Consider the following 115,343-nt stretch of genomic DNA (forward strand, 5'->3'; position numbering starts at 1 on the left):
GTCGTAGCCCTCCTCGATTTTGATTACTCCGTGTTATCACGGTGTGGGGAGGGGGTGGGCGGGGAGATGGGTGGCCTCGTCCGATATCTCTGTCGCGGCCTGCAAAGTTGCACAGGATCGACCCAGGATCGTCATGAGTGTGGATGCACTGTCCGGCGATGCGTCTTCACTTAAGGTGACGGTGCGGTTCGGTGGGGTGGCGGGGTCGGTGTGCGTGGCGAACTCGGTGAGGGTCCCTCGCAGCCCGAACTCGTAAGGAGGGGCGGTCTCCTGCAGGGGAGTGGCCGTGTGGTCCGCCCGCCTGGCCGCGCAACTGATGCGTATGCGTCGCCGGGGTCTCGCAGGTGGGGCGACGAGTGCGGCCTTGGCCTCGTATGAGGGGGCGTTCCGTATTGCGGCTCCTGAGTATTGCTGTGTATGGAGACGTCAAACCCGTTGCGTGAAACGGCATTTCGTGGCTCTTCCCAGTGGCCGATACGGTCGGATTCATGGAATGGAATTCTCAGTCAGCCGAAAAACTCGCGACTGCTTTGCGTGCCGGTGAAGTGACCTCGGCGGAACTGACCGACGAGGCGATCACCCGTATCGAGCGCGACGACAAGGCGATCAACGCGATCTGTGTGCCGGACTTCGACCGTGCACGCGCCGCCGCGCGCGATGCCGACCGGGCGCGCGCCCGCGGTGAGGACCGGCCGCTGCTCGGCATTCCGATGACGGTCAAAGAGTCGTACAACATCGCCGGACTGCCCACGACTTGGGGCATGCCGCTGCATCGGAACTACATGCCGGCCGAGGACGCGGTGCAGGTGTCGCGGCTCAAGTCCGCAGGCGCGGTGGTGCTCGGTAAGACCAATGTGCCCTTGGGGCTGCAAGATATACAGAGCTTCAACGAGATCTACGGCACCACCAATAACCCGTGGGATCACGGTCGCACATCGGGTGGATCCTCCGGCGGATCAGCGGCAGCCCTGGCGTCCGGATTCGGCGTGCTGTCCATCGGCTCCGACCTCGCGGGTTCGTTGCGCACCCCAGCGCATTTCTGCGGTGTCTATGCACACAAGCCGACACTCGGGCTGGCGGCGACCCGGGGTATGGTCCCGCCGCACGTGCCGGCCCTGCCGGCCGATCTCGACCTCGCCGTCGTCGGCCCGATGGCACGCACTGCGCGCGACCTCACGCTCCTGCTCGACGTCATGGCCGGACCGGACCCACTGACGCTCGGTGTGGCGCACGACGTGGCGCTGCCGCCCGCGCGCCATGAACGGCTCGGCGACTTCCGGGTCCTGGTCCTCGACACACATCCGCTCATTCCGAGCGGATCCGCCGTGCGGGCGGGCGTGAACCGGGTGGCCGACGCGCTTGTCGACGGCGGCGCCCGCGTCGAGCGGCACAGTCCGCTGCTGCCTGATCTGACCGAAGCCGCGGCGCTCTACACGCAGTTGCTGTTCTCGAGTTCCGTTGCACGTTTTCCCGTCGAGTCGTACGAGCAGTTGCGGACGCGCGCCGCCGGACTGAGCGCGGACGACCAGAGTCTCGATGCGGCGCGGCTGCGCGGCATGGCGTCCAGCCACCACGACTGGATCGAGGCGAACAACCGTCGTGAGCTCCACCGCCACGGCTGGAGGCAGCTCTTCGCCGAGTTCGACGCCGTGGTGTGTCCCATCACGCCCACTCCCGCGTTTCCGCACGACCACCACCCCGATCCAAGGGAACGCCGGATCGACATCGACGGCGTCGAGTACCCGTACTTCGACCAGCTCGTCTGGGCCGGTCTGCCCACCATGCCCGGTCTGCCCGCGACCGCCGTACCGGCGGGCCGGTCTCCCGAGGGTCTGCCGGTGGGAGCGCAGCTCATCGGTCCGATGTATGAGGACCGCACCCCGCTGCGACTGGCCGAGCTGCTCGAGCAGCACATCGGCGGCTTCCAGGCGCCGGCATAGGGGTCGCATCGAGGACCTGTCCGTCGACGGTCCGCCGGAATTTCGCGTGCGGCGCCCAAGAGGGTCGCGGCGGCTCGCCCACCCGCGCGTCATCGTGCAGACCGTGATCGAAGCAGCCCTCGACCAGCTGTGGGACGTGCGCATCTCGCATTCCAAGATGCCTGTCCGCCCCGGGCCCTTCCACCGCTGACCCGTGGCGTTGCAGGCTACGTTCCGAGCCCAGCGTGTCTCCGGGCTCGCCGTCACTTCATCCCGTGGAGGGACCGCATGACTGTGACCGTCCTGGACACCACCGGTACTCAGCTGTACGAGCAGGCCGCCCACTTACGCGCGGCCGGCCCGGCAACGCGCGTCGAGATGCCCGCCGGCCTGATCGCCTGGTCGGTCACCCGCGGAGAAGTGGTGACCAAGCTGCTGGCCGACCCCCGCGTCTCCAAGGACGCCCGCAAGAGCTGGCCCGGCTACCGGCCCTTCGCCGTACCGTGGCTTGCCGCCTGGGTCGACGTGATCAGCATGTTCACCACCGACGGTGACGACCATCAGCGGTTGAAGAACCTCGTCGGCAAGGCTTTCACGGCCCGCCGGATCGAGGCCATGGGGCCGGCCGTCGAGGCCATCGTCACCCGGCTGCTGGACCGGATGGAGACGTACGGCCCCGGGGCCCGGCTCGACCTGCGCTCCGCGTTCTCCTATCCGGTTCCGACCAGCGTGATATGCGACCTGTTCGGTGTCCCCGAGGAACAGCGACCGCAGATGCTCAAGGTCATCGACTCGGTCCTGGACTCCAGCGCCGACGACGACCGGGCCACCGAGATCCGCGACGCGATGTACGAGGCGATGCAAACCCTCATCGCCTACAAGCGCGACCAGCCCGGGGAGGACATGACGAGCGTGCTCCTGGACTCCCAGCGGGCAGGCGACGATCTGCTCACCGGGGACGAACTGGTCAGCACCCTCATCCTCATGATCGGAGCCGGGAGCGAGACCGCGGTCTCGCTGATCAACCACGCAGTCGTCGAACTGACCCAGCACCCCGACCAGCTCGCCGCGGTCCTCGCGGACCCGAGTCGCTGGGACGACGTCGTCGAGGAGACACTGCGCAAGCACCCGCCGATCATGCACCTTCCACTGCGCTACGCGACCGACGACATCGACCTCGGAGGGAGCCTGACCATCAGGAAAGGCGACCTCATCCTGATCGGCTTCGGTGCCCACGGCCGCGACCCCGAAGTGAATCCCGACCCCGACCGGTTCAACATCGACCGCGAAGACCGCCGACACCTGGCCTTCGGATACGGGATCCACTTCTGCGTGGGCGCCGCCCTGGCCCGTCTCGAAGCCCGCGTAGCCCTGCCCGCCCTGTTCCACCGCTTCCCGCGACTGCAACTGACCACCCAGCCCGCCGAACTCCAGCCGCAGTCCTCCTTCATAGGCAACGACTACCGTTCCGTGCCGGTCAAGCTCACGCCCGACGGGGCCTGACACGCAGGACAAGCACCCTCTGAGAACCGGCTCGGATGGTGAAGCACTCCCGACGCCATCCGAGCCGATTCCATGCACGCGGGCTCCGTCCGAGCAAGAGCACGGCAGGCCTCCGCTTCCTACGTCCTGGCCTGCCACACCGTCACCACACAGGCCCGATGCCCTTGACTTGCACGGCCTTGGCCTCAAGGCGAGTGGCTCCGGGCTCCGTGGGATCGGGTCACAGAGCCTCCGCAAAAACCCGTTGGCCGGACTCTGGCGACCACTGCTAATCTCCGGGAGGCCGTGCGAGAGAGCGAGGAGGTGGTACCCGTGAACGCAGTGACGACATGGGTGCTCCCCTCCGGGGTCACGGTCGGGCGATAGGTCGCCCGGGAGCGCCGTTCAAGAGCCCTCCCGAAAGGCACCACCGTGCAATTCACTTCTGAACAGCACCTCGACGACGGCGTCCTCGAGCGCGAATTCATCCTCGGCGAGATCCCCGGTATCCTGTGGACACCCGCGTCCGCATCCGCACCGGTCCCGCTGATCCTGCTCGGCCACCCCGCGCTCGGGCTGCGCAAGATGTACCCCCGGCTGGTGGCCAGGGCCCGGCACGCCGCAGCGGACGGCTTCGCGACGGCCACCATCGAGCTCCCCGGAAGCGGCGATCGGCCCAGCTGGCCTGCCCTCGACCGGGCCCGCGCCGACCTGCGCCGGGCGATGCAGGCCGGCGAGCCGGTCAGCGACGAGATTGTCGACTCCCTCATCCTCCCGCTCGTGGACAGGGCGGTCCCGGAATGGCAGGCCGCTCTGGACGCCCTCCTGTCGCTGCCCGAGATCGGCGGTCCGGTCGGGTACTCGGGAGGAGTGATCTCCATCGGCGTCAGGCTTGCGGTGGTCGAGCCGCGCATCGTGGCCGCCGGTCTGTTCGCCGGAAGTTTCGTTCCTCGCGCCATGTTCGAGGAGGCCCGGCAGGTCACCATTCCGCTGCACGTCCTGCTGCAGTGGGACGACGAAGGGAACGACCGGCAGGCGGCCCTGGACCTGTTTGACGCCTTCGGCTCCAAGGAGAAGTCCCTGCACGCCAACATGGGCGGGCACACCGGCGTCCCGCAGTTCGCGGGGGACACCGCGGCCCAGTTCTTCGCCCGGCACCTGAAGTGAGGCCGCGCCGTCCGGCGGTCAGCAGAGGGTAGGCGGTGTCGGCCAGTGTGCCGTCATCGAGGACAGGCGCCGGCCCGCCTCGTCGAGGGCAGTGGCCGGCACCCCCCGATCACGACGGCACCGGCCTCGGCGGTACCGGCCGGTCAGGGCGGCGCTCGGCCATCGGCGCCGCCATCAACTGGGACATGCCGTGAGGCACCGCCTCACCCCGTCGCCGTCACGGCCTGACCCAGGGCCCGGGCCGGCCCCGGTGACCAGCCAGCTCGTTCTCACGCAGTAGCTGGCCGCGGGCCGGGATCCAGGACATGGCCACGTTCCTGAGACAGGAACGTGGCCATCGCCATGAGGCGGCCTGAAGACCCACAGGCCACAGCCTCGGTACATGAAACGAACGCTGAGATCCCATCACCCAGCCCACGAACACGAGCCGCTCCTACCACGGGGATTGGCGGCGGGGCATGCACCGGCATGGGGAAGCGCTTCCTCCCCGGGCGAACGCGTAGGAGGAGGTGTCGGCGCACGGGAACGGCTTGCCGGCCCGGCCCTGGCGTCTTTCCGCGTGCGGTCCCAGGTTTCCGCGTGCCATCCCAGGTTTGGGAATGCCGAGATGAACTGAGGACGGTGCTCGTCGGGGGAGGGGGCAATGGCCTTTGACCTCGTCGATGTCCCGGCGCCGTCGGCACAGCCGCCCCGACACCCTGCGCATCAGGTGAGGACGCGGGCCAGGAAGTCGCGGATGTGCTCGGTGATGGTCCCGAGGTGGCTCTCCAGGGCGAAGTGCCCGGACTCGAGCAGGTGGATCTCCGCGTCGGGCAGGTCCTTGGCGAACGCCTCCGCCCCGGCGGGGCCGAAGATCTCGTCGTTCGCGCCCCAGACCGCCAGCAGCGGGACCTGGGAGTCGCGGAAGTACCCATGGACCTGCGGGTAGAGGTCCACGTTGGTGGGGTAGTCGCGGAAGAGCTGAAGCTGGATCTCGTCGTTGCCGGGGCGGTCCAGCAGTGCCTGGTCGTGGACCCAGTTGTCGGGGCTGATCAGGCTGGGGTCGGCAACTCCGTTCACGTACTGCCAGCGGGTGATCTCGGGGGTCAGGGCGCCGCGCATGGGGGCTTCGGTGTGCGGTCCCGGGGCCTGGGCGTAGGCGAATACGCCGTCCCAGAAGGGCTTGACGAAGCCCTCTTCGTAGGCGTTGCCGTTCTGGGTGATGATCGCGGTGATGCGGTCCGGGGACTGGAGGGCGAGCCGCCAGCCGATGGGAGCGCCGTAGTCCTGCACGTACATCGCGAACCGGTCGATGCCCAACTGCTGGAGCAGGCCGGAGGTGACCTCGGTCAGGGAGTCGAAGGTGTACGGGAAGTCCTGCCGGTCGGGCATCGCGGACTGGCCGAACCCGATGTGGTCGGGGGCGATCACGTGGTAGCGGTCGGCGAGTGCCGGGATCAGGTGACGGAACATGTGCGAGCTGGTCGGGAAGCCGTGCAGGAGCACGACGGCGGGCGCCTGAGGGTTGCCGGCCTCCCGGTAGAAGACCTCAAGGCCGTTGACGGTGGCGGTGCGGTGGTGGACTGCGGAGACCATGTCTCTAACCTCTCTACTTTGGTTCACTGGTTACATATAGAGTCGAGCATCTGAGGCCTAACCTGTCAAGATGAATTCAGGGGTTAGATTGAGTTGGGGTCGGGGTGCGGCCGCGCAGGGGCGGCGGGGCGTCAGCCTGTCCCAAGCCTCCGCCCGTCAATGGGCATCAGCCAGCGCACCGCCCACCTCAAGCCCGCTCAGGGGGTCGGTGTCCGCCCGCGTCGGCTCGGCTCTGTGGGCTGTCGTGGCCGACCGGCTCGAGGTGTCCGGGCCGGCCTGCTACTCGGGGGAGCGGCGGTCCGGCGGCCTGCACGGTGAGCGTGCGCGCGTATAACCTGCCAGGTGAACCAATTCGGTTAGGAGGTGCGAGGGTGACCGGCCGAGAGCAGCAAGACGTACTGCTGGAGCTCCTCAACGGCACGCCGGTGGTCAATGGCGTCGTCCAGGACCAGCTGGCAGATCCGGAAGAGGCCAGAACCTGGCAGCAGGCCCACGGCGGCACCGGCAGCGAGGACGAGCTGCGTAGCCTCGTGCAGGCACGCGATGCCCTTCAGGACGTGGTGCGCGGCAGCCGGCCCGCCACGTCACTGGCCCCGCTCCTGAAAGGCGTCATCTCCCGCCCTCACCTGTCGGCTGAAGGAGTGTCGTGGGACCTGGACGCCCCCGCGGAGCGTCGGATGGCGGTGGAAACGGTCATGGCGTGGAGCGTGGTGCAGCAGGCCATGCCCGGACGGCTTCGACCGTGTGCCAACCCGGAATGCCGGCGGTTCCTCATCGACCGCAGCAAGACCAACAAGGCCCGCTGGTGCTCGATGGCCGTCTGCGGTAACCGTATGAAGGCTCGGCGCCACTACCAGCGCACCCGCGACGCCACAGCCGAGTAACACCTCCGGCAGGCGTTCGGCGCCGGTGAACAGACCCGGTCAGCGATCCTCCCGGACGGCAGTGCCGGGAAGGCTATTGGTCCCTCCGTTCGCCGGATCTCAGCGAATGCACCAGGATTCGTGATCACGGAATCGCGGCGGCTTCGGCGCGAGAACCAGGCTCGGCCCTGACGCGCAGATCACAGCGCCATGACGGGCTGCCCGAGCCGGCCACCCCGCAGGAGGTCCGCAATGGCGACGCTGCTGTCAGTCAACACAGGTATGCCCAAGGATGTGTCCTGGCAGGGCAGGACGGTCCGTACGGGTGCTTGGAAGGCACCTGTCCAAGGCCCCCGCATGGTCCGGCGGCTGAACGTCGAGGGAGACGGTCAAGGAGACCTGGCCGGGCACGGCGGCGAAATCCGAGCCGTCCTCGTCTATCAGCTGCAGTCCTACCAGTACTGGCAGAAGCACCTCGGCCGCGACGACCTGAACTTCGGCATCTTCGGGGAGAACTTCACTGTCGACGGTCTGCTCGACGACGAGGTGTGCATCGGCGACCGGTACCGTATCGGCGAAGCCGAATTCGAAGTCACCCAGCCCCGCGTCACCTGCTATCGCGTCGGCATGCGTCTGGGCGAACCCGCCATGGCCTCCCTCCTGGTCGCCCACCACCGCCCCGGCTTCTACCTGCGCGTGATCAACGAAGGGCGCGTCCAGGCCGACGATGAAATCACCCTGACCCGCAAGGGCCCCGAAGAACTCAGCGTCGCCGAAACCGACGCACTGCTCTACCTCCCCGACCGCGACCCCGCCAAGCTGCGCAAAGCACTGAACATCCCCGCACTCAGCCCCGGCTGGCAGCAGTCCTTCCGTGAACTCGCCGCCGCCCAGCAGCCCCAGCAGGAACCGGGATGGCCGGGCGAACGCGCCGGCACCCGGCAACCCAGAGATGAGCCGGGATGGCCCGGATTCAAGGCCATGCGTGTCGCCCGCGTCGTTCCCGAGACGCCCACCATCTCGTCGCTCTACCTCACCAGCACCGACGGCACCCCCCTGCCCGAGGCGCGCCCGGGCCAGTATCTCTCCATCCGTCTCGCCGTCGCCGAAGGCGCCCCCGCGGTGCGCAGCTACTCCCTGTCCTGCGCGCCCACCGGCGGCACCTACCGCATCAGCGTCAAGCGCGAGCCCCACGGGAAAGTCAGCAGCTACATCCATGCCACGCTCCACCCCGGCGACCTCGTGGACATCGCCGGCCCTCGCGGCACCTTCGTCCTGGAGGCAGGCACCCGCCCGATCGTCCTCCTCTCGGCAGGGATCGGTGCAACTCCCGTGCTCGCCATGCTCCATCAGCTCGCCGCCACACGAGACCCGCGCCCCGTCTGGTGGATCCACGCCGCGCGCGACCGCACCCACCACGCCTTCGGGGAAGAGGCCGAGGCGCTCCTGGCCCAACTCCCCAACGCCCACGAGCACATCTACTACACAGCCGAAATCCCGCATCCCGACGAGCCCCACATCAGCCGGGGCCGCCCGACCGCCGAATCACTCAGCGCCACGGGCATCCCGACGGACGCTGACGCCTACCTCTGCGGACCACTCGCCTTCATGGACGACCTCAGCGGCTTCCTGCGCGATCACGGTCTGCGCCCCGAGCAGATCCATACGGAACAGTTCAGCGCTCTCCCCGCCATCAACCCCGGCGTCACACCCACCGCCGCGATCCGGCCGCACCAACCACCCGGCCCCCCGGGCACCGGCCCCCTCATCACCTTCGCCCGCAGCGGCATCACCGCACCATGGTCATCCGCTCACGCATCCCTCCTCGACTTCGCCGAAGCCTGCGACGTCCCCACCCGCTGGTCCTGCCGCACCGGGGTCTGCCACACGTGCATCACTCACCTCGTTGCAGGCGACATCACCTACACCACCCCACCCCTCGAACTCCCCGAGCCCAGCACGATCCTCGTCTGTTGCAGCCAACCGACGAGTGAAGTCGTCCTCGACCTCTGAGCGGCGGTCAACGGCCCGTCACCGGAGAATGCGGAAACCACACATGTGCCAAGGCAAGAGCACCGCCGGGGGACAGCTCCGCCACTGGCGCAGAGAGGTGACGTCTGGTCCGGCGCCCTCACCTTTGGCCTGGGGGTGTCTCTCCGGCCGCGGCTGCCGAAGCGGGTGCCCCGTCAGAGGCGCGGGGAGCGACGATCTGCGGCTCTGCCGCGTGAGCGCGACTGACCAGAAGTGATGCCGTAGGCCGGCAACAGGGACGGAAGACACCGGTTGCCCGCCCGTCGGACGGTGTGTCAGATCATGGGCAGCCGGTCCACGAGCAGTTCCACCCTCGGCGCGGCGTCCTCCGGCAGTAGCCGTCCGGCCCGGGTGAGGGTTGCGATCCCGTGCAGGGCTGCCCAGAACACCTCGGTGAACAGTCCGGGGTGGACGCCGTCACCGGCGACGTCGCCGAGGGTCTCCATCAGTGCGGCGAAGGCGTCCTTGAGCGGCTGCGGGGTGTCTTCTTGTGCGTATGCCAGTCCGCCGTCGAGCTGGAACAGGGCGTCGTAGACGGCCGGGTTGCGTTCGGCGAAGTCGAGGTAGGCGCGGGCGAGGGCGGTGACCCGCTCGCGCGGGTCGCGTGCGGCCGAGGTGGCGGCCCGCAGGGCGACGGCCATCTCGGTGGCGCCCTGCAGGGCGACGGCGCCGATGATCTCGCGTTTGCCGCGGAAGTGGCTGTAGAGGACGGGCTGGCTGTATTCGATGCGCTCGGCGAGGCGGCGGGTGGTGACCGCGTCCCAGCCCTGCTGCTCGGCGAGTTCGCGGGCCGTGGCCACGATGAGGCGCTCGCGGCTCGCTCGTTCGCGCTCCTTGCGTTCCTGTACCGACATGATTCGGATCCTAGCACCGCTAGACAATCGAGCGGCAGTAGGGCTAGCGTTGCCTCATCATCTAGCAATGCTAGATCCAAAGAGGGGTCGTCATGCTCAATGCACTCGAGGTCGTCACCACCGTGGTCGTCGGCGTGATGGTGGGGGTGGAGTTCTCCGTCGCCTTCGTCATCAACCGGATCCTCGACGCGCTCCCCGAGGACAGTGGCCAACTCGGCCGCGCCCACGGGGGCCGGATGCTCGGCGCCGTGATGCCGCTCTGGTACATCGGCTCGCTCGTCCTCGTCGCGGTCTGGGCCATCGCCGGATGGCACCACCAGGGCGCCGGCCTCATTGTCACCGCGGGCGCGCTGCTGATCCTCAGCGTGATCATGTCGATCCTGCTGCTCGTCCCGATCAACAACCGGGGCAAGACGTGGACCCCCGAGAACCGGCCCGCCGACTGGAAAGAGCAGATGCACCGCTGGGACCGCTGGCACTACGTCCGCGTCGCCGTCATCATCGTCGCCTTCGCCCTGCTGGTCGCCGCCCTCACCTGAGCCCGCGAGCCGAGACCGCACGCCGGACCCGCACCTGAGTCCGAACCAGCACAACCCTGGGGGCCGTTCGGATGTCCCACAGGTGAACTCCACACCTCGGACACCTCGGACCTCTTGGAGCCCACGTGCGCACACGGATACGGAAGTACGCCACAGCAGCCACCATCGTCGCTGCGGCTGCCGCCGGGCTGCCCTTCCCGGCCTCGGCCTCTGTTCCCACGCGGACCGATGGCGACTTCAACGGGGACGGGTACGCGGACCTCGCCGTGGGCGTGCCCGACGGCACGGTCGGCGGCAAGGCGAGAGCCGGCTACGTCAACATCGTCTGGGGCGGCCCGAAGGGAATCGGCGCCCACGGCAGCATCCGCATCAGCCAGGCCACCCCCGAGGTACCGGGGACACCGGAGACCGGCGACCGCTTCGGGGGATCCGTGGCTCTGGTGGACCTGAACGGCGACGGCAGCGCGGAGCTCCTCGTCGGCGCCCCGGGCGAGGACATCACCGGCCGCGGCAAGGACGTGGGCATGGTCATCGCGGTGGGCGGCGGCAAGGGCGGCCACGGCCCGGGGTCCGTCGTCCTCGACGGACCCTCGGCGTCGGCTGCGTACGGCAAATCGGTCGCTGCAGCCGATCTGACCGGCGACGGCAACAAGGAGATCGTGATCGGCGGCACGGACAAGGTCGTCGCTCGTGTCGCCCAGGGCGAAGACAGCATGGTCACCACTGTCGTCGCCGCACCCATGGGAGGCCATGCCCCCATCCTCGCCACGGGTGACTTCACCGAGGACGGCACGGCGGATCTCGCGATCGGGTACTGGACGAAGACGCCCTTCACCCAGTCCCACGTTCGCCTGTGGTCCTGGGACGCGACCGAGCAGGCCATGGCCAACACCTGGAACACCGACAACGCCGGAGTCTCCGCCCTCGCCGTGGGCGACTTCGACGGCGACGGCCACGACGACCTGGCCCTCGGCGAGTGCCGTGAGATCGCCGACGAGAACATCGACGACCCGTGCGGCCCCGAGGAACTGGCCAAGGGCGGCGGCATCCACGTCCACTACGGCAACGCAACGCCCGGCAGCTTCGGGTTCCGCCGGCAGACCCTGAACCAGGACACGGTGGGCGTGGCGGGCATCGCGGAGGACGGTGACCACTTCGGTGCCGCCCTTGCCGTCGCCGACATCGACCACGACGGCCGCGACGACCTGATCGCCGGTGCCCCCGGCGAGGCGATCGGTACCCGCTCGGGCGCGGGCGCCGCGACCCTCCTGTTCGGCAGCCCGACCGGCCTCGTCGACGCGTCGGGCGAGGGTCACTCCGTCGGGTTCCAGCAGGACACCCCGCGCGTGCCGGGTGTCGCTGAAGCCGCCGACGCGTTCGGTGCCGCCGTCGCCACCGGCGACTACGACCACGACGGGAGGGCGGACATGGCGGTCGGCTCTCCGGGCGAGAACGCCGCCTCGGGCGGGGTGTGGCTGCTGCCCCGGGCGAGCGTCAACGGCTCGTCCGCGTTCACGCCCGCCGAGCTGGGCCTGCCCTCCCCGTCGAGCGCGCTCGCGTACGGCAGGTACCTCAGCGGCCAGTGACGTCCACCGGACCCGTCCGGATGCCGGTCGGTCGCCGTCGGTGGTGCCGGTCGCGATTCACTGTCGACCAGTCAGTGATGTGTGGTCCGAGGCGGGTTCTTCCATGCCGTTCCAGAGGGCGACAGAAGGGGCGGCGTGATGGCGGGGTGTGGGCTGTCGGGAGGGGTCAGTCCGTGGCGACCAGCATTCCGCCCTCCCCGACTCGCCAGCTGATGCTCACCGCCCCGTCGGCGATGTCGCGGACGTCCGGCGTCATGAAGCCGTCGCCGTCGTCCCGCGCCGTCATGGCCGGCAGCCGCAGGGTGTGGAGCAGGCGCCCGGTGCCCGCGTCGGGGATGAGCAGGTCCGCGCGGATCCGGCGACCGGCGTCCCTGGCGGTGAGGGAAGGCTGGCGTACGACAGACCCCGCCCGTGATCACCCTGATCCGGTGTCTGTGGGATCTTCACCTTCCGTGCAGGAACGAGACAAGAGCTGCAGCGTGGGTCCCTCGGATCCCCACTCGGTTCCCCGGGAGTTGTCTCCAAGTGTCACGCCCGCATCAGATCTGCCGTGAGTGGCGTGGGTGAACTGTCGTGTGCGTGCGGGCGTATCCGGGTGCGTGCGGGTGTATCCGGGTGTGGCCGGCCGGTGGGTGGGGAACGGCTGTCGGGTCCAGAGCAGCAGTAGATGCCACTCACCTGGAGGTCCGCATGACCCTCGGTTCCGACGCTCGGGAATGTCCCTTCGACTTTGCCGAGGCCCTCGAGTTCGATCCGGTGCTCAGACAACTCATGAACGAGGGACCTGTCTCCCGGATCCGGCTGCCCTACGGCGAGGGCACGGCATGGCTCGTCACCGGTTATGACGACGTCCGGACGGTGACCACCGACCGGCGTTTCAGCCGTCATGCTGTCGCCGGCCGTGACTTCCCGCGCATGACACCCGAGCCGATCGTGCAGTCCGAGGCGATCAATCTCATGGACCCCCCGGCCGGCAGCCGCCTGCGCAGCCTTGTGTCGAAGGGCTTCGCCCCGGCGCACATCGAACGCATGAGGCTGCGTACTCAGAAGGTCGTCGACGAGCTGCTCGACCAGATGGCGGGGCACGGTACACCCGCCGACATCATGGAGCACCTTGCCGGACCGCTGCCTCTGATCACGATCTGTGAGGTTCTGGAGATCCCCGAGGCGGACCACGCACAGCTGCGCGCCCACGCCCGGACGATGATGGATGTCGGGGCCGGAAACCGGGACGCCGCGGTTCGGGCGAAGGCCGAGTTGCGCGCCTACTTCGCGACGCTGACCGCGCAGCGCCGCAGGAATCCCGGTGACGACCTGATCAGCGTGCTGGCGACGGCCCGCGACGGCGACGAGATCCTCAATGATGAGGAGTTGGCCGTCATGGCCATGGTCCTGCTGATCACAGGGCAGGATACGACGACGTACGAGATCGGCAACCTGACCTACCTGTTGCTCACCAGGCCCGATCTGCTTGCGACCATCCGTGAGCGCCCCGAGTCGCTGCCCGGGGCGATCAACGAACTGCTCCGCTTCATCCCCTTCCGCAAGGGGGTCGGTATCCCCCGGGTGGCCATGGAAGACGTGGTCCTGAGCGGGGTGACGATTCAGGCGGGCGACATCGTGCACGTCTCCTACCTGACCGCAAACCGGGATGCACGCAAGTTCGACCGCCCCGACGAGGTGGACCTGGAACGTTCCGGCCCGCCTCACATGACCTTCGGCTGGGGCGCCCATCACTGCCTGGGCGCACCGCTCGCCGCCGCGGAGATCGAAATCGCCCTCGGAACGCTCTTCGAGCGCTTCCCTCGCCTCGCGCTGGCAAAGCCCGCCGAAGAACTGCAATGGAACGCGACATCGATCTGGCGCTATCCACTCGCGTTGCCCGTCACCTGGTGACAGGCAGGCACGCGGCCTAAGGACCGAGCGGGGACACCTCTCGCGCGCAACACTGCGCGCCCCGCTCGGCGCCACCGCGAGCATGAGCGGCACCCGGGGGCGGTGACCCCACGCGGTCGTCCGAAGCCGACGAGGACGGCGGCTTCGCCCTGCTCACGCCGACGGCGGGGAGCAGCGGTCCGACGTGCGGCGGTGATCCATCTGGCGTAATTTGGAATGCGCTGGCCAACTCCAGCGGCGGCGATTCCGTCAGGCCTTGCCGCCCGGCCGGGACGCATTTCGGGACGGTCCGGTCGACCGTGTTCCCCTCAGGTATTCCACGTGCGCGCCGTCTTCGAGCGCCCAGGGCCGTAGGGGCTCCCTTCCGAGCGCTGATTCTCAGCCCCGGCCCCGGCCGCGCCCGGGGCCACGACTGCAAGGAGTCACTCCCATGGCAGTTCTGTGCAAGCCGGCAATCGCGATACCCGAACACGTCATCACCAATGAGGAAACCCTCGAACTCGCGCGGAGGCTGCACCACGACCATCCGCAACTCGACCTGGCGCTGAGCCTGATCGAGAACACCGGGGTACAGAAGCGGCATCTGATCCAGCCCATCGATGTGGTCCTCCAGCATCCGGGCCTGGATGCGCGCAGCACCATCTATGAGAGGGAGTCCAAGGCCCGCGTCCCGAACGTGGTTCAGCGTGCACTGGACCAGGCTCAACTCGAGCCCCCGGACATCGACTTGATTATCTACGTGTCCTGCACCGGGTTCATGATGCCCTCGCTGACCGCGTGGCTCATCAACACCATGGGCTTCAAATCGCAGACACGACAGCTGCCCATCGCCCAACTCGGTTGCGCTGCAGGTGGAGCGGCCGTGAACAGGGCACACGACTTCTGCACGGCATACCCCGACGCCAACGTCCTGATCGTGGCCTGCGAGTTCTGCTCACTGTGCTATCAGCCGGGTGACATCGGTGTGGGTTCGCTGCTCTCCAACGGCCTGTTCGGTGACGGCATAGCCGCCGTCGTCGTGCGGGGCAGCGGCGGCACCGGAATGCGCCTGGAGCGCAATGGCTCGTACCTCATACCCCACACCGAAGACTGGATCTCCTACGCGGTCCGCTCGACCGGTTTCCACTTCCAGCTCGACAAGCGGGTGCCGAAGACGATGGAGCCCCTCAGCCCCGCGTTGCGCGCGCTGGCGGAAGAACACCAATGGAACGTCGGCAAACTGGACTTCTACATCGTGCACGCCGGCGGGCCACGCATCCTGGACGACCTGAGCCGCTGCCTCGACATACCGTCCGAAGCGTTTCGCTTCAGTCGGGCCACACTCACCGAGTACGGAAACATCGCCAGCGCAGTCGTGCTCGACGCCCTCGACCGCATGTTTGAGGAGCAGTCGGCTCTCGAGGGCCATAAAGGCCTGATAGCCGGGTTCGGTCCCGGCATCACCGCCGAGATCGCCCTGGGCACCTGGGCAACGGACAGTTCCAGTTAGGTCTTTGCTGCCTGTCCCCTCGATCGAGGGGCACATGGAGGCGCTGGACCCGCCGGGCACCTGGTCGGCCGCCTGCCGACGGGGTGCCCCGCGGCCGTCCTTGGACACCGAGAAGGTCGGCTGCCTCTCCTGTTACGTATTCCGCCGCGTAGCCCCCGTCCCCAGCGCGCCGGTGACATGGGCGGCGATGCGGTTCACATCGCCCCGCTCGGCGGGGGCAAGGGGGCATGGGGGCACCGGACCACCCGGGTCGCCGCCGCCGTGCCGAGCAGGCGTGTGGGGCGGATCGAGAGGGAGTGGGCGTCCGCGAGGCCATCCAGCGTGAGCGCGGCGGCGAAACGGACCCCGGCCAGGATGAGTGCCAGACCGTTACTGGCGTCCGCTCCCCGGCGTCCTCCTGGAGATGCCCTTGCAGTGTGAGGGAGGAGGGCGCCGCGTCCACGGGGCTTCACAATCACAAGTGGACGGGCAGGTGGCGGGGGACGGGCAGCGCGTCAGCGCATGGGGTGCACCACGGTGAGCCGGCGGTCGGGGAGGTATCCGGTGAGCGCCACGGTGGGGCCGTGGGAGAGCCCGGAAGGATCCGGCACATCGGAGGGGATCGGCACGTCGGCCGCGAGCGGGCGGTCCGCCGCGCCGGGTGGGGGCGGGAACGGCGCGGCCGTCTCGATCAGGTGCCTGTAGTAGTCCAGTGACTTGGCCATGTCGACGGTGACCGCGGCGGTGACCCGCCCCTGGTAGCCGTAGACCATTGCCAGGCGGCGCGCCTCCAGAGTGCCCTGGGCGATGACCACGTGGTCGGAGTAGGTGGGCACGCCCACCGATTTGATGTTGAGCCCGAACTGGGTCGACCAGAACGTCGGGATGGCCAGGTGCGGGCGCCGCAACGGCCCCGGATTGACCATGTTGTGGGCCGCCACCTCGGCCTGCTCGACCGCGTTGCCCCAGTGCTCGAGGGAGAGCATCTGGTAGCCGAACAGCGGGTGCGGGAAGCGGGAGACGTCACCGGCCGCGAAGACGTCGTCGGTGACGATCCCGTACATGTTGAAGGCGCGGCAGCCGGCGTCGCAGGCGATCCCGCGCGGGCCCGCCGCCAGCCCGGAGTCCGCCAGCCACTCGACGTTGCGGATCGCGCCCAGCGCCACGACGCAGACATCGGCTTCGACGCGGCTGCCGTCGGACAGGTCGGCACCGGTGAAGGTGCCGTTCCCGTGCAGGGCGGTGACCGTCACCCCGGTGCGCAGGTCGACGCCGTTATTGCGCTGCATGGCGGCCGCGAGTTTCCCGAGGGTGCCGCCGAGCGCGCCCACCAGGGGCGCGGGGCCGCGTTCGGCGACCGTGACCTCCAGCCCCAGTTCCCGGCAGGCGGAGGCGATCTCCGAGCCGGTGAAGCCGGCGCCGATCACCAGCACCCGCTCCGGCCCGGCGGCCAGCCGCTCGGCCAGCCCTGCGCCGTCCTCGCGGGTGCGCAGGGTGAATACGCCGTCCAGGGAGCCCTCCTCCTGGTTGGGCCAGGGCCGCGCACGGGTCCCGGTGGCGATCAGCAGCCGGTCGTACGGCAGCGGTTCGCCGTCGTCCAGCAGCACCTGTTTCGCGAGAGGGTCCACGCCGGTGGCGCGTACGCCCAGCCTCCACTCGGCGTCCGGGTCCCGGCGCATCGGCAGCCCGGTGGTGTCTGCTGTCGTCCCCCTGAGCAGCACCTGCTTGGACAGGGGTGGCCGGTCATAGGGCGGGTGGGGTTCGTCCCCGACCACGGTCAGCGAGCCGGTGAAACCTTCCTCGCGCAGCGCCTCCGCGGCTCTGAGCCCGGCCAGCGAGGCTCCGACGATGACGATGCGGCCGTCCTTGAGGTCACCGGGCACCGCCGCTCACCTCTTCCCCGAGGAGGATCGCCTGCACCGGGCACGCCGCCGCGGCCTGGCGCACGTACTCGACCTGGTCGTCGGGGACGGCCGCGGCGTACAGCAGCCCCTCCTCGCCGTGCAGCTCGAATACCTCCGGCGCGAGAAAGACGCACTGCGCGTAGCCCTGGCAGCGCGTGAGGTCCACAACGGTCTGCATCCCCACCACTTCCTCGGTTGACTCACCCGTCCTTCCAGCATGGGGCCAGATCTGGGGGCCCGCACGCCAGCCTTCCCGGGGGCGGAAATCGGCCCGTGGAGGCACGCTCGCAGCGCTGCCCGCTGCGCCGATCAGCGAGACTGATGTCAGGCGGGGTGGGGCGGCCGGAGTCGGGGGCCTCGTCCGGCGATGACGCGCTCGTGGCGGGCCGGCTGTCGGTCATGGGTGTGCTCCCCGTGGCGCTCGGGCATGCGCGTCGCCACCGCGTCGCGCCGCACGGCTTACGGGTGGCCAGGGGGTGCGACGGCGACGCGAGGGGACGCATGTCCTGCGGCCGTTCGTCAGGGTGTGACGATCGGGAAGTCCTGGTCGCCGGGGTCGAGTACGGCGGTGAGCCGGTGGAGCGCCGACTCGTCGCCCTCGACCCTGACGCCCGCCCGGTCGAGGCCCTCCGGGGTCAGCCCGGTGACGGCCAGTTCGGACAACGCGTGGACCGTGCCGCTGAGGGTGACGTCGGCGGCCGTCTTCTGGGGCGCGATGGTGTAGCTGAGCACCCCGTTGCGCAGACGGAGGCGGTAGCGCTCGTCGACGTCGGTGAGGTGGACGTCGAAGGTGAGCCTCTCCTCCCACGCCTTGGGGCCGTCGATCTGGATGGCGATGGCGTCGAAGAGCATGGTGGGGGTGAGGTGCGCGACGATGTCGGCCGACGCCGTGACCGTGGGTGTGCCGAACTGGCCCTCGCGCAGTTCGGTGGTCCCGGAGAGGTAGAAGTTTCGCCAGGTGCCGTTCTCCGCGCCGTAGCCGAGCTGTTCGAAGGTGTCGGCGAGCAGTGCGCGGGCCGCGGCGTGGTCGGGCTCGGCGAAGACGACGTGGCTGAGCACCTCGGCCGCCCACCGGTAGTCGCCCGCCTCGAACGAGCCGCGGGCCTTGTCGACCACCGCGTCGGCGCCGCCCATGAACTCGACGTAGCGCTTGCCCGCCTCGACCGGCGGATGCTGCCACAGGTGCGCCGGGTTCCCGTCGAACCAGCCCATGTAGCGCTGGTAGATGGCCTTGAGGTTGTGACTGACCGAACCGTAGTAGCCATGGGTGTGCCAGGCGTTCTCCAGCGAGGGCGGCAGCTGCAGATGCTCGGCGATCTCGATGCCGGTCCAGCCCTTGTTGATCAGGCGCAGCGACTGGTCGTGGAGGTAGCCGTACAGGTCGCACTGGCTCTCCAGGAACGCCACGACGCGTTCCTGCCCCCAGGTCGGCCAGTGGTGGGAGGCGAACGCGACGTCGGTCGTCTCACCGAACAGGTCGACCGTCTCGGTCAGCGCGTGCGACCAGGCATGCGGGTCGCGGACCACGGCGCCCCGCAGGGTCAGCAGGTTGTGCAGGGTGTGGGTGGCGTCCTCGGCGGTGCACAGCGCCCTGAAGTCGGGGAAGTGGATGAGCAGTTCGGCGGGCGCCTCGGTGTTGGGGGCCATCTGGAAGACCATGCGGACCCCGTCGACGGTCTCCCCCTGCCCCGTCGTGGTGATGATCAGGGTCGGCGGGATCAGGGTGACGCTGCCGGTCGACGTCGTCTGGCCCAGCCCGGCACCGACCGCCCCCTGCGGGCCGCGATCGAGCGCCGCACCGTACATGTACGCGGCACGGCGGCCCATGGCGGTGCCCGCGTACACGTTCTCGGCGACGGCGTGTTCGGTGAAGTCCTGCGGTGCGATGACGGGAACGCGTCCGGCGTCGACGTCCTCCTGGGTGGTGACACCCTTGACGCCGCCGAAGTGGTCGACGTGCGAGTGCGTGTAGATGACGCCGGTGACCGGGCGTTCACCGCGGTGCTCGCGGTACAGGGCAAGCGCCGCGGCGGCGGTCTCCGTGGAGATCAGCGGGTCGATCACGATCACGCCGGTGGTGCCCTCGACGAACGTGATGTTCGACAGGTCGAGGCCGCGCACCTGGTAGATGCCGTCGATCACCTCGAACAGGCCCTGCTCCGCGACCAGTTGGGACTGGCGCCACAGGCTCGGGTTCACGGTGTCGGGAGAGTCGCCCTTGAGGAAGGTGTACGTGTCGTTGTCCCATACCACCTGCCCGCTGTCGGCGTGGACGGCATTGGGCACCCGGCGGGCGATCAGACCACGCGCCGCATCCTCGAAGTCCTGGAGGTCGGAGAACGGAAGGCGGCCACGGAGCTCTGCCTGCTGCTGGGCGATGAACGGCTGCGCGGCTTTCGGCAAGGAAGTCATTCGATAACATTCGCACCGATATGGGGCATATCTGCTCTACGACGCTCGCATTCGCCGTAAACAGAGGCCGGACCGCCGGCATGCCACGCTGCGGAACTCGGCCACCGGGTCGCGCAGCACGTCGCCGGACGCGGCGTGGCGACCGCGACCGTCCGGGAGCTGTGGGCCGGCGGCGGCCCAGCACGGGCTGCGCACACTGCGGGCGGCCACGGCCCGCCAGAACGCAGCGTCCCAGAAGGTGCTGACCAAAGCGATCATGCCGATCGCGCGGCGATGGGCAGCTGTCAAGAGCGGTACGGCGTCCTCGCCGAAGGTCCCATGGACGGCTGGCAGGACCAGCCTGAGGCAGGCGAGAAGTCCGCGGAGGAGTTCGAGCGGCTGTGGGCTGAAGCGCGGCGGGCCCTCGGCGATTCGGCCTGACCTGGCGGGTCGGCGTTCGCGGAAGGCTTCGTCACGGAGCATCGCGAAGAGGGCGTCGGCCTGACGTCGTGCGAGGCAGAGCAGGGCCTGGGCGCGGTGCTTGCGCTGGGCGGGCTTCCTGGCGCAGGGGTACGCGATGCCGGCTCACCCAGGGCGGCGAACGCGGATGGGGAGAGCGCCCGCTTGAGCTGCTCGTTTCCCAGACGGGACGGCTGTTCGCCGCGGAGCGATGAGCCCGGGATCCGGGTCGCCTGGGCACGAAGTGGGCGACGTCAATGGGATGGGCCCCTTTGGGAATTACGGAGCCGCGTCGAGCTCCACGCCCAGGTCCTGCGCCGCGTTCCAGAACTCGGGGCCCGCCTTCTGGAGCCGGGCCGCCGCGTGCTTGAGGTGGCGACGGGCGGCGGTGCGGGCCGCTTTGGCGTTGCCCTGCTCGATGGCGGCCAGGATGGCGTGGTGCTCCTCGCGGACCGCGTCGAAGAAGTCGCCCCGGCGGGCCTCGTTGGCGCGGGTGACGCGGATGCCGCTGCGGGAGACCTCGCCGAGGTAGCGGACGGTGGAGACCAGGACCGGGTTGCCGGTCGACTCCGCGATGGAGCGGTGGAAGGCCAGGTCCTCGTCGGCGCCGTCGCCGCCGGCCGCGACCGCCGCGTCGATCGCGTCGAGGGCCTGTCGCATCCGGGCGTGGTCGGCGGCGGTGGCGCGGGTGGCGGCGAGCTCGGCCGCCTCGCCCTCCATGGCGCGGCGGACCTCGACGATCTGCAGCACCTTGGCCTTGGTGTCGGTGGTGCTGGTGGTGTCGGCTTCGAGGTCGAGCGGCCGGGTGCGCCGGGGCAGGACGAAGACGCCCCGCCCCTGGCGCGGTTCGACCAGGCCAGCGTTGGCCAGCCGGGACACGGCCTCGCGGATCACGGTGCGGCTGACGCCGAGCTGCTTGACGAGCTCCACCTCGGTCGGCAGCTTGTCGCCCGTGGTCAGCCGCCCCGACTCGATCTCGTCCGCGAGCATCGCGGCGACGCGGTCCGCGAGCCGGACGGGCCCGTCCACCTTGGTAAACATGGTCGTCAGTCTATCGGCGTGGGCTCGGTCGCAGCGGCGGTGACGGCCTGCGCGTGGTCGGCGATGTACTGGTGGACCACCGCCGCGAAGTCCGCGTCGGGCTCAAGGCCGAGCCCGGCGGCTCGGGTGTTGTCGAAGGCCGCCGGCCAGGAGCCGACGATGGCCTCGACGGCCGGGTCCGGCGCGACCTTCACCAGGTCGGCGACGGCGTTCCCGGCGACCTGACGCAGCGTGTCCAGGATCTCGGCGACCGTGACCGTGAGGGCCGGGAGGTTGACCGGGAGGCCGCCGGACAGCTGCCCGGGGCCCTCGCCGCGCTCGGCCTGGGCCACGCGCAGAATGCCCTCGACCGTGCGGCGGGGGGAAGCGAGGGCGACCCGCAGGTCCGGGCTGACCGGGCAGGTCGCCTCGAGGCCGGCCAGCGGCTCGCGGACGATGCCGGACAGGAATCCGGAGGCCGCCGCGTTCGGCTTGCCGGGGCGCACCGAGACCGTCATCAGGCGGGTGACGCGGCCGTCGAGGAATCCGCGGCGGGTGTACTCGGCTATCAGCTGCTCGCAGATCCGCTTCTGGACGCCGTAGCTGGACTGCGGCGTGGGCAGCGTCGACTCGCTGACGACCTGCGGCAGCGCCAGCGCGGCGTCCGAGCCGTAGATGGCGACGCTGCTCGCGAAGACCACCCGTACCTTCGGAAGACCTGCGGCCGCCTGGGCGCGCGCCGCCTGAAGGAGGGCACGGGTCGTGTCCAGGTTGGCGCCCATGCCGAGGTCGAAGTCGACCTCGCACTCGGCGGAGACCGCGGCGGCGAGGTGGATGACCACGTCCACGGGCTGCGCGAACAGGTCGCCGAGGCGCTCGGTCAGGTCGCCCTGGACCACGTCCACGAGCGGGTCGGCGGCCAGCGGCGACTCCTGCGGTACGAAGAGGTCGGCGAGCACGAGGCGGGTGATGGGGGCGCCGTCGAACGTGCGCTGCTCCAGCAGGGCCTCGGCCACCTGGCGGCCCAGGAAGCCGAAGCCACCCGTGATGACGATCCTCATGCGTTGTCTCCTTGGAACGTGTGTCGCCAGCCGAGACCCTCGCTCGTGCCGGCTTTGGGGAAGTACTCGCAGCCGATCCAGCCGTCGAAGCCCAACTCATCGACCACGGACATGAGATGACGGAGGTTCAGCTCTCCGGCATCGGGCTCGTGACGGTCGGGCACGCCCGCGATCTGAAGGTGGGCGACACGACCGGTGGGCAGGTCGCGGCGGAGTGTGGCGGTGAGGTCGCCCTCGACGATCTGGCAGTGGTACAGGTCGAGCTGGACCTTCAGGTTGGGGGCCGCCACCTCCTGGACGACAGCGTGGGCGTCGGCCTGCCGGCTGAGGAAGTAGCCCGGCATGTCGCGGCCGTTGATCGGCTCGATCAGGATGTCGACGCCCGCCGCCGCGGCCTGCTCGGCGGCGTACGCGAGGTTCGACAGGTAGGTCGCGCGGTACGGCGCCGGGTCGGCGCCCTGCGGGACCAGGCCCGCCATCATGTGCACGCGCGGGCAGTCGAGCGCGGCGGCGTACTCCAAGGCCCGCTCGACGCCGTCGCGCACCTCCGCCTCGCGCCCGGGCAGCGCCGCGATCCCGCGCTCACCCGCGTCCCAGTCCCCGGGCGGCGCGTTGAAGAGCACCTGTCGCAGGCCGTGCACGTCGAGACGGCGGCGCAGCTCGGTCGCCTCGTACGCGTACGGGAAGAGGTACTCGACGGCCTCGAAGCCGTCCGCAGCGGCCGCGGCGAAGCGGTCGGGGAAGTCGTGCTCGGGATACAGGGTGGACAGGTTCGCGGCGAACCTCGGCATGGTGACTCCGTAAGGGGTGAGGCAGGCTCGGTCAGCGGTTGACGACGCTCTTCTTGGTGGCGAGGACGGCCGCGGCGCCGATGACCAGGCCCAGCGCCAGGACGTACATGGGGATCGCCGTCGAGTCGGTGGCGTCCTTGAGCGAGCCGATCATGTACGGGCTGACGAAGCCGGCCAGGTTGCCCACCGAGTTGATGACGGCGAGCCCGGCGGCGGCCGCGGTGCCGCTGAGGAAGGCGGTCGGCAGCGACCAGAACAGCGGCGCGCAGGTCAGCACGCCCGCGGCGGCGATCGACAGAGCGACCAGGGACAGGGCGGTCGACCCGGTCCAGCTCGCGGCCAGCGAGAAGCCGACCGCGCCCATCAGGCTGGGGATGACCAGGTGCCAGCGGCGCTCGCGCCGCTTGTCGGCGGAGCGGCCGAAGAGGTTCATCGCGACGAGCGCGGCCAGGTACGGCACGGCGCTCAGCGCGCCGATCGCGAAGCCGCCCTTGATGCCGGTGGACTCGACGAAGGTCGGCATCCAGAACGTGAGCGCGTACTGGCCCATCACGAAGAAGAAGTAGATGAGGCACATCAGCCACACCTTGGGGTCGCGGAACGCGTCCCACGTCTTGCCGTGCTCGCCGTGGTGCTCGGTGTCCTTCGCGAGTGCCCGCTCGATCACGGTCTTCTCGTCGTCGCTCAGCCACTTCGCGTCGCGCACACCGTTGTCCAGGTAGAACAGCGTCATCACGCCGATCGCGATGGCGGGCAGCGCCTCGATGAGGAACAGCCACTGCCAGCCGTTCCAGCCGCCGGTGCCCTCGAAGACGTCCATGATCCAGCCCGAGAGCGGGTTGCCGAAGATGCCCGCCACGGGGATGGCCGACATGAACAGCGCGATCACCCGGGCCCGCCGCGCGGACGGGAACCAGTACGTGCAGTAGAGGATCACACCCGGGTAGAACCCCGCCTCGGCGGCGCCGAGCAGGAACCGGAGCACGTAGAACGTCGCCTCGTTGTTGACGAAGACGAACAGCGCCGAGACCACGCCCCAGCTGACCATGATCCGGGCGATCCAGGTGCGGGCGCCCACCTTTTGCAGCATCAGGTTCGAGGGGACTTCGAACAGGAAGTAGCCGATGAAGAAGAGGCCGGCGCCGAGGCCGTACGCCGCCTCGCTGAAGCCGAGGTCCTCGGACATCTGCAGCTTGGCGAAGCCGACGTTGACCCGGTCCAGGTACGAGACGACGTAGCAGAGAATCAGGAAGGGGACGACGCGCCGGATGACCTTGCGGAACACGGCGTTCTCGCGGGTCAGTTCGGGGCTCTCGGCCGTGGGGACGGTCGTAGGCATGAGGGGCACTTCCTTGTGCGGCTCAGAGGTTTTCGAGCGGATGGGGGACGGGAGCGGGGTTCTACCAGGAGGCGCCGAAGGCGGTCCTGAGTTCGGCGATGGCGTCGTCGGGGAGCGGCTGCGGCCTGCGGTCGGTCGTCAGCCAGAGGCGTGCGGTCTCCTCCAGCTCCTCCAGTACGGCCAGTGCGGACGCGGCGTCCGGGCCCCAGACGACGGGGCCGAGCCGGTCGAGGAGCACGGCCCGGATCGGAGTGCCGTTCGCCGCACGGGAGTTGATGCGGTCCGTCACCAGGTCGGCGACGCGCGGGTCGCCGGGACGGTGGTACGGGACCAGCGGGACGTGGCCCACCTTCATCACGTAGTACGGGGTGAGGGGCGGGAGCACGTCGTCCTGCTGCCACACGCCGGCCAGCGTCAGTGCGACCAGGTGTGTGGAGTGGGTGTGGATGACGAACCGGGCCGTGGGATCGGCCGCGTAGATGCGCCGGTGCAGCGTGAGCGTCTTGCTGGCCCGGTCGCCCGCGATCTGCTCACCGGCGGCGTCGACCTGCGCGAGCCGGTCGGCGTCGAGGAAGCCGAGGGCCGCATCGGTCGGCGTGATCAGGTGGCCGTCGTCGAGCTTCGCGCTGATGTTGCCGGCGCTGGCGTGGACGTAGCCGCGGTCGAACAGGCTGGTGCCGACACGGACGATCTCGGCGCGCGCGGCAGCCGCCGTGAGGTCCTGGGTCTTGAGGCCCTGAGTCACTCGGACTCCTCGTTCAGGAGGGCGAAGGCTGCGGTGAAGAAGTCCGGGCCGCCGAAGTTGCCCGACTTGAGCGTGATGTGGAGGGTGCCGCCGCCGGGCAGCGGCGCCGCGCACCACGGCACACCCGGGTCGATCTGCCCGCCGATGCGCAGGCTCGTGAGGCCGAGCGCCTGCACGACGGCGCCGGAGGTCTCGCCGCCCGCGACCACGAGTTGCCGTACGCCGCGCTCGATGAGTCCCTGAGCGACACGGGCGAGCGTCTGCTCGACCAGCTCACCCGCCTCGGCGGCGCCGAGCTGACCCTGGACGGAGCGGACCGCGTCCGGCGACTCGGTCGAGTAGACGAGCACGGGCCCGTCGGCGAGGTGCTTGTCGGCGAAGGCGAGCGCCTCGGCGGCGACGTCCTCGCCGGCGGCGATCCGAAGGGGGTCGACGCTGAACGCGGGGCGGCCGGTGCTGAGGAACTCCCGCACCTGGCCGTTCGTGGCGGCGGACACCGAACCGGCGACGACGGCCTGCCGGCCGGAGGCGGGCGGCAGCTGGGCGGCGGCCGGGGACGGTTCGAACCCCCAGTTCGCGGGCAGCCCGATCGCCAAGCCTGAACCGGCGGTCACCAGCGGCAGCTCCTTGACCGCCGCGCCGAGCCGCAGGAGATCGTCATTGGCCACGGCGTCGACGATCGCGGCGCCGACCCCGTCCGCCCGCAGTTGCGTGATCCGGGCCCGGACCGCGTCAGCGCCTTCCGCCACCACCTCGTGGTCGATGAGGCCGACCGGCCGCGCCGTCTGTGCGTCGAGCACGGACACGAGGTTGGAGTCGGTCATCGGCGTGAGCGGGTGGTGGCGCATGCCGGACTCGCCGAGCAGGACGTCGCCGACGAAGAGGTGGCCCTTGAAGACGGTGCGCCCGTTGTCGGGGAACGCGGGCGTCGCGACGGTGAAGTCGGTGCCGAGGGCGTCCATCAGGGCCTCGGTGACCTGGCCGATGTTGCCGGCCGGCGTCGAGTCGAAGGTGGAGCAGTACTTGAAGTAGATCTGCTCGGCGCCCGCGGCGCGCAGCCACTCCAGGGCTCGAAGAGAGGCCTCGACGGCCTCGGCCGCGGGGACCGTACGCGACTTGAGGGCGATGACCACCGCGTCCGCGTCGAGCATGCGATCAGTCGTGGGGGCAGGGCCTTCGGCCGGTACGTCGATCAGCTGGAGCACGCGCATGCCGGCGCGCACCAGGTTGTTGGCCAGGTCGGTGGCGCCGGTGAAGTCGTCGGCGATGCACCCGAGGCGGACGCTCACGTCAGTCCTCCTTCTTGGGCTGGTCGGTCGGCTGGGGCTGGTTCGCGGGCTGCGGCAGATCGATGCCGGGGAAGATCTTGATGACCGCGCTGTCGTCCTCACCGCCGAGCCCGGAGGCGGACGCCTGCAGGAACATCTGGTGGGCGGTGGCGGACAGCGGCAGCGGGAACTTCTGCGGCCGGGCCGAATCCAGTACGAGCCCCAGGTCCTTGACGAAGATGTCGACGGCGGACAGCGGCGTGTAGTCGCCCGCCAGTACATGTGCCATACGGTTTTCGAACATCCATGAGTTGCCGGCGCTGTGCGTGATGACCTCGTAGAGCGCCTCGGCCGGAACGCCGGCCTTGATCCCCAGAGCCATCGCCTCGGCCGCCGCGGCGATGTGCACGCCCGCGAGCAGCTGATTCACGATCTTGACTTTCGAGCCGAGACCGGCGTGGTCGCCGAGACGGTACACGGTGGCGCTCATGGCTTCGAGCGCAGGGTCGGCGACGGCGTACGCGGCGGCGCAGCCCGACGTCATCATCGTCAGCTCACCGGCGGCCGCGCGGACGGCCCCGCCGGAGATGGGCGCGTCCAGGTAGAGCACGCCCAACTCGGCCAGGCGCCGCTCCAGGTCGGCCGACCAGTCCGGGTCGACCGTGGAGCACATCACGTAGACGGATCCGGGGCGCAGCCGCTCGGCCGCCGCTCCGTCGCCGAAGAGGACCGACTCGACCTGCGCCGCGTTGACCACGACGCCGATCAGGACGTCCACCTCGGCCGCCAGATCGGCGGGTGAGGCGAACGCCGTCCCACCGTCCCGGGCGAACCCGGCGGCCACCTCCGGCCGCAGGTCGTGGACCCCCACGTGGTGTCCGGCCGTGCGCAGGCTGCGGGCCATGCCGAGGCCCATGGCCCCGAGTCCCACCACGCCCACACGCGGCCGCGCCGGCCGCTGCTGGTCGTTCATGTCCGCCCTCGTCATCGTTGACTCGTCGACTCGTACGTGTCGTTGTGCTGCTCCAGTCGCAAGCAGCGATCGGGTCATATGATGACCTGCGGACATCGCGGAGTACAGAGTGATGCCGGTCACACCCGAAGCGCCGCCCCTGCCGGTACCGGGTTCGGCACCGGCAGGGGCGGCGTGGGCGACGGACGGAGCGGCCGCCGCAGACGGGCCATGCCGTCAGCGGACCCCCCGTACGAACAAAAGGCTGACGGGGCCGATCGGCGAGGCACACGAGCCCGTGACGAACAGGCCGCGCAGCTGTCCCCACCACAACCACCACCGATCGCGAGCAGCAGCGGCGTCAAGGTGGGCAGGGGTGACTGGGTGGGGGAGGGTGTCGGCGCAGTTTCATCAGGCCCAGCTCACGCGCGGCTGCCTCCCCGCGTGTCAGTGCGTCCGCCGCGAGGGCCGGGTCCACACCGCCGCATCTCTCTTGTCCCAGGTCGGCGATGGCGACTGCGATGAAGACGAGCAGGGCGGTGAAGGAGACGCCGAGCAGGAGCAGGAGCAGGAGCAGGAGCAGGAGCAGGAGCAGCCAGATGCCGAGCGGCCTGGCCGAGCGGACGACGAGCGAACGGCTCGCGCCTGCCGAGCCGGTCCGAGGGCCGGTCGCGCGTGGCCTGGCCGATGACAGTGGCGAGCGGGCTGGTCACCGAGGCGACGGCCACGTGACCCACGGCCTTCGGCGGGCTCACCCCCTACCGGAGGGAGCGGATGCGCATGTGTCTCCGCCAGGCCCGGGTGGCCGGCGAGATCACCGTCGGTACGCCGGACGCCCTCGTCGTCAGCGCGCTGCTGACCACGCTCGTCAGACTCCAGACGGCGGCCGTGCCGGCGTACCGGGCCTGTCGGCGGCGCGGCAGAACGGAGATTCTGGACGGGTTGACGGGTTGACGGGTTGGTGGGGGCATGGACGGGGTGTCGGGGGCGGGGACCGGTTCTGCCGCTAACCGGTGAACAGTTCCTCCGGTGTCGTGCAAGTGCCCCCGAGCTGCCGCTCGACCGAACGGCGGCCATGCCCTCTCTGCGTCAGCGTGCCCCGTTGGTCACCTGCCGGATGGCCCGTTCAACGCCGGCGCGTCATCACTCGCCCCGGGCCCGCCGGCACGCCGCCCGCTGAGTTCACCGACCGGCGCCGTTCGTGGGAGAGAACCTGGTCAGCGACCACACGATGAGGAGATCGAGGGCCATGACGGTGATGGACCAAGCGGGGTAGTACGGAATGAACATGAACTGGGTGATCAGGCTGACCGCCGCCACGCTGATGCCGGCCCCGCGCCCCCAGGTCTGGCCGGCCACAACCCCCAGGCCGGCGACGACGAGGGCCACGCCGATCAGAAGATGAAGCCAGCCCCACGCGGTCAGATCAAACCGGTAGGCGTACCGAGACGCCGCGAACACGGTGTCGCCTGCGATGCCGGATGCGCCGAGCAGAATGCTCAGCGGCCCGCTCACCAGCAGGGCCACCCCGGCGAACAGGGTCGCTCCGGTGAGTGTCTCGCTGCCGACGGGTCGCTCCGGTCCTCGCGGACCCTTGTTGGTGGGCGGTGTTGCCATGCCGTGGCCTTCCTGTCCGGCGCGGCGACTGAGGGACGCCGTCCGTGCGAGGCCAGCCGCGCTCCCGTGCCATCTTCACCTCGGCCCTGCGGCGTCGCGACTTCAATGGGCCATGCGCGGGCCTCGGGCTCCTGCCGCCGGTGCTCGGCCTCGGGCGGGAGCCGGGAGCCGGGAGCCGCGACCGGGAGCGGCCAAGGCGGGCGTGCAGGCAGTTCGGGCGCTTCGGCCCCGGCAAATGTGTGGTGGGCCGTGACGACGGAGGTGCTTGCCTCGGCCTTTGCCGGGTATCCCGTGGTGACGACCTGGTTCCGGGTGATTTCCTGGCCATTTCGGATACGGCGTGGAGCGGGCGCGGCCGGGGCGCGATCGACGGCGGGACACGACGGATCGGCGACGGCGCCGACGGCGGAAACTGTTCACCGAGGGCGCCTTCGGCCTGCCCGGCGAGCGCCCCGTCGCGCGGTCGGATGAAATCCCCACCGTGGTGCGGCAGTTGCAGGAGAAGACCGGTGACGGCGACCACGAGGGCGAGTTGATCGCCGCGCGGACCCCGAAGCCCGCCTCCGTACCGGGCGCAGAGCGGACCGTGCCAGTCCTCGTCATCGCCATGGGCCCGCAGGAGCAGCGCGTAACCGACCGCATCGCCGACGGGATCCGGCTCCGAACTCGGCGGCGACGACGCCCGGTTGCGCACTTGGGAGGTGCTGGGCGAACCGGTCCGACTCGCGCCTGCACGACCACGCCACCCGGTCACTATCCTGTGCGGAGCACTTCTGGCAGCTCCACCGTGTCGAAGCGCTTCGACAGACTTATGGACAGGCGACCGTTGATCCCCATAGGGTCGACAGGTCGAACGGTCACGGGCAACCCGCGCCCGTCGAAGCGCTTCGCTTCGGCGTCCCCTCGTCACGGCTCAGGAGAATGACATGGTCACGCTCGCAGAGGTCGCCCGGCACGCCGGAGTCTCCGCCAGCACCGTGAGCTACGTCCTCAGTGGCAAGCGGTCCATCTCCGCGGCCACCCGCGAGCGCGTCGAGAGCAGCGTGCGCACGCTGGGGTACCACCCGAACGCGGGGGCGCGGGCGCTGGCCAGCAGCAGGTCGAACATCATCGCCCTGATGGTGCCGCTGCGCACCGACATGTACGTGCCGGTGATGATGGAGATCGCGATGGCCGTCGCCACCGCCGCCCGCACGCACGGCTACGACATTCTGCTGCTCACCGGCGAGGAGGGCGCCGAAGCGGTGCGGCGCATAGAAGGCAGCGCGCTCGCCGACGCCATGATCGTGATGGACGTCGAGCTGGACGACGAAAGGCTGCCGCTGCTGCGTGCGGCGAACCGGCCCGCCGTCCTCATCGGCCTGCCCTCCGACACCGCCGGACTGAATTGTGTGGACCTCGACTTCGCCGCCGCCGGGGCGGTGTGCGCCGAGCACCTCGCCGACCTCGGGCACCGTGAGATCGCCGTCATCGGCGAGGCCGCCGCCGTGTACGAGCGGCACACCGGATTCGCCGAGCGGACCCTGACGGGCCTGCGGCAGCGCAGCGCCGAGCTGGGCCTGCGGCTGCTCCACCGCCCCTGCGAAGGCAGCTACGCCTCGGTCTCGGCAACGTTGTCGCGGGTCTTCGACGAGCGCCCCGGCACGACCGCGTTCGTCGTGCAGAACGAGGCGGCCACCGACCCGCTGCTCGCCCTGCTGCGCCAGTCGGGCCGCGCCGTCCCCGAGGACGTCTCCGTCGTCGCGGTCTGCCCCGAGCAGGTCGCCGCGCACGCGTCCGTGCCGCTCACCTCGGTCGCAGTGCCCGCGCAGGAGATGGGGCGGCGTGCCGTGGAGCAGGTCATCGCGCAGATCGAGGGGCGCGGTTCGGACGAGGAAGTCGTCCTGATCGCACCGGAGCTGACGGTGCGCGAGAGCGCGGCCCAGGCGCCCGCCGGAGCCTGAGCCGCGCGTCCTTCGGTGTGCGGCGGGATCAGCTGCTGGAGACGTTGAAGCTGTTGGTGGTGAAGTCCAGACCGCCGGCCGACGACGTGATCTCGTAGCCGAACTGCACGTCACCGATGGTCTCGTCGCCCCACCAGCCCTTGGTGTCCTTGATCCACTTGAGGATCGGCAGGATGTTCACCGTGCCGGACGACGAGTCCGAGGTGCGCAGGAACGAATACACCTCGTTGGCCCCGTTGTCGCCCTTGTAGACGGTCCAGGTGTGCCCGCCGAGCGTGACGTTGCCCTGCGAGGTGCCGAGCGGTCCGACGGCACCGTTGTAGTTGACCCAGAGCATGACCTCGTAGTCGTAGTCGGTGTCCCAGATGTCGTACGACGTGTTGTAGGCGCCCGACGACGGCACCGTCACGTTGTAGCTGCTGGTGAGGGAGGACAGTGAACTGATCGACTTGTTCACGACCTTCTTCGCGTTCGGGTAGGACTTGATGCCGCCCGTGTTCGGGTGGTCGGCCCAAACACCCCAGTTCGAGGAGGAGTTGACCCAGATCGTCTGCGCGCCCGCGCCCGAGCCCCAGATGTTGTTGTAGAGGGTGTAGCCGTCCGAGGTGGTGTAGTTGCCCCACTGGTCGGAGGAGGACCAGATCGCCGCCTGTGCGGGGGAGGTGGCGAGGGCGAGCAGTGCGCCGCCCGCGAGGATGGAGCCGAGGAGCGTGCGGCGGCGCAGGGAGTGACGTGCGGTGGGTGCCATGGTGTCCCTTCCATGGTCGAAGGGGCCCGGTGGGGCCCCCGGTGGGGGGAACTACCGCGTTCTCATGGTGAGTTCGCGGTCCTTGCCCGCGGTCAGACGGAGGGTTCCGTCGCTGCCGGCGGGGGTCTTGAGGTCGATGTGTGCGTCACGCTCCGGGCGGACGACGGCCGTGCAGTCGTCGTCCGCCCACGTCAGGTCGACGCGGGCGCCGAACCGGGTACGCAGGCCGCGCACGGCGCCGCGCCGCCAGGCCGGGGGCAGCGCGGGCAGCAGCACGAGGCGGTCCGGTGTGGACTGCGCGAGCGCCTCGGTGAGCAGGGCGGGCAGGGTGTGTGCGGCGTCGGCGTTGTAGACATCGCGGTCCGGGTAGTGCGCGCTCATCAGGGAGTGGTGGAAGTAGTCGCCGGTCAGAACCTGGCGCAGCGCCGTGGCCACCCGGTGCGGGTCGCGCAGTCGGGCCGCGATCAGAGCGTGGTGCAGATGGCCGTGTGCCGAGTGGTTCTCGGCGCCGCGCAGTTCGAGTGCGCGGTGCGCCGCCTTCGCCAGTGCCGGGGTGTCGTAGGGGGTGATGTCGTGGTGCGGCCACACCGGGTAGAGATGGCTGAGGTGCCGGTGGTCGTAGGTGTCTTCCAGGCCGGGCCAGGCCCATTCGGCAAGCGCGCCGTCGGCGTTGACCCGGTAGTCGGGCAGTCGGTCGGCGAGCGCGTTCCAGCGGTCGCCGTCCGTTCCCGGGTGCCAGATGGCGGCGGTGCGCAGGGCGTGCCGGGCCGCCGCGATGTCCATCGTGGCGTTGAGCGTGCCCCAGCTCGCGTTCGCGGGCCGGTTCTCCGGCGAGTACGACGGCACGACCACGAGGCGGCCGTCCGGTCCCGTGCGGATGAGGAAGTCCTCGTAGAACAGGGCGAGTTCGGTGAGGGCGGCGGCCAGCCACGCGGGCCGCTCCCCGGTCGTCTCGGCCTGCTCGACGAGCGGCGTGAGCAGCCAGTCGGCGCCTGCCGTCCACAGGTGCATCGGCCACTCCCGCTGGAAGTGGTACGTGTGCCCCGACTCGCCGTCGGTGTGTGCGGGCGCGACGATGCCCCGCGCCCCGAAGATCTCCCGCGCGTTGTCCCGCCAGTCGGCCAGCTGTCCTTGGATCAAGGCACCTTGCGCCCGGGTCACCTCGGGCAGGTCGCAGGCCGCCGCGGACGCCGTCTGGAGATTGAGGTTGGCGTCCGTGGTGAACGCCCCCGACCAAGCCGTGCCCCACTCGCCGGTCCACAGCCCGGTGAGCCGCGGCGGCAGTGCGCCGGACGCGCTCAGCAGGTGGTAGCGGCCCGCCGCGAACAGCCGCTCCAGGAGGGCCGGGCTGTCGCTCCGTTCGAGCAACTCCGAGCCGGGCAGGCCGCGTTCGGAGCGTGGCGTGTCGAGGGTGAACGTGACCCGTTCATAAGCGGCGCGGTGCGGGGCCTCGTGCCGGGCGAGCAGGGTCTCGTAGGTCTCGTCCAGGTCCGCGCCCGCGAGTGAGGCGAGCGCCGCCGCCTCGGTGCCCGCGTTCAGTTCCCCGAGATGCCGCCGCACCCGCGTGAGCAGCAGCAGCCCCTCGGCACCCTCGATTCTCAGCCCCGCGCTGCCCACCGAGCGCCGCCCGCCGTGTACCAGCGCGACCGTCACCCCGGTGTACGCCAGATCGCTGTCCGGGTAGCGGCAGCGCAGTGTCAGCTGGGCGCCCTGGGGGGTCAGGACGACGCTGCGGCCGACCCCGAGCCCGCCCGGCACACCGGCGAGGCGCGGGTCCAGGGACACCTCGCCGTCGAGCCCGGGCCCGGTGACGTACTGCACGACGACATCGTCGGCCCGCGACACGAACACCCGCCCGCGCCAGCCGCTGCACTGCGCCTCGGCCACCCCCGTCGCGAAGTCGACCGCGCGCCGGTAGCCGCGCCACACCACGCTGTCCCGCACGAACCGCACTTGGAACGCCGGATGGAACGCCTGCACCCAGCGCAGCGCACGGCCGTCCGTGAAGTGCTCGGCCGCCGTGAGGTCGCCCGCCAGCAACCTGTCCTGGATGTGAGGGAGATGGGCGGCGATGGCGGGTGGCCGCGGGCGAGGTGCGCCGTCCGGGCGGACCAGCGTGTGATGGGTGACGACCACCCGGTCGTCGTGCGGGTCGCCGAACACAAGCGCGCCGTGGGTGCCGTTGCCGCTGAGGAAGGCGTCCTCCCAGCGCGTGGCCGGCGCCGGTTCCCAGGTGCCGTGCGGATGGTCAGGCAGCACTGTGCCCCCGCGTAGTCGTCCCGGAAGCGAGAACCGCGACACCGAACCGCCCGAGAGCCACGGAGCGGGAGTGCTCGGCTCCCGTCAGCAGATCCCGGTACGTCGTGTCGTCCGGCAATGCGACGGTCACCTCTTCCCGTCCATGGTGCAGCAGGAACAGCAGGTCGCCGCGGCGTACGGCCTCCACACCTGCGGGGAGGCCCGGCAGCGGAGGCCGTACGCCCGCCTCGGCCGCCACGTCCGCGAGCAGTGAGCGCAGCGCCGGAGGCTCGGGGAGAGTCGACAGGTACCGGGCCCGGTCGCGCCGCAGCACGGCCGGCAGCCCGTCGAGCTCGCCACCGCGGTACACGGCACTGACCTCCGTGCCGGGTTCGGCCGTCAGCTCCTCGGACCACAGGGTGCCGGTGAACTCCGCGCAGTCCACGGTCTCGTCGGGATCGAGCGGCCACCACTCGTGCACCGTCCGGATCCCGAACAGCGCGCGCAGCCGCGCGTCCATACCGCCGGGCCGCACCCGGTCGTCCGCGTCGGCGACCCCGGTGAAGAACCCGGACACGAGCGTGCCACCGCCGCGTCCATAGGCCACGAGATTGTCGATCGCCGCGTCCGTGAGCAGGTACAGGTGCGGCACGACGACCAACTTGTAGGCGGACAGGTCGTGTTCGGGGTGCGCGAAGTCGGTGGCGAGATGTGCCTCCCACAGGGCACGGTGCCAGGCCCGCACCACGTCCTCGTAGGCGACGTGGGCCGATGGCCTGCCGTCCTGGCAGCCGGCCCACCAGGAGTGCCAGTCGTGCAGTACGGCGACATCGGCGGTGATATGAGTACCCGCGACCTGCGATCCAAGCTCCGCCAGTTCCGCACCGATCTGCTTCACCTCGGCGAACGCGCGGCCCTCCTCTCCCGCGTGTCCGACCATCCCCGAGTGGAACTTCTCGGCGCCCTGCCGGGACTGCCGCCACTGGAAGTAGCAGACGGCGTCGGCGCCGCGCGCCACCGTCTGCAGCGACCAGAGCCGGTTGAGACCGCGCGGCTTGGGGTGGTTCACGCCGCGCCAGTTGACCGGCCCCGCCGCCTGCTCCATCACCATCCAGGGGCCGCGTGCCTGGCTGCGCGTCATATCGGCGATCATCGCGTTGTACTGACCGCCCAGCGGGTCCCGCGGATCCGGGTACACGTCGACCGACACCACGTCCTCCCGCTCCGCCCACGCCCACGCGTCCTGGCCGATCCAGAACGGCATGAAGTTGGTGGTGACCGGGACGTCGGCGGGGGAGTGGCGTCGGACGATGTCCCGCTCGGCCGTGTAGCACTCCAGGAGCGCGTCCGAGGTGAAGCGGCGGAAGTCGAGGACCTGCGCCGGATTGTGCAGGTACTGGGCGCGGCGCGGCGGGATCACATCCGTCCACGTCTCCAGGTGCTGACTCCAAAAGGCTGTGCCCCAGGCCTCGTTGAGGGCGTCGAGGGTGCCGTACTTCGTGCGCAGCCAGTCGCGGAAGGCGCGTGCCGCCTCGTCGCCGTAGTCGAACGTGCAGTACTCGTTGTTGATGTGCCACATCCGCAGGGCGGGATGGTGGCCGTAGCGGATCGCGAGGTCCTCGGTGATCGCGGCGGCGTAGTGGCGGTACGCGCTGGAGGAGTGCGCGAACTGCTGGCGCGAGCCCCACCAGACGGTCTGCCCGTTCTCGTCGCGGGGCAGCGTCTCCGGGTGCAGCCGCCCCAGCCACGGCGGTGGCGACGCGGTCGGCGTCGCCAGGACGACACCGATGCCGTGCGAGTGCATCAGGTCCAAAAGCCGGTCCAGCCAGCCGAACTCCCTTGCCCCTGGGCTCGGTTCGAGCTTCGCCCAGGAGAAGACGCCGAGCGTCACCGAGGTGACACCGGCCTCCTTCATCAGACGGACGTCGTCGGCCCATACCTCCTCGGGCCACTGTTCCGGGTTGTAGTCGCCCCCGTACAGCAAGCGGCCGCCGTGCGCGATCGTCACCCCTTCACCGCCCCCGTGAGCATGCCTTTCTTGAAGTGGCGCTGGACGAACGGTGAGGCGATCGCGACCGGGATGAGCGCGAGCACCATGACGGCCATCTGCAGCCCGAGCGGGGAGAGCTCACCCGTGCGGACCGCTTGCTGCAGGCCGGTCGGCGCCTCGGTGTGTTTCTGGACCAGCTGGATGAGGACGTTCTGCAGCGGCATCATCTTCTGGTCGGTGAGGTAGATGGAGGCGTTGAACCAGGCGCTCCAGTACCCGACCGCGTAGAACAGGGAGATCACGGCGAGCACGGCCCGCGACAGCGGCATGATGATGGTGAGCAGGATGCGCAGGTCGCTCGCTCCGTCGATGCGGGCGGACTCGGTGAGTTCGGGGGAGATCCCCATGAAGAACCCGCGCAGCACCAGAATGTTGAAGACGCTGACGGCACTCGGCAGGATCAGCGACAGATAGGTGTCCGTCAGACCGAGCGACTGCACCAGCAGATACGTCGGGATGAGTCCCGCCCCGAAGAACATGGTCGCCATCAGGATCATCAGGATGAGCCGGTGCCCGAGACTCCCCGGCCGCGACAGGCCGTAGGCCGCGAGGACCGAGACCGACATCGAGAACAGGGTGCCGACGATGGTGACGCCGAACGACACCATGAGGGCCCGGCTCACCTGCCCGGCGCCGAGCAGCTCCGTGTAGTTGACGAAGGTGATCCCCTCGGGGACGACGACGAGACCGCCGGCGCGGTCGATCACGGGCTTCGGGGAGAGGCTGGTGACGATCACGATCCACAGAGGGGCGAGCACCCCGAGGCAGCACAGGGCGAGGAAGCCGCCCTTCATGGTGAGCCCGGTCCTGCTCGGCGCCTCTTCCCACGCGGGGCGAGGCGGCGCCTGCAAGCTGCGGATCAGCTGCGTGTTGAGGCTCATTTCCGGTACACCCCCTGCTCACCGAGCAGATGAGCGAACTTGTTCGCACCGAGCACCAGACAGATGCCGATGACACCCTTGATCAGTCCGACCGCGGCCGCGTAACTGAAGTCGCCGAACTGGATACCGACGTTCCACACGTAGGTGTCCAGGACCTCGCTGGCTCCCAGGCCGACCGCGTCGCGCTGGAGCAGGAACTGCTCGAAGCCGACGGAGAGCGCGTCGCCCACCCGCAGGACCAGCAGAAGCGCGATCACCGGGCGCAGCGCGGGCAGCGTCACGTGCCACGTGCGGCGCCAGCGCCCCGCGCCGTCCATGGCGGCGGCCTCGTACAGGTCGGTGGAGACGGCGGCGAGCGCGGCGAGGAAAACGATGATCCCCCAGCCCGCGTCCTTCCACACGGACTGTGCGGTCACCAGGAACTTGAACAGGGACGCGTTCGTCATCAGGTCGAAGCCGCCCCAGCCGTGCCGCTCCATGGTCTGCGCGATGATGCCCGCGCCACCGAAGATCTGCTGGAAGACGGTGACGACGAGGACCCACGAGAAGAAGTGCGGCAGATACATGATCGCCTGTGCCACGGCCCGCACCCGGGGCCGGATCACGCTGTTGATGAGCAGCGCGAGGGCGATGGGGATCGGGAAGAACAGCACCAGCTGGAGCAGGAACAGCACGATGGTGTTCTTCACCGCGGTCCAGAACTGCGGGTCGTCGAGCATGCGGGAGAACTGCTCGATGCCGACCCAGGGGCTGTGGAAGATCGCGGTGATGCCGTTGCTGGAGGCATACGGATCGTAGTCCTGGAAGGCGACCACGTTGCCGAGCAGCGGTACGTAGTTGAAGAGCAGGAGCAGTCCGATGGCGGGTAGCGTCATCAGGATGAGGGCGCGGTCGCGGCGCAGCCGGACCCGCCAGTGGACCTTGCCGGCCGCGCGCTTTCTGGGAGCTGCCTTCGGGGCGAGGGCGGCCGCCGGTTCCCCGACGGCCGCCGCGGGACGTGCCCCGTCGGGCCTGCTACCGGCCGTGAGAGACATCAGTTGCCGCTGCCGTTCTTTTCGATGAGCGTCTTGTACCAGTCGCGCAGCTTCTCGCCGCCGCCGGACTTCCAGGTGGAGATGGCCTGCTGCAGGTCGGACAGCTTCTTGTTGCCGCGCACGTAGTCGATCTCCAGCTGCTCGAACGGCGAGCCCAGGTTCGCGTAGCGGGACGGTTCGACGATGTTCATGCCGTACGTGGAGCTCTTCTTCGTGAACACCCCCATCCGCTGCTCCCACTCCACCTGCTTGCGGGTGACGTCGGGGAGGTCGGGGTGGGCCAGGTAGGGCGCGGGGGCCGCGAGCATCACCCAGGCGTTGATGGCCTCCTGGTTGCCCTGGTCCGTCTTGACGGGCAGGCCGTCCTTGACCGTGTAGTGGGTACCTTCGACGCCGTAGTCGACGAGCATCCGCTCCTTCGTGCCGTAGGGCGCCGCCGCGAAGTTGGCGGCGGCCAGGGCATTCTCGACCGTGGTCTTCGAGGCGCCCTTGCGGATGAACGACCAGATCGTGGCCGGCTGGCTCGCGTACAGCGTCGGGTCGCCGCCGTCGGGTCCGAAGATGTCGATGGCCTCGCAGACGAAGTCCGGGTTGGCCTTGGCCTGTTCGGCGCTCTTCACGTACCAGTTGGAGATGTCGTTGTTGTAGACGAGGATCTGGCCCGCGGTGAAGCGCTGGCCGGCGTCGCCCGTGCGGGCCTTGTCGTCGGGGTGCACGACGCCCGCGTCGAACAGCTTGCGGGTCCACTCCAGCGCTTCCAGGTATTCGGGCTGCTCGATGCGGTACGTCAGCTTGCCGTCGTCCCCGATGTTCCAGCCGAGCGGCCCCGAGGCGCGGACGCCGAAGATGTTGAAGGCGGTCCAGGACATGTCGCCGCAGGCGTACACCTTGGCCTTCGCGCTCGTGGCGTCCTTGGCCCAACTGAGGAACTCGTCGGGCGACTTGGGGACGTCGTAACCCTTCTTGTCGAAGAGGTCCTTGCGGTAGTAGGGCACGATGAAGGTGGCCCTGGCGGACGGCATCGGGATGCCGCGCAGGTCACCGCCGAAGATGCTCATGCGCCAGGAGTCCGAGGGGATCGCGGCGAGGTTCGGGTACTTCTTGACCTTGTCGCCGGCCAGGTACGGGCCGAGGTCCATGAACTTCGCCGCGACCGCGTTCGGGATCTTGCCGGTCAGCTCCCAGCTCGGCACCACCACCATGTCGGGTATGGAGCTGCTCGCGAGGACGGCGCCGAGCTTCTGCCCGTAGGTGTTGCCGTCCTGGTTCTGCCAGGTGACCTTGGTGCCCGCCGCCTTGTCGACCGCCTTGTAGTAGGCGCAGTCGCCCTTCGGTGCCGTGCCCCAGAGCGGGGACATGATCTTGATGGGCGCGCCGGTGCCGAGCTTGTCCGGTGCCGAGGCGACCAGCGCCGACAGGGCCACCTTCCCGGTGTAACCGGATGCCGAGCCGTTCTTCGACGGCACGTCGGGGTTGGCGAACTTGCTGGCGACGAAAGCCGGCAGCAACTTGTCGGCGGCCTTCCCGGAGGTCGTGCCTTCCCGGTCCTTGGTCTCCGACCCGCCGCACGCGGCGAGCAGCGGCATCCCGCCGGCCACCGCTGCGGCGGCCACGGCGGTGGAGGCGAGGAAACTTCTCCGGCTGGGAGCGGAGGCGGAGGGCGAGTTCGGCGTCATTGCGGTAACCCTTCGGGGAACGCGTCGCGCATTTGTCGAAGCGCTTCGATGTTGCAGCGAGGCTAAGGGAGCGCTTCCACGGTCACAAGAGCGGTGCACGGAATTCCTGAACGTACTTTCCCTGTCGGCCACTTGACACCTGCCAACCTGACTACGGAGCATCGAAGCGCTTCGAAGATTCGCTGACCTCTTCGCCAAGGGACCCGCACGTGACCGAAAGACACCCACTCCACCCGGACCCGGCACCGCCCACGGGCAAGCGCGTCGACGACCTGCTGTCCCGGCTCACGCTCGACGAACGCATCGCGCTGCTGCACCAGTTCACGCCGGGTGTGGAGCGGGTCGGCCTCGCCGCGTTCCGCACCGGGCAGGAGGCGCTGCACGGCGTCGCGTGGATGGGCCCGGCCACCGTCTTCCCGCAGTCCGTCGGCCTCGGCGCGACCTGGAACGACGACCTGGTGCGGCGGATCGGTGACGCCGTCTCCGCCGAGGTCCGTGCGATGCGCGAGCGCGACGACCGGATCGGCCTCAACATCTGGGCGCCCACGGTCAATCTGCTCCGCCACCCGCTGTGGGGCCGGAACGAGGAGGGCTACTCCGAGGACCCGCACCTCACCGCCGCCATCGCCACCGCCTACACGCGCGGCCTGCGCGGCACCCACCCCACGTACTGGCGGACCGCCCCCGTCCTCAAGCACTGGCTCGCCCACAACAACGAGACGCACAGGGACACGTCGAACTCCTCCGTGCGTCCCCGCGTCCTGCACGAGTACGATTTCAAGGCCTTCCGCGCCCCGGTCGAGGCGGGCGCCGTCGCCGGCGTCATGCCCGCTTACAACCTGGTCAACGGCCGCCCCAACCACGTATCGCCCTATCTGCGCGAGCAGTTGCGGACCTGGACCGGCCAGGAACTCCTCGTCTGCTCGGACGCGGGCGCGCCCAGCAACCTCGTCGACTCCGAGCACTACTTCGACACCCACGAGGAGGCCACCGCCGCCGCCCTCGTCGCGGGCGTCGACAGCTTCACCGACCACGGCACCGACTCCTCGACGATCACGGGGCGGATCCGCCGCGCCCTCGACCAGGGCCTGATCTCCGCGTCGGACATCGACACCGCGGTGCGCCGGCAGCTCGATGTGCGGCTGCGCCTGGGCGAGTTCGAGGACCGTGACCCCTTCGAAGGCGCCGGGGCATTCGACACGGAGGAACACCGCGCCCTCGCGCAGGAGGCCGCCGAGCAGGCGGTCGTGCTGCTCAAGAACGACGATCTGCTCCCGCTGCCCGACACCGCCCGCATCGCCCTGGTCGGCCTGCTCGCCGACGAGTGCAAGACGGACTGGTACAGCGGCACCCTCATCCACCGCTCCACCCCGCTCGACGGCCTCCGCGAGCGGTTCGGCACCGAGCACGTCGTCTTCGCGGAGGGCGTGGACCGGGTGCGGCTGCGGTGCGAGGCAGGATGGCTGTACGTGCCCGAGAGCGAGGCCGACGCGAGCGTGCGTGGTGCCGAGGGCGCTCTCGACCCCGCCCTCCTGGCCGGCCGTACCGATCTCCCGCCGCTCACCACCGCCACCGAATCGGGCACCGAGCTCGCCCTCGTCGACTGGGGGAACGACGTCCTCACCCTGCGCGCGCCCGACGGCCGCTATCTGTCCGTCGCCGAGGACGGCTTCGTGCGGGCGTCCGCCGAGCAGCCCGGCGGCTGGGTCGTCCAGGAGACGTACACCCTGGAACGGCACGCGAACGCCCACCTCCTGAGGCACACGGGCACGGGCCGGTACGTCGCTGTCGACGCCGACGGCGTGAAGGTTGCCGAGCAGGGCACGGTTTTCGAGGTGGAGTACGTGGAGCGCGGCACGGACGCCGTGGCGCGGGCAGCCGCCGACGCCGACGTGGTGATCGTCGTCGCGGGCAACGACCCGCACATCAACGGCCGCGAGACCGAGGACCGCACGACGCTCGCCCTCCCCGGCCACCAGGACCGGCTGTGGCGAGCGGCCCGCGCCGCCAACCCGAACACGGCCCTGGCCCTGATCGGCGCCTACCCCTACGCCGTGCCCGACGCGGACACCGACCTCCCCGCCCTCCTCTGGACCGCCCACGGCGGACAGGCCGCGGGCCGTGCCCTCGCCCGGGTCCTGGCGGGCGACGTGAGCCCCGCCGGACGCCTCCCGCAGACCTGGTACGCCGCCGACAGTGACCTCCCCGACCTGCTCGACTACGACGTCATCGGCTCCCGGCAGACCTACCTCTACTTCGAAGGCACACCGCTCTACCCCTTCGGACACGGTCTGTCCTACGCCTCGTTCGACTACGACGGACTCTTCGTGCACCGCGGCGCGGACACACTCGAGTGCACCTTCACCGTCACCAACTCCGGCACCGTCCCGGCCGACGAGGTCCCGCAGCTCTACGTCCGCCCGCTCGGCATGCCCGTGCCGCGCCCGCGCCGCCAGCTCCTCGCTCACCGCCGCATCGCCCTCGCGCCGGGGGCGTCGGAGCGCGTCACGTTCTCCGTGCCCGTCGCCGACCTCGGCCACTGGGACCTAGCCCGCGGCCGCTGGAGCGTCACCTCGGGCACGTACGAACTCCTCGCCGGCACCTCCAGCGAGGACATCCGCCTGACCGCGCGCCTGACCCTCGACGGCGACGAGCCCGTGCCCCGGCCTGCGCTCGTCGACGGCCTGGACGCGGCTGCGTACGACGAACAGCGCGGCACGGCGATCGTCGACCGCACGAAGACGTCCGGCGACGCCGTCACCGCGACCGGGCCCGACGCCGAACTCCTCTACAGCTCCTGCGACCTGGGCGCCGACGGAGTCCGTGCTGTGCGCTTGACGGTCGCGGGCGCGGGCACCGTCGCGATCGGGGACGGCGGCGCGGTCACCGTCCCGGCAACCGGTGGCCCGTACGACTACGTCACGCTGGACACCGATTTCACCGCCCGCGGAGTATGTGACCTGCGCGTGCGGCTCGGCGGCCAGGTCCGTCTGGCCCGGCTCACCTTCATCCCACGGGGGACCACCGTATGAAGTTCACCGACGGTTTCTGGCTGATGCGCGAAGGGGTCCACGCCGCGTACGCCACCGAGGTCCGCCAGATCCTGGCCGCCGACGACCGGTTCACCGCGTACGCCGCCGTCCGGCACGTCCGCGACCGCGGCGACACTCTCAACCAGCCTCTGATCACCATCGACTGCTTCTCCCCCGCCGAGGGGGTCATCGGCGTCCGCTTCACCCACCACGCGGGCAAGCGGCACCGGGGTCCCGACTTCGAGCTGCTGCCCTCCGAAGGCGGCGCCGGCGCCCAGGTGACCCGCGAAGGCACGGTCACCGAGCTGACGACGGGCCCGCTCACCGTCCGCCTGGACACGGCAGGGGAGTGGGGCCTGGAGTTCCTCGACTCCTCAACCGGACGTCGACTGACGGCTGTCGAACGCAAGGGCACCGCCTTCGCCACCACCCCCGACGGCGCCCACCACATGGTCGCCCAGCTCGCGCTCGGCGTCGGAGAGCACATCTACGGCCTCGGCGAACGCTTCACCCCGTTCGTGAAGAACGGCCAGACGGTGGACATCTGGCAGGCCGACGGCGGCACCAGCAGCGAGCAGGCCTACAAGAACGTCCCGTTCCACCTCTCCTCACGCGGCTATGGCGTCCTCGTCAACCACCCCGGGAAGGTCGGCTACGAGATCGGCACGGAGTCCGTCGGCCAGCTCCAGTTCAGCGTCGAGGACCAGTCGATCGAGTTCTACGTCGTCGCGGGCCCGACCCCGAAGGACGTGCTGCGCCGCTACACCGCGCTCACCGGCCGCCCCGCCCTCCCTCCGGCCTGGTCGTTCGGTCTGTGGCTCACCACCTCCTTCTGCACCGAGTACGACGAGGAGACGGTCACGTCGTTCGTCGACGGCATGGCCGAGCGCGACATCCCGCTGACCGTCTTCCACTTCGACTGCTTCTGGATGCGCGAGTACCAGTGGTCCGACTTCACCTGGGACCCGGACGTCTTCCCCGATCCGGTCGGCATGCTGCGCCGCCTCAAGGCGCGCGGCCTGCGCATCAGCATGTGGATCAACCCGTACATCGCCCAGAAGTCCCCACTCTTCGGTGAAGCCAGTGAGCTGGGCCACCTGGTCCGCAAGCCGAACGGCGACGTCTGGCAGTGGGACCTGTGGCAGCCCGGCATGGCGCTCGTCGACTTCACCGACCCGGGCGCGCGCGAGTGGTACGCGGGCAAGCTGCGCGGCCTGCTCGACATGGGCGTCGACAGCTTCAAGACGGACTTCGGCGAGCGCGTTCCGACCGACGTCGTCTGGCACGACGGCTCCGACCCCGAGCGCATGCACAACTACTACGCGCACCTGTACAACCGCACTGTCTTCGAACTGCTGGAGAAGGAGCGCGGCAGCGGAGAGGCCGTCGTCTTCGCCCGTTCGGCGACGGCCGGCGGCCAGCAGTTCCCGGTGCACTGGGGCGGTGACTGTTTCGCCTCGTTCACGGCGATGGCGGAGTCGCTGCGCGGCGGCCTCTCCCTGTCCCTGTCGGGCTTCGGCTTCTGGTCGCACGACATCGGCGGCTTCGAGGGCACCCCCGACCCGGCCGTCTTCAAGCGCTGGCTCGCCTTCGGCCTGCTCTCCTCGCACAGCCGTCTGCACGGCAACGTCTCGTACCGCGTGCCCTGGGCATTCGGCGAGGAAGCGGTGGACGTGGCACGGAAGTTCACGCGTCTCAAGCACCGCCTCATGCCGTACCTGTACGGGGCGGCGGTCGAGGCGCACCGCACGGGCGTCCCCGTGATGCGTCCGATGCTGCTCGACTTCCCGGACGACCCCACGTGCCGGGTGCTGGACCGCCAGTACATGCTCGGCCCCGACCTGCTCGTCGCGCCGGTGTTCTCGGCGGACGGCGACGTCGAGTTCTATCTGCCCGAGGGCACGTGGACGCGGCTGCTCACGGGGGAGCGGGTCGAGGGCGGGCGCTGGCTGCACGAGACCCACGGCTTCGACAGCCTTCCGCTGTTCGTCCGCCCCGGCGCGGTGCTCCCGCTCGGCGCGGACGAACAGCGCCCCGACGGCAACTGGACCGACGGCGTCACCCTGCTCGTCGCGCCGGGCGCTCGGGATGTGACCGTGACGGTGCCGGACCACGACGGGAGCCCCGCCGCCGCGTACCGGGTGCGCCGGGACGCCGTCGACGGGGCGGTCACGGTGGAGGTGACGGGAACACAACTCCCATATGAGGTAAGGGAGTTGTAGTCCGTTCGGCGTGCCCGGTCAGGAGACGGCGGTGCCCGTCACCGTGTCTCCCGACCGCGTCACCTGGTAGGTGACGGTGGCGCCGCTCCAGAAATGGAAGGTGAGCGTCACCGGCACACCGTCCTTGACGGAGTTCAGGAAGTCGGCGGTGAGCCTGAGCGTGCCGCCGTCGTAGTCCGGGGCGAACGAGGTGCCGAACTGCTGGTACGGAGTCCAGTCGGCCGGACCGGCGTTGGTACCGTCGGCGTACTTCGCCTCCGTGGTCGCCAGGGAGTCGCCCCGGAACTGGCTGGGGACCGCGAAGGACCCGGTCGTCCCCGTCGCGTCCGCGAGGAGCGGCGGATCGTACGTCGTCACGTCGATCCGCCACGGCACTCCGGACGAGAACCGGGCCTGAAGCGTCGTGTTCACCCCGTAGGCGCGGTCTCCCGTGAGCCGCGTCAGAGCGGCGGCCGTCAGCGTGAGCCGGTCTTGGGACACGGTGTAGTCGGCGCCCTGGGCGAGCTTCCTGTCACCCTGCCAAAGGCCCTTGAAGGACGTTCCGTTGAGGTTCAGCGTGAGTGACTGATCGGTGACCGGGTCGGCCTTGCGGACGTACACCTTGTCGGACGAAGCGGTGCCCGAGCGCGTCGTCCAGCTCGACTTGACGAGAGCGAAGAGTCCGGGGTCGCGCCATCGCAGCGTCTCGCGGTTCAGCAGCGAGAACGGGTCCCACAGTGCGGTGGTGACGCCGTTGACGCGGGCCGTGTGACCGAGCGCCTCGAAGTACTTCAGGGCCTCGCCGCGCTCGACGTAGTCCTGATGCGTGTAGTCCGGGTAGCTCAGGAGCCCGTACTCGCCGAGGTACACCGGGATGCCCTTGGCGACGAACGTGTCGTGCATGCGCGAGAAGGCGTCGGTCATGTCCTGCTGGACGGTGGCGTCGAAGCGGGTGTAGCCGGCGATGTTCACGCTGAACGGCCAGAAGCTGTAGTAGTGCACGGTCGCGACCAAGTCGGGGTCGTCGAGCCCGTCGATGGTGGCTGCCAGGTCGTCCATGAGGGTCTGGTCCGGGGTGGCGCCGACCGTGGGCAGGACGAGGAGGCGCTGCGCGTTCGCGCCGCCCGACGCGCGCACGATGCTGTGGAACGAGGTGTTGAGCTCGTCGACCAGCTCCATCTTCCGGGCGTCGTCGGCGTTGTCGAAGGCTGGTTCGTTGACGCTCTCGAAGAGCAGCGTGCGCGGTTCGTCCTTGAACGCGGTGGCGATCTGCTGCCAGGTCGCGTTGTAGCGGGCGAGCACCTGGTCGTGGTCGGTGGCCATCTTGTTGATCCACTGCCAGGAGTCGTGGTGCACGTTCAGGACGACGCGCAGACCGTCGGCCTGCGCCCAGTCGACCACCTGTCGAACCCGGCTCAGGAACGCGCCGTCGATCGTGTAAGGCGCCTGTGCCGACTGGTGGTTGCCCCAGGTGACGGGGATGCGCACGCTGCGGAAGCCCTGGCTCTTGACGGTGTCGAAGAGCGCCTTGGTGACCGGCGGGTTGCCCCAGGAGGTCTCATCGGGGATGGCGTCGAGGGTGTTGCCCAGGTTCCAACTGGGCTTCATGGCGGCGATGGTGTCCATGGCGGAGGCGGTGGTGGCGGGAGCGGGGCGGGCGGCTGCCACAGCCCCGGTCCGGGAGGTGCCGACGGTGGCGAGTAAGGCCATGAAGAGGCCCGCCAGCCATACGACGCGGCGCTGGCGGCTGCTCCGTGCTTGTCTCATACGGGGTCCCTTTTCAGCGGCTGAGTTCAGTGGGTCAGCGGTCGAGTTCCGATGGCGAGCGGCTCGTAGCGGAACCAGTCGAAGTGGGCGGTGCCGGTGGCGGCGTACAGGCCGATGACGCGGCCGGTGAACCCGCCGGCCACCTCGGTCGACAGATAGCGGCCGTCGAGGGCCGCGAGGGCGGTGAACGTGCCGTCGGGCTCCTCGACGCCGAACGCGAGCGTGTCGGGGCCGGTACGCGCGTCGCGCGGGCAGTCCGTCGGGATCACGTCGACGCCGAGCACGAGCGGTCCGTCGGCCGTCACCCGGGGTGTGGAGGTGACCACGGTGCGCAGCGGTCCGACGCGGGCGATCACCCGCACTTCGGCGGCGTCGGCCTCGATCTCGTAGTGGTGCAGCTCGTCGAGCCGGACCGCGAGGCCACCGGTGCCCTCGGCCGGGTCGAGGTGGGCGCGGACGCGGCAGGAGAGGTGCTGCTGCCGGTGCCCGACGAAGGTGACATCGGCGGCGTCAAGACCGTTGCCGAGGGCGTGAAGGGTCAGCCTGCCCGGGCGCTCTTTCGTGGTGCAGTGCCGCGGGGAGCGGTGGCGGAGCGAGATCCAGGAGGGCTGCAGATCGGCGTCGTCGAAGTCGTCCGTGAAGGGATCGGCGGGGCCGGGCGCGGGCCCGGCCGTCGCCGGCGGGCCGACGACCGGCCAGCCGTCCTCCCAGGTGACCGGCGCGAGGAAGGTCTCGCGGCCGAGCACGTGCCAGCCGGGAGTGCCGCCGCGCGGCCGCACCCCGAGGAACACCATCCACCACGTGCCGTCGGGCGCTTGCACCAGATCGGCGTGGCCGGTGTTCTGGACGGGCTCGTCGGTGCTGCGGTGGGTCAGGATCGGATTGGCCGGGCAAGGTTCGAAGGGGCCGGTGGGCGCGGGGCCGCGGGCCACGGAGACGGCATGCCCGCGCTCGGTGCCACCCTCGGCGATCAGCAGGTACCAGTGCTCGCCGACGTGGTACAGGTGCGGCGCCTCCGGGGCCTTGGCGCCCGGCGTGCCGGACCACAGCTGGCGCGGTTCGCCGAAGGTCTCGCCGGTGTACGGGTCGATGCGGACCTGGGAGATCCCGGCGACCGTGACCCAGCACGCGCCGTCCTCGTCCCAGGCGAGATCCGGGTCGATGCCGGGGACGCCGGGCAGCGGGACCGGGTCCGACCAGGGGCCCGCCGGGTCGGTCGCGGAGACGAGCAGATTGCCGCCGCCCGAGCTCACATTGGTGACGACCAGCCAGAAGCGGCCGTCGTGGTGGCGCAGCGTCGGCGCGTAGATCCCGGCGGAGGAGGGTGTGTCCCAGGGCAGCCGCAACTGGCCGGGCCGGTCGAGGACGTTGCCGATCTGCCGCCAGTGCAGCAGGTCGCGACTGTGGAAGAGCGGCACCCCGGGCACGTACTCGAAGCTCGAGCACGCGAGGTAGTAGTCGTCGCCGACGCGGCAGACGCTGGGGTCCGGGTGGAACCCGGGGATGACCGGGTGTGGGTCTGCCATGCTGTCTCTCTCCGTGTCGAAGCGCTTCGATTCGCGGGGAGGATATGCACGGGGGTGATGGCGCGCAAGAGGTTGGACAGGACGCAGAAGGGCCCTGAAGTCCCTACATGCTTACGGGACTTCAGGGCCAGGACATCATCGATGCGCTTCAACTGGCAGTGGCCGGGCTTCCGTTCAGCCTGGTCTGCCTGCGACGACTGCGAGCCTCAGTGTGGAACCGGCTGTCAGTACGCGCCGTTCACGTTGTCGATCGAGCCGTACTTGTCGGCCGCGTAGTTGCAGGCGGCGGTGATGTTGGCGACCGGGTCGTAGCTGTCCATGGACGTGCCGGGCACGTGGTACGCCTTGAACGTGGGGTCGATGACCTGCAGGAGACCCTTGGACGGGGTTCCTGCGACAGCGTTGGAGTCCCAGTTGTTGATGGCCAGCGGGTTGCCGGAGGACTCGCGCATGACGTTGCGGTGGATGCCCTCGTAGGTGCCGGGAATGCTGTGCTTGGCCATGATGTCCAGCGATTCCTTGATCCAGCCGTCGAGGTCGTTGGTGTACGACTTCTTCGCCGGGGCGGCCGGGAGCGCGGTCCGGGTCTCGGAGCGGTCGGCCCGCTCGGCGGACGCCCTGGTGGCTGCCGTGGGCTCGGCCGCGCTCTTCTTGCCGAGCGTGAGCTTGACGCCGGGGTGGATCAGCGCCGGGTTGTCACCGACGGTGGCTCGGTTGTCCTGGTACAGCTGCTTCCAGCCGCCGCTCACCGAGTGCTCGCGGGCGATCTTGACGAGGGAGTCGCCGGCGACGACGACGTACGTCGTGGGGGCCGCGGCGGTCTTGGCAGCCGGGGTGGCCTGCGCTGCGCCGGCGCTGGTCGCGCCGAGCACCGGGAGAGCGAGCACGGCAGCGCCGGTGCCTGCGGCGGCGATGCCGCGGCTGAGCGAGATGGACTTGGGGCGGCGGTGCTGTCCCTTTGAGGGCATGTCGAGTTCCTCTCCGTCGCCTACGAGGTGAGCTGTCGGGTTCGGACGGGAGATGTCCGGTCGCACTGCGAATGCGACTTCACCCCGAGCCGTTCCGGAAACCGGATCGGCGGCTTACCTGGGTCCCCCGCTCCTGCCGTGCGTTACCGAGTGAGTGGGAGGGATTCCGGACAGCGGCAGGATTCGGCGTTCCATCCGGATTGACGGTGACATTAGGCGAGAAAGCGCGGACAGAACAAGACCAGAATTCCCGATCGCGAAATGTGGGAGCCCTTCTCCGGCGATCAGAACCCTCCACTCTCTTTGATCGAAAACCCCAACCTTCCTTGTGCAGAAGGGAAGTGGGCTCAGCCGATCTTCGGGGCCCGCGTCCTTCCATGTGACACGGTTCACTGAATGTGATGCGGGTTGGAATGCCGGTCGATGGCGTAGCGGAGTGCGATATTTCGCCTGAATATCTAGCGAGATAGGCGGATCCCCTCGTATAGCACTAATAATGCAAAAAGGTATTTTTCATTGCAAAAATGGACATACCGCCCTGTCGCTTTCAGTGACTAAGGGGGTGTATCGCCATCAATGTCGGCCCGGTCACACGGGCCGACACGCGTCCCCGCTGCACGATTCAGGAGCCGATGTCGATCGGGATGCTGCCTGGACGTGGACCTGTGCGGTTCGCCTGAGGGGTCGACTGAGGTGAGGCCGGCGGCCGTCAGCGGAGTGCGCTTCCCGCCGGCCTGCTGGGTTCGCGGGATACCCGGGGCGGAATAGGTGAGGACTCTGATGCTGCATCCGGAAAATTCTCCGGTTCAGGATGTGTGTGATCTTAGAAGACGGTCCATATGTGATGGAGATTCAGTTGTCGATTGTCGCTGGTGTGTCAGTGAAGCTATCGGCTCGGGCCGGAAGGGGGCTGCTCAAATCCTCTGCCGACTACGGTTTTCCGGGCAGGTATCTCTCTGTGGGGGAGGCCTGTTCAATGCTGGGCCTCGGTGGTCGCTGCAGTGATGAACGGGAACCCCGCAGGCACCCGCGCCGGGTCGCATTCGAACCGAAGGTCCGCCGCGAAGAAGCGCAGGAATGGGGGTAGTTACTCGGTCGCACGGAACATGACGGCAACGTCGGAGTTGCGGCCTGCGGGACTTGGCGAATCAACGGGAAAGGCATGCACCGCGCCATGCCCAACTGCACGACCTCAACCTCGGCTTTGCCGAACAAGGCATCCGCACCAGCGGATATTGCAGCCTTCATTCGAGTGGAGGCGTGCTGGACGCGAGCGCGAACCTGCTTATGGGGGCGGGGCGTTCGTGCTGCTCGGCAGGTACGCCACGTTGTGGTGAGCCGTGGGAGGGGCCGCTTCGCCGGGTCCGGTTGTGCGGTGGGCTGACGGGACGCGGGCGATGGTCTCGGGGTGTGCGGGCGTTCGCGGTGTGCACGGCATCTGATCGACGCCGGGGCGAGATGGTCCGTGTCCCCCTGGGTGCCGCTAGCGGTGTTCGGGACTTTGGTGGTCGTGGCGGCAGCCGGCGTTCCAGGCGGTGCGTCGGCTGCCGTAGGCGGGGATGCCACCGACCGGCTGATCGACGTGCGGGGCCCCAGTGTCAGGCGGTGGACTGCCTGCGACCTCGATGATTGATTCTGATTGGAGTCGCATGTTTACGAGCATGTGTTGACACGCCTCGGGCGGGGCGCCATAGTCTTCCGCAGGCAATTGGGCTGCAGGGTTGTGACGATCGAAGACCGTGCCACTGGTGCGACAGGTGTCGCTGCAGTGCCCCTTCGGGCGCAAGTGGCGGCACGCTGTACTGGGATCAATGTTGTCAGGTGCATGCAGATAATCGCCGGTGGCCTTCCCCTCGCTCCACGTCGATTGGAGAGGACTCGGCACTGGGGCACCGGTGCCCGGAACGTGCGTAGAACCGGGAAAAAGGGGTGAGCGTCGGCCCAGGGGTTGGGGCGGCAGAGCCGCCTCAGTCGTATCGCGGACACCGCGGCGAAGTCGTCACGGCCTGCAGCACTCATGCGAGAAGGCGGTGCCCAGACGTTCACAGCCCTGCTCACCTTCAACACCCCCTTGAGGAGCATCAGATGAAACGAGCGTTGACACGCGTGGCGGTGGGAGCCCTCGCCGCACTCGTCCCGTTCATCGCGGCACCTGGCGCACGGGCGCAGACCTTCGGTGGGAACGAACTACTGTCGTGGACGGTGAGCGGGGCTCCCAGCGAGGGACTGACATCCCTCAACTTCCCGATCACCGTGAACACCGGCACCGCCCATGTATCCGGGACCTACTTCGCGATGCAGTACGGGTTCGCCGGACAGAGTGACATCGGGTACGCGGGACTGCAGCCGCGGCCGGATGCGAACGGGCACCAGCGCCTGCGCGGGGTGTTCTCCTCCTTCATCAGCGGCACGACAAGCACCCACGCCAACTGTTCGGACGGCGCTGACGGCGGCGCCGGCGTCAGCTGCGGAGTGGACTTCGACGCCGTGTACGGCCACACCTTCCGCGTCGAGATCGCCCGGGTCGGCACGGACACCTGGTCGGGCACCGTCGTCGACACCGACAACGGACAGCGGATCCCCGTCGGCACCTACAAGTTGCCCGCCGGCTCCGGCAACCTGAAGGCCTCCCAGGCGGGATTTATCGAGTACTACGACGTGCCCAGCTGTGCCCAGCAGCCGCGGTACGACGTCACGTTCGGCGCACCGACGTCCGGATCCCTGGCCGGATCGACCAAGTGGGTCAAGGAATATGGAGAGTGCGCCGGGTACGGCAGCACCCAAGTGTCCACGGTCGGCGCAGGTGTGCGCGTGACTCGCGGTAGTGCGGGTTAGCGCGCCAGGGGCAGTGCTCTGGTGTGGGCCCCCGTCCGAGACCTCGCACCTGGAGGAACGCGGTACTGGCTGCCTCCTCGCGGTGGCCCGCACTCGATGAAGGCACCACTCACACAGGGAAGTCGGCGCGCTCGTCGGCGAGCTGGGGCCAGGGCAGGGAGGAGGTCGGGTACTTCGCCGCCACATCGGCGGGCGCGAGCGGTGCCTGTGAGTGAGCGGCTCGCGCGGCTTCGGGGTGTCGGGCACGTGGGTCGGGAGAGGGGGCACGCCGGTGAGGCTGATGCAGCGCCCGGCCCTGGAGGCGGCACGGATCTCGCCGGCCGGTGTTTCGCCCATGGGATCGGCATCTCCGCTCTCCGCGTCCGGAGCCTCCGGAGCGGCGGTCCGACGCCAGCCGGACGAGGCCGCCGTCGCCGGCCCGATTCCGGCGGGCCGGCGATTCCCGTGTTGGGGCGGTGGCGTCACCACTCGTCGTGGTAGCCGATCACCCGGAAACTGCCCACGACCCCGTCGTCGACGAAGACGCCTCCCTGGCCGGGCCCTCGGTCGGTCCGGGGCGCGACACCATAGGTAGAGCCGTAGGGACCGACCGTAGCCACAGGCGAACCGTTGTCGCAGTTGAACCCGCGGTAGACCTCAACAGTCTTGTTGCTGTCGTTGTCGATGCTGAAACTGGTAGAGCCCAGCCCACTGGCAGCGGGGATACAGCCCTCCGTATGGGCGGAGTATGTCCGTTCGTTGAAGTGGATTTGTCCCTCCCGCTTGCCGCCGTAACCACGGTCCTCGTGGCCACGGCCCTTGTCCCCCCGGCCCTCGTCCCCTCGGCCGTCAGTGCTGTCGGTGCCGACGGGAGCCGCCGCGGGGGCGGCCTGCTTGGCGGGCGCGGCGGCCCGCTTTGCCGGCGGTGCGGCCTGCTTTGCCGGCGGTGCGGCCTGCTTTGCCGGCGGTGCGGCCTGCTTTGCCGGCGGGGCGGCCTGGGTCGATTCGGATTGCGCGGCATAGGTGATGCCGGCGGTGGTGAGGACCGCTGCGCCTACCATCGCAGCGGATACGGCGAAGATTCGCGTGGGCATGTCACTCCTCCCTGTCTCAGAGACGCCAGCTGGACAGCCGACATGCAACGAACGTAATAATCTGCTCATCCGCTGTCATTTCAGGACAACTCAAGGTGTGACATCAGGCTGCTGATCGAGTGGAGTCCCCGCATTCAGCGCATATCTCGGAGCATTCTGATGCAGCGCCAGAATCCGGGGCCGACGAGGCCGCAGTGCGGCCGGTGATCACAGCGGTCCGGCCCGGCTGCTGCACCTCTGGAGGCAGTCGGCCCTCCGGGGACCGAGATGCCGGCCGGACCGGCCGGCCGCGTGACCTGTGGTGAGCCGTGTCCCCAACCTCACCTTCGCCGCCGGATGCGGGCGCATCGGCTTCCAGTCGGCCGCCGGCTGCCGCAGGGAAGTCGGTCACGTGCGAGGTCGGCAGGTGATGCCGTCCAAGACGGTGGTCAGGTTGTGGCGGAAGGTTTCCTCGGCATTGAGGTGTGCGCCTTCGATGACGAGCCGGGCGACGGTGGGGTACCTGCCGGTTTTCAGCATGCGTGTGAGGTAGGGGCCGAGGCTGGCCTGAAAGGCGGCTTCATCGGTGCCGGTGGAACGGGCGGTGCGTCGCTCGGTGACCTCCCTGCGGACCGCTCCGATGATGAACGCGTTGAGGGCGCCCAGCGCCCGCTGGAGATCGTCGATGCCGCGCACGCCGGGGGCCTGGCTCAGCGCCGCCGCGGTCGCTTCACCCACGGCGAGCGCGTGTGGTCCCAAGTGCGGCCTTCCGCCGAGCAGGTCGGAGAACCACTCATGATCAAGGGCGGCATCGCGGGTCGCGTGGGCGATGGCCAGTACCTTGGCGCGCCACGCGGACTGCCGGCCGACCTCGGCGATCCGGGCATAGACGACGTCGACCATCAGATCGAGCAGTTCGGATCTGTTGATGACGTAGTCGTAGAGCCGCATCGGACCGACGCCGAGTTCTTTGGCGATCTTGCGAACGGACAGGCCGTCGAGGCCGTGCACGTCGGCAAGCCGGATCGCCGCTGCGGCGATCTTCTCGCGGCTCAGCGGCACTGGTGCCGCCCGCGGCTGAGGTTCGGGCCGTTCCCAAACGGGCAACGTTTCGTTACCGTACGGTGTATCCATAAATACAGTGTACGGTAAGGGAGTGAGAATGCGCATCGCGATCGCTGGTGGCGGCCTTGGCGGGCTGACGCTGGCACGGATCCTGCATCAACACGGCATCGACGCGGTGGTGTACGAGCGCGAGGCGAGCCGATTCGCGCGGCCGCAGGGAGGCGCGCTCGACCTGCACCCGGAGTCCGGGCAACTGGCCCTGGCCGAGGCGGGTCTCGCCGGCGGGTTCCGGTCGGAGGCGCGGCCCGAGGGCGAGGAACATCGCATCCTCGACCCGAGCGGGCGGACCCTGGTACACCATGAGCCGCAACCCGGCTCATTCTCCGGGCGTCCCGAGATTGACCGGAGGGCACTTCGTGATCTTCTGCTCGATTCCCTCCCCGACGACACGGTTGTCTGGGGGCACCGCCTCGTCGCGGCGACCCCGCGACCTGAAGGGGGCTGGGTACTGACGTTCCACGGCGGCCACCGAACCGGCTGCGACGTCCTCGTCGGCGCGGACGGCGCGCGCTCGATCGTCCGGTCGCTGCTGACCGACGTCGAATTGTCCTATGTGGCCACCCTCGTGGAGCTGAACATCGAAGACGTGAACCGGCGCCATCCGGATCTCGCCGAACTGGTCGGCCCCGGGAACCTGTGGTGCGTCGGCGTGAACCAGATCCTGGCTGCGCAACGCCTCGGCGACGGCAGCCTCCGTGTCGGGATCTCGCTGCGCGCAGACGATCGCCCCATCGACACATTCCGCAGCAAGCGCGCTCTGCTGGACATGTTCCGTGGCTGGGACCCACGCCTCACCGCATTGATCGAGGCCGGCGACAGCGCACCGGCGCCGCGCCTGATCGAAGCGATGCCCATCGATACGCGCTGGTCCAGCCGGCCGGGCGTCACCCTCATCGGCGATGCCGCGCACCTCATGCCGCCGGTCGGCGAGGGCGCCAACCAGGCGATGCTCGACGCCGCCGAACTCGCCGGCCGACTCGCCGCCGACCCCGCCGACCCGGACTCGGCGATCCGGACGTACGAGGAGGTGATGTTCACCAGGATTCACTCGATCGCCGAAATGTCCGCACGAGTCCAGGCGATGATGCTTTCCCCGACAGCAGCGGAAGACATCGTCCGTTTCTTCACGGCCCGGCCCGCCGAACCGGCATCCGCAGACTGAGAACGCCCGTCCAGGCGATCGGGGCCGACACGCGGGAACCCTGCCCTTCATAGACACGTGCGTCTGTTCAGATCATCGCGTCGTGGAGCGGGGCGGTCAGCCCGTTTGTTCCCTTGCCGCCCGGGACCCCGAGGCCTGGTTCAGAGCTGAGCTGCAGGTGGAGCGGCTCGACTGGCTGCCCGCGTGCTCGCGCCGCTCGACCGGCCGTTCGCCATCGAGAGGCCAGAAGGGCTGCGGGGACTCACCGAGGCGCTCGCCGCCCGGCCGGCCGCTTCGGCCCAGCGGAGACGGTCTCGGGTGTGACCGGGCCTCCGCGCCCGAGGCCCCCTGTCAGAGGGCCTGATCCGTTCGCGCCGGGCGTCCCGTGATTCCACGCCCCGGGAGGTGCGGCCTGTGGCCGCTCAGGATCGCCAGTGCTAGAAAGGTCACATGGCGAATCGTTTCGCCGACTTGAGAAGCCTTTCTTTCAGGTCCCTGGTCAGCAGAAGCCCGCGAAGCGTAGCCGGGCAGGTGTTCGTCCTCCAGGTGGCACTGGTCGTGCTGCTCGTGGTCGCTGGCGTCTTCGCCCTGGTCCTCCAGTCGGACCGGGACACCAACACCGAAGCCAGGCGCCGCTCCGTCGCCGTGGCGCAGACGTTCGCGCACTCTCCTGGCGTCGTGGCCGCACTGGAGAGCCCCGACCCGAGCAAGATCCTCCAGCCGCTCACGGAGGCCACGCGCAAGGCCTCGGGCGTCGACTTCATCGTGGTCCTGGACACCAAGGGCATCCGCTACACCCACCCCCTGCCGAACCTGATCGGAAAGAAGTTCGTGGGCAACATCGGGCCGTCGCTAGAGGGGAAGGTGTACACGGAGAGTGTGAAGGGCCCACTCGGCCGGGAGGTCCAGGCCACCGTCCCCATCGACAACGCCGACGGCAAGGTCGTGGGGCTCGTCTCAGCGGGGATGAAGGTCAAGAACGTGGCCAGTCAGGTGGCCCGGCAACTGCCGATCATTCTGGGCACCGGTGCCGGGGCGCTCGTGGTGGCCACCGCGGGCACGGCACTGGTGGGCCGACGGCTGCGACGGCAGACCCACAGTCTGGCCCCGGACGAGATGACTCGTATGTACGACCACCACGACACGGTGCTGCACTCCGTGCGCGAAGGGGTACTGATCGTCGACGGCGGCGGGCGGCTGCTGCTGGCGAACGACGAGGCCAGACGGCTGCTGGAACTGCCCCCTGATGTCGAGGGGCAGCTCGTTTCGGAGCTGTCGAGCCTCGACCCCGAGACGGCGGCGCTGCTCGTCTCCGGGCGCGAGGTCACCGACGAGGTGCACTTCGCCGGAGACCGGCTGCTGGCCGTGAACCAGCGGCACACGGACCGCGGCGGCGGCCCCGCGGGAACAGTGGCGACGCTGCGCGACTCCACCGAGTTGCGGGCGGTGACCGGCAGGGCGGAGACCGCGCGCGAGCGGCTCAAGCTGCTGTACGACGCGGGTCTGGAAATCGGTACCACTCTGGACGTCCTGCGCACCGCCGACGAGCTGGCTCAGGTCGCCGTCCCCCGTTTCGCCGATTTCGTCACCGTGGACTTGGCCGACGCTGTACTGCACGGTGAGGAACCGGCCTCCACCGCGACGGACATGCGGCGTACGGCTGTGTACGGCATCCGGGACGACCACCCGCTCTACGAGGAGGGGAGGCTGATCGACTTCCTGCCGTCCACCCCCCAGGCCCGCGGCTACGGGAGCGGCCACGCCCAACTGGTGCCCGACCTGTCGACCGACACGGGCTGGCACGCGCAGGACCCGGAGCGCACCAAGAGGATCATGGACTACGGCATTCACACCCTCATCGCCGCCCCGATCCAGGCCCGCGGCGTCGTGCTGGGCATGGCCAACTTCTGGCGCTCGCGGGAGGGCGAGCCCTTCGACGGGGAGGAGGTGTCGCTCGCCGAGGAACTGGTGGCCCGAGCAGCGGTCAGCATCGACAACGCCCGCCGCTACACCCGCGAGCACGCCCTCGCGGTGACCCTCCAGCGCAGCCTGCTGCCGCGAGCCCTGCCCGAACAGAGCGCCCTCGAGGTCGGTTACCGCTACCTCCCCGCTCAGTCGGGGGTGGGCGGCGACTGGTTCGACGTGATTCCGCTGTCGGGCAGCCGGGTCGCGCTGGCCGTCGGCGACGTGGTCGGCCACGGCCTGCACGCCGCCGCCACCATGGGCCGGCTGCGGACCGCGGTGCACAACTTCTCCTCGCTCGATCTGCCGCCCGACGAGTTGCTGAGCCACATGGACGACCTCGTCGGCCGTATCGACCAGGACGAGTCGGGTACGGAGAGCGCCACGGGCATCGTGGGTGCCACCTGTCTGTACGCGATCTACGACCCGGTGACGCGCCGCTGCGTCGTGGCGCGTGCCGGGCATCTGGCGCCGGCCCTCGTTCTCCCGGATGGCACCGTCACCTTCCTGGATCTGCCGACCGGGCCGCCCCTCGGTCTGGGCGGGCTGCCGTTCCAGACCGCCGAGCTGGACCTTCCGGACGGCGCCCAGCTCGTCCTGTACACCGATGGCCTCATCGAGGACCGCAGGCGCGATCTGGACGTGGGTATGGAGCTGCTGCGCCAAGCCCTGTCGGGCCACCCCGACAGGTCGCCCGAGGAGAGCTGCCAGGCTGTGCTCGACGAGCTGTTGCCCGGGCGTCCCAAGGACGACGTCGCCCTGCTGATCGCCCGGACGCGGGGGTTGTCGCGCGACCGGATCGCCGACTGGGACGTGCCGGTCGACCCGGCCGCCGTGGCGGGGATGCGCGACGCGGTGGCCCGCAAGCTCGACGAGTGGGGCCTGTCCGAGCTGGCCTTCACTGTCGAGCTGATCCTGAGCGAGCTGATCACCAACGCCATCCGTTACGGCTCCGAGCCGATCCATGTACGGCTGATCCGCGACCGTACGCTGATCTGCGAGGTCGCCGACGGCAGCAGCACCTCGCCGCACCTGCGGTATGCCGCGACGATGGACGAGGGCGGCCGCGGCCTGTTCCTGGTGTCGCAGATCGCCGAGCGCTGGGGCACCCGGTACACGCCCCAGGGCAAGGTGATCTGGGCCGAACAGCCTCTTCCCGACGTCTCCGGCCCGGCGGCTCTCATGGGGGAGGAGGCGCCTGACCGCGAGAGGGCTCAGGGCGAGGGCGCTCAGGGCGGCGTCTAGAAGGCAGACGAAGACCTCGCGTGGGGTCCCGGCCTGAGGCCGGGCGGCCCCACTGTTTGTGTGCCGGCCGGGGTGAATGTCCAGGTGTTGTTCTTGATGGTGCCGTGGCGGCGGAGTTTGCGGCTGCCGTGGGAGACGAGCGGGCGCCGGCGCGTTCGCCCGGGGGCTCCAGCGCCGGTGGTCGGCGCACGGCTGACCCCGTCGGGCAACGTCGCCCAGGTCAAGGTCAACAGTCCCTCACCAGGCGCTGGATCCCCCGCCCTCAACCGGGCGCCGCCTGGATCCACCCTGATGAGCCCCCCCCGGAGTGGTGGGGGTCGCCGTCGGCACGGAAAGAGGGCAGTGGCAGACGTGTCGGCGCGTCATGAAGGAGCCGGTCGGGGGTGCGGGGAAGATCGGGTCATGGTCGACGCGATGAAAGCAGTTCTCGAGGGCGGTCCTGACGATCTTCCTGAGCGGATCGTCCCCATCTCCACGCCCGGGCTGGACATCAAAGTTCCCTTGCGCGGGGGCTACGAGCACTTCAAGGAATCGACACGTCAGAAGGAGACCTCGCAGGGTCTGCTGCCCGTGTACGAGTGGTGGGAGCGGACGGAACTGCCTGGATAGGTTTCCGCTCGCAGCGTCTGGCCCGAGTGCGACGGGTGCCAACCTCCACGCACTCCGGCCGGTTCCGGACCGGGTAGAGCTCGTCGAGCGGCTCGACCATGCCTCGCGGCGCCCGCGCGGGCGCGCTTGGGCAGCGCGTGGAGGACGAGTTCGAGAACAGCGCGTTCGGCGGTCGTACAGAACACGGATTGCACAGCGGCAGCCGCAGTGCGGCCCCTGTGTGGAGGGGCCGCAGCCGACACCGTCAGTTCTGGTTGATGGCGGGCGGGGCGGCGTCGACGCCCCAGGTCGTGGGCTTGTCGGAAAGGCCGATCTCGATCGTGCCGGAGCGGAGCAGGTCCTTGTGGGAGAGCCAGCTCTGGCGCAAGGCGCCCTTGCCCGTGCTCACGGAGGACACGTACTGGAGCTTCGACGCATCAGCGCCCGGCGCCTCGATGTTGATCTTACTTCCGTGCTCGGGCCGGATCTCGACCTTTTCGAACATGGGCGCAGTGACGATGTAGTTGGCGGAGCCGGGCTGCGCCTCGAACACGCCGGTCATGGCGAAGACGAGCAACGACGACGTGGCGCCGAGGTCGTCGTTGCCGGGCATGCCGTACACGTCGTCGGTGAAGAGTGTCCGCATCGCACGCAGCACCGCGGACGTCTTCCACGGGGCGCCGGTCCACGAGTACATCCACGGAGTGTGGAAGTCGGGCTCGTTGTTGGGGTTGAACGCGAAGTTGTTGTGGTAGTCGTACGCCCCGCTCACCCATGACTCCGAGGCGGCCTTCGCCGGGTCGGTGAGGACGGTCGGCATGTCGAAGAACTTGTCCAGCCGCTGCTCCGCAGCCGCCTTGCCGCCCATGAGACCGAAGAGGGTCTGCGGGTCCTGCTGGGCCAGCCACTGGTACTGCCAAGCGGTGCCCTCGTGGAACGCACCGGCCTGGGTGGGGTCGGGATCACCGGCGACGGTGCCGTCCTCGTTCTTGGCGACGGGGAACCCCGAGAAACCCTGCGACGTGACGCTCGGGTCCCACAACTTGGCGAAGTTGTCGCAACGCGAGGCGAGCGTCGCGGCCTTGTCCTGGTAGCCCAGGTCGCCGGCCATCGTGGACAACGCACAGTCGCCGAGCGCGTACTCGAGCGTGGCCGAGCCCGCCTGGCGGCTGTCGCCGTACAGGTAGCCGGGCAGGTTCTGGTAACCGACCCAGCCGTTCTTGACGTACGACGGATTGCCGTCACGGCCGCGGAAGACCGATTGGTCGGCGGGGACCTCGTTGGCGTTCTTCCACAGGGCGTCGAAGAGCTGGTGCGAGGTGTGCTCGTCGAGCAGCCCACGCCGGTAGATGTCGACGATCCACGGGGTGATGGGATCGCCGCTCATCACGTTGGTCTCGCCCCCGCCGAGCCCCCAGCGCGGCAGCCAGCCGCCGTCCTGGTAGATGTGCAGCACGGACTTGGCCATGTCCGCGGCCTTGTCCGGGTTGAGCAGGGCCACCAGCTGGTTCTGCGAGCGGTAGGTGTCCCAGAGCGAGAACATTTGGTAGTACGTGGAATCCGCTCGGTGCACCTTGTCGTCAAAGCCGCGGTAGCGGTGGTCGACGTCGGAACCGATCGACGGGTGCAGCAGCGAGTGGTAGAGCGCGCTGTAGTACGTGCGCTGGTCGGCGGTGCTGCCGCCGGCCACACGCATCCGGTTCAACTCGCCGCGCCAGGCGTCGTGCACGCCGGTGCGGGCCTTGTCGAACGACTTGGGCTGCTCGGCCGTGCGGTTGAGGCGCGCGCCGTCGACCGACGTGTAGGACAGGCCCACCGACGTACCGACCTGGTCGCCCTTGGCCGGGTCGAACGTCAGCCAGGCACCGGCGCGCTTGGTGCCGCGCGATGCTTGGCGCTGGTTCGGCGTCAGGGTGCCGTCGGTCCAGGTGCCGAACTTCGAGAACGTCCGGTCGAACTTGGCGCTGAAGTAGACCCGGTAGCGCTCCTTGCCGGTCTCGCCACAGAAGTTGCCGCCCTGGACCCAGCCTTCCACGGTGTCGTTGCCGACCACCTCGATGTCGCCGGCGTAGGTGCTGCCGTTGCTCTGGCCGGCCTCGATGAGCACGTTCTCGGAGCCTGATCCGGCGGGGTAGGTGTAGCGGTGCTGGCCGGTCCGCTGCGTGGCCGAGAGCTCGGCCTTGATGCCGTTGTCGAACTTCACGCCGTAGTAGCCGGGCGCGCGGGTCTCGTTGTCATGACTGAACTTCGCACCGTACTGCGCCGGGTCGGACGAGGTGACCGCACCGGTGGTCGGCATGAACCGGAAGTTGCCCATCGTCTGGCAGCCGACGCCCGACAGGTGCGTGTGACTGAAGCCGAGGATGGTGTCCTGCGCGTAGTCGTACGAGGCGTACTTGTTCAGCTGCGTGTCAGGACTCAGCTGCACCATGCCGAAGGGCGCGGCCGCGCCCGGGAAGGTGGTCCCGTCACCGTTGTTGCCGATCGATGTGTCGACCAGCGCGGTGGGGTCATCAGCGAACTTCGGTCCCTGCTCCTTGGCGTTCGCGACGCCGGCGGTGGCCGAGGCCGTGGCCATGGTGGTGACGATCAACAAGGCGGTGAACACGCGTTTCAGCGCTCTCATCGCGTTCCTCTCATACGACAACGTTGTCAATTCAGTACCCGTCGATCTTTGCCCTCAGGTGTCGTTCCGTCAATCCATCGTTCTCCGCAGCTGGTTGGGCGTGGGAAGAGGGCCCTCGCCTGCGTGGCTTCGTGAGGGCGTGCTGGTTCTGCGGGAGTGCTGGTTCCGGGGAGTGCTGCAGACTCGCACTCACGGGCCCCGCCGGGGCGCCGCCCGACGTCTGGCGGGCGGCGCCGGGCGACGGCCTGCCGGGACGTCGCCCGACCCGGGTCTCCCGAGGGGTGGGGGTGGTCGTTCAGATGGCGTCCAGCGCCAGCCCCTTCGTCTTGGGGCCGAGGAGCCCGACGTTGAGGCACAGCAGCACCATGAGTGCGGCGGAGCCGGCGAACACCGCGGTCGCGCCGAGGTCGTCGAGGACACTCAGCGCGATGAACGGAAGGATCACGGAGACCAGCCGCGACAGTGAGTAGGCGATGCCGATGGCGCTGCTGCGCAGGTTCGTCGGGAAGATTTCGGCCTGGTAGACGTGGAACGCGTTGGAGAAGACGTTGCTGCAGAGGGTCAGCAGGAAGCCGCTTCCCACGATCAGCCAGGCCGAGTCGGCGGACCCGAACAGTACGCCGAAGAGGGCTTGGCCGAGGGCGGCGACGATGATGAGGGTGCGGCGCTCGAACCGCTCGATGAGCGGAATCGACAGAGCCGAACCCAGCGGGTAGCCGCAGAAGCTGAGCGCCGCGTACCCGAGCGAGGCGGTCGTCGAGTGGCCCTTCGCGGCGAGGACGACGGGGGCCAGAGAGCCGAAACCGTAGTAGCCGACGGTCTGCAGGACCTGGAAGATCCACCACATGACGGTGCGGCGGCGATACGGCGGCTGGAACATCCGGCGCAGGGGAACCCGCACGGTTTGGACGGCATCGGTCTCGGTCTCGGCCTTTGGTGGCGTGGGAGCGGGGCGGGTACCGGCAGTTCCCACGCCGTTGACTGTCTCGATGTGCGCGACGACGGCCTCGGCCTCCGCGCGTCGTCCCCTGGCCTCCAGCCATCGCGGGGACTCGGGGAGAGTGCGCCGCATCCACTGGATGCAGAAGGCGCCGAGCGCGCCGGCCACCAGCAGCCAGCGCCAGCCGGAGACCCCGGCGATCTCGTGCTCGGCCACCAGACGCGCGCCGAGGAGCGCCGCCAGTGGCACACCGAGGAACCCGACGGTGTAGGCCCAGGCGATATAGCGTCCGCGCACGGCCGTCGGCAGCAGCTCGGAGAGGTACGTGTCGACGAGCACGAGTTCGGCGCCGAGCCCGAGTCCGGCGAGGAACCGGGCCGCGATGAGCCAGTTCACGTCGGGCGCGGCGGCGCACAGCAGGGAGAACGCGGAGTACGTGGCGAGGTTGACCAGGAACATCCGGCGTCGGCCGAAACGGTCGGCGAGGAGCGACATGACGTTGGCGCCGACGAACATCCCCAGGAATCCGGCGGCGATGATCCACGACTTCTGGGTCTGGCTCAGATGCCAGGGCTCGGTGAGCGCGGCGGCGAGTACACCGCCGAGGAACACCTCGTAGAGGTCGAAGAAGGCACCGATGCCGACGATCGCCGTGAGCCGTCGATGCCAGCGGCCGGGCCGCAGGACCTCGAGACGTCGGGACACCGGTGAGGGAGAGCCGGCGGTGGAGGGGGTGGTTTGCGTCATGCGCCTGTCAGCTCCTTTCAAATGTCTGCAAGGTACATGCATGCGAGGCGACGTGACCACGGGCGTCACGTGGTGGGATACCGGACCCGCGGTCGTCGCGACGGACTGACCGGCCGGGCACTCTGCCTGTGCACGTGCCCCGTGGTGTGGCGGTCGTTCGGGGAGGGGGTCCACCCGCGAGGTGGGTTCGGGAGGGGCATGTGAAGCATGGACGAATGCTGTGCGGGCGAAGGGCCTTGCGGGTCACGGGAGTTGTTGCGGCGTCGGTGCTGCCGTGCAGTTGCTCGGCGCGCGACCCGGACCAGGCGAAGGTGTGGCAGCGGGACCTGGCTGGACGCGAGGGTGGTGGGCGGTGTGACGCGTCACCATGGCTGGACGTGAGGGCCGCGGGCGGTGCGACGGGCGACCGCCGACTGGGCGTTCCGGCCTGTCACGGGTGAACTCGTCGACTTCGACAGTCCGTTTGCGCAGTGGCCGTCGGCCGTCGGCCGTCGGCCGACGGGCTGTAAGGCCGGTCCCGGTCGGATCGTCATGTACTGCGCAGGCATTCGCCGTTGACGGGTATGTGCGACACCAGCACGAACTGCCTCAAAAGTCGGAGAACTGGCAGGTGTTTCCGGTCTCGACCGGATGACCGGCCGTGTGGACGACAACCCGAAGGACCTGCGCGTCGTTCTCGACTCTCCGCCGCCGGAGCGGAAGCATGTCGGCCATGAAATGTGAAGCTGAAGTGGGACGGCGCAAAATACTGCGTGGTATCGCAATCCTGGGTCTTGGCGCGGCCGCCACGGGTTGCACCATTGAGCAGAGCTCGGCAGAAGCCGGTGCGAGGGAATCGGATCCCGGCAGTCAGTATGTTTTCGGATACGGGTCATTGATTCAAAAGGAGTCCCGACAGGCAACGTGGCCGAAAGCGGACAAGGCCTTCCCGGTCTCCGTTCACGGCATCACGCGTGGCTGGTACGACCGCGTCGAAACGGCCAGCTGGGGCCCCACGTACTTGGGGGCGTTCCCGGATCGGAGTGCGACCTGCAACGGCGTGATCTTCCCCGTGTCGCAAGCTGAATTGAAGGAATTTGCCGACAGGGAGAAGGGCTACAAGCTGATCCGCATTCCTCCTGGTGACATCACCATGCTGGACGGAAGATCGGCTCCTCCGGCCGGAACCTTCTGGTACTTCGGCAGTACGTCGCGTAGGTACGTAAGTCACGAATTTCCCATTGTTCAGTCGTATGTCGATGTGTGTGTGAGTGGATGCCTGGAGGTTGAGGGTGAATTTCCGGCGTCTCGCGCGGCGAAGTTTGCGCAGAGATTCTTCACCGCCACGACCGACTGGAAGACTCCATGGATCAATGACCGCATTTATCCATGGAGGCCCTTCGTTCATGTTCCGCAGGCCGACAGGATCGACAGTCTGATCCGGGATCAGCTCGGCGAGGACATGTTCCGCTCCATCTCCCTTGCCGGTGCCAGGACCTGAGCGCTGTGCCGTGAACGATCCAGAGGGTGTCGGTTGGTCGGTGGGCGGTGCAGCGGGGCTTCGCGTGTATGACGCGCGTCATCGCTGACATCTCGGCCTCCCCGGACGGCATGGTGATCGGGCTCGACCCGGGCCAGGAGACCGGTCTGGCCATGGGAGCGAGGCCCTGTGCACCTGGCTGTGATCCGAGGACCCTGACGACCGCCGGGTCCTGCGCGAGGCCGCCGACCTCGGGCGCCGTCATCCTGCGCCCCACGTATGCGTCTCACTGCGTGACAACGCCGACGTACACCGGCGGACAGCACGCGCACGCACGGACCCGGCGGGCGGATGGCCGTCGAGAGCGGTGCCGCACCTCGCCAAGCCGCCCCACGCTGTCGTGAAGTGGACCTGTACTGCTGTTCTCGGTGGGGTGTCCGCTCGGTGCCGAAGTTTGAGCGCGAGGGCTTGTTTTCATCATCGTGAAGGTCTTCAATATGCCGCAGGCGAGCATCCCCCAGCGACAGGCGGAGACCGTGCACGAAACCGACGCACCGATGCCGGGCGGCCGGCCGGACCTCGATGTGATGGCCGCGACGGTCGGTCTGCAGATCAAGGCCCTGCGCAAGCAGGCCCGTCTGACTCTGGACGAGCTCAGCCGCCGGTCCGGTATCAGTACCGGTCTGATCAGTCAGGTCGAGCGGGGGAAGGGCAATCCCTCCTTCGCGAGCCTGGTGCAGATCGCGCACGGTCTCGACGTCGCGATCGGGCGGCTGTTCCATCTCGCCGAGCAGGTCAGCCCGGTGGTCCGTGCCCATGAGCGCCGCAGCCTCGACTTCCATGGCTCGGACGCGGCGGACGGCGACCGCTTCGAACTGCTCAGCCCTTCGCTCAACGGTGCGCTGGAAGTGTTGTGGGTGGTCACCCAGCCGGGCCACGACACCAGCGCGACCCCCTTCCGTCACAACGGTGAGGAGTTCGGCATCGTGCTCTCGGGGGTGAAGGACGTCTATCTCGACGGTGTCCGTCACCGGCTTGAGGCGGGCGACTCCATCACCTACTCCTGCAGCACGCCTCACTGGTACGTCAACCCCGGTGACGAGCCCGCCACTTCGATCTGGGTGGTCACTCCGCCCAGCTGGTAGGCACGGGCCTCACCCGCTTCCGTCCCCTCCCCAACGCCCCGGCCGCAGGCCCGGGCGCCGGTACCGCACGCCTCATCCCGTGCGTCCCCTCCAACGCCCCGGCCGCAGGCCCGGGTGCCGGTACCGCACGGCCTCGATCCGTGCGCCTTCCCCAAGAGGTGCCCCGCTATGGCATCGCTCATCGGCAGAACCCCTGTCGCCACCGGAAACTCCTCCCTCTCCCACCGTCGCGCTCTGCTGGCTCTCGGCGGCGGCAACGCCGTCGAGTGGTACGACTGGATGGTCTACGGGCTGCTGGCCTCCTACATAGGTCCGCTCTACTTCCCGTCCGGCAGCTCCGTGTCCGAGACCATGTCCGCCCTGGCCGTCTTCGCGGTCGGTTTCGCCGCCCGGCCGCTCGGCGCGATCGTCTTCGGCACCCTGGCCGACCGCATCGGCCGGCGCGCGGTCATGCTCTTCTCCATCGGCTCCATGGTGATGTCCAGCCTGGTCATCGCGCTGCTTCCCAGTCATGCGAGCATCGGCGTCTGGGCCGGCGTCATCCTGCTGGCCAGCCGTATTCTGCAGGGGCTTTCCACCGGCATCGAGGCGCCGCTCAACTCCGCGTACATCGTGGAACTGGCACCCGAGGGCAGGACCGCCCGGTTCGGCACCACCATCAGCATCTACGTCCAAGTCGGCATCGTCGGCGCGTCGTTGGTCTGCTTCCTGACCAGCTCGGTGATCGCGCCCGACGCCATGGCCTCGTGGGGCTGGCGCATCCCGTTCGCGGTCGGCGCCGTCGGCGGCCTGGTCTTCCTCTGGCTGCGCCGCGCCCTGCCGGAGACCCTGCACACCGCCGGTGACGCGCAGGCCGAACCGGCCCGGGTGGGCCAGGTCTGGGCCGAGGTCTGGCAGCACCGGCTCGGGCTCCTGGCGATCATCTTCGTCGTGGCCGGCGCCCAGGCGATCCAGTACACCTGGACCACCGGACTGCCCAACCTGGCACGCTCGGCCCACCACGAGAACTCGGACCACGTCTTCCTGGTCTCCACCCTCGCCGGGATCTGCGTCGCCCTGCTCTATCCGCTGGTCGGCCGGCTCGCCGACAACAAGCGGATCTCCCGCACCTTCATCGTCTCCCGGCTCGCCGTGGTGCCGGTGATCTTCATCGTGCTCGCCTACCAGCGGCCCGGCATGGCGATGTTCACCGTGGTGATGCTGGTCGGCGCTCCGGTGCTGGCCTTCACCATGGGCCTCTACAACACCGTCGCCGCCACCTTGATGCCGACCAGCTGCCGGGTCACCGGCGTCGGCCTCGGCTACGCGATCGGCGTGGCCGGCTTCGGCGGCACCGCCCCCTACCTCCTGCTGTGGCTCCAAGACCTCGGCGCCGGCTGGGCGTTCCCCGTCTACGGCGCGGTCCTGTGCCTGCTCAGCGTCCTGCTCTACGCGCTCGTCCTCCGCCGCGGCTCCGTCCGCGTCGGAAACTGAAAGGAAGTCAGATGCCCCAGACCGTCTCTCTCGACGCCGTCGAGGCACCCGTGGTCCAGCGGTCCGACGTGATCGTGGTCGGCGGCGGACCGGCCGGTGTCAGCGCGGCCGTGGCCGCCGCCCGCACCGGCGCCAGTGTGACCCTGCTGGAGCGCTACTCGGCCCTCGGCGGCCTGGCCTCCGGCGGCATGGTCCTGGTCCTCGACGACATGATCAACGGGAACGAGATCACCGTCACCGGCATCGTCGACGAGTACGTCGAACGGATGGCCAAGCTCGGCCTCGCCGTCTACCCGCCCCCCGAGGAGCGCTACTCCTCACCCGAGATGTGGGCCAAGTGGGGGCGCTGGGGCGCCTTCAACTTCCACTCCCACACCAACCCCAAGCCGATCTGCTACGCCGTCGCCTTCGACCCGGACGGCTGGAAGCGGGTCTCCAACGACCTGGTCCGCGAGAGCGGGGTCAATCTGCGGCTGCACAGCTGGTTCTCCCGGCCGGTGGTCCAGGACGGCGCCGTCAAGGGTGTGGTCTGCGAGACCAAGTCCGGCCCGCAGGCGGTCATGGGCGACGTGGTCATCGACACCACCGGCGACATCGACGTCGCCTCCCGGGCCGGCGCCTCGTACGCCCAGGACAACTATCTGGTCACCCTGGTCTTCCGGCTCGGCGGAGTGGACACCGCGACAGCGGAGCGCTTCGAGCAGGAGAACCCGCGCGAAGCGCGCGCCATCAACCGCAAGATCAAGCGGCTGCTCGGCGGTGCCTGGGAGCTGTGGTGGCTCAAGACGCCCGTGCCCGGTGTGGTGTGGTGCAACGCGCCGCACCTGACCGGCTTCGACGGCACCGACCCGGTCTCCCTCACCGAGGCAGAGTTCGAGGCCCGGGCCCGGATCGGCGCGGTCCTCGACTCCATCAAGTCCGACCTGCCCGGCTTCGGGAACGCCTATCTGCTCGACGTCGCCGAGCAGATGGGGGTCCGTCAGACCCGGCTGCTGCAGGGCGAGTACGTCGTCACCAAGGACGACGTCACCTCCCGCCGCCACTTCGCGGACAGCGTCTCCCGAGGCCGCGACTACTACACGCCCTACCGCGCCCTGCTGCCGCGCGACGTCGACCAGCTGCTGGTCGCCGGACGGCACTACTCGGCCACGCCCGAGGCGCAGCGGATGTCCCGGGAGATACCGCCCTGCATGGCCATGGGCCAGGCAGCCGGCATCGCCGCCGCCACCGCCGTGGAGCAGGGCGTCGCGGTCCGCGACGTGGACCCGGCCGTCATCCAGCGCCGGATGCGCGAACAGGGCGCCGACCCCGGCGACGTACCCGCGCAGAACGCGACCCTCGACGAGAACACGACGGTCGACCAGACCGAGGAGGCCGTGGCATGACCGCCGCCGCACAGCCGCTGAGCGGCATCACCGTCATCGACTTCACCCAGGTCTTCATGGGCCCGTCCTGCACCCAGCTGCTGGGCGACTACGGCGCCGACGTGATCAAGGTGGAGCGTCCCGGCACCGGCGACATCTCCCGGACCTCGATCCCGGACGAGGCCGGCCTGGACAACCCCATCTTCCTGTCGATCAACCGCAACAAGCGCAGCATCGCCATCGACACCCGCACCGAGGAGGGCCGCGAGGCCGTCCAGGAACTGGTGCGCTCCGCCGACGTCGTGGTGAGCAACTTCCGGGCCGGAGTGATGGAACGCCTCGGTCTTGGATACGAGGCGTTGCGTGCGCTCAATCCCGGGATCATCTGGGCCTCCGGCACCGGCTTCGGCACCGAGGGCCCCTACGCCCACAAGGGCGGACAGGACGCGATCGCCCAGGCGTACAGCGGCGTGATGTGGCGCCGGGTGTCCGAGGACGACCCGGTCACCCTCTACCCGACCACGCTCTGCGACTACACCACCGGCATGCACCTGCTCCAGGGCATCCTGCTGGCCCTGCTGCACCGCGACCGCACCGGAGAGGGGCAGAAGGTGGAGGTGTCGATGTACGACTCGATGCTCCACATGCAGATGCAGGAGGCCTGCCAGCAGCTCAACCGGGGCTCCGAGATCAACTGGGCCGCGATGCCGCTGACGGGGGTTTTCCCCACCACGGACGGCGCACTGATCATGGTGGGTGGATTCAAGGCCGACCCGCTGCACCACATCAGCCGCGCCCTCGAACTCGACGAGGACCTGGGGGAACGTCCCGAATTCGCCACCCTCGACCTGCAGTTCGCCCACCGCCCCGAGCTGCAGCGCATCTTCGCCGAGGCCGTGGCCGGCAACACCACCGACCACTGGGTCAAGCGGCTCGAGGAGGAGGACATCCTCTGCGCCCCCGTGCGCAGTCTGGAGGAGACCCTTGACGACGAGCAGACTGCGGTCAACAACATGATCGTCGAGATGGACCACCCCGCCGCCGGCCGGATCCGTGCCCTCAACGCCCCGCTCCACCTCTCCGCCGCACCCGCCACAGTCCGCCGTGTCCCGCCGCGGCTCGGCGAGCACGGCGCCGAGGTGCTCGGCGAACTCGGCTACACCGCCGAGCAGATCGAACTGCTCCGCCAGAAGAAGGTGCTGCGATGACCGACGAGGTCCGCTACATACGGGACGGGCACATCGCCCGGGTCACCATCGACCGCCCCGCCGTCCTCAACGCGGTGAACGTCAAGACACACACCCGTCTCGGCGAGATCTGGGCCGAGATCGAGGCCGACCCCGAGGTCCGGGTGGTCGTCGTCACCGGTGCCGGGGAGCGGTCGTTCTGCGTGGGCGCCGACATGTCCGCCGACGCCGTGGAGAAGACCGGTCTGGAGTACTGGGCCGGCCTCGACCCCAACGGCTTCGGCGGTCTCGGCCTGCGCACCACCCTCGACGTCCCGGTGATCGCCCGCGTCAACGGCTATGCCCTGGGCGGCGGCATGGAGATGGTCCTCGGCTGCGACATCGTCATCGCCGCCGACCACGCCCGGTTCGGCCTCACCGAGCCGAGGGTCGGCCGGATCCCGCTGGACGGCGGGGTCTTCCAGCTGGTCCGCCGGCTGCCGCACACCCAGGCGATGGGGCTGCTGCTCACCGGCCGTCGCGCCTGTGCCGAAGAGATGCAGCGGATGGGCCTGGTCAACGAGGTGGTTCCGGCAGAGCAGTTGGACGAGGCCGTCGACCGCTGGGTCGCCGACATCCTCGCCTGCGCCCCCACTTCCTTGCGTGCCATCAAGCAGATGGTCCAGCGGGGGAGCGGGCTCTCGCCGCAGGACGCCCACAAGCTGCGTACCCCCGCGCTGATGGCGGCGCTCGACAGCGAGGACGGCAAGGAGGGCGTGCTCGCCTTCCAGCAGAAGCGCCCGCCGGTCTGGCCGGGACGATGACGGGAGCGGGGAGCGCACAGATGCCCGAGAAGCTCGCACCCGGTGTGTGGGGTGTGGTCGCCACACCCTTCCACGGCTCCACTCTTGAGGTGGACGAGCCGAGCCTGACCGGACTGGTGGAGCACTACGAGCAGATCGGCACCACCGGTCTGACTGTACTCGGAGTCTTCGGCGAGGCCGCCCGGCTCTCCGCCGGGGAGCGCCGCACGGTGCTGGAGACGGTGGTCGACGCGGTCGGCCTCCCGCTGGTGGTCGGTGTCACCGGACTCGCCACCGCACCGGTGCTGGAGGAGGCCCGGCTGGTTCGCGAGGTAGTCGGAGACCGCCTCGCCGGACTGATGGTGCAGGTCAACTCACCAGACCCGCAGGTGGTCGCGGCCCACCTCAACGCGGTCCACGACGCCACCGGCGCCGGGATCGTGGTCCAGGACTACCCGGAGACCAGCCGGGTCGCCATCCGCACCGCCGATCTGGTCCGCGCCGTCCACGCGGTCCCCTCGGCGGTGGCGGTGAAGGCCGAGGCACCGCCCACCCCGGCGGCCGTCGCCGGCCTCACCGCCGAACTCGACGTGCCGGTCTTCGGCGGCCTGGGCGGCCTCGGCCTCCTCGACGAACTGGCGGCCGGTGCCGCCGGGGCGATGACCGGCTTCTCCTGCCCCGAGGGCCTGATCGCCTGCGTCGAGGCCTGGCGCAGTGGTGGCCACGACGCGGCCCGGGAGGCCTACCTGCCGTATCTGCCGCTCGTCAACTTCGAGGCCCAGGCCGGGATCGGCCTCGCGCTGCGCAAGGAGGCCATCCGGCGGCGCGGCCTGATCACGGAGTCCGGGGTGCGGCCGCCGGCCCCGCGGCTGCCGGAGGCCCTGATCCCGCAGCTGGAACGGCACCTCGCCGCGCTGCCCAAGGAGGTGCACTGATGGACCTCGGTATGCGCGGCCGTGTCGCACTGGTCGCCGCCTCCACGGGCGGCCTGGGCCGTGCCGTCGCCGAAGCGCTGGCCGCCGAAGGCGCCTCGGTCGTGGTGGCCGGGCGACGAGGCGAGCTCGCCGAGGAGATCGCCGCCCAGTTGCCCGAGGCGGTCGCAGTCCAGACCGACCTGTCCGCCCCGGGCGGGCCGCACGCGCTGGTCGAGGCGGCCCGCGAAGCGTACGGCGACCCGGACATCCTGATCCTCAACGGACCCGGCCCCCGGCCGGGCACCGCCGCGGACCTGGACACAGGCGACCTCGCCGCTGCGGTGGACTCGCTGCTGCTGGCCCAACAGCGGCTGGTGGCACTGGTCCTGCCCGCGATGCGGCGCCGAGGCTGGGGCCGCATCCTGGCGATCGGCTCCAGCGGGATCGCCGCGCCACTGCCCGGGCTCGCCCTCTCCAACGCCGGACGCGCCGCCCTGGCCGCGTACCTGAAGACCCTCGCCACCGAGGTGGCGGCGGACGGAGTCACCGTCAACCTGCTGCTGCCCGGGCGGATCGCCACCGACCGGGTGGCGGCGCTGGACGCCGCACGGGCCGAACGCGAGCAGCGCCCCGTCACCGAGGTCGAGGCCGCCTCCAAGGCCACGATCCCCGCGGGCCGCTACGGCACCCCCGCCGAGTTCGGAGCGGCGGCCGCCTTCCTGTGCGGCGCCCCTGCCTCCTACATCACCGGGATCGCACTGCGCGTCGACGGCGGCCTGGTCCGCAGTCTGTGAACCGGACCGGCCGGGGTACGGGCCGAGGCGCTCGGCGGCCTCCTGAGCGGTTGGGCCCCGCTCCTACGGGTTGAGGCGCGGCATTCGGACGACCACGGTTCCGGCGTCCAGGTTCACCGTTGTCCTGTTCGGCGGTGCTCCGTCATCTTCCTCATCCGGCATGACAAGTGCCGACTGCCGCTCCTTCAGCTCATTCTGCTTGCCCGGCGAAAGGGTCGCGTGAAGCTGCTCGAACCCCGTCGCGGATATCTGCCCCTGGCGCGCGCTGTTCCGCCAGGGCAACATGCCGGCCCGGCCCGCGCGCAACAGCAGCTGATCGGCGAAGGCCACCAGCGTCAGCAGGACGACCAACCCGGGCAAGGTCATGAAGAACACGAGTTCCATGTTCCGAGTATCCGCTCCCAGCCGGTCGGCACTCAGCCTTCGACGGCACACGCCCAGTGTCTCCTTGCCGGGAACGGTGCCGTCTCACGGTCCTCTTGGGGTGACAGGCTCCGGAGGGCTCAGGCCCGTTTGCCCAGGGAAGGCAGACCGCCGGACACGGTGCGCGTGCCCTGGCCCGTCTTCAAGACGCGCCGCGGCTTCCCCGATGACCGGCCGGCCTCCGCCTCAGCCACGGCTCTCGCTTGTTCCTTGACCTCCTTCACTGTTGCCGCCCATGTCGCCTGGTCCGGCGTGCCGCAGCATGGCGCCAGGAAGGTCTGCTCGGGTATCGGAGGGCGTGGCCTTGAAGGCTGGCTGGTCATCGCTCTTTGGAGGGCGTGGCCTTGAAGGCTGGCTGGTCATCGTTCTTCCCTCTCGACTTGGAGCCGCTCTCCGAGTTTTTGCGGCGAGCGCGTAGGCGGGGTGGGTGTGGAGCTGGTTCGTAGCAATGACGCGCAGCTCCGCCCAGCCGCGCCACGGATCGAAGCAGCAAAGGCTGATCCGAGTATCTGCGCCGACGGCCTCTCGCGATGCCTCCGGAACAGTCCGTCGTGGGGCCCGCGGACATTGCAGCTCCGGCAGGGCAGTCCCCGGAAAAGTCCGGTGACCGTCATCTACAAGAGCACCCCCAAGTGCGCGGCCGTGTGCGCCGCCAGGACAGCCGCTGTGCCCCCGACGACTTGCCGACACAGCCCGCAAGTTGAGCCTTCACCCTTTCATCACAATCTCATCACTGCGTCGACATGTTCGCTACATCCACCCTTACCGTCATGTGTCACCGCACATCTCATGGGGGGGTCTCATGTCGTACAACCAACCGCCGCCGCAGCAGCCGCAGTTCCAGGGTCCGACGCCGCCTGGGCCGGCCATGCCGGGGCCCGGGTCTCGGCCGCCGTCGGGTGGGCCGAAGTGGGCGAAGAAGCGGTTCGTCATCCCGGCGGCGTTCGTGATCCTGTTCCTCGGTGTCGGCATCGGAACATCCGGGAGCGGCGCGGAGAAGACGGCTGCGGACGCGAAGCCCGCGCCGACGGTCACCGTGACGGAGCGCGCAGCCGCGAAGGACGGCAAGGTGAAGCCGGCGCCGACGGTGACGGTCACGAAGACGGCGAAGCCCAAGGCTGCGGCCCCCGCTGAGAAGCCGGCCGCCGACAAGGCGCCGTCGGGCAAGGTCGTGTTCAAGGTGTGGGGGTCGGCGCCGTCCGGCGTCGACACGACGTACGGCAGTGACAGCGACAACCGTGACGGCTCCGGGTTGCCCATGACGAAGACACTGCCGCTGAACGATGACGCCCTGTACTTCCACATCACGGCACAGTTGCAGGGCGGCGGGGACATCAACTGCTCTGTGACCATCGGTGACGAGACGAAGAAGGGGCACGCGTCCGGCAGCTACAACATCTGCACGGCACAGCTGAACGGCGGCCTACTCGGAGGCTGGGACTAGGGCCTCACGTCTGGATCAGGCCGGGCTCGCGGGGCCTGGTCCGGCCTGATCCAGACGGATGGCTCTGCGGTCTCGGTCACAGCGTCCGCCGAGGGGCTGGCGGCAGGGATCCGGCGGGGGAGCGGGAGTCACCCGGGCGGCTGTTCCCAAACGGCCAGTGCCGCGCCGACGAGCCCGGATCGGTCACCGAGTTCAGCGCAGCGCAGTGGTGGCCGGCCCGGGCGCGGGGAAGTCTCCGCGTAGGCCTCCTGCGCAGCCTCGTGGAGCAGCCCTCCGGCGGTGCCGAGTCCGCCGCCGATGACGATCGCCTCGGGGTCGAGCAGTGACACCGTCCACGCCAGTGCGGTGCCGAGTGCCCGGCCGGCCGTGGTGAGTAGGGCGGCCGCCGTCCGGTCACCGGCAACGGCCCGTGTCGTCACCTGCCGCGCCTCGGTGACGTCGGCTCCGGTGGCCGCTGCGTAACCGGCGGCTATGCCGGCCCCGGATACGCAGTCTTCGAGGTTCGGGATACGTCCGTCGCGCACGGCGGCGGAGAACGTCGGATCGACGGATGCGGGGACCTCCCAGCTTCCCAGCGCCACCGCCTCCCCGCGGTGCCCCTCCCACACCTGCCCGCACTGGACGAACGTGGCCGACAGGCCGGTGCCCAGCGAGACGTAGAGAAACGAGCCGAGCCCACGGCCGCCGCCGCACCTGGCTTCGGCCAGTGCGCCGCAGCGTACGTCCGACTCCACGACCACCGCCCGTCCGGGCGCCAGCGGGGCGAGGAGGTCCGCGGGCTGGGCTGTCCAGTCAAGGACGTCGTGGCTGGTCAACTTCCGGTTCGTATGGACGAATTCGGGGAGTCCGGCGCCGATTCCGACGATCTCCGCGTTCAGGGCGGCAGCCGCCTCGGTCATCTCCCGTGCCATCGCGACGGTGCCGGCGAGTTCTGGATCCCGCCTCCCGTGCTCTGCCGTCGGGCGTGCTGCTGAGCGCAGCACGGTGCCGTCGGCGGTCACCAGACCGGCGACGAGCGTGGTGCCCCCGACGTCGAGGGCCACCGCGACCCGTGGGCGTCCGGTCGGTGAGCCGGTCGTCCGCGTGCTCACGGTTGCCATCCGACCGGTACGCGTCCCGCCCCGGCCCAGTAGCGGGCTCCGTTGCCGTCGACGTCCACGAGCCGGTACACGGTGCCCTTCGGCAGGTAGGCCGCGTCGTCCGGTTCGAGGCGGTGCCACGCCGGTCCCTCGTAGGCGGGCAGATGAAGATGCAGGGCGCCGTCCGTGACGTACAGGACGGTCTCGTCGTGCGCGGTGTGCTCCTCTCCCATGTGTCCGGGTGAGAGGTGCCCGCGTGTGACGGTCAGATACTCGGTGTCGACCGCCGTTCCCGCGAGATGCCCGCCGTTGTCCTCGGGCAGCCAGTGCAGATGGTCCTCCTCCCGCACCACATGGATGCGGGCGGCGGCGTCACGCTCGGCCTTCGCCGCCGGCCACTTGTTGTCCCAACGGGAGTCGCGGTAGCGCGTCTGTGTCAGGAGGGGCTTGCTGCGCGCATAGGGCGACGCGGTGTTGCGCGACGGCGGCGGTGAGAAGAACTCCAGTACGTGTACGGGCTCGTGACGGGGGTTCATCGCGTGGTTCCAGGTGTCCCGACGGAAGAATCCGACGTCCCCCGCCTTGAGCGGACGCACCTCGCCGTTCTCCGGGTCGATGAGAACGAGTTCCCCTGCGAGCACGACGTACGCGACGTCGGCGCCGAACACCGTGGGGTTCATGGCCGAGTGCACGTACCTGCCGCGCGGGGGGAGGGTGAAGTGCAGTACATGCAGGTCCGCCGACGACACGTAGACCTGGTCGCTGACGTATCCGGATCCGTCCGAGTCGCCCCACAGATGGCGGGCCGCGTCCTGCTGGCGGATGACGGTGGGGTGGTCGTAGGTGGGACGGGGTGTCGGTCGCCGGACGGCCTCGCTCATCGCATCTCCCTCTGTCTGCCGTGTCTGCCGTGTCCTTCGTGTCAGATCTCCGCGACGACCTCGCCACCGTCGAGGAACCGTTCGACGGCGCCCTGGGGGGTGGCCGCGTCGTCCTTGGCGGTGATGACCTCCTTGGAGTACTGCGCGATGTAGACCCGCCGGTTGCGGTCGGTGAGGTTGGGGCCGCTGCAGTGCATCACCACGCTCGAGAACACGACGACGGAGCCGGCCGGAGCGGTCATGGGGATGCCCGGGTCGGAGCCGAAGTAGCAGACCCTGTCGTTGGTCGAGGGGTCCGTGATGTGCTTCACGTACGACTTGATCCCCGAGCGTGAGTACGGCAGCAGACGGACCGGGCCGTTGTCCTCGGTGACGTCGTCGAGGGCGATCCAGACGGTCACATAGGGCTCGTGGTCCTCATGCACGTAGCCGGAGTCCTGATGCCAGGAGAACGACGTCTCCGGGTCGCCCGCTTTGATGACGTACTGCTCCCAGAAGAGGTAGGCGTCCTTGCCCAGGGTGGCCTCGCAGATCTGGGCCATGGTGTCGCTGAAGAGGAACTGCCGCAGTTCCGGGCGGTCTTGGTAGATCATGTTGCTGAAGTAGCGCTTGCCGCGGTGGTTGATTCCGATCCGGTCGACGCCGGCCGCGTCCATCGCGGCGTCGAGCCGGTCGATCGAGTACTGCGCGCCGCCGCGCAGCAGCTCGAGCTGCTCGTCGGTGAGCACGCGCTCGAGGACGAAGTAGCCCTCGGTTTCGTACTGTTCGCGCATTTCGGGTGTCACGAGAGTGCTGCGTGCAGCGTCGGCTACTGCCATGGTGTGCCTCCTGGGGCATGCCTGACGGAAGTGTTTCGTGCGGGTGATCCGTACGCCCTCGACGCTAGGACCGCGGGCGACGGCCGCGGAATGTACGGGGGCGGCAGGGACATGGACGTTCTGGCGCCGATACAGTCGCCGGCATGGGTATGCGTACGGTCGTCGCGGTCTCGGAGGGGCCCGTGACGCGGCTCGGTCAGGTGGTGCTCGCGGGGGAGGTGATTGACGACGAGCCGATCATGCCGTCGTCCCTGAGGGTCATGGACCAGTACGTTCTCTCGGTCATCCTGGGCGGCGAGGGCAGCTACCGCGACGCCGCGGGGCGCCAGGAGCGGCTGGTGCCGGGCGCCCACACGATCGTGCCGCCCGGCGTGCCGCACTGGTACGGAACCGACCCGGGCCGGCGATGGACGGAGCTCTTCGTCGTCTTCACGGGACCGCTCTTCGACTCCGTGGCAGAGCTGTGCGGGCTCGATGTCGCGGGCCCGCGCTACCCGCGCCCCGTGCCGTCGATCGAGGCGCTGCGCAGTGTGCTGCGGACCCCGCCGCGCTCGCAGCGGGCCGCTGAGCACCAACTGCTCGCACTGGTCGACTGGTTGGTCGATGCGGCGGACACGGGCGAGGCGCACACGGGTTCCGGCCCTGACTTCAGCCCCGAGGTCGCGCACGCGGTGAGTCGCCTGTCGGACGACCTCACCGCAGGTGTGGACCTGCGGGCTCTCGCTGCGGAGTCGGGTCTGACGTACGACACGTTCCGTCGCCACTTCACCGCGGAGGTCGGCCAGACGCCGTCCGCCTTCCGCAGTGCGCGGCGTCTGCAGGCGGCCGCCACGCTGCTGCGGCTCACCGACATGACGCATCGTGAGATTGCCCGGACTCTGGGCTTCGCCGACGAGTTCCACCTCTCCCGGCGCTTCCGCGCGCACTTCGGTATGCCGCCGCGCGAGTACCGCGCGTCGTGAACGGCGTCGCTCCGAGGTCTTGTGGCGGAGCCTCCGACGGGCGTTGAGCGGCACCGGCCGATGCGCCAACTGCCTGGACGTACAAGCATCGTTCGGTGCGGGAGCGGTGGGTGGATCACAGTCTTGACAAGCTGCCCGAGGTGCTGTGAGGTACCAGGAAACCGGTTTCACAGCCGATTCCCTGCACGTCCCGTGGGCTTCCGGGACCAGGGGCACATCTGCGTACGACCGCCTGGAGGACTGATGAGCACCGGCATCGAGCGCCCTGAGGGAACCGACTGCGAGAGCGGCACGGACCGCGACCCCAAGGCCCGCGAGGACTGGGAACAGCGGATCGGCAACCGGTCCGACCACCGCGCTGAGGCCTCTGTCCCGAAGCTGCCGCCACCCACCGGACTCACCCTGACGCAGGGCACCGGACACGTCCTGCTGCGCTGGCAGCCCGTCAAAGGTGCCATCGGCTACCTGGTGTTCCGTGCCCCTGCGGGTGCACCGCGGGATGAACTGACGCCGGTGGACCACTTCGGCCGCGACGTACTCGCCATCCCGGATGTCTGGTACGTCGACACGACCGGCGGGCCGGGAGTCGTCTACGACTACGCCGTCGCGTCCGTTGCGACCGTGACCGAGCACGGCGCACCGGGCGAGGTGGTCACGGGAGGATCGGCGAAGGCCGAAGGCGCCGTCCCCCAGGTCGAGTTGGCGGTCGATGCCAGTGCTGACGGCGAGCGGCTGTCCCGGCCGTGGCAGCCGATGATCGGCAGCGAGCGGCTCAGCCAGCTCCTGTGCACCGACACCACCGGCGGCAGGGTGGTCGGCACAGAGCTGGAGGCCGCACTGCGCCGGGTCCACGACGAGGTCGGCGTCCACGCGGTGCGGGCGCATTCGATCCTCCACGACGACCTGGGCGTCTATCGCGAGATCGACGGCGAGCCCGTGCACGACTTCACCCTCGTCGACGAGGTGTACGACCGGATCACGGCGATCGGACTGCGTCCGTGTGTCGAACTCGGCTTCATGCCGAGGGACTTGGCGAGCGACACCGACAAGACCGTGTTCGAGTACCGCGGCATTGTGTCGCCGCCCAGGAACTGGGACCGCTGGGCCGGCCTGATCAGCGCCCTGGTACGACACCTGATGGACCGCTACGGCGAGGACGAGGTGCTCGGCTGGGACTTCGAGGTGTGGAACGAGGCCAACCTCGGGGTGTTCTGGTCCGGTACGCGCGACGTGTGGATGCGTCTGTACGACGTGACGGCCGCTGCTGTGAAGGCGGTCGACCCGCGCCTCGCCGTGGGCGGCCCGTCCTCGGCGGCAGCGGGCTGGGTGGACGAACTCCTTGAGCACACCGCCCGCTCCGGCGCACCGGTCGACTTCGTCACCACCCACACGTACGGCAACGCGCCGTTGGATCTGCGCCCCACCCTGGAGCGTCATGGCAGCGATGCGCGCATCCTGTGGACCGAGTGGGGTGTGACGCCGTCCCACTTCCATCCGGTCAACGACACCGTCTCGTCGGCCACGTTCCTGCTGCACGGGATGCGTTCCGCGGCGGGGCGGCTGGAGGCACTCTCGTACTGGGTGGCGAGTGACCATTTCGAGGAGCTCGGCCGCCCGCCGAGGCTGTTGCACGGCGGCTTCGGCCTGATCACGGTGGGTGGCATCGCGAAGGCGCGCTACCACGCGCTGTATCTGCTCTCCCGCCTCGGGGACTGCCAGCTTCCGGTGAGCGCACAGGGCGACGGCGCCGACGGGCTCGTGCAGTCGTGGGCCTCCCGGCATGACGACGGCTCGCTCGGCATCCTGCTCTGGAACCACACCCTCGACCAGGAAAAGGCCGAGGGCGACGCCGCCTTGGCGCGCGGGGTCAAGCTGCGCATCGACGGCCTCGGCGAGGGGGCCACGGCCCGGGTCACGCGCCTGGACGCCGAGCACGGCGACGTCACCACGCTGGCCGGCCGCCTCGGGGTGGGCGAGTGGCCCAGCGACGAGCAGTGGGACCAGCTGAGGGCCGCGGACCGGCTGGTGGCCGAGCCCGTGTCGCTGGAGTACACACCGGAGGGTGCCGTCCTCATGCTTGACCTGCCCCAGCCCTCGGCGGTCCTCGTCGAAGTGAGCGTCTGACGGACGCTGCGCGTGCGCCGGTTCCTCCGGACCAGCTGCACGATGCCTGTGGGGTCGGCCAGGCCACGCTGACCTGGCCGACTTTCGAGGGCGCACTGGGGTACCTCGTGCACACCGCGAGCGTGCCCCGGCACGCCGGCGCCGCTGGACCACGGGGGCAGCGATCTGCCGGTGGTGCCTGTCTGCTGCCGCACGTCGGCACCCGCTCCTGGGCGTGCCGGAACCCGCGAGCTCGCGTGATCCACACGGAAGGACCTGGCACCGCAGCCGTCTGCTGTGTGCGGCCCGCAGGCATGGGTGACCTCGCGGTCGGCCGCGTTCGTGCACCTCTGGCTCAGCGGGTGGCTCACCCCTTCACGGGGCGAGCCACCCTTGTCACGCTCTGGCGGGTTCCGTTCGCGATCCGCCCGGCCGGGGGATCGCCGCGAGCAGTTTGCGCGTGTACGGGTCCTTGGCGTCGCCGATCACGTCGAGCGTGGGTCCCCGCTCGACCATGACGCCCTTGTTGAGCACGAGTACCTCGTCGGCGAGAAGCCGTGCACTGAGCAGGTCGTGCGTGATGTAGAGCATCGCGATGCCCCGGTCGCGTACGAGCCGGTCGAGCAGCTCGACGATCTCGGCACGGATGGACACGTCGAGCATGGAGATCGGCTCGTCGGCGACCAGTACTTCGGGCTCCGGCGCGAGCGCACGCGCGATGACCACCCGCTGCCGCTGCCCGCCCGAGAGCTGGTTGGGAAGCTTGTCCAGATACTGCTCCGCGGGGCTCATGCCGACGGTTTCGAGGAGTTCCGCGGCGCGGGCACGGGCCTGTTCGCGGTCCATGCCCAGGTGGTTCCGCAGCGGCCGGCTGAGCGCGTAGGCGACCGTCCGGGAGGGGTTGAGCGCGGAGAAGGGGTCCTGGAACACCAGCTGTACATGCCGCCGGTAGCGGCGCAGGGCGCGACGCCGCAACGTGTCCACGCGGCCGTCCTTGAAGTGCACGGACCCGCTGGTGGGCCGCTCCACCCCGGTGAGTATCCGGGCGATGGTGGTCTTGCCGGATCCGCTCTGGCCGACGAGGGCGCTGACCCGCCCCGGCCGAAGTGCGAACGACACGTCGTCAACGGCGCGGACGGATGTGGTCCGCAGACCGCGCCTCGTCTTGTACGTCTTGCTGGCGTGGTCCACGACCAGCACCGGTTCGACGTGGTCCGAGTCCCGCGCGCCGGCACCGGAGACGGCGGAGAAGACCGAGGCGGGGCGGTCGGCGGCGGCCGCCTGTTCCGGCCGGGCCGCGGCGCCCTGTGACTGCTCGACCAGCAGGCAGCGGGCCTCGCCGTGTGCGGCGGGCAAAAGCGCGGGGTGCTCGGTGCGGCAGGCGTCGACGGCGACAGGACAACGCGGTTCGAACAGGCAGCCCGTGTGCTCGCGGGACAGGTCCGGCGGCCGGCCCGGTATGAAGGCGACCTGGACGACCTCGTCGCGCGGGTCGGCGTACGAGCCGAGCAGCCCGGTGCTGTAGGGGTGCAGCTGGGCGGCGACCATGTCGGCGGCGGGCTGGTTCTCGACGATCTCGCCCGCGTACATGACGAGCACCCGGTCCGCCATCTCCATGACCGTGCCCAGGTCGTGGCTGATGAAGAGCACGGCGAACCCGAGCTGCCGCTGCAGGTCCCGGAGCCGGTCGAGGATGTCACGCTGTACCACCACGTCGAGGCCGGTGGTCGGTTCGTCCAGGAGCACGAACTTCGGCCGCAGCGCCAGGGCGAGTGCGAGCGCGACGCGCTGCTTCATGCCACCGGACAGCTCGTGCGGGTAGCGTCTGAGCACACCTCGTTCGAGTGAGACCAACTCCAGTAGTTCGCCCGCCCGTTCGTCCACGTCGAGGTCTTCTCCCGCGGCCTCGGGATGCGCGGCGAAGGTGTCGGCGAACTGCTCGCGCACGGTGATCACCGGGTTGAGCGAGTTCATGCTGGACTGGAACACGGTCGACAGGTCGGCCCAGCGCAGCGGCCGCAGTTCGTCCTCGTCGGCGTGCGTGATGTCGCGCCCGTCGAAGTCGATGCTGCCGCCGCTGATCGCGGCGGGTTTCTCCAGGAGCCGCAGGATCGCGTTGCCGAGGGTCGACTTGCCGCAGCCCGACTCGCCGAGCAGGCCGACGAACTCGCCCTGGCCGACCTCGAAACTGACGCGATCGACGGCTCGTACGGCGCGCGAGCCGCGTGGGCTGTAGGTGACGGTGAGGTCCTTGACCCGGAGCAGAGCCATCTCAGTCCTCCCTCAGGTGCGGGTTGCTCAGCGCATCGACGCCGAAGTTGATGAGCGAGAACGAGGTGACCAGGAGGGCGAGGATCAGCCCCGGCGCGATCAGCCACGCCCACTGGCCGGTCGTCATCGCACCGCCCATGCTCGCCTGGTTGAGCATCGTTCCCCAGCTCGTTGTCGACGGGTCGCCGAGCCCCAGGAACGCGAGGCCCGACTCGGCACCGATCGCCCCGAGGGCCGATCCCATGAAGTCGACGACGATCAGCGAGATCATGTTGGGTGCGATCTCGTACGCGATGATCCGCGCGGTGCTGTCGCCTGCGAACTTCGCTGCGGTCACGTAGTCGCGGGTGCGCAGCGTGATGATCTGGGCGCGCTTGACGCGGGCGCCGAAGGCCCAGCCGGTGATGGTGATGACGATGATGATGAGTCCGAGGCCCTTGACCGGTGCGTACGCCGCGAGCGTGATCATCAGGGGCAGCACCGGCACGACGAGGCCGAGGTTGATGAAGAACGAGAGCACCTCGTCCACCACACCCTGCAGGTAGCCGGCGGTCAGCCCGATGGCGACGGCGATCAGGGTGGACAGGGTGCCTGCCACGAGCCCGACGATCAGCGAGGTGCGCGCTCCGTAGACGATCTGGGAGAACACGTCCTCACCGCGGGCTGTCGTTCCCAGCCAATGGGCGCCCGTCGGCCCCTCTGAGAGCGGGAAGGTGTCCAGGCGGGGGGCGTACGGCGCGATGACGGGAGCGCATGCCGCGACCAGGACGAAGGCGGCGAGGAGCAGCAGTCCGACACGGCACTTGCCGTTGCGCCACAGGATGAGGAACCAACCGGGCAGCCGTGCGGATCGGCCCGCGGTGATCGCGGCGATCTGTACGCCTTCGGTGTCCCCGGGGGTGGCCCCTGCCATGGCGTTCGGGGTGTTCGCGAGGGTCATGCCGCCTCCGTCCGCCGGACCCGGGGATCCAGGAGCCCGTAGGTGACATCGGCGAGGAAGTTGGCGATCAGTACCCCGACGGTGGTGAACAGGAACAGTGTCTGCATGAGGGGGAAGTCCTTGTTGCTGACCGCTTCCAGCAACAGCCGGCCGAGACCCGGGTAGTTGAAGATGCTCTCCACGAGTACGGTGCCGCCGAGGATGCTGCCGAGCGCGATGGCGAAGCCCGTGACGTTGGGCAGGATCGCGATCCGTGCGCCGTAGGTCAGGGCGATCCGGCGCCTGGGCAGTCCCTTGGCGAGGGCGAGGCGTGCGTAGTCCTCGCCGAGGGTCTGCACCATGTTGTTGCGCATGCCGATGATCCAGCCGATCGGCCCGGTGATCAGCAGGGACAGAGCGGGGAGCACGCTGTGCTGGAAGGCGTCGGAGAAGAAGAGCCAGGTCCAGCCGGGGCTGCTGCCTCCGCCGTAACCGCCGCCCTCGGGAAACCAGTTGAGGGTGATCGCGAAGACGAAGATGAGCAGCAGCGCGATCCAGAAGAACGGCAGCGTGCCCACGAACGTCGACCCGAGCGTGATCGCGGAGTCGACCTTGCTGTTGCGCCGGTAGGCGGCCCAGGCGCCGAGCAGTGTCCCGATGATGAACGAGAGGATCTGTGTCACGCCCACCAGGACCAGGGTCCAGGGCACCGCCTGGGCGACGACGTCGCCCACGCTGTACGGGTAGTAGGTGTACGAGATGCCGAACTGTCCGTGGGCGAGCGCGCCGAGGTAGTCCCAGTACTGGGAGAGCAGACTGCCGTCCGGAGCGCCGAGCATCTTGCGGACGGCCGCCAGCTGGGCCGGGTTGACCGCCTGCGTCTTGCCCGCCAGACGGGACAGGATGGCTTGGGCCGGATCCCCCGGCTGGAGCCGGGGGATGAGGAAGTTCAGCGTCACCGCGGCCCACAGAGTGGCCAGGAGAAAGCCCGCGCGGCGTATGAAATAGGTCATCTCGGTCAGTCCGTGGCCGGGCGCAGATGGGTGAGCAGGATGAGGTTGTCGCCGCCGGAGGCGTACGGGTCCTTCGCGTTCGGCCAGCCGACGGCGCGGGTGGTGTCGTACTGGAACCACTTCGCGCCGTACCAGATCGGGATCATCGGCACCTCGTGGTTCATGATGTCGACAAGACCCGCGACGGACTTCTTCTGCGCCTTCTTGGTGGTGGCGGCGCGCAGTTGAGCCAGGAGGGCGTCGGTCTTCGCGTCCTTCCAGCGGATCTCGTTGCTGTAGGCACGCTTCCCGATGGGGGCCGTGCCCGCGCTGCCGAGCGGATCGGCGAAGTCGGCGTAGATGTTGCAGCCGCCGCCGTGCGCGCCGAACATCATGTCGAAGCGGCCGGTGGAACGGTCCTCGTCGTGTGATTCGGGCGTCGTCGGGTCGAGCTCGACATCCAGTCCGAGGGCGCGCAGATTCTTGACGAGGATCTCGGCCGATGCCACCCAGTCCGTGTACGCGGAAGGGACCTTGAACTTGAACGAGATCGGTTTGCCGTCCTTGCCGAGCCGCCGGCCCTCGGAGTCCTTGCGGTATCCGGCCTCGGTGAGGGCCTGGTCGGCGGCCTTCGGGTCGAAGCCGATGCGCCCCTCGTCCTTGGTGCCCGCAGGCAGCCACGCGTCCTGGCCGGGGACCACGAGACCGCTCTGGCTGGCCGTCCGGACGTAACCGAGCTGGGCCTTCTTCGCCACCTTGGCGCGGTCGAAGGCGGTGGTGAGAGCCCGCCGGAAGCCGACGTCCTTGAAGGGGGCTTTGGTGAGGTTCATGTAGACGCTCATCACCATGCCCGGGGCGTACCAGTAGTGATGGTGCTTCGGGTCGCGGTCGACGTAGGACTTCTGGATGTCCGGTACGAACATTCCGTGGGTGTCGTACTCGCCTCGGCTGAGCTTGAGCTGTTCGACCTCAGGGGTGGAGCCGGCTGCCTTGAACCGGATTTCCTTGACCTTGACCCTGTCGGCCTGCCAGTACGTCGGGTTGCGCTGGACCGTCAGCTGCTGGGGGTTGAAGGACTTCACCGTCATGGGGCCGGTGCCCACCGGATCCTTGGCATTGGTGAACTTCGTCGGGTCCTTGACCTTCGACCAGATGTGCTCGGGGACGATGGGCACGGCGCTGAGGAGGGAGAACGACGAGGCGCCGGGCTGCTTGAAGGAGAAGGTGACTTGATTGTCGCCGGTGACCTTCACCGAGTCGAGCAGGGGCAGGAGCGCGCGGGTGTCCAGGACGTCATGCTTCTTGATCATGTCGAAGGTGAACGCGACGTCCTTGGCGGTGAAGGCCTGACCGTCGTTCCACTTCACACCGTCGCGGATGTCGAAGACCAGCGTTCTGGGGTTCCGCCACGTGTAGGACTTGGCCAGCCAGGGGATCTCCTTGCAGCTGTTCCCCTCGATCATGTACAGGCTCTCGTAGACGAAGTCCGTCGCCCGCAGCTTGAAGGCGTCAAGGAACGGGTTGTAGTTGGCCTTCGGAGCGCTGCCACCGCCGAAACCGGCATAGGTGAGGTGGCTGATCATGCCGTCGGAGCTGGTGCTCTTCCCGGAGTCCTCGGTACCGGTACACGCCGCGAGGAGCAGGCTGGAACTTGCCAGCACTGCTACGAGTGCGGTGTGCATGCGTGGTCGTCTCGCCATTGAGATGCCTCCCTCGGATATGCGCCACGACCGTGTCGGTGGTCCGTGGCTGAGTCACCCCCGTCGGATACGTGCGTGGTTCACATGGAGCGAACCCGGGCCTCTCCGGATCGAAGAGGCGGTTCGTGCGCCTGCTTGGCCTGAGCTCCCCTGCGGCAGCCGCACGATCCGCGCAGCACCAGCTCGGTGGCCAAGAGGATGTCGCCGGCCGGTGGTGCATCCCGGTCGACGAGCAGATGGGCTGCGGTCGCGCCCAACTCGCGTACGGGCTGGCGGACCGTGGTGAGGCCGGGTCGCACCAGGGAGGCCATCTCCATGTCGTCGAAGCCGGTGACCGCGATGTCGTCGGGCACGCGCAGACCCCGGCCGAGCGCGCTGAGCATCAGGCCGAGAGCGGTCTCGTCGTTGGCGCAGACCACCGCGTCGTGACGGCCGTCGCCGCCGAGGATCTGCTGTGCGGCGATGACTCCGTCGGACTGCTGGAGTCCGACGCGCACCGGCTGCCCGGGCGGAGCCACGCCCGCCGCGTGGTGTGCGGCGAGGAATGCCTCCCAGCGGGCGGTCACATCGGGCGAGCCCTCCGGATGACCGACGAAGGCCAGCCGACGATAACCGTGGTCGACGAGCAGATGCCGGGTGAGCGCGCCGAGGGTGGCGTTGTCCGTGCCGACCGTGGGATGGGAGGCACTTGCCTCGCCGCACATCACCGCGACGCGCACCTGCTGCGAGACCTGCTCGACGACCGCGTCGGAGACGGTCCCGGCGTGGATCGCCATCCCGTCGACGCGGCCCGCCAGGTCGAGCACCTTGGCGTCGGTGTCCGAGCGGAAGTGGGAGGCCAGCAGGAGCACGCTGTCGCCGGATTCCAGGACCTCGAGCTCGAACCCCTGGAGCAGCTCGTGGAAGTAGGGCCCGGAAAGGCCGGGGACGATCAGGCCCAGAGCGTTGTGCCGGGTCTCGGCCAGCGCGCGCCCCAGGTGACTCGGCCGGTAGCCGGACTCTTCGATGACCCGCAGGACCCGGTCGCGCAGTTCGGGGGAGACCTTGTCGGAGCCCCGTGAGACGCGCGAGACGGTAGCGGGTGAGACGCCTGCTTGCTCTGCCACCCATCGCAGGCTCACGCGGCTGTTGCTCATCGGCTTGTCTCCCGATATGTTCGGGAAACCGGTTTCAGGAAACCGGTTTCACAGCGATTTCCCGAACTTAACCAGGGCCCGGCGCGGATGGCAATACCCGCGGTTGCAGGCCGGAGTTCAGACCCGAGGATCCCGACGATCATCCGGTGAGGACGTTTCCGTGAACACACCAGACGCGTCAGACCCCGCCGCGCACACCCGGCGGGTGCAGCGAACCGCTGCTTGCGAACGGCCTACGAGAAGGGTGGAGTTGGAGCGCCGCCGCCTCCTGGTGGGCGGCGCCCCGAGGATCGTGATGTCCGGAGAGGTGCACTACTTCCGGCTGCGCCGCGAGGACTGGGCCGACCGGCTCGACAAACTCGTGGCCGCCGGATGCACCTCCGTGGCCAGTTACATGCCGTGGATCGTGCACGAGACCCCCGGCGGGGAGGCCGACCTGACGGGGGCCACGAGCGAGTACCGAGACCTGGTCGGGTTCCTCGAACTCGCCGCGGAACGCAACCTGTTGGTGATCGCCCGTCCCGGCCCCTTCGTGATGGCCGAGCTCAAGAACGAGGGTGTCCCGTTCCGTGTCTACCGCGACCACCCGAAGGCGATCCCGCTCGGCTGGGACGGCGTACGGGTACCCACGCGCACGCTCGACTATCTGGAACCCGGCTATCTGGCCCAGGCCGAACGCTGGTACTCCGCAATCATGCCCGTACTGGCCGAGCACCAGGTCACCCGCGGTGGATCCGTCGCGGCGGTGCAGCTGGACAACGAGGTCGGGATGCTGTCATGGCTCAGTGGAGCCCCCGAGTTGACGGACCGCACACTCGCCGCGCTGGCGTGCGGGTCCGTCGAGCGCTGGGGGCGCGAGGGGGCCCTGCGGCGCTACGGCGCCGACCCGGAGGACGCCGACGGGTGGGCGGCCCAGTGGCGCTCCGGGGGTACCCGAGACGGCACCGAGAAACAGCAGTTGACGCTCCATCACGACCTCGGCGATCACCACCGGGACCGTTACGCCACGTATCTGCTCCGCTTGCGCGAGGTAGCCCAGGACCATGGCATCGATGTGCCGTTCCTGGTCAACCTGCACGGCACGTCGTACGGTCGGGGCCGTACGTTTCCGATCGGCATCAGCCAGCTGTCCAGGTCGTACGCGGGCATCCCGCAGACCACCTCGGGTTCCGACCACTACCTGCACGAACTCACCGTCGAGAACGCCCCGGACCTCTATGTCCTCAACGCCTTCATGGCCGCCGTCCACGACGCCGACCAGCCGCTCACCTCACTGGAGTTCGAGGCGGGTACCGGCGACTACGGCGAGGACCTGAGCCGGCAGGCGGGCCCGCAGGCCACGGAGCTCAAGACCCGGCTCTGCGTCGCCCAGGGCAACCGCCTGATCAACTACTACCTGTTCACCGGAGGGCACAACCCACCCCTGGACGTGCCCGCCCACGACGGCAACGACCGGATCGCCTTCACCGGTGAGCGGCACGGCTTCGCGGCACCGGTCGACCCGGAGGGAGCACTGAGCGAGGCCTATCCGGCAGTCCGCAGCGCAGTGCGGGCGGTCCGCGGGAGCGAGCACGTGCTGGCAGACATGGACGAAGAGCACGACGACATCGTTCTCGGCTACGTTCCGGACCACTATCTGACCGAGTACTCCCATCCCGCCGCCACCCGCAGGCGCGAACTGGTCCGCGACACCGAGCGGTTGAGGGGAATGGGCCCGCGCGACATCCTCGCCCGTGCGCTGCTGCTCGGCGGTCACTCCTTCACCGCGCTCGACCTCTCCGGAGCTGCCGCATCGGCCGGTGCCGAACTCGACCCGACAGGACCGGCGCTCGCCCTGGCCACCCCCGCCGTCCTCGGACGCGCGGTCCAGGAGAGGCTCGCCGCGTTCGTACGGGCCGGGGGCCGACTGCTGCTGCACGGCCGGCTGCCGCGCCTCGACGACGACGGAACCCCGTGCACGGTCCTCGCCGACACCCTCGGGCTCGCCGTCGACGCAAGTGTGGAGAGCGCCGACGACTACTTCACCTCGGTGCGTGCCACCGGCTGGGCAGGAGGACAGGCCGAGGTCAGGGTGGGCTTCCTGGAACGCCTGCGCATCACGGACGCGGCCGGCGCCAAGGCCGAACCACTCGCCCTGGACGTCGCCGACGGATCCCCGGCCGCGGTCGACGTCACCCTGGAGGGCGGCGGGCGCGCGGTCGTGATGGCCTGTGACTATCCCTGCCACCTCGATTTCTGGCGCTCGCTGCTCGCCCGCCTAGGGGTGCACCGTCGCATCGTCACGCGCGGTGCGTCACCGGGACTGATCACCACGACCACCGCAGACAGCAGCGGGCAGCGGCTGGTGCATCTGGTCAATGTGTCACCGGTACCGCAGAAGTTCACGCTGGACGTGGCGGGCGAGCCGTTCGGCGATGGCGCCCAGCTCGAACTGCCCGCGCGCAGCGGGCTGATGCTGCCCGCCGGTGTACGCCTGGACGGTGCCGTACTGCGGTGGGCGACGGCCGAACTGGACGGCCCGGGTGACCGCACTTCCCTGGTGCTGCGGCGTGGAGAGGGCCCGGGGCGTGCGTTCCTCGACACCGACAGGGAGATCGTCGTGGACGGCGACGCCGAGGTGGTCCGCCCGCAGAGCGGCGGCGTGCTGGTGACCTGGCCGGGTGGTGCGTGCGGTGAGCGACTGCTCGTACGCCTGGGCTGACAGACGTGGACGAACATCCGGTGCGACAAGGAGTGGCCCATGACCACGAGTGATGCGGAGCTGCTGAGCGACCGGCAGCGGGAGGACTACGACCGGCAGGGCTACTTGGTCCTGGACCGGCTGACATCCGCCGAGGAGGTGACGTCGCTCCAGGCGGTCTACGACCGTCTCTTCGAGGGCGGCGCGCAGATCGCCGAGCGCGACCTGCTTGAGCTGGCCGGTGAGCTGGACGGCGACCCGACGCTGCCCCAGATCCTGAACCCGGACCACTACGCGCCCGAACTGCGCGAGACCGGGGCGTACCGCAATGCCGGTGTGGTCGCGCGTCGCCTCCTCGGCCCCGAGGCCGTCCCGACGGGGATGCACGCGATCCGTAAGCCTGCGCACCACGGAGCCGAGACACCCTGGCACCAGGACGAGGCGTACTGGAACCCGGACCACGAGCACCGGGCGATCAGTATCTGGATGCCGCTGCAGCCGGCCACAACGGACAACGGCTGCATGGAGTTCCAGCCCGGCAGCCATCTGCTGCCGGTGCTCGCGCACCGGCGGATCACCTCTGACGTGCACGGCCTGGTCCTGGCCGATACCGGCGTCGTCTCCGAGAGCGTGGCCTGCCCGCTGCCGGCGGGCGGCGCGACGGTGCACGGCTCCCGGACCCTGCACTACGCGGGTCCGAACACCACGAGCGAGCCACGGCGCGCCCTGGTCATGTCCTTCGCGTGCCCTTCTCGGCCCCTCGCCGTCCCCCGCCGGTTTCCCTGGCAGGACCGGCCCGAATCGACCTGACAGGCATGGACGTTGACTCCGTTCCTGCAGGTGTCTCACGGAAGGAATCTGAAGCAATGACATTGAACATCGGTGTTCTGGGACTCGGAAGCGTGTTCTGCGGCCCTTACGCAGGACTGATCACCCGGCTCGAACAGGCGGGACGCGTCAAGCTCGTCGCGGGCTACGATCCGGATCCCGACAAGCGGGCAGCGGCCACGGACCGGTTCGGGATCGATACGTCCTTCGTACGTGCCCAGGACCTGATCGACCGCGACGACCTCGACATCGTGCTCGTCCTCACCAGCATGAACGAGCACGGCTCCCTCGCCCGCGCGGCACTCGAAGCCGGCAGGCACGTGCTCGTCGAGAAGCCGATGGCGACGTCGGTGCCGGAGGCGACGGCGCTCCTCGAAGCGGCGACCGTCGCGACGGGACAGCTCGTGTGCGCGCCGCATGTCGCGCTGTCGCCGACGTACCGCGAGATGCACAAGCGGGTGCGCGACGGCGAGATCGGTGAGCTCCACCTGGCCAGGGCACGCTATGGCTGGTCGGGTCCGTGGTGGGGCCGCTGGTTCTACGAGCAGGGCGGCGGCGCGCTGTTCGACCTCGGCGTCTACAACCTCACCAGCCTGTGCGGCTTCTTCGGCTCCGTGCAGCGGGTCACTGCCATGGTCGGCGTCGCCGTCCCCAAGCGGGAGGCGGAGGGAGAGCAGGTCACGGTCCGCGCGGACGACAACGCGCACATCGTGCTCGATTTCGGGAACTCCCGCTTCGCCTCCATAGCCACGGGCTTCACGATGCAGAAGTACCGCTCGCCGGCGGTGGAGCTGTACGGCAGTGCCGGCACGATGCAGATGCTGGGCGACGACTGGGCGCCCGACGGCTTCGAGCAGTGGACCAACGCCCGGGGATCGTGGGAGATAGTCGGAGAGACGGACACCCAGTGGCCGTGGACCGACGGCCTCAGGCACCTCGTCGACTGCGTGGAGAACGGCACCCGCACTGTCACGCGGCCCGAGCACGCCTTCCACGCGCTCGAAGTGATGCTGGCGGCCCAGCGGTCGGCGAAGGAAGGACGGGTCGTGGAGATCCACAGCACGTTCCCGGATTTCGACTACGGGGCCCCCGCCACGACGGAGGGGGACGGCCGCGGGAAGCATGACCCGCGCTCATTGTGAGTGCGTGATCGGGCGCAGCCGCACCCGCTCTCGCGCACCAGGGTCAAGCGTCAAGAGGTCGCCCTGGTGGGGGAGATGACGGTGGGCCGGGTGCATGCGCATCGGCTGGAAGACGCGTCCAGGGCGTTGACCGGCCGATGCGCGCCCGCGGTGGCAGGGGGTTGGTGCGCCGCGCTTTCTCTGGGCCGGGAGTTCGCGCGAATGCGACGGCACGCGATGACGGGAACCTCTTGTCCGGACCAGTCAGCCCCAGTTAGCCTATCTGGCATAACTGGTATGCAGAGGAGCTGACCTGGTGCGCGTAACGCCGACCGTGTTCGACGACCCCGAGTCCCTGGGGCGCGCCCTCGCGGCGGAGATCGCTGACGAGATCGGGGAGGCGGCCCGCGAGGGCCGGCCGTACGTCCTCGGCTGCCCGGGTGGGCGCAGCGCCCTGTCCACCTATTGCGCGCTCGCCGACGAGGTCGCCCGACGCGCCCTGGACCTGCGTCACATGACGATCGTCATGATGGACGAGTACCTGGAGCGCGACGAGGCCACGGGCGGCTTCCGGCACATCGACCCGTCGTTGCCCCACTCGTGCGTGCGCTTCGGGCTGGTGGAGATCGTGCAGCGGCTCAACGAGGCCGCGGGCGACGGGCGCGGTATCGCCCGCGACCGGCTCTGGGTGCCCGACCCCGTGGACCCCGAGGACTACGACAAGCGGATCGCCGACGTCGGCGGCATCGACCTGTTCATCCTCGCCTCGGGCGCGGGTGACGGCCACATCGCCTTCAACCCGCCGGGCACCGCAGCCGCGACGCGTACCCACATCACCCCGCTCGCCGAGCAGACCCGTCGCGACAACCTCGCCACGTTCCCGACCTTCGGCGGCCTGGACGACGTGCCGCGCCACGGCGTGACCGTCGGCATCGCCACCATCAAGGAGCAGTCCGCGCGCGCCGTCATGGTGGCCCACGGACCGGGCAAGGCCCTGGCCGCCCGGCGCCTCATCGAGGCCGACCGCTACCTCCCCGACTGGCCGGCCACGGTACTCAGCGACTGCGCCCGGCCCCGGCTTTTCCTCGACACCGCCGCCGCACGCGGCTGACGGCACACTCACCCAAGGAGAGAGATGGCCCGCATCAAGCTCGCGTACCTCGGTGGCGGTTCCTCGCGCGCCCCCGGGACGATGGCCTCGTTCATGCACCACGGTGAGGAGTTCGACGGCTCGGAGTTCGTCCTGATCGACCTCGACCCCGACCGCCTGGAGGTCGTGAAGACGATCACCGAGAAGATGGCCCGCAACGCGGGCCTGGACATCACCGTCACCACCGCCACCGACCAGCGCGAGGGGCTGCGCGACGTCGACGCCGTGCTCTCCAGCTTCCGCCCGGACGGGTTCGAGGCCCGCGCCCTGGACGAGCGGATCCCGCTCAAGCACGGCGTCATCGGCCAGGAGACGCAAGGGCCCGGCGGGATGATGATGTCGCTGCGCTCCGTGCGGATCATGCAGCAGCTGTGCGAGAACCTCGCCCAGGTCGCCCCCAGGGCGCGGATCTTCAACTACACGAACCCGGTCAACATCGTCTCGCAGGCGGTGGCGGACAACACCGACATCCCGATCGTCTCCTTCTGCGAAGGCCCGATCTGCTTCCCGCCCGTCGTCGCCAGGGCGGCAGGTCTCGACCCGGACAAGCTCAAGGCCAATCTCGTCGGTGTCAACCACAACTGCTGGTCGAACGAGGCGACGTACGACGGCCAGGACGTCTTCCCGATCCTGCGCGAGCGCTGGGAGGCCGTCAAGGACGACCCCACCGTCGACCTGCATCTCAAGCGGGTGCTGCACCTGGCCGTCACGATGGGGTCCATTCCGTCCGACTATTTCCTCTACTACTACTTCCGCGACGAGCGTCTGCGCGAGCTCCAGCTGTCGCCCATGACGCGCTCCGAGACCATCCTGTCCGAGCTGCCCGGTTACTGGGACCACTACCACGAGCAGGCGGCCTGCGACGCCCCGGAGCTGGATCCCTCGCGCTCGCGCGGCGGCATCCACGAGCTGGAACTGGCCATCGACGCGATCAGCGCTTTCTACAACGACACCGGCGCCCGGCTTCCCTTCAACATCCCCAACACCGGCGGTTTCCTGCCCGGGTTCGCCGAGTCCACCGTCGTGGAGGTGTGGGGCACCGTGGACGCCAAGGGCTTCCACCCCGAGCCGCAGCGCCCGCTGCCGGACTCGGTGCTCGGCATCACCCAGGCCCTCGCGCAGTACCAGGTCCTCGCCGCCAGGGCCGCCTGGGACGGCACGCGCGCCGACGCCGTGCGTGCCATGGCCGCCAACCCGCTCGTCCCGTCGCTCACGGTGGCCGAGGCGCTCTACGACGAGATGGCGGTGGCCCAGCGCCAGTGGCTGCCGGAGAGGCTGCTGCCGTAACCATGGGAGAGCTCTACCTCGGCGTCGACGCCGGCAACAGCAAGACGGCCGCGCTGGTGTGCACGGCCGCCGGTGAGATCGTCGGCTTCGGCCGCTCCGGCTGCGGCGACATCTACGGGGCGCCCGCACCGGTCGACGCCGTGGCCGAGGTGGCCGCGGCGGTCGGCGACGCCCTGGCCGGGGCGGGTGCCGATATGGCCGGCATCGCCGGGGCGGCGTTCCGCCTGGCCGGCGTCGACTGGGCGGAGGATCGCGCGCTCTGGGACGCCGCGCTGCGCGAGCGGTACCCCACGCTGTGCCGGCGCTCGATCCTCAACGACGGCTACGCCGCGATCCGTTGCGGCGAGCCGTCGGGGGTGGGGGTCGCCGTCATCGCCGGGACCTCCGCGGCCGTCGCGGCGCGCGGTCCCGGCGGCGCGGTGTGGGACCTCGGCTGGTGGTCCCAGCACTCCATGGGCGCGGCGGGCCTGGCCGAGGAGGCGCTGAAGGCGGTCTACCTCGCCGACCTCGGTCTGGGGCCGCGGACGTCGCTGACCGAGGGGCTGCTGGAGTTCTTCGGCAAGACCGGCGTCTTCGAGCTCAACCACTGGTTCACCCGTCGCGAGGGCGCGGCTCCGTGGCAGGAGAAGCCGCGGGCCGCGCGTGTGGTGACCGCCGCGGCGGAGGCGGGCGACCAGGTCGCGGAGGGCATCGTGCGCGAGCAGGGACGGCGCCTGGCGATGTACGCAGGCGTGGCCACGCGCAAGGTCGGTCTCGCGGAGGGTACGGACAAGGTGAGCGTGGTGCTCTCCGGTTCGGTCCTGATGGCCGCCGACTCGCCCGTCGCCGATGCCCTCCTGGCCGAACTCGACGGCCACGTGCCGGGCGCCGTCCCGCATCGCGCCGTCGTCCCGCCGGTCGCGGGCGCGGCCCTGGACGCCCTGGGAGAGTCCGGCATCGTCGTCACTCCTGCGGTGACCGACCGGATCGCCGCGACCCTGCCGCCCAAGGAGTTCCTGGCCACCTGAGGGCCGCACGGGAGGCCGGCCCTCAGGCCGCGCCTCCCGAGGCGGCTCTACAGGGGACGGAACAGGTCGGCCTGGAAGCGGTAGGCATCACTGCGATAGGCCATCGCCCCGGCCAGGACGGGGGTTTCGTCGGCCGTGTAGGCGACCTCGTCGCCGATGAGCACGGGCGCCCCCGCATCGATGTCGAGCAGCCGGGCGGTCTCCTCGTCGGCTGCGTCCGCCCGCACGGTGTAGGAGCTGCGCGCGATCCGGATCCCGCACTCCTGCTCCAGCGCCTCGTACAGCGAGCGGTCCGTCATGTCGAGTGCGGCCAGCGCCGGGGCGTTGGCGACGACGCTGACATCAAGGCAGATCGGCACGTTGTCCATCGAGCGCAGGCGGCGCAGCTCGACCACCCGCGCGGCCGGGGCGATCCGCAGCCGCTCCGCCTCCTCGAACGTGGCCGGGCGCTCCTTCACCAGCAGTACCCTCGCCTGCGCGGTCAGCCCGCGCGCCCGCGCCATCTCCGAGAAGCTCTGCAGGGTGCTCGGGGGTTCCCCCACTACCTCACGCGCCACGAACCAGCCGCGCTGGGAGGAGCGTTCGAGGCGGCCCTCGTCGTTGAGCAGCCCGAGGGCGCCGCGCAGCGTGGAGCGGCTGACGCCGAGGCTCGTCGCGAGATCGCGCTCACCGGGAAGGCGGCTTCCCGGGGGGAACGAGCCCCGGCGTAGGGCGTCCCCAAGTTTGCGGTAGGTCTGTGTGACCGCCGCGCCCACCGCCTGCTCCTGGACCACTGGTTCCTTGGCCTGCACGAGGGCCACCTCCCCGCTATCTGGTGCCACTGGTCGCATGTTGGCGACATGGTAGCAAACTCTGGACTAACTGGTCTGCTGCTCTTAAGCTCGCCCGCACCACAAGACCACAGGAGGCGCCGTGTTCGCGCGCAGAGGATCAAAGTGGATCAGCGCTCTGGCCATACCGCTCGCTGCCGTCATTCTCTCGGGCTGTGTGCCCGGCATGTCGAACAGTGCCGCCGGCCAGGCAGCCGCGGGCACGGTGGTCACCGACCCGGGCGCCATAGGCAAGACCCGCATACGCGTGATCGACTACTTCGCGGGCGGGCCCGACAAGGCCTGGATGCAACGGATCATCACAGCCTTCGAGCGCAAGTACCCACAGATCACGGTGGATCGCACCGCGCAGAGCTGGGACGACATCATGAAGTCCCTGCCCCTGAAGCTGCGGGCGTCCGCCCCCCCTGACATCGTTCCGGCGAACAACGGCTGGCAGTCCCTCGGCACCCTCGCCAGGGGCGGTCTCGTGCTCAACCTCGATCCCTACGCCGAGGCCTACGGCTGGAAGAAGGCGTTCCCCTCCTCTGTGCAGGAGGAGCACCAATTCTCCCCGGACGGCAAGGAGATGGGGACCGGCTCACTCTTCGGCACCCCCATCGCCCGAGGCTCCGCCGTCGAGGTCTACTACAACCGCTCGCTGCTGAAGCGGACCGGCGGTCACGTGCCCCGGACTCTCGCGCAGTTCGAAGAGGACATGCGCAAGGCCAAGGCGGCCGGGATCACCCCCGTGGCCGTGGGCAACCTCGAGCAGGGCGGAGTGACGGCCGCTCTGTTCAGCCTCGTCAACTCCTTCGGCGTGCGGGACAAGATCGCCGACTTCACCTACTCCCGCAGCGACGTGAACGTCGCCAGGACGGGCTTCCCCGAGGCCGTCGCCAAGGTCAAGGAGTGGGCGGGCAAGGGGTACTTCACCAAGGGCTACGCCGCGATGCCCGGCCAGGACGCGGCGCAGGCGTTCGTCGACGGCAAGGCGCTGTTCCGGTTCGACTATTCGGGCTCCCTGCCACTGCAACGCGGCGACAGCAAGAAGCTGGGCTCCTTCGTACTGCCCCGCGCCCACGGAGGCGATCCGGTCGTGACGTTCGGGGCCGCGAGCAACTTCTCCATCGCCGCGAAGACTCGACACCCTGACGCCGCGGCCGCCTTCCTGAACTTCATGGCGAGCCCCCAGGCGGCGAAGATCGCCACGCAGGTCGGGTCCATGCCCATGCTCTCCACGCCCGAACTGCCCCCGGACCACGACCCGCTCCTCGCCGACGAGGTGAAGATCGCGGCACAGGTCTCCGACAACGACTCGGCGGTTCCCTACCTCGACTGGGCCACCCCCACGCTGCTGAACACCATGACCACGCACATGACGGACTTGCTCGGCGGAAAAGCGTCGGCCGGCGAGGTCGTCAAGGCGACCCAGGACGACTACGCCCATTTCCAGCAGACCCGGAAGGCGAAGTAGGCGACCATGGCGACAACCAGCGCGCACTCAGCCGCGCCAACCCGCACCGTCCCCGCACCCGTCACCAGGCGCTCCTCGGCCCGGACCCGCCGCGCGTACCAGCGGCGCAAGCCCTGGCTGGGTCTGGCCTACCTGGCGCCGGCCCTCGCGGTCTACGCGCTCGTGGTGATCGTCCCGACCTTCCAGGGCGGGTACGTCTCCCTCTTCCACTGGGACGGCGTCACGCCCGCCACCTGGGCCGGACTCTCCAACTACGCGGGATTCCTGAACGATCCGCAATTGCGCCAGGCCGTCGAACACACCCTCGTGTTCATCCTCTTCTTCGCGGCGCTGCCCATCACCCTCGGTCTGCTCACCGCCGCGCTCACGTCCCGCAAGGACGTGCGCGGTGCCGCCGTCTACCGATGGGTGCTCTTCCTGCCGCAGGTACTCACCCCGGCCGTGACCGCGATCGTGTGGAAGCGGATCTACGCCCCCGACGGCCCGGTCAACTCCGTCCTGCGCGCCTTCGGCCTCGAGGCTCTCACCCGAGGCTGGCTCGGCGACTACACCTGGGCGCTGCCCGCGTTGGGCCTTGCCGGCACCTGGGCGGCGTTCGGCCTGTGCACCGTGCTCTTCGTCTCCGGCACACAGTCGATCCCCACCGAGCTGTACGACGCGGTGCGGGTCGACGGCGCGGGCGCGGTACGCGAGTTCTTCACCGTGACGCTGCCGGGGCTGCGCGGGCAGCTCGCCGTGGCCCTCACCCTCTCCACGCTCGGCGCGATCCGGGTCTTCGACATCGTCTGGCTCACCACCAGGGGCGGACCCGGCACGTCGACGATCACCCCGACGATCGTGCTCTACCAACGCGCCTTCGCCAACCCGGACATCGGCACGGCAGCCGCCGTCGGTGTCGTTCTCGCCGCCGTGTCGCTGGCCGTAGCGCTGGTGATCCTCAAACTCTCCGAGGACGGGTCCCGATGATCTCCACCCAGGAAAAAGTGTTCAACTACGCGATCCTGACGGTCGTCGCCGTCGGCGTGCTCTTCCCGGTCGCCTGGATCATCGGGGTCGCGGTCAGCCCCAACTCCACGGGCACGATGGATCTGTCCAGCCCGCACTGGGGCAATTTCGCCACCGCCTGGGCACAGGCCGACTTCGGCCAGTACCTGAAGTCGAGCCTGATCATCAGTGGCGGCGTGGTCGCCGTCTCCACCGTGCTCGCCGTGATGAGCGGCTACGCCTTCGGCGTGCTCGGGGTGGTCGGCGAGAAGTGGCTCTTCCCGCTGCTCCTGGTCGGGTTGATGGTCCCGATGGAGACCATCATCGTGCCGCTCTACTACGACTTCCTGGCCTACGGTCTGACCGACACCTACCAGGGGATCATCCTCGCGCACACGGGGCTCGGGGTGAGCTTCGGCGCCTTCTGGATGCGGGCCGCCTTCCGCACCGTGCCACCCGCCCTCGCCGAGTCCGCCGAGATCGACGGCGCCAGTTCCTGGACCCAGCTGTGGCGCATCCACCTGCCGATCGCCAAGCCGGCCGTGATCACCTTCGTGCTGCTGAGCTTCATGTGGACCTGGAACGACTACTTCCTGGCCCTGATCATGGTTTCCGACCCGGGACACCAGCCGATGACCCTCGGCCTCGGCGCGTTCTCCAGCCGGTACGCCGTGCAGAACAACATGCTCTCCGCCGGTGCCGTGCTGATCTCGGTGCCGATCGTCGTGCTCTATGTGTTCTTCCAGCGCCAGTTCATACGCGGCATGCTGAGCGGCGCTGTGCGGGAGTGAGCCACGGTACGCGCGACGGGCGTGGGCCGCCGCCGTCGGCATCTGCCCAGGGGGCGTTCGTGCCACTTGTGTCCAACTGCCGTACCAGGCCCTGCGTCTACCGGCCGAGGGCCGAACTGGGCGGGCCGGTGCAGTTATTCGCGGCAGACGGCATCGCAGGCACAGTAACGTCGGGCCATGCAGGAGATGTCGGTCGCGCACTTCTACGACGAACTAGCCGATGACTACCACCTGATATACGCGGATTGGGATGCGAGCATCCGTCGGCAGGGGGTCGCTCTGGACGCCCTGATCGGCCAGGACCGTGCGGCGGTGCTCGACTGCTCCTGCGGAATCGGCACGCAGGCCATTGGCCTGGCGCTGCGGGGGCACCGCGTCACCGGGACCGACCTCAGCCCGCGTGCCGCCGCCCGTGCTGCCCAGGAGGCCACCCGGCGGAGCCTTTCGCTGCACACGGCCGCCGCCGACATGCGGCGTCTCCCCTTTCCCGACGGCCGGTTCGACACCGTCGTCTGTGCCGACAACTCGCTGCCCCACCTACTGACGGAGCAGGATGTGCACGCAGCGCTGACCGAGATGCGCCGCGTGCTGCGTCCCGGCGGCCTGCTACTGGTCAGCACCCGCTTCTACGACGAGCTGCTGAGTGAGCGCCCAGCTTCGACGCCTCCGCAGGTTCACCGGCTCGCCGACGGCTCAGGCGGCGGAAAAGCCGTCACCTTCCAGCTCTGGCACTGGCACGACGACGGTGAGCGCTACGACCTGGAGCATTTCCAGCTCAGGCCCGCGGGCGAGGAATGGCGCGTCCGGGTCCGCCGGACCACTTGCTGGGCGCTCAGCCGGGACCGGCTGACCGGCCTCGCGGCCGGGGCGGGGTTCACGGACGGCGGGTGGCGGATGCCGCGGGAGACGGGTTTCTTCCAGCCGCTGCTCGTGGCGCGCGCTGACACTTCCCCGGGCCCGGCCGTCTGACTGATCACCCACCGCCACGTCGAACGTCGTCGTCAGACCTCTGAGACTCTTCCAGGGAAGGATCCTTCGAAGCGGCGCCCTTCGGGTACCGGACGAAGAGGACGCCCTGGACCTCGCCGTCCGGTGCGCCGTAGAAGTGTGGGGCGTCGGCCGGCCAGTGGGCGTGACCGCCGGGTCCGGCCGTCTGCGGAGCGTCCGGCAGTCCGACGACCGCCGTTCCGGAGAGCACCATCAGGCTCTCCGTGGTGTGCGGGATGTGCGCGGCCGACTCCTGGGTCGCGCCGTCGGCGATGGTGACGCGGAAGACGTCGGTGGCCGCGCCCTCATCTTCGTACCGCTCCAGGAGGACCGCGGTGACGGCGCTGCCGGAGATGCCGCCCATTCCCGCCGCGACGCCGGGAGTGGGGTCTCCCGTGCTCGAACGGAGCTGAGAGCTCGGGGCAGGGTCGTCGAGGACGGCGCTGAGCGGGCGGCCGAGCGCGGTGGTCAGGGCGTAGAGCGTTTCCAGGGTGGGGTTCCGCCGGCCCGTCTCGAGTTCCGAGAGCGTGCCCTTGCCCACGCCCGAGCGCCGCGCGAGCTCCGACAGGGACAGGCCGGCGTCCTGCCGCAGCCGCTTCAGCCTGCGGCCCACCTCGTCATTCAGACCCATCCGCCCGGTTCCGTCCGTTTCTGTGCCCACCGGCGCTTTGACGTGCCGCCACCTGCGTCCTTAGTGTTCCACAAACAGAACGTTCTGTTTATGGAACCCCGGAACCCCCGGAATCCGCTCTCCCGCACCCCTTTTCGGAAGTGATGCCCGCATGTCCCCGCTCGCCCGCATACGCGCCATCGCACCGCCCTCGGCCGTGGCGGCGGCACTCATCGCGGTCACCGTCGGCGTGACCAGTGCCGCTGCCATCGTGTTCACCGCGGCTCGGGCCGCCGGTGCGGACGCGCGCGAAGTGTCCTCGTGGATGCTCGCGCTCGGCGTCGGGATCGCCGTGACCTGCGTGGGCCTGTCGCTGCGGCACAGGGTCCCGATCGTCACCTCCTGGTCGACACCGGGTGCCGCGCTCCTCGCCACGAGCCTGAGCGGGGTGTCCATGGAGAAGGCCGTGGGCGCGTTCGTGTTCAGCGCCGTGCTGATCATGGTCAGCGGTCTGACGGGGTGGTTCGCGCGGATCATGGACCGGATCCCGGTGCCGCTGGCATCGGCGTTGCTCGGCGGTGTGCTGCTCGAGTTCGGGACGGGGCTCTTCTCCCAGATGGGCGGCAGTTTCGCGATCGCGTTCCCGGTGTTCGTGCTGTATCTCCTCGGGCGTCGACTGCTGCCGCGCTACGCGGTCCTCATCGCGCTCGGCGGCGGAGTCGTCGCCTCCGTCCTCACCGGGGGCTGGCATCTGGAACGCGTCCGACTGTCGCTCGCGCAGCCGGTGTTCACGGCTCCCGAGTTCGACTGGAAGGTGCTGATCAGCATCGGCGTGCCGCTGTTCGTCGTCACCATGGCTTCGCAGAATCTGCCGGGGGTCGCCGTGCTGCGCGGGTCCGGCTACGAGGTGCCCGTCTCGCCGGTCCTGACGTGGACGGGTGCGGTGCAGGCGGTGCTCGCGCCGTTCGGGGCGTTCGGTATCAACCTGGCGGCGATGACCGCCGCGATCTGTACCGGCGACGAGGCGCACCCCGACCGGCAGCGGCGCTACCTCGCGGCTGTGTGGGCGGGCGTCTTCTACCTGTGCGTCGGCCTGCTCGGGGCGACCGTCGCCTCGCTGCTCACCGCGATGCCGCACGCGCTCGTCCTGGCCGTCGCGGGGGTCGGCATGCTCGCCACGATCGAGGCCTCCCTGGCAAGTGCCCTGTCGGACCCCGGATCCAGGGAGGCGGCCGTCGTCACCTTCCTCGCCACGGCCTCCGGCGTGACGCTGCTCGGCATCGGATCCGCGTTCTGGGGGCTGCTCGCGGGCGTGCTCACCAGCGTCATCGTGTCGGTGGGACGGCGGCGCGGGGCCTCCGCGTCCGCGCCCGCTCCGAAGCCGGTCACGGCAGCGTCGCGCACACCTGGGCGAACCTCCGCGTGAATACCGACCACGCCGAGACCGCCGCGCCCTCCTCGGCCACGGCCTCGGCGTGCAGCCGGTCCCTGTCGAAGCCCTGCCGGGCCAGCCGCTCCCGGTCCCACGAGGCGATCCGGTCGGCCTCCGCCTCAGGGTGAAACTGCACACCCCAGGCCCGCGCCCCGACCCGGAACGCCTGGTAGGGGCAGGCCGGGCTGGACGCCAACCAGGTGGCACCCGGCGGGAGTTCGGTGATCGCGTCGACGTGTCGTTCGATCGCGGGCGCCGTCGCGCCGAGCCCGTACAGCAGCGGATCGTCGGCGGCTTCGGGGCGCAGCCGGATCTGCGTGCTGCCGAACTCGGGCGGCCCATGATTCGCCCGTACGCTGCCGCCCGCGACCTGTGCGAGCAACTGGCCACCGAGGCAGATGCCGAGCACGGGCGAGCCGTCGTCCAGCGCCTGCGCGACGAGCCGGCGCGTGGCCGGGAGCCAGGGCGCACGCTCGTCGTCGTCCGGCAGGAAGCCGCCGCCGAGCACGAGGAGAGGCCTGCCGTCGAGCGCCTCGGGCAGGGCCTCACCCTCGTAGGGGCGCAGCACTTCGAGGCCGAGTCCCGCGTCGCGCAGCCAGGCCCCGACCCGGCCGGGACCCCCGCTCCCGGTGTTCTGTACGACCACGGCGGTCTGTGGGCCCGGGCCCCGTGCGTGCGAGGGCGTCATCGCCTCAGCTCCCTGCTCGGCATCTGCGTTCGCCGCGTTGACCTCTGCGTTGATCGAGGCAGCAGATCAGGGCGCGGCGCGCGACGTCAACGGTCGGGCGAGACGGCGGTCGGAAACCATATTTGGAAGGGCCCTTGACTAATCCCGGCCGGAAGCCGAAAGAATCAGTCCGCTCAGGTTGCTTTCTGGTGAGTCGTGTTGGCTTCGAGGAGACCCGTTCATGCATGTCACTCGTAGAACCGTGCTGGCCGCGAGCGCGGCCGGCTCCATGGCCGGGACGTTCGCGGTGCCCGCACCCGGCGCTGCCGCCGCTGACCGCACCGGTCCGGTCGGCCGCCGCACCGTGGACCTGGCCGACGGCTGGCGCTTCGCGCTCGTCAGCCCCGACGGCATCGCCGACCCGACGGGCGCCTACGCCGGCGCCGAGAGCCCCGACTTCGACGACGCGGACTGGCGTGCCGTCGCCGTCCCGCACGACTGGAGCATCGAGCAGACCCCCACGACGGAGCACAACACGACCAGCGGCACCGGCTACCTGCCCGGCGGACTCGGCTGGTACCGCAAGAAGTTCACCGTCCCCGCCGCCTACGCCGGCAAGCGCATCTCCGTCGAGTTCGACGGCGTCTACATGGACGCGAACGTCTACGTCAACGGCCGGCTCGTCGGCAACCACCCCTACGGTTACACGGGTTTCGCCCACGACATCACCGACCTGCTGCACGCTGACGGCGCCACCGCCAACGTCCTCGCGGTCGAGGTCCGCAACCGACTGCCCAGCAGCCGCTGGTACTCGGGCAGCGGCATCTACCGCCGCGCCCGCCTGGTGGTCACCGAGCCGGTGCACGTCCAGCGCTGGGGCACCTTCGTGACCACGCCCGACCTCGCCGCCGCACTCGACAAGGGATACGCGACGGTCGACGTCCGCACGGCCGTCGTCAACGACTCCGGTGAGACCGCGCCGACCGTCACCGTCGTCTCCACTGTCCGCGACGCCAAGGGGCGACGCGTCGCCCGTACCGAGTCCGTGCTGCGCGACGTGGGCGCGGAACCGGCGACGTCCCACACCCGACTCGCCCTCCACGACCCGCAGTTGTGGTCCATCGACACGCCCGGCAACCGCTACACCCTGGTCACCGACCTGCGTGTGGACGGCCGCACTGTCGACACGTACCGCACCCGGTTCGGCGTGCGGCACGCGACCTTCGACCCGGACCACGGCTTCTCGCTAAACGGCACCCACACCAAGCTCAAGGGCGTCGACCTCCACCACGACCTCGGCGCCCTCGGTGCCGCCGTCCAGCCGGACGCCGTCCGCCGCCAGTTGACCATCATGAAGTCCATGGGCGTGAACGCGCTGCGCACGTCCCACAACCCGCCCGCCCCCGAGGTGATCGAGGCCTGTGAGGACCTCGGCCTCGTCATGCTGGTGGAGGCCTTCGACTGCTGGCGCACCGGTAAGAACACATACGACTACGGCCGGTTCTTCGATGCGCACAGTGACGCCGACATCGCCGAAATGGTGCGCGCCGCCCGCAACTCGCCGGCCGTCCTGATGTGGTCGATCGGCAACGAGATCCCCGACTCGACCCGGGCCGAGGGCGTGGACATGGCGCGGCGGCTCGTCGCCGACATCAAAGCCCTCGACACGAGCCGGCCGATCGTCATCGGCTCCGACAAGTACCGCTCGCTGCCCGCCGCCGGTTCACCCGCGGACCTGATCCTGGCCGAGCTGGACGGCCTCGGCCTCAACTACAACACCGCCGCGTCCGTCGACGCGCTGCACGCCCGGTACCCGCACCTGTTCCTGTTCGAGTCCGAGTCGTCGTCGGAGACGTCCACCCGCGGCGCCTACCAGGAGCCCGAGCACCTCAACACCGGGGAGAACCACACCCCGGGCCGGCGCGCCACGTCCAGCTACGACAACAACCTCGCCTCGTGGACGATGAGCGGCGAGTACGGCCTGAAGAAGGACCGCGACCGGCGCTTCTTCGCGGGAGAGTTCCTGTGGTCCGGCATCGACTACATCGGCGAGCCGACCCCGTACGACGTGTTCCCCGTGAAGGCGTCGTTCTTCGGTGCGGTCGACACGGCCGGGTTCCCCAAGGACATGTACCACCTCTTCCGCAGCCAGTGGACCGATGAGCCGATGGTGCACCTGCTGCCCATGGACTGGACGACGCACAAGCCCGGCCAGGACGTGGACGTGTGGGCGTACGCGAACGTCGCCGAGGTCGAGCTCTTCCTCAACGGCCGTTCCCTGGGTGTGCGTTCCTTCGACGCGAAGAAGACCGTCGACGGCCGCGCCTACCTGGAGACCACGGAGGCGACGCACGACGACAAGACGGTCACCTCCGGTCCCTACCCCGGCAGCTACACCTCGCCGAACGGCAGTGCCGGCAGGCTGCACCTCTCGTGGAAGGTTCCCTTCGCGGCCGGCGAATTGAAGGCCGTGGCCCGCGCGGGCGGGAAGGTCGTGGCGACGGACGTGCTGCGCACCGCCGGGACGCCGCACGGCGTGCGCCTCACCGCCGACCGCAGGTCCGTCGCCGCTGACGGGCGTTCGCTGGTCTTCGTCACGGCCGAGGTCGTCGACGCGCGCGGCGTGGTCGTCCCCGACGCCGAGGACCTCCTCGAATTCGCTGTGAAGGGCGGTGGGCTGGCGGGTCTGGACAACGGGCGGCAGGAGAGCGCCGAGCGGTACCAGGCCCGTACGCGCACCGCCTTCCACGGCCTCGCGCTCGCCATGGTGCGGGCGGGAACCGAGCCGGGAACGCTGACTGTCACGGCCACCGCCGACGGGCTGCGCACCGGGAAGGTCTCCGTGCGGGTGGCGGGACCGGCGGGCGGCCCGGTCACCACGGCTGAACCCTTCGCCCCCGACCCCGGTCCTGGAACCCCCAAGTACCCGTTCGCCGACGCGAGTTACTCCGGAGCGACGGGCACTCTCCCCGCCGCGATGCTCGACGGGGACCCGGCCACCCAGTGGTCCAACTCCTTCCACAAGGCGGCCACCGCGCTGCTGCCCGCCTTCGACGGCGCCCGCCCCACCGACTGGGTGTCGTTGGCATGGGCGCAGGAGCGCGAGATCGGCCGGGTCGAGGTCTCTTTCACGGTCGACGCGAAACACTCCCTGCCCGCCTCGGTCGACGTGTCGGTCTGGGGCGGAAAGGGCTATGTCGCCGTGCGTGACACCGACATCGACTGGGCGGCCGCGTCCGGTGAGCCGACCGTCATCACCTTCGACGCGGTACACGGCAGTCGCCTCCGTCTGGACCTGACCAGCGGCAGGCCCGGCGAACCCGCCGGGGCGTTCGGGATCGTCGCGCTCGATGTGGCCGCGTCATGACCGGACCGAGCGGAATCGATCCCGCCTGGCTGCCCGACGAGGTGCTGCGCGGCATCGGATCACGGCGCGTCACCGTCGAGGGCGACGGGCCGATCGTCGACACCCTGCGCACCGAAGTCGCCTACGCTCAAAACAAGTTCGGTACACTGCAGGGCGACGAGGACGTCGTTTTCCGACTCGACGGCGATGCCGGAACGGGCCCCGAGGGTTTCACTCTGACGCGGTCCGGCGGGCGCACCACGGTCACGGCCGCCGCTCCGGCCGGCCTCCTGTACGGCTTCTTCCATGTCGTGCGTCTCGGCGCCGCCGCGTTCACCGACGCCCCAGAGCAGACCCACCGCCCCGCCCTTTCCAGGCGCATGCTCGACCACTGGGACAACATCGACGTCCACCCCGTGATGGGCCAGGTCGAGCGCGGCTATGCGGGCGGCTCGCTGTTCTGGGAAGACGGACGGGCGCGCGGGGACCTCGACCGGGTCCGCACCTATGCGCGGCTCCTCGCGGCCTGCGGGATCAACGCCGTCTGCGTCAACAACGTCAACGTCCATGAGACCGAGGCCCGGCTCCTCACCGACCGCATCGGCGAAGTGGCGGACATCGCAGGGGAGTTGCGGGCGTACGGCATCCGCATCCACCTCTCCGTGAGTTTCGCCGCGCCCGTCGTCCTGGGCGGGCTCGGCACCGCCGACCCGCTCGACGACGGCGTACGGGACTGGTGGCGGACGGCCGCCGACCACGTGTACGCGCACATCCCCGACTTCGGCGGCTTCGTCGTCAAGGCCGACTCCGAGGGGCAGCCGGGGCCGTTCGCCTACGGCCGCAGTCACGCCGACGGCGCGAACGTGATCGCCGGCGCGCTCGCCCCGCACGGCGGCACCGTCCACTGGCGGGCCTTCGTCTACAACCACACACAGGACTGGCGTGACCGGATCACGGACCGGGCGCGTGCCGCGTACGACCACTTCGCCGCACTTGACGGGATGTTCAAGGACAACGCGGTGCTCCAGGTCAAGCACGGACCGATGGACTTCCAGGTCCGCGAACCCGTCTCGCCGGTCATCGGCGCCATGCCCCGCACCCGGGTCGCCGTCGAACTGCAGGCCACCCAGGAGTACACCGGGCAGCAGCGGCACGCGTGCGCGCTCGCACCGATGTGGTCCCAGGTGCTCGGCTTCCGGCCGGAGGGTGACGGCGGTGTCACCGTCGGCCAACTCGCGGCCGGTGGCGGACTGGTGGCCGTCTCGAACGCCGGAGCCGACCCCCACTGGACCGGGCATCCGCTCGCCCAGTTCAACCTGTACGCGTTCGGCCGCCTGGCCTGGCAGCCGGACGCCGTTCCGGAACAACTCCTGGACGAGTGGACCGAGTTGACGTTCACGCCGGAGGGCACCGCCGAACCCGAGCGTCTGCGCTCCGGCCTGCGCGCGGTACTGCGCGGCTCCTGGGCGACGTACGAGAAGTACACGGCGCCGCTCGGCGTCGGCTTCATGGTGCAGCCCGGACACCATTACGGGCCCAGCGTCGACGGGTACGAGTACAGCCCCTGGGGCACCTACCACTTCGCCGACCGCGACGGCATCGGCGTCGACCGCAGCCGCGCCACCGGCACCGGATATGCGGGCCAGTACGCCAAACCCTGGTCACAGACGTACGAGACGCCCGAGAGCTGCCCCGACGAGCTGCTCCTGTTCTTCCACCACGTTCCGTACGGGCACGTCCTGCACAGCGGCAGGACCGTGATCCAGCACATCTACGACACCCACTTCGAGGGCGTCGAGGAAGCCGAGGCGGCACAGGGAGTGTGGGCGTCGCTGGCCGATCTGGTGGCGCCCGCGCGGCACGCCAGGGTGGCCGAACTGTACGAGGAGCAGCTGCGCAGCGCCCGTGAGTGGCGCGACCACGTGAACAGCTACTTCCTGCGCAAGTCCGGGGTCCCGGACGCGCGCGGGCGCCGTATCTACTGACGGGTCATACGAGGCGCAGTACGGACACGCCCAGCGGGTCGAGGGTGAGCGGCTCGCCGGGCGTGTACGCCTTGCCCGTCAGGAGGTCCGTCGCCGACTCGTGAACCGTCAACTTCACCTCGGATGAAGTGTGGTTGAGGAGGAACAGCAGGCGAGTCCCGTCGGGAGTGACACGGGTCGCCGTCTCCACGCCGGCCACCTCGGCGTACGGGCCGATGAGACCGTGCCGGGACAGCACCTGGCGCACCACCCGGTCCGTACCCGCATCGTCGAGCTGCGTCGCCACGTACCAGCCCTCGCCGCCGCGCTCCCCGAAACGGTTGCGGGTGACGGCTGGCGTTCCGGCGTAGAAGTCGGTGGTGTAGGTGGCGACGGACTCGGCGCCCTGCGGCACGACGAGCTCGAAGACCAGCCGGGCCGGTGAACGCAGGTCGCCGAAGTCGACCGGGTTCGACACCTCCGCCGCCCGGGAGTCCCACTCGTCGACCCGGACGCCTGTCAGTGGCCCGAGCGGGCCCGGCACATCCGCGAGGAAGGCGCGGTCGTGCTCGTCGCCGCGGCCGGACAAATAGGTCGTCACTACGGTGCCGCCTCGCTCCGCCACCGCCTCCAGGCGTGCGGCCAGGTCTCCCTTCACGAGGTGCAGCAGAGGTGCGAGGACCACGTCGTACGCCGACAGGTCCGCTGTCACGGGGACGACATCGACGTCCGCGCCCGCCGTGCGCGCGGCCCGGTAGTAGGAGTGCACGACATCCTGGTAGCGCACCAGCCGCGACGGCCCGTCCGACATCTCCAGCGCCCACCAACTGTCCCAGTCGAAGAGCAGCGCGGTCCGGGCGGGCGTCCGGGCGCCCAGCGTCATCCCGCCTGTCTCACCCAACTCCCTTCCTAGTTCCGCCACTTCACGGAAGACTCGCGTGTCGTCGCGGCCCGCGTGGCCGATGACCGCCCCGTGGTACTTCTCGCACGCCCCGCGCGAGGCCCGCATCTGGAAGTACAGGACGGCGTCCGCGCCGTGCGCCACCGCCTGCCAGCTCGCGAGCCGCAATTCGCCGGGCCTGCGCAGCGGATTGACGTCGCGGCAGGCTGTGGTGGACGGCGTCTGCTCCATCAGCCAGAACGGGGCGCCGCCCTTCAGGCCGCGCATCAGGTCGTGCGCGAGGGCCGGCCACGTCGGCGGCGCGTCCAGCGGCGGATAGCTGTCCCACGACGCGAAGTCGAGATGCGGGGCCCAGCGGTGATAGTCCAACGGCCGGTACATTCCCATGAAGTTGGTGGTCACGGGAGTGTGCGGACTGTGGGCGCGCACGGCCTCCTTCTCGGCGACGAAGCAGCCGAGGAGCGCGTCCGTGGTGAACCGGTGGTAGTCGAGCGTGATGCCCTGGAAAGCGGTGTGGTCCGGGCCGCGCCAGTGCTCGGTGAGGGCGCTGGGCGGCTGGATCTCGGACCAGTCGGTGTAGCGGTGCGACCAGAAGGCCGTCCACCACGCGTCGTTGAGGGCGTCCAGCGAGCCGTACTTCTCGCGCAGCCAGCCGCGGAACGCCTCCGCGCACAGACCGCAGTAACAGGCGCCGCCGTACTCGTTGTTGATGTGCCAGGCGAGCAGCGCCGGATGGTCCGCGTACCGCTCGGCGATCCGCCCCGCCAGCGCCGTGGACAGGCGACGGTACGCCGGTGAGCTCGGGCAGAAGTTGTGCCGCTGCCCGTACCCGTGCCGGCGGCCCTCGAAGTCGGTGCGGTTCACCTCCGGGTGGGCCTTCGCGAGCCAGGGCGGCAGCGCCGCCGTGCCGGTGGCCAGGACGACGCGGCGCCCCTCGGCCGCCGCCCGGTCCACGATCCGGTCGAGAACCGTGAAGTCGTACGTGTCCGGGGAGGGTTGGAGCAGCGACCAGGCGAACACACCCACCGTCAGCGTGTCGATCCCGGCTTTGCCGAACAGGCGGTGGTCGGCGTCCCACACCTCCTCGGGCCACTGCTCGGGGTTGTAGTCACCGCCGTAGGGGATGGCGGTGGTGGCGGGCGCGCCGTTCATGAGGTGAAGTCCTCCTGGGTCTCGGCGATGATCGGACGGCTGGTGTGCAGCAGGGACAGGAGCAGCACCGGAGCGAGCAGCACAGGCAGCGCCTCGGTCCACCACAAGGTGGCCGCGCTCGCGACGACGAGCAGGCTGGCTGCGCCGAGTGTCGCCCGGCCGTGTCGCAGCAGGAAGTACCCGGCGAGTCGCGCCGTGTCGACGGCCCGGAACGTGAACAGGGACGTGAGTACCAGCGCGTGCGCGCCCCACAGAAGCGCGCCCACGCCGATGACCCCGAGCAGAACCGCCCACCAGCCGGGCAGTCCGGTCGAGGCGAAGTGGGTGAGGCCGTACGCGATGACGGTCAGCCAGGCGAGCAGCGGAACCCATATCCGCAACGCGGCGGCGGAGTTGAGGCGCAGCCCTCGCAGATAGGCGCGGGCCGGACGCAGTTCGGTCAGGTCGCGGCTGCGGTGGTGCAAGGCGTACAGGGCGGCGGACAGGGCCGGGCCGAGCGGCACGAGGCACAACGACGCCAGCGGCAGGTTCGCCGGGTCCGCACCGAGGAACAGGAGCCCGAGCAGGCTGGGCGCCAGCGTGAGCAGCAGCAGGCCCTCGACGGTCAGAAGTGTGTGGATGAGGGCGCAGGCCCGCGACAGGGGTCCGTCGCCGAAGACGCGGGCGGTGCGCGGCAGGGGCGCCCCGGGGGAGCCGGTCTGTGCGGCGCTCATCCGGAACCCCCGCCACCGAGAATCCGGTCCTCGTCCCACCAGTCGGGGGACTCCTCGATCACCGGGCTCAGCTCGACCAGCGTCACCTCGTGCCGCTCCAGCGTGACGTCGACGTCCGCCCTGAACTCCTCGACGGACAACCGGAGATGCGACCGGACCGGTTCCGCCGCCTCGTGCAGCACATCGAGCTGGTGCGGGCGTGGGGAGCGCGGGCTGCCCATCCGTCGCCACGCCGTGTAGGCGTTGCCGCGCTCGTCATCGACGCTGGAGCGGCGCAGGAAGACCGCGCCGCGCTCGGTGTGACCGACCGGGACGGACAGCCGCAGCATGTGACGGTCGGTCCCGGGTGGCGCCCACGCCAGCACCGTGACCCGGCCGTCGGGGTGCCGGGTGACGAGATGGTCGTCACCACGGGCCAGCACATCACGGCCCATGCGGGCCATGAACGCGTACAGGTGGTACGTGGGCTTCCTGACCTGGCGGTGCGTCAGGAGGCCGAAACCGCCGTGGAACAGCGCCGTCGGAACCCCCACCTCCTCGAACATGTCGCTGAAGGTCCAGTACGAGAAGGAGTCCACCAGATCCCCGCCGGCCGCCAGGACCGGAGCCAGGTACGCGGCGTGAAAGGCCGTGTCGTGGATCGGGTTGTCCGGACGGTACGAGGAGTTGAACTCCGTGATGTGGACCGGAAGGTCACCGAGCGACGTGCCCTTCAGTTCGCGGCGCGTGGCCCCGAACTGCTCCAGCAGGCGCTCGGCGGGGGCCAGCGTCTGGTACGTCCCGAACGGCACCGGCTGCGCGGGCCCCGAGGTGTACGCGTGGCGTGAGACGAAGTCGACCGGCAGATCCCGCCGCTCCACGAACTCCGCGAACCGCCCGAGCCAGCCCTCGTCCGCGCCGGGCGACACGGCGGGCCCGCCGACCTGGAGCGACGCGTCGACGTCCTTCACCGCGTGTGCCGTCACCTCGTAAAGACGGTGGTATGCCGCCTGGTCGGCGCCCTCCCAGAAGTCCGGCAGATCCGGCTCGTTCCACACCTCGACGGGCCAGCCGCGCACCTCCTCCAGGCCGTAACGGTCCACGAGGTGAGTCATCGTCGCGCGCACCAGGTCCGCCCATTCCCGGTGCGAGGTGGGCGGGGTCACGTTCCCCCGCCACCAGAAGACGGTCTGCCCGCCGGACGCCAAATCTGCCGGCATGAAACCGAGTTCGAGGAAGGGTCGGATACCGAGTTCCAGGAAGGCGTCGACGACCTGATCGACGTGGGTGAACGAGTGATGCACCCGCCGGGAGCCCTGCCACTCGTACGGCCGGTACACGCCCATCCCGTCGCTGAACAGGCCGTGCCCGCGGATGTGCCGGAAGCCGATGTCCTTCTGGAGCAGGGCGAGGGAGTCCTGGTAGTCGCGCCGCAGGGCGAGTTCGAGGCGGCCCGTGCCGACGCATGCCCGCCATGCCTCGGCGAGGACGCCCTGCGACTCGGCCGGGACGCGGATCATCCGTTCTCCTTCTTGTACCGCTCATAGGCCTTGTTGTAGAGATCAACGAGCTGCTGCATGTTCTTGGCCTTGAGCTCGGCGACGTAGTCGTCCCATTCGGACAGCGGCCGCTTGCCGAGAGCGAACTTGAGGGTGTTCTGGTTCATGTGGTCCGTGAGCGGCGTCTCCCAGAGCGAGGCCTGCTCCTGCTCCGCGGACCGCAGCGGGTGTGCCGGGGCGATCGGCAACTGCTTGCGCAGTGCCATGACGTCCTGGAACTTCTTCTCGTCCGGGCTGAAGGAGGAGGACACCAGTTCCCAGCTGCCGCCGTAGGTGAAGACGCCGTTGAAGAAGCCGTAGTCCTTCTGCAGATCCTTCGGGGCCTTGGGGTCGGAACCCATGAGGCTGATGCCGGGCTTCAGCTTGTACTGGCCGCCGGACTTCGTGTAGGTGACGCCCTCGACACCCCACTTGCAGAACGCCTGGCCCTCGTCCGAGTAGAAGAGCCAGTCCGTGAACTGCATCAGCGCGACGAAGTTGTCGCTCTTGAGCGCCTTGCTGGAGATCATGAGACCGTTCTCCATTCGGATGCCGTCGATCACGACCTCACCGGCCGGGCCGATCGGCACGGGAATCATCTCGATCTTCGCGCCCTTGACCTGCCGCTCCAGGTTGTAGCGGTACTTCTGCACCAGCTCCTGCGGGTTGGCGCTGATCGCGAAGGACTTCTCGGCCAGCAGCTTCTTCACCGCGTCGTCGTCGGTCTGGGTGAAGCTCTCGGGGTCCATCAGCTTCTCGGCGACCAGCTTGCGCAGATACTCGATGACCTGCCGGAACTCGTCCCTCGCCCCGGTGAAGACGAACTTCTGGGCCTTGGTGTCGAAGGTGATGTTCTCGTACATCCAGCCGGCCCGGACGCCGTACGCCTGCCCGAGGTAGCTGAGGAGGGCGCCCGCCGGGAAGACTGTGTTGGTGCTCCAGCGGTCGGAGAGCGGGTAGCTGTCGGGGTACTTCGCCTTGATCGCCTTGAGGACGTCGTACACCTCGTCCCATGTCGTCGGCAGGCTCACACCGATCTTGTCGAGGACGTCGGTGCGGAAGGACAGCGAGTATCCGGACTTGGGCTTCTCGTGGAGACCGGGCAGCAGGTAGTACTTGCCGTCGGACTGGCGGATGGAGTCCAGCTCGGGCTCCAGGTTCCACCGCTTCACCTTGTCCTGGAAGTTGGGCATCAGGTGCACGTACTCGCTCACCGGCAGGATCGCGCCCGACGACACAAAGGCGACCTCGGAGGGGTGGTAGGTCTTCGGGATCAGGAAGGGGGCGTCACCCGAGCCGATCAGCAGGCTGCGCTTCTTCTCGTAGTCGCTCAGCGGGACGTCGACGGGCTGCAGTGTGATGCCGGTGCGCTTGGTGACCTCCTTCCAGAAGAGCCAGTTCTTCTTGAGCGGGTACGTCGGGTTGTCGTTGTGCAGGACGGAGAAGGACAGCGCCTTGGTCGCCTTGAACTGCTCGCCGGCGTTGTACTTCTTCATGGCGCCGTTCTGCTTCTTCGACAGGTCCTTGCTGTCGCCGCCGTCGTCGCCGCTGCCGCAGCCGGTGAGTGCGGCGAGTCCGGCGAACCCCGCCGCGGCGAGCAGCGACCTTCTCGACAGCTGGCCCGTGTTCGTCACGTGAACTCCCAAGTGTTGTCGAACTGTTGATGCGTGGAGTGGATGCGCTCAGCCCTTGACCGCGCCGAGCATCACGCCCGAGACGAAGTACCGCTGCACGAAGGGATAGACGGCGAGGATCGGCAGCGCCGTGAGCACGATGGTGACCGACTGGATGTTGGCGGCGGCCTGGGTGAGCTGGTCGGTCGCGGCCCCGGCGTTGCCGCCTTCGGTGGCGCCCGCGATGAGGTTGCGCAGATACACGGTGACCGGCATCAGCTCGGCCCTGTCCATGTAGAGGAACGCCGAGAACCATGAGTTCCAGAACGACACCGAGTAGAAGAGCACCATGGTCGCGATGACGGCCTTGGACAGCGGCAGCACGATCCGCAGCAGAATCCCGTACGCGCTCAGACCGTCGATCTGCGCGGCCTCCTCGAGCTCGGCCGGCATGTTCTCGAAGAACGCCTTCATCACCAGGAGGTTGAAGACGCTGATGGCGTTCGGCAGGGCGATCGCCCAGATCGAGTTCTTCAAGCCGAGGCTGGTGATGAGTACGTAGTTGGGGATCAGGCCGCCGGAGAAGAACATCGTGAACACGGCGATGCCGACGAGGAAGGTGCGCCCGCGCAGGTCCTTCTTCGACAGGACGTAGGCGTAGACGGTGGTGAGGACCATGGCGACGGCGGTGGAGAGCACCGTATAGAGGACGGTGTTGCCGTAGCTGCGCCAGAACGTCCCGTCCTGGAAGACGATCTTGTACGTGGTGAGGTTGAAGCCCTTGGGCCACAGTGTCACCTCGCCCGCCCGGATCTGGTGCTCCCCGCTGAAGGAACGGGCGACGATGTTGATGACCGGGTAGAGCGTGACCACCACGACCAGGGTCAGGATCACTGCGTTGACGCCCTGGAAGACGCGGTAGCCGCGGGTCGGGTTGTTGACGGACGTCCCGGCGCGGGGCCGGGCCTCGATGCTCACCACAGGCTCGTCCCCACGGTCTTGCGCGACACCCGGTTCGCGGACGTGATCAGCACGAGGCCGATGACCGCCTCGAACAGTCCGATGGCGGCGGCGTAGCTGAAGGAGTTCGACTCGACACCGGTGCGGTACAGGTAGGTCGAGATGACGTCCGCTGTCGGATAGGTGAGCGGGTTGTACAGCAGCAGGATCTTCTCGAAGCCGACCACCATGAACGTGCCGATGTTGAGG

Annotated in this window: 87 protein-coding genes, 2 pseudogenes and 1 riboswitch (1 of these 90 running past the window's edge); of the genes and pseudogenes, 44 read left to right on the forward strand and 45 right to left on the reverse strand. The window is 69.5% G+C overall.

What is annotated here, in order from left to right; translation table 11 throughout:
• The first annotated feature begins 488 nt into the window (after window positions 1–488).
• From ACZ67T_RS28565 to ACZ67T_RS28580, 4 genes are all read left to right on the forward strand, one after another.
• Window positions 489–1,940: an amidase gene (locus ACZ67T_RS28565; protein WP_469988047.1), complete on the forward strand. Its 1,452-nt coding sequence runs from the start codon at window positions 489–491 to the stop codon at window positions 1,938–1,940.
• 46 nt (window positions 1,941–1,986) lie between these two features.
• Complete coding sequence (locus tag ACZ67T_RS28570) at window positions 1,987–2,130, forward strand: hypothetical protein (RefSeq protein WP_469987862.1); 144 nt, start codon at window positions 1,987–1,989, stop codon at window positions 2,128–2,130.
• A gap of 77 nt (window positions 2,131–2,207) precedes the next feature.
• Window positions 2,208–3,422: a cytochrome P450 family protein gene (locus tag ACZ67T_RS28575; protein ID WP_469987863.1), complete on the forward strand. Its 1,215-nt coding sequence runs from the start codon at window positions 2,208–2,210 to the stop codon at window positions 3,420–3,422.
• A 411-nt stretch (window positions 3,423–3,833) separates the two neighbouring features.
• Entirely contained in the window at window positions 3,834–4,568 is a 735-nt protein-coding gene (locus ACZ67T_RS28580) for an alpha/beta hydrolase (RefSeq protein WP_469987864.1), read from the forward strand.
• A 705-nt stretch (window positions 4,569–5,273) separates the two neighbouring features.
• Here the strand turns inward: ACZ67T_RS28580 and ACZ67T_RS28585 are convergent.
• On the reverse strand, window positions 5,274–6,143 hold the full coding sequence (locus ACZ67T_RS28585; RefSeq protein WP_469987865.1) for an alpha/beta fold hydrolase: 870 nt from the start codon (window positions 6,141–6,143) through the stop codon (window positions 5,274–5,276).
• Between the two features lie 371 nt (window positions 6,144–6,514).
• Here ACZ67T_RS28585 and ACZ67T_RS28590 point away from each other — a divergent pair, with 371 nt between their 5' ends.
• Together ACZ67T_RS28590 and ACZ67T_RS28595 are read left to right on the forward strand one after the other, a co-directional pair.
• The gene (locus ACZ67T_RS28590; protein ID WP_469987866.1) at window positions 6,515–7,027 is read left to right on the forward strand and encodes a CGNR zinc finger domain-containing protein; all 513 of its coding nucleotides are present in this window, start codon (window positions 6,515–6,517) and stop codon (window positions 7,025–7,027) included.
• A gap of 231 nt (window positions 7,028–7,258) precedes the next feature.
• Window positions 7,259–9,019, forward strand: a complete 1,761-nt coding sequence (locus ACZ67T_RS28595) for an MOSC domain-containing protein (RefSeq protein ID WP_469987867.1) — start codon at window positions 7,259–7,261, stop codon at window positions 9,017–9,019.
• A 293-nt stretch (window positions 9,020–9,312) separates the two neighbouring features.
• On the opposite strand, the gene ACZ67T_RS28600 is transcribed toward ACZ67T_RS28595, so the two are convergent.
• Entirely contained in the window at window positions 9,313–9,891 is a 579-nt protein-coding gene (locus tag ACZ67T_RS28600; protein ID WP_469987868.1) for a TetR/AcrR family transcriptional regulator, read from the reverse strand.
• Between the two features lie 92 nt (window positions 9,892–9,983).
• Here ACZ67T_RS28600 and ACZ67T_RS28605 point away from each other — a divergent pair, with 92 nt between their 5' ends.
• From ACZ67T_RS28605 to ACZ67T_RS28620, 4 genes are all read left to right on the forward strand, one after another.
• Window positions 9,984–10,430, forward strand: a complete 447-nt coding sequence (locus ACZ67T_RS28605; protein WP_469987869.1) for an anthrone oxygenase family protein — start codon at window positions 9,984–9,986, stop codon at window positions 10,428–10,430.
• Window positions 10,431–10,555: 125 nt separating this feature from the next.
• Window positions 10,556–12,016: an FG-GAP and VCBS repeat-containing protein gene (locus ACZ67T_RS28610; RefSeq protein WP_469987870.1), complete on the forward strand. Its 1,461-nt coding sequence runs from the start codon at window positions 10,556–10,558 to the stop codon at window positions 12,014–12,016.
• A gap of 690 nt (window positions 12,017–12,706) precedes the next feature.
• Window positions 12,707–13,912, forward strand: coding sequence for a cytochrome P450 (locus ACZ67T_RS28615; RefSeq protein WP_469987871.1), 1,206 nt, complete (start codon window positions 12,707–12,709; stop codon window positions 13,910–13,912).
• 430 nt (window positions 13,913–14,342) lie between these two features.
• Window positions 14,343–15,401 carry a type III polyketide synthase gene (locus tag ACZ67T_RS28620; protein ID WP_469987872.1) on the forward strand — a complete coding sequence of 353 codons (1,059 nt, stop codon included), beginning with the start codon at window positions 14,343–14,345 and terminating at the stop codon, window positions 15,399–15,401.
• Window positions 15,402–15,895: 494 nt separating this feature from the next.
• Here the strand turns inward: ACZ67T_RS28620 and ACZ67T_RS28625 are convergent, their stop codons facing one another.
• From ACZ67T_RS28625 to ACZ67T_RS28635, 3 genes are all read right to left on the reverse strand, one after another.
• Entirely contained in the window at window positions 15,896–17,263 is a 1,368-nt protein-coding gene (locus ACZ67T_RS28625; protein WP_469987873.1) for an NAD(P)/FAD-dependent oxidoreductase, read from the reverse strand.
• Window positions 17,253–17,462, reverse strand: coding sequence for a ferredoxin (locus ACZ67T_RS28630; RefSeq protein WP_469987874.1), 210 nt, complete (start codon window positions 17,460–17,462; stop codon window positions 17,253–17,255). The genes ACZ67T_RS28625 and ACZ67T_RS28630 overlap by 11 nt, the downstream gene beginning before the upstream one ends.
• Before the next feature lie 341 nt (window positions 17,463–17,803).
• Complete coding sequence (locus tag ACZ67T_RS28635; protein WP_469987875.1) at window positions 17,804–19,696, reverse strand: alkyl/aryl-sulfatase; 1,893 nt, start codon at window positions 19,694–19,696, stop codon at window positions 17,804–17,806.
• Window positions 19,697–19,783: 87 nt separating this feature from the next.
• Here ACZ67T_RS28635 and ACZ67T_RS28640 point away from each other — a divergent pair.
• Window positions 19,784–19,949 (forward strand): annotated as a pseudogene (locus ACZ67T_RS28640) (GNAT family N-acetyltransferase); the annotation flags it as partial.
• 20 nt (window positions 19,950–19,969) lie between these two features.
• A complete protein-coding gene (locus tag ACZ67T_RS28645) occupies window positions 19,970–20,116 on the forward strand; it encodes a hypothetical protein (protein WP_469987876.1) in 147 nt (48 codons plus the stop codon).
• 297 nt (window positions 20,117–20,413) lie between these two features.
• On the opposite strand, the gene ACZ67T_RS28650 is transcribed toward ACZ67T_RS28645, so the two are convergent.
• The 7 genes from ACZ67T_RS28650 to ltnD form a co-directional block, all read right to left on the reverse strand.
• Window positions 20,414–21,175, reverse strand: coding sequence for a FadR/GntR family transcriptional regulator (locus tag ACZ67T_RS28650; RefSeq protein ID WP_469987877.1), 762 nt, complete (start codon window positions 21,173–21,175; stop codon window positions 20,414–20,416).
• 5 nt (window positions 21,176–21,180) lie between these two features.
• The gene (gene denD / locus ACZ67T_RS28655; protein ID WP_469987878.1) at window positions 21,181–22,215 is read right to left on the reverse strand and encodes a D-erythronate dehydrogenase; all 1,035 of its coding nucleotides are present in this window, start codon (window positions 22,213–22,215) and stop codon (window positions 21,181–21,183) included.
• Window positions 22,212–23,006: a 2-oxo-tetronate isomerase gene (gene otnI, locus ACZ67T_RS28660; RefSeq protein WP_469987879.1), complete on the reverse strand. Its 795-nt coding sequence runs from the start codon at window positions 23,004–23,006 to the stop codon at window positions 22,212–22,214. Before otnI ends, denD begins: the two co-directional genes overlap by 4 nt.
• 31 nt (window positions 23,007–23,037) lie before the next feature.
• The gene (locus ACZ67T_RS28665; RefSeq protein ID WP_469987880.1) at window positions 23,038–24,345 is read right to left on the reverse strand and encodes an MFS transporter; all 1,308 of its coding nucleotides are present in this window, start codon (window positions 24,343–24,345) and stop codon (window positions 23,038–23,040) included.
• 61 nt (window positions 24,346–24,406) lie between these two features.
• A complete protein-coding gene (locus ACZ67T_RS28670; RefSeq protein ID WP_469987881.1) occupies window positions 24,407–25,090 on the reverse strand; it encodes a class II aldolase/adducin family protein in 684 nt (227 codons plus the stop codon).
• Entirely contained in the window at window positions 25,087–26,379 is a 1,293-nt protein-coding gene (gene otnK, locus ACZ67T_RS28675; RefSeq protein ID WP_469987882.1) for a 3-oxo-tetronate kinase, read from the reverse strand. Before otnK ends, ACZ67T_RS28670 begins: the two co-directional genes overlap by 4 nt.
• Before the next feature lies 1 nt (window position 26,380).
• Window positions 26,381–27,331, reverse strand: coding sequence for an L-threonate dehydrogenase (ltnD, locus tag ACZ67T_RS28680; RefSeq protein ID WP_469987883.1), 951 nt, complete (start codon window positions 27,329–27,331; stop codon window positions 26,381–26,383).
• A gap of 759 nt (window positions 27,332–28,090) precedes the next feature.
• Between ltnD and ACZ67T_RS28685 the strand changes: the two genes are divergently transcribed.
• Window positions 28,091–28,264 (forward strand): hypothetical protein, encoded by a 174-nt coding sequence (locus ACZ67T_RS28685; RefSeq protein ID WP_469987884.1) that lies wholly within the window; start codon window positions 28,091–28,093, stop codon window positions 28,262–28,264.
• Window positions 28,265–28,492: 228 nt separating this feature from the next.
• Here ACZ67T_RS28685 and ACZ67T_RS28690 read toward each other — a convergent pair whose 3' ends face one another.
• Window positions 28,493–28,927, reverse strand: coding sequence for a DUF7144 family membrane protein (locus ACZ67T_RS28690; protein ID WP_469987885.1), 435 nt, complete (start codon window positions 28,925–28,927; stop codon window positions 28,493–28,495).
• 926 nt (window positions 28,928–29,853) lie between these two features.
• Here ACZ67T_RS28690 and ACZ67T_RS28695 point away from each other — a divergent pair.
• Window positions 29,854–30,870, forward strand: coding sequence for a LacI family DNA-binding transcriptional regulator (locus ACZ67T_RS28695; RefSeq protein ID WP_469987886.1), 1,017 nt, complete (start codon window positions 29,854–29,856; stop codon window positions 30,868–30,870).
• A 28-nt stretch (window positions 30,871–30,898) separates the two neighbouring features.
• Here the strand turns inward: ACZ67T_RS28695 and ACZ67T_RS28700 are convergent, their stop codons facing one another.
• From ACZ67T_RS28700 to ACZ67T_RS28725, 6 genes are read right to left on the reverse strand one after another with little or no spacing between them, the layout of a single operon-like run.
• Complete coding sequence (locus tag ACZ67T_RS28700; protein WP_469987887.1) at window positions 30,899–31,618, reverse strand: GH12 family glycosyl hydrolase domain-containing protein; 720 nt, start codon at window positions 31,616–31,618, stop codon at window positions 30,899–30,901.
• Between the two features lie 51 nt (window positions 31,619–31,669).
• Window positions 31,670–33,877: a glycosyl hydrolase family 95 catalytic domain-containing protein gene (locus tag ACZ67T_RS28705; RefSeq protein WP_469987888.1), complete on the reverse strand. Its 2,208-nt coding sequence runs from the start codon at window positions 33,875–33,877 to the stop codon at window positions 31,670–31,672.
• Complete coding sequence (locus ACZ67T_RS28710) at window positions 33,867–35,864, reverse strand: beta-galactosidase (protein WP_469987889.1); 1,998 nt, start codon at window positions 35,862–35,864, stop codon at window positions 33,867–33,869. The genes ACZ67T_RS28705 and ACZ67T_RS28710 overlap by 11 nt, the downstream gene beginning before the upstream one ends.
• The gene (locus tag ACZ67T_RS28715) at window positions 35,861–36,787 is read right to left on the reverse strand and encodes a carbohydrate ABC transporter permease (protein WP_469987890.1); all 927 of its coding nucleotides are present in this window, start codon (window positions 36,785–36,787) and stop codon (window positions 35,861–35,863) included. The genes ACZ67T_RS28710 and ACZ67T_RS28715 overlap by 4 nt, the downstream gene beginning before the upstream one ends.
• Window positions 36,784–37,821 carry an ABC transporter permease gene (locus ACZ67T_RS28720; protein WP_469987891.1) on the reverse strand — a complete coding sequence of 346 codons (1,038 nt, stop codon included), beginning with the start codon at window positions 37,819–37,821 and terminating at the stop codon, window positions 36,784–36,786. Before ACZ67T_RS28720 ends, ACZ67T_RS28715 begins: the two co-directional genes overlap by 4 nt.
• A complete protein-coding gene (locus ACZ67T_RS28725) occupies window positions 37,821–39,497 on the reverse strand; it encodes an extracellular solute-binding protein (RefSeq protein WP_469987892.1) in 1,677 nt (558 codons plus the stop codon). The genes ACZ67T_RS28720 and ACZ67T_RS28725 overlap by 1 nt, the downstream gene beginning before the upstream one ends.
• A 209-nt stretch (window positions 39,498–39,706) precedes the next feature.
• Here ACZ67T_RS28725 and ACZ67T_RS28730 point away from each other — a divergent pair, with 209 nt between their 5' ends.
• Both ACZ67T_RS28730 and yicI read left to right on the forward strand, forming a co-directional pair.
• Window positions 39,707–42,529 carry a glycoside hydrolase family 3 C-terminal domain-containing protein gene (locus ACZ67T_RS28730; protein WP_469987893.1) on the forward strand — a complete coding sequence of 941 codons (2,823 nt, stop codon included), beginning with the start codon at window positions 39,707–39,709 and terminating at the stop codon, window positions 42,527–42,529.
• A complete protein-coding gene (gene yicI / locus ACZ67T_RS28735) occupies window positions 42,526–44,751 on the forward strand; it encodes an alpha-xylosidase (RefSeq protein WP_469987894.1) in 2,226 nt (741 codons plus the stop codon). Before ACZ67T_RS28730 ends, yicI begins: the two co-directional genes overlap by 4 nt.
• Before the next feature lie 18 nt (window positions 44,752–44,769).
• On the opposite strand, the gene ACZ67T_RS28740 is transcribed toward yicI, so the two are convergent.
• The 3 genes from ACZ67T_RS28740 to ACZ67T_RS28750 form a co-directional block, all read right to left on the reverse strand.
• Window positions 44,770–46,497, reverse strand: a complete 1,728-nt coding sequence (locus ACZ67T_RS28740; RefSeq protein WP_469987895.1) for a cellulase family glycosylhydrolase — start codon at window positions 46,495–46,497, stop codon at window positions 44,770–44,772.
• A 26-nt stretch (window positions 46,498–46,523) separates the two neighbouring features.
• A complete protein-coding gene (locus tag ACZ67T_RS28745) occupies window positions 46,524–48,023 on the reverse strand; it encodes a glycoside hydrolase family 43 protein (protein ID WP_469987896.1) in 1,500 nt (499 codons plus the stop codon).
• A 224-nt stretch (window positions 48,024–48,247) separates the two neighbouring features.
• On the reverse strand, window positions 48,248–48,991 hold the full coding sequence (locus ACZ67T_RS28750) for a transglycosylase SLT domain-containing protein (protein WP_469987897.1): 744 nt from the start codon (window positions 48,989–48,991) through the stop codon (window positions 48,248–48,250).
• Between the two features lie 2 nt (window positions 48,992–48,993).
• Window positions 48,994–49,158, reverse strand: a riboswitch (cyclic di-AMP (ydaO/yuaA leader).
• A gap of 1,918 nt (window positions 49,159–51,076) precedes the next feature.
• Here ACZ67T_RS28750 and ACZ67T_RS28755 point away from each other — a divergent pair.
• Window positions 51,077–51,826 carry a hypothetical protein gene (locus ACZ67T_RS28755; RefSeq protein ID WP_469987898.1) on the forward strand — a complete coding sequence of 250 codons (750 nt, stop codon included), beginning with the start codon at window positions 51,077–51,079 and terminating at the stop codon, window positions 51,824–51,826.
• A gap of 130 nt (window positions 51,827–51,956) precedes the next feature.
• Here ACZ67T_RS28755 and ACZ67T_RS28760 read toward each other — a convergent pair.
• The 3 genes and pseudogenes from ACZ67T_RS28760 to ACZ67T_RS28770 all read right to left on the reverse strand — a co-directional run.
• Window positions 51,957–52,162, reverse strand: a pseudogene (locus tag ACZ67T_RS28760) (hypothetical protein); the annotation flags it as partial.
• Between the two features lie 125 nt (window positions 52,163–52,287).
• Window positions 52,288–52,899: a hypothetical protein gene (locus ACZ67T_RS28765; protein WP_469987899.1), complete on the reverse strand. Its 612-nt coding sequence runs from the start codon at window positions 52,897–52,899 to the stop codon at window positions 52,288–52,290.
• 387 nt (window positions 52,900–53,286) lie between these two features.
• A complete protein-coding gene (locus tag ACZ67T_RS28770; RefSeq protein ID WP_469987900.1) occupies window positions 53,287–54,012 on the reverse strand; it encodes a TetR/AcrR family transcriptional regulator in 726 nt (241 codons plus the stop codon).
• Between the two features lie 28 nt (window positions 54,013–54,040).
• On the opposite strand from ACZ67T_RS28770, the gene ACZ67T_RS28775 reads away from it, so the two are divergent.
• From ACZ67T_RS28775 to ACZ67T_RS28785, 3 genes are all read left to right on the forward strand, one after another.
• Entirely contained in the window at window positions 54,041–55,165 is a 1,125-nt protein-coding gene (locus ACZ67T_RS28775; RefSeq protein WP_469987901.1) for an FAD-dependent oxidoreductase, read from the forward strand.
• Window positions 55,166–55,594: 429 nt separating this feature from the next.
• A complete protein-coding gene (locus tag ACZ67T_RS28780; RefSeq protein ID WP_469987902.1) occupies window positions 55,595–58,351 on the forward strand; it encodes a SpoIIE family protein phosphatase in 2,757 nt (918 codons plus the stop codon).
• A 402-nt stretch (window positions 58,352–58,753) separates the two neighbouring features.
• Window positions 58,754–58,960 (forward strand): DUF5988 family protein, encoded by a 207-nt coding sequence (locus tag ACZ67T_RS28785; RefSeq protein ID WP_469987903.1) that lies wholly within the window; start codon window positions 58,754–58,756, stop codon window positions 58,958–58,960.
• Between the two features lie 244 nt (window positions 58,961–59,204).
• On the opposite strand, the gene ACZ67T_RS28790 is transcribed toward ACZ67T_RS28785, so the two are convergent.
• Window positions 59,205–61,565 carry a GH92 family glycosyl hydrolase gene (locus ACZ67T_RS28790; RefSeq protein WP_469987904.1) on the reverse strand — a complete coding sequence of 787 codons (2,361 nt, stop codon included), beginning with the start codon at window positions 61,563–61,565 and terminating at the stop codon, window positions 59,205–59,207.
• A gap of 295 nt (window positions 61,566–61,860) precedes the next feature.
• Complete coding sequence (locus ACZ67T_RS28795) at window positions 61,861–63,252, reverse strand: MFS transporter (RefSeq protein ID WP_469987905.1); 1,392 nt, start codon at window positions 63,250–63,252, stop codon at window positions 61,861–61,863.
• Window positions 63,253–63,955: 703 nt separating this feature from the next.
• Between ACZ67T_RS28795 and ACZ67T_RS28800 the strand changes: the two genes are divergently transcribed.
• The 8 genes from ACZ67T_RS28800 to ACZ67T_RS28835 all read left to right on the forward strand — a co-directional run bounded on the left by ACZ67T_RS28800 (window position 63,956) and on the right by ACZ67T_RS28835 (window position 72,370).
• Entirely contained in the window at window positions 63,956–64,732 is a 777-nt protein-coding gene (locus ACZ67T_RS28800) for a gamma-glutamylcyclotransferase family protein (protein ID WP_469987906.1), read from the forward strand.
• Window positions 64,733–65,208: 476 nt separating this feature from the next.
• On the forward strand, window positions 65,209–65,856 hold the full coding sequence (locus tag ACZ67T_RS28805; protein ID WP_469987907.1) for a helix-turn-helix domain-containing protein: 648 nt from the start codon (window positions 65,209–65,211) through the stop codon (window positions 65,854–65,856).
• A gap of 168 nt (window positions 65,857–66,024) precedes the next feature.
• Window positions 66,025–67,329 carry an MFS transporter gene (locus ACZ67T_RS28810; RefSeq protein ID WP_469987908.1) on the forward strand — a complete coding sequence of 435 codons (1,305 nt, stop codon included), beginning with the start codon at window positions 66,025–66,027 and terminating at the stop codon, window positions 67,327–67,329.
• A gap of 11 nt (window positions 67,330–67,340) precedes the next feature.
• Window positions 67,341–68,714 (forward strand): FAD-dependent oxidoreductase, encoded by a 1,374-nt coding sequence (locus ACZ67T_RS28815; protein ID WP_469987909.1) that lies wholly within the window; start codon window positions 67,341–67,343, stop codon window positions 68,712–68,714.
• Window positions 68,711–69,901, forward strand: a complete 1,191-nt coding sequence (locus ACZ67T_RS28820) for a CaiB/BaiF CoA transferase family protein (protein WP_469987910.1) — start codon at window positions 68,711–68,713, stop codon at window positions 69,899–69,901. Before ACZ67T_RS28815 ends, ACZ67T_RS28820 begins: the two co-directional genes overlap by 4 nt.
• Window positions 69,898–70,683, forward strand: coding sequence for an enoyl-CoA hydratase-related protein (locus tag ACZ67T_RS28825; protein WP_469987911.1), 786 nt, complete (start codon window positions 69,898–69,900; stop codon window positions 70,681–70,683). Before ACZ67T_RS28820 ends, ACZ67T_RS28825 begins: the two co-directional genes overlap by 4 nt.
• A 20-nt stretch (window positions 70,684–70,703) precedes the next feature.
• Window positions 70,704–71,597, forward strand: coding sequence for a dihydrodipicolinate synthase family protein (locus ACZ67T_RS28830; protein ID WP_469987912.1), 894 nt, complete (start codon window positions 70,704–70,706; stop codon window positions 71,595–71,597).
• Window positions 71,597–72,370: an SDR family oxidoreductase gene (locus ACZ67T_RS28835; RefSeq protein WP_469987913.1), complete on the forward strand. Its 774-nt coding sequence runs from the start codon at window positions 71,597–71,599 to the stop codon at window positions 72,368–72,370. The genes ACZ67T_RS28830 and ACZ67T_RS28835 overlap by 1 nt, the downstream gene beginning before the upstream one ends.
• A 63-nt stretch (window positions 72,371–72,433) precedes the next feature.
• On the opposite strand, the gene ACZ67T_RS28840 is transcribed toward ACZ67T_RS28835, so the two are convergent.
• Entirely contained in the window at window positions 72,434–72,754 is a 321-nt protein-coding gene (locus ACZ67T_RS28840) for a DUF6191 domain-containing protein (protein ID WP_469987914.1), read from the reverse strand.
• 841 nt (window positions 72,755–73,595) lie between these two features.
• On the opposite strand from ACZ67T_RS28840, the gene ACZ67T_RS28845 reads away from it, so the two are divergent.
• Window positions 73,596–74,237 carry a hypothetical protein gene (locus tag ACZ67T_RS28845; protein WP_469987915.1) on the forward strand — a complete coding sequence of 214 codons (642 nt, stop codon included), beginning with the start codon at window positions 73,596–73,598 and terminating at the stop codon, window positions 74,235–74,237.
• A gap of 128 nt (window positions 74,238–74,365) precedes the next feature.
• Here the strand turns inward: ACZ67T_RS28845 and ACZ67T_RS28850 are convergent, their stop codons facing one another.
• From ACZ67T_RS28850 to ACZ67T_RS28860, 3 genes are read right to left on the reverse strand one after another with little or no spacing between them, the layout of a single operon-like run.
• Entirely contained in the window at window positions 74,366–75,328 is a 963-nt protein-coding gene (locus ACZ67T_RS28850; protein WP_469987916.1) for an ROK family protein, read from the reverse strand.
• A complete protein-coding gene (locus ACZ67T_RS28855; protein WP_469987917.1) occupies window positions 75,325–76,197 on the reverse strand; it encodes a cupin domain-containing protein in 873 nt (290 codons plus the stop codon). Before ACZ67T_RS28855 ends, ACZ67T_RS28850 begins: the two co-directional genes overlap by 4 nt.
• 41 nt (window positions 76,198–76,238) lie before the next feature.
• Window positions 76,239–77,015, reverse strand: coding sequence for a phytanoyl-CoA dioxygenase family protein (locus ACZ67T_RS28860; RefSeq protein ID WP_469987918.1), 777 nt, complete (start codon window positions 77,013–77,015; stop codon window positions 76,239–76,241).
• Window positions 77,016–77,158: 143 nt separating this feature from the next.
• Here ACZ67T_RS28860 and ACZ67T_RS28865 point away from each other — a divergent pair, with 143 nt between their 5' ends.
• Both ACZ67T_RS28865 and ACZ67T_RS28870 read left to right on the forward strand, forming a co-directional pair.
• Window positions 77,159–77,977, forward strand: coding sequence for a helix-turn-helix transcriptional regulator (locus ACZ67T_RS28865; RefSeq protein ID WP_469987919.1), 819 nt, complete (start codon window positions 77,159–77,161; stop codon window positions 77,975–77,977).
• A 243-nt stretch (window positions 77,978–78,220) separates the two neighbouring features.
• Complete coding sequence (locus ACZ67T_RS28870) at window positions 78,221–80,101, forward strand: GH39 family glycosyl hydrolase (protein ID WP_469987920.1); 1,881 nt, start codon at window positions 78,221–78,223, stop codon at window positions 80,099–80,101.
• A gap of 375 nt (window positions 80,102–80,476) precedes the next feature.
• Here the strand turns inward: ACZ67T_RS28870 and ACZ67T_RS28875 are convergent, their stop codons facing one another.
• The 5 genes from ACZ67T_RS28875 to ACZ67T_RS28895 all read right to left on the reverse strand — a co-directional run bounded on the left by ACZ67T_RS28875 (window position 80,477) and on the right by ACZ67T_RS28895 (window position 87,068).
• A complete protein-coding gene (locus ACZ67T_RS28875) occupies window positions 80,477–82,351 on the reverse strand; it encodes an ABC transporter ATP-binding protein (protein WP_469987921.1) in 1,875 nt (624 codons plus the stop codon).
• A gap of 1 nt (window position 82,352) precedes the next feature.
• Entirely contained in the window at window positions 82,353–83,291 is a 939-nt protein-coding gene (locus ACZ67T_RS28880) for an ABC transporter permease (protein WP_469987922.1), read from the reverse strand.
• Window positions 83,288–84,283: an ABC transporter permease gene (locus ACZ67T_RS28885; protein ID WP_469987923.1), complete on the reverse strand. Its 996-nt coding sequence runs from the start codon at window positions 84,281–84,283 to the stop codon at window positions 83,288–83,290. Before ACZ67T_RS28885 ends, ACZ67T_RS28880 begins: the two co-directional genes overlap by 4 nt.
• A 5-nt stretch (window positions 84,284–84,288) precedes the next feature.
• A complete protein-coding gene (locus tag ACZ67T_RS28890; protein WP_469987924.1) occupies window positions 84,289–85,962 on the reverse strand; it encodes an ABC transporter substrate-binding protein in 1,674 nt (557 codons plus the stop codon).
• 80 nt (window positions 85,963–86,042) lie between these two features.
• Entirely contained in the window at window positions 86,043–87,068 is a 1,026-nt protein-coding gene (locus ACZ67T_RS28895; RefSeq protein WP_469987925.1) for a LacI family DNA-binding transcriptional regulator, read from the reverse strand.
• A 280-nt stretch (window positions 87,069–87,348) separates the two neighbouring features.
• Between ACZ67T_RS28895 and ACZ67T_RS28900 the strand changes: the two genes are divergently transcribed.
• From ACZ67T_RS28900 to ACZ67T_RS28925, 6 genes are all read left to right on the forward strand, one after another.
• Window positions 87,349–89,799 carry a beta-galactosidase gene (locus tag ACZ67T_RS28900; protein WP_469987926.1) on the forward strand — a complete coding sequence of 817 codons (2,451 nt, stop codon included), beginning with the start codon at window positions 87,349–87,351 and terminating at the stop codon, window positions 89,797–89,799.
• Between the two features lie 39 nt (window positions 89,800–89,838).
• Window positions 89,839–90,588 carry a phytanoyl-CoA dioxygenase family protein gene (locus tag ACZ67T_RS28905; RefSeq protein ID WP_469987927.1) on the forward strand — a complete coding sequence of 250 codons (750 nt, stop codon included), beginning with the start codon at window positions 89,839–89,841 and terminating at the stop codon, window positions 90,586–90,588.
• 56 nt (window positions 90,589–90,644) lie between these two features.
• Entirely contained in the window at window positions 90,645–91,748 is a 1,104-nt protein-coding gene (locus ACZ67T_RS28910; RefSeq protein WP_469987928.1) for a Gfo/Idh/MocA family protein, read from the forward strand.
• A 295-nt stretch (window positions 91,749–92,043) separates the two neighbouring features.
• Window positions 92,044–92,838: a 6-phosphogluconolactonase gene (locus tag ACZ67T_RS28915; RefSeq protein ID WP_469987929.1), complete on the forward strand. Its 795-nt coding sequence runs from the start codon at window positions 92,044–92,046 to the stop codon at window positions 92,836–92,838.
• Between the two features lie 24 nt (window positions 92,839–92,862).
• Complete coding sequence (locus tag ACZ67T_RS28920) at window positions 92,863–94,164, forward strand: family 4 glycosyl hydrolase (RefSeq protein WP_469987930.1); 1,302 nt, start codon at window positions 92,863–92,865, stop codon at window positions 94,162–94,164.
• A 2-nt stretch (window positions 94,165–94,166) separates the two neighbouring features.
• Window positions 94,167–95,171, forward strand: coding sequence for a BadF/BadG/BcrA/BcrD ATPase family protein (locus ACZ67T_RS28925; RefSeq protein WP_469987931.1), 1,005 nt, complete (start codon window positions 94,167–94,169; stop codon window positions 95,169–95,171).
• 47 nt (window positions 95,172–95,218) lie between these two features.
• On the opposite strand, the gene ACZ67T_RS28930 is transcribed toward ACZ67T_RS28925, so the two are convergent.
• Window positions 95,219–96,001, reverse strand: a complete 783-nt coding sequence (locus tag ACZ67T_RS28930; protein ID WP_469987932.1) for a GntR family transcriptional regulator — start codon at window positions 95,999–96,001, stop codon at window positions 95,219–95,221.
• 82 nt (window positions 96,002–96,083) lie between these two features.
• Here ACZ67T_RS28930 and ACZ67T_RS28935 point away from each other — a divergent pair, with 82 nt between their 5' ends.
• From ACZ67T_RS28935 to ACZ67T_RS28950, 4 genes are all read left to right on the forward strand, one after another.
• Window positions 96,084–97,457 (forward strand): ABC transporter substrate-binding protein, encoded by a 1,374-nt coding sequence (locus ACZ67T_RS28935; RefSeq protein ID WP_469987933.1) that lies wholly within the window; start codon window positions 96,084–96,086, stop codon window positions 97,455–97,457.
• A gap of 6 nt (window positions 97,458–97,463) precedes the next feature.
• Window positions 97,464–98,423 (forward strand): carbohydrate ABC transporter permease, encoded by a 960-nt coding sequence (locus ACZ67T_RS28940; RefSeq protein WP_469987934.1) that lies wholly within the window; start codon window positions 97,464–97,466, stop codon window positions 98,421–98,423.
• Window positions 98,420–99,232: a carbohydrate ABC transporter permease gene (locus tag ACZ67T_RS28945; protein ID WP_469987935.1), complete on the forward strand. Its 813-nt coding sequence runs from the start codon at window positions 98,420–98,422 to the stop codon at window positions 99,230–99,232. Before ACZ67T_RS28940 ends, ACZ67T_RS28945 begins: the two co-directional genes overlap by 4 nt.
• Before the next feature lie 177 nt (window positions 99,233–99,409).
• Entirely contained in the window at window positions 99,410–100,201 is a 792-nt protein-coding gene (locus tag ACZ67T_RS28950) for a class I SAM-dependent methyltransferase (protein WP_469987936.1), read from the forward strand.
• 4 nt (window positions 100,202–100,205) lie between these two features.
• Here ACZ67T_RS28950 and ACZ67T_RS28955 read toward each other — a convergent pair whose 3' ends face one another.
• A complete protein-coding gene (locus tag ACZ67T_RS28955) occupies window positions 100,206–100,850 on the reverse strand; it encodes a helix-turn-helix domain-containing protein (RefSeq protein WP_469987937.1) in 645 nt (214 codons plus the stop codon).
• Between the two features lie 151 nt (window positions 100,851–101,001).
• Here ACZ67T_RS28955 and ACZ67T_RS28960 point away from each other — a divergent pair, with 151 nt between their 5' ends.
• Window positions 101,002–102,255: a benzoate/H(+) symporter BenE family transporter gene (locus ACZ67T_RS28960; RefSeq protein WP_469987938.1), complete on the forward strand. Its 1,254-nt coding sequence runs from the start codon at window positions 101,002–101,004 to the stop codon at window positions 102,253–102,255.
• On the opposite strand, the gene ACZ67T_RS28965 is transcribed toward ACZ67T_RS28960, so the two are convergent.
• The gene (locus ACZ67T_RS28965) at window positions 102,215–102,949 is read right to left on the reverse strand and encodes a type 1 glutamine amidotransferase (RefSeq protein ID WP_469987939.1); all 735 of its coding nucleotides are present in this window, start codon (window positions 102,947–102,949) and stop codon (window positions 102,215–102,217) included. The genes ACZ67T_RS28960 and ACZ67T_RS28965 overlap by 41 nt on opposite strands.
• A gap of 220 nt (window positions 102,950–103,169) precedes the next feature.
• On the opposite strand from ACZ67T_RS28965, the gene ACZ67T_RS28970 reads away from it, so the two are divergent.
• Both ACZ67T_RS28970 and ACZ67T_RS28975 read left to right on the forward strand, forming a co-directional pair.
• Complete coding sequence (locus ACZ67T_RS28970) at window positions 103,170–106,295, forward strand: glycoside hydrolase family 2 TIM barrel-domain containing protein (protein ID WP_469987940.1); 3,126 nt, start codon at window positions 103,170–103,172, stop codon at window positions 106,293–106,295.
• Window positions 106,292–108,259 (forward strand): alpha-glucuronidase, encoded by a 1,968-nt coding sequence (locus ACZ67T_RS28975; RefSeq protein WP_469987941.1) that lies wholly within the window; start codon window positions 106,292–106,294, stop codon window positions 108,257–108,259. The genes ACZ67T_RS28970 and ACZ67T_RS28975 overlap by 4 nt, the downstream gene beginning before the upstream one ends.
• Window positions 108,260–108,263: 4 nt before the next feature.
• Here ACZ67T_RS28975 and ACZ67T_RS28980 read toward each other — a convergent pair whose 3' ends face one another.
• The 6 genes in view from ACZ67T_RS28980 to ACZ67T_RS29005 are tightly spaced (at most 48 nt apart) and all read right to left on the reverse strand, a layout consistent with a single transcriptional unit that may run on beyond the window.
• A complete protein-coding gene (locus ACZ67T_RS28980; protein ID WP_469987942.1) occupies window positions 108,264–110,291 on the reverse strand; it encodes a beta-galactosidase in 2,028 nt (675 codons plus the stop codon).
• Window positions 110,288–111,004 carry a hypothetical protein gene (locus ACZ67T_RS28985; RefSeq protein ID WP_469987943.1) on the reverse strand — a complete coding sequence of 239 codons (717 nt, stop codon included), beginning with the start codon at window positions 111,002–111,004 and terminating at the stop codon, window positions 110,288–110,290. Before ACZ67T_RS28985 ends, ACZ67T_RS28980 begins: the two co-directional genes overlap by 4 nt.
• Entirely contained in the window at window positions 111,001–112,503 is a 1,503-nt protein-coding gene (locus ACZ67T_RS28990; RefSeq protein ID WP_469987944.1) for a GH39 family glycosyl hydrolase, read from the reverse strand. Before ACZ67T_RS28990 ends, ACZ67T_RS28985 begins: the two co-directional genes overlap by 4 nt.
• Window positions 112,500–114,155 carry an ABC transporter substrate-binding protein gene (locus ACZ67T_RS28995; protein ID WP_469987945.1) on the reverse strand — a complete coding sequence of 552 codons (1,656 nt, stop codon included), beginning with the start codon at window positions 114,153–114,155 and terminating at the stop codon, window positions 112,500–112,502. The genes ACZ67T_RS28990 and ACZ67T_RS28995 overlap by 4 nt, the downstream gene beginning before the upstream one ends.
• Window positions 114,156–114,203: 48 nt before the next feature.
• The gene (locus ACZ67T_RS29000; protein WP_469987946.1) at window positions 114,204–115,112 is read right to left on the reverse strand and encodes a carbohydrate ABC transporter permease; all 909 of its coding nucleotides are present in this window, start codon (window positions 115,110–115,112) and stop codon (window positions 114,204–114,206) included.
• Window positions 115,109–115,343: the final stretch of an ABC transporter permease gene (locus tag ACZ67T_RS29005; RefSeq protein ID WP_469987947.1), read on the reverse strand. Its footprint extends 752 nt past the window's final position; the window shows 235 of its 987 coding nt (coding positions 753–987); its start codon lies off the right edge, out of view — the gene reads right to left on this strand; the stop codon is at window positions 115,109–115,111. Before ACZ67T_RS29005 ends, ACZ67T_RS29000 begins: the two co-directional genes overlap by 4 nt.

The sequence above is a fragment of the Streptomyces sp. NPDC107517 genome (genome assembly GCF_055582645.1).

Excerpts from the sequence above, each read along its gene's own strand:
- ACZ67T_RS28930 (WP_469987932.1), bottom strand. The coding sequence starts at position 96,001 with ATGCGACCAGTGGCACCAGATAGCGGGGAGGTGGCCCTCGTGCAGGCC.
- ACZ67T_RS28690 (WP_469987885.1), bottom strand. The coding sequence starts at position 28,927 with ATGGCAACACCGCCCACCAACAAGGGTCCGCGAGGACCGGAGCGACCC.
- ACZ67T_RS28940 (WP_469987934.1), top strand. The coding sequence starts at position 97,464 with ATGGCGACAACCAGCGCGCACTCAGCCGCGCCAACCCGCACCGTCCCC.
- yicI (WP_469987894.1), top strand. The coding sequence starts at position 42,526 with ATGAAGTTCACCGACGGTTTCTGGCTGATGCGCGAAGGGGTCCACGCC.
- ACZ67T_RS28600 (WP_469987868.1), bottom strand. The coding sequence starts at position 9,891 with ATGTCGGTACAGGAACGCAAGGAGCGCGAACGAGCGAGCCGCGAGCGC.
- ACZ67T_RS28775 (WP_469987901.1), top strand. The coding sequence starts at position 54,041 with ATGCGCATCGCGATCGCTGGTGGCGGCCTTGGCGGGCTGACGCTGGCA.
- ACZ67T_RS28605 (WP_469987869.1), top strand. The coding sequence starts at position 9,984 with ATGCTCAATGCACTCGAGGTCGTCACCACCGTGGTCGTCGGCGTGATG.
- ACZ67T_RS28855 (WP_469987917.1), bottom strand. The coding sequence starts at position 76,197 with ATGAGCGAGGCCGTCCGGCGACCGACACCCCGTCCCACCTACGACCAC.
- ACZ67T_RS28790 (WP_469987904.1), bottom strand. The coding sequence starts at position 61,565 with ATGAGAGCGCTGAAACGCGTGTTCACCGCCTTGTTGATCGTCACCACC.
- ACZ67T_RS28920 (WP_469987930.1), top strand. The coding sequence starts at position 92,863 with ATGGCCCGCATCAAGCTCGCGTACCTCGGTGGCGGTTCCTCGCGCGCC.
- ACZ67T_RS28885 (WP_469987923.1), bottom strand. The coding sequence starts at position 84,283 with ATGACCTATTTCATACGCCGCGCGGGCTTTCTCCTGGCCACTCTGTGG.
- denD (WP_469987878.1), bottom strand. The coding sequence starts at position 22,215 with ATGAGGATCGTCATCACGGGTGGCTTCGGCTTCCTGGGCCGCCAGGTG.
- ACZ67T_RS28810 (WP_469987908.1), top strand. The coding sequence starts at position 66,025 with ATGGCATCGCTCATCGGCAGAACCCCTGTCGCCACCGGAAACTCCTCC.
- ACZ67T_RS28795 (WP_469987905.1), bottom strand. The coding sequence starts at position 63,252 with ATGACGCAAACCACCCCCTCCACCGCCGGCTCTCCCTCACCGGTGTCC.
- ACZ67T_RS28725 (WP_469987892.1), bottom strand. The coding sequence starts at position 39,497 with ATGACGCCGAACTCGCCCTCCGCCTCCGCTCCCAGCCGGAGAAGTTTC.
- ACZ67T_RS28585 (WP_469987865.1), bottom strand. The coding sequence starts at position 6,143 with ATGGTCTCCGCAGTCCACCACCGCACCGCCACCGTCAACGGCCTTGAG.
- ACZ67T_RS28620 (WP_469987872.1), top strand. The coding sequence starts at position 14,343 with ATGGCAGTTCTGTGCAAGCCGGCAATCGCGATACCCGAACACGTCATC.
- ACZ67T_RS28955 (WP_469987937.1), bottom strand. The coding sequence starts at position 100,850 with ATGGGTCTGAATGACGAGGTGGGCCGCAGGCTGAAGCGGCTGCGGCAG.
- ACZ67T_RS28780 (WP_469987902.1), top strand. The coding sequence starts at position 55,595 with ATGGCGAATCGTTTCGCCGACTTGAGAAGCCTTTCTTTCAGGTCCCTG.
- ACZ67T_RS28820 (WP_469987910.1), top strand. The coding sequence starts at position 68,711 with ATGACCGCCGCCGCACAGCCGCTGAGCGGCATCACCGTCATCGACTTC.
- ACZ67T_RS28860 (WP_469987918.1), bottom strand. The coding sequence starts at position 77,015 with ATGGCAGTAGCCGACGCTGCACGCAGCACTCTCGTGACACCCGAAATG.
- otnI (WP_469987879.1), bottom strand. The coding sequence starts at position 23,006 with ATGCCGAGGTTCGCCGCGAACCTGTCCACCCTGTATCCCGAGCACGAC.
- ACZ67T_RS28970 (WP_469987940.1), top strand. The coding sequence starts at position 103,170 with ATGCATGTCACTCGTAGAACCGTGCTGGCCGCGAGCGCGGCCGGCTCC.
- ACZ67T_RS28830 (WP_469987912.1), top strand. The coding sequence starts at position 70,704 with ATGCCCGAGAAGCTCGCACCCGGTGTGTGGGGTGTGGTCGCCACACCC.
- ACZ67T_RS28880 (WP_469987922.1), bottom strand. The coding sequence starts at position 83,291 with ATGACCCTCGCGAACACCCCGAACGCCATGGCAGGGGCCACCCCCGGG.
- ACZ67T_RS28905 (WP_469987927.1), top strand. The coding sequence starts at position 89,839 with ATGACCACGAGTGATGCGGAGCTGCTGAGCGACCGGCAGCGGGAGGAC.
- ACZ67T_RS28975 (WP_469987941.1), top strand. The coding sequence starts at position 106,292 with ATGACCGGACCGAGCGGAATCGATCCCGCCTGGCTGCCCGACGAGGTG.
- ACZ67T_RS28695 (WP_469987886.1), top strand. The coding sequence starts at position 29,854 with ATGGTCACGCTCGCAGAGGTCGCCCGGCACGCCGGAGTCTCCGCCAGC.
- ACZ67T_RS28765 (WP_469987899.1), bottom strand. The coding sequence starts at position 52,899 with ATGCCCACGCGAATCTTCGCCGTATCCGCTGCGATGGTAGGCGCAGCG.
- ACZ67T_RS28950 (WP_469987936.1), top strand. The coding sequence starts at position 99,410 with ATGCAGGAGATGTCGGTCGCGCACTTCTACGACGAACTAGCCGATGAC.
- ACZ67T_RS28630 (WP_469987874.1), bottom strand. The coding sequence starts at position 17,462 with ATGCAGACCGTTGTGGACCTCACGCGCTGCCAGGGCTACGCGCAGTGC.
- ACZ67T_RS28755 (WP_469987898.1), top strand. The coding sequence starts at position 51,077 with ATGAAACGAGCGTTGACACGCGTGGCGGTGGGAGCCCTCGCCGCACTC.
- ACZ67T_RS28845 (WP_469987915.1), top strand. The coding sequence starts at position 73,596 with ATGTCGTACAACCAACCGCCGCCGCAGCAGCCGCAGTTCCAGGGTCCG.
- ACZ67T_RS28890 (WP_469987924.1), bottom strand. The coding sequence starts at position 85,962 with ATGGCGAGACGACCACGCATGCACACCGCACTCGTAGCAGTGCTGGCA.
- ACZ67T_RS28740 (WP_469987895.1), bottom strand. The coding sequence starts at position 46,497 with ATGAGACAAGCACGGAGCAGCCGCCAGCGCCGCGTCGTATGGCTGGCG.
- ACZ67T_RS28805 (WP_469987907.1), top strand. The coding sequence starts at position 65,209 with ATGCCGCAGGCGAGCATCCCCCAGCGACAGGCGGAGACCGTGCACGAA.
- ACZ67T_RS28875 (WP_469987921.1), bottom strand. The coding sequence starts at position 82,351 with ATGGCTCTGCTCCGGGTCAAGGACCTCACCGTCACCTACAGCCCACGC.
- ACZ67T_RS28650 (WP_469987877.1), bottom strand. The coding sequence starts at position 21,175 with ATGTTTACCAAGGTGGACGGGCCCGTCCGGCTCGCGGACCGCGTCGCC.
- ACZ67T_RS28750 (WP_469987897.1), bottom strand. The coding sequence starts at position 48,991 with ATGCCCTCAAAGGGACAGCACCGCCGCCCCAAGTCCATCTCGCTCAGC.
- ACZ67T_RS28685 (WP_469987884.1), top strand. The coding sequence starts at position 28,091 with ATGTGTCTCCGCCAGGCCCGGGTGGCCGGCGAGATCACCGTCGGTACG.
- ACZ67T_RS28910 (WP_469987928.1), top strand. The coding sequence starts at position 90,645 with ATGACATTGAACATCGGTGTTCTGGGACTCGGAAGCGTGTTCTGCGGC.
- ACZ67T_RS28980 (WP_469987942.1), bottom strand. The coding sequence starts at position 110,291 with ATGAACGGCGCGCCCGCCACCACCGCCATCCCCTACGGCGGTGACTAC.
- ACZ67T_RS28800 (WP_469987906.1), top strand. The coding sequence starts at position 63,956 with ATGTCGGCCATGAAATGTGAAGCTGAAGTGGGACGGCGCAAAATACTG.
- ACZ67T_RS28645 (WP_469987876.1), top strand. The coding sequence starts at position 19,970 with ATGGGCAGCTGTCAAGAGCGGTACGGCGTCCTCGCCGAAGGTCCCATG.
- ACZ67T_RS28865 (WP_469987919.1), top strand. The coding sequence starts at position 77,159 with ATGGGTATGCGTACGGTCGTCGCGGTCTCGGAGGGGCCCGTGACGCGG.
- ACZ67T_RS28985 (WP_469987943.1), bottom strand. The coding sequence starts at position 111,004 with ATGAGCGCCGCACAGACCGGCTCCCCCGGGGCGCCCCTGCCGCGCACC.
- ACZ67T_RS28990 (WP_469987944.1), bottom strand. The coding sequence starts at position 112,503 with ATGATCCGCGTCCCGGCCGAGTCGCAGGGCGTCCTCGCCGAGGCATGG.
- ACZ67T_RS28785 (WP_469987903.1), top strand. The coding sequence starts at position 58,754 with ATGGTCGACGCGATGAAAGCAGTTCTCGAGGGCGGTCCTGACGATCTT.
- ACZ67T_RS28835 (WP_469987913.1), top strand. The coding sequence starts at position 71,597 with ATGGACCTCGGTATGCGCGGCCGTGTCGCACTGGTCGCCGCCTCCACG.
- ACZ67T_RS28715 (WP_469987890.1), bottom strand. The coding sequence starts at position 36,787 with ATGAGCCTCAACACGCAGCTGATCCGCAGCTTGCAGGCGCCGCCTCGC.
- ACZ67T_RS28565 (WP_469988047.1), top strand. The coding sequence starts at position 489 with ATGGAATGGAATTCTCAGTCAGCCGAAAAACTCGCGACTGCTTTGCGT.
- ACZ67T_RS28825 (WP_469987911.1), top strand. The coding sequence starts at position 69,898 with ATGACCGACGAGGTCCGCTACATACGGGACGGGCACATCGCCCGGGTC.
- ACZ67T_RS28745 (WP_469987896.1), bottom strand. The coding sequence starts at position 48,023 with ATGGCAGACCCACACCCGGTCATCCCCGGGTTCCACCCGGACCCCAGC.
- ACZ67T_RS28840 (WP_469987914.1), bottom strand. The coding sequence starts at position 72,754 with ATGGAACTCGTGTTCTTCATGACCTTGCCCGGGTTGGTCGTCCTGCTG.
- ACZ67T_RS28615 (WP_469987871.1), top strand. The coding sequence starts at position 12,707 with ATGACCCTCGGTTCCGACGCTCGGGAATGTCCCTTCGACTTTGCCGAG.
- ACZ67T_RS28635 (WP_469987875.1), bottom strand. The coding sequence starts at position 19,696 with ATGACTTCCTTGCCGAAAGCCGCGCAGCCGTTCATCGCCCAGCAGCAG.
- ACZ67T_RS28870 (WP_469987920.1), top strand. The coding sequence starts at position 78,221 with ATGAGCACCGGCATCGAGCGCCCTGAGGGAACCGACTGCGAGAGCGGC.
- ACZ67T_RS28575 (WP_469987863.1), top strand. The coding sequence starts at position 2,208 with ATGACTGTGACCGTCCTGGACACCACCGGTACTCAGCTGTACGAGCAG.
- ACZ67T_RS28720 (WP_469987891.1), bottom strand. The coding sequence starts at position 37,821 with ATGTCTCTCACGGCCGGTAGCAGGCCCGACGGGGCACGTCCCGCGGCG.
- ACZ67T_RS28595 (WP_469987867.1), top strand. The coding sequence starts at position 7,259 with ATGGCGACGCTGCTGTCAGTCAACACAGGTATGCCCAAGGATGTGTCC.
- ACZ67T_RS28665 (WP_469987880.1), bottom strand. The coding sequence starts at position 24,345 with ATGCCTACGACCGTCCCCACGGCCGAGAGCCCCGAACTGACCCGCGAG.
- ACZ67T_RS28770 (WP_469987900.1), bottom strand. The coding sequence starts at position 54,012 with ATGGATACACCGTACGGTAACGAAACGTTGCCCGTTTGGGAACGGCCC.
- ACZ67T_RS28945 (WP_469987935.1), top strand. The coding sequence starts at position 98,420 with ATGATCTCCACCCAGGAAAAAGTGTTCAACTACGCGATCCTGACGGTC.
- ltnD (WP_469987883.1), bottom strand. The coding sequence starts at position 27,331 with ATGAACGACCAGCAGCGGCCGGCGCGGCCGCGTGTGGGCGTGGTGGGA.
- ACZ67T_RS28960 (WP_469987938.1), top strand. The coding sequence starts at position 101,002 with ATGTCCCCGCTCGCCCGCATACGCGCCATCGCACCGCCCTCGGCCGTG.
- ACZ67T_RS28925 (WP_469987931.1), top strand. The coding sequence starts at position 94,167 with ATGGGAGAGCTCTACCTCGGCGTCGACGCCGGCAACAGCAAGACGGCC.
- ACZ67T_RS28815 (WP_469987909.1), top strand. The coding sequence starts at position 67,341 with ATGCCCCAGACCGTCTCTCTCGACGCCGTCGAGGCACCCGTGGTCCAG.
- ACZ67T_RS28965 (WP_469987939.1), bottom strand. The coding sequence starts at position 102,949 with ATGACGCCCTCGCACGCACGGGGCCCGGGCCCACAGACCGCCGTGGTC.
- ACZ67T_RS28700 (WP_469987887.1), bottom strand. The coding sequence starts at position 31,618 with ATGGCACCCACCGCACGTCACTCCCTGCGCCGCCGCACGCTCCTCGGC.